Source organism: Micromonospora sp. NBC_00362, from assembly GCF_026342155.1.
In the GTDB taxonomy this organism is placed as follows: domain Bacteria; phylum Actinomycetota; class Actinomycetes; order Mycobacteriales; family Micromonosporaceae; genus Micromonospora; species Micromonospora hortensis.
The window spans coordinates 4,515,488-4,630,830 of sequence record NZ_JAPENH010000001.1 but is presented as its reverse complement, the minus strand read 5'-3'; the positions used below and the strand labels follow the sequence as shown (position 1 = coordinate 4,630,830).

General features: G+C 70.2%; 95 protein-coding genes, 2 tRNA genes and 1 pseudogene (2 of these 98 running past the window's edge). 56 read left to right on the top strand and 42 right to left on the bottom strand.

What is annotated here, in order from left to right; translation table 11 throughout:
- The 3 genes from OG992_RS21270 to OG992_RS21260 all read right to left on the bottom strand — a co-directional run.
- A protein-coding gene (locus tag OG992_RS21270; RefSeq protein WP_091397543.1) for a molybdenum cofactor biosynthesis protein B crosses the window boundary here: on the bottom strand, positions 1-119 show its start. 352 nt of this gene lie to the left of the window's left edge; 119 of the gene's 471 nt are visible here — the first part of the coding sequence; the start codon lies at positions 117-119; the stop codon falls past the left edge of the window.
- Positions 116-607 carry a cyclic pyranopterin monophosphate synthase MoaC gene (gene moaC, locus OG992_RS21265; protein WP_266304120.1) on the bottom strand — a complete coding sequence of 164 codons (492 nt, stop codon included), beginning with the start codon at positions 605-607 and terminating at the stop codon, positions 116-118. Before moaC ends, OG992_RS21270 begins: the two co-directional genes overlap by 4 nt.
- 262 nt (positions 608-869) lie before the next feature.
- A complete protein-coding gene (locus OG992_RS21260) occupies positions 870-3,950 on the bottom strand; it encodes a BTAD domain-containing putative transcriptional regulator (RefSeq protein ID WP_266304119.1) in 3,081 nt (1,026 codons plus the stop codon).
- A gap of 714 nt (positions 3,951-4,664) precedes the next feature.
- Here OG992_RS21260 and OG992_RS21255 point away from each other — a divergent pair.
- From OG992_RS21255 to OG992_RS21235, 5 genes are all read left to right on the top strand, one after another.
- Entirely contained in the window at positions 4,665-7,067 is a 2,403-nt protein-coding gene (locus OG992_RS21255; protein WP_238687606.1) for a bifunctional diguanylate cyclase/phosphodiesterase, read from the top strand.
- Positions 7,068-7,117: 50 nt separating this feature from the next.
- Positions 7,118-8,467, top strand: coding sequence for a glycosyltransferase family 87 protein (locus OG992_RS21250; RefSeq protein WP_266304118.1), 1,350 nt, complete (start codon positions 7,118-7,120; stop codon positions 8,465-8,467).
- A gap of 41 nt (positions 8,468-8,508) precedes the next feature.
- Positions 8,509-9,141: a phosphoribosyltransferase gene (locus tag OG992_RS21245; protein WP_266304117.1), complete on the top strand. Its 633-nt coding sequence runs from the start codon at positions 8,509-8,511 to the stop codon at positions 9,139-9,141.
- A 22-nt stretch (positions 9,142-9,163) separates the two neighbouring features.
- Positions 9,164-9,547 carry a zf-TFIIB domain-containing protein gene (locus OG992_RS21240; RefSeq protein WP_210782052.1) on the top strand — a complete coding sequence of 128 codons (384 nt, stop codon included), beginning with the start codon at positions 9,164-9,166 and terminating at the stop codon, positions 9,545-9,547.
- A 105-nt stretch (positions 9,548-9,652) separates the two neighbouring features.
- A complete protein-coding gene (locus OG992_RS21235; protein ID WP_266304116.1) occupies positions 9,653-10,330 on the top strand; it encodes a maleylpyruvate isomerase N-terminal domain-containing protein in 678 nt (225 codons plus the stop codon).
- Between the two features lie 23 nt (positions 10,331-10,353).
- Here OG992_RS21235 and OG992_RS21230 read toward each other — a convergent pair whose 3' ends face one another.
- Positions 10,354-14,436, bottom strand: a complete 4,083-nt coding sequence (locus tag OG992_RS21230; protein WP_323181957.1) for a replicative DNA helicase — start codon at positions 14,434-14,436, stop codon at positions 10,354-10,356.
- Between the two features lie 413 nt (positions 14,437-14,849).
- Here OG992_RS21230 and OG992_RS21225 point away from each other — a divergent pair, with 413 nt between their 5' ends.
- Positions 14,850-16,403, top strand: a complete 1,554-nt coding sequence (locus OG992_RS21225) for a hypothetical protein (RefSeq protein ID WP_238687611.1) — start codon at positions 14,850-14,852, stop codon at positions 16,401-16,403.
- Between the two features lie 113 nt (positions 16,404-16,516).
- Here OG992_RS21225 and rplI read toward each other — a convergent pair whose 3' ends face one another.
- From rplI to rpsF, 4 genes are all read right to left on the bottom strand, one after another.
- Positions 16,517-16,963, bottom strand: coding sequence for a 50S ribosomal protein L9 (gene rplI / locus OG992_RS21220; RefSeq protein WP_030487689.1), 447 nt, complete (start codon positions 16,961-16,963; stop codon positions 16,517-16,519).
- A 14-nt stretch (positions 16,964-16,977) separates the two neighbouring features.
- Positions 16,978-17,259 carry a 30S ribosomal protein S18 gene (gene rpsR / locus OG992_RS21215; RefSeq protein ID WP_051723758.1) on the bottom strand — a complete coding sequence of 94 codons (282 nt, stop codon included), beginning with the start codon at positions 17,257-17,259 and terminating at the stop codon, positions 16,978-16,980.
- A complete protein-coding gene (locus tag OG992_RS21210) occupies positions 17,259-17,795 on the bottom strand; it encodes a single-stranded DNA-binding protein (protein WP_181518404.1) in 537 nt (178 codons plus the stop codon). The genes rpsR and OG992_RS21210 overlap by 1 nt, the downstream gene beginning before the upstream one ends.
- An 80-nt stretch (positions 17,796-17,875) precedes the next feature.
- The gene (gene rpsF / locus OG992_RS21205; protein ID WP_036391391.1) at positions 17,876-18,166 is read right to left on the bottom strand and encodes a 30S ribosomal protein S6; all 291 of its coding nucleotides are present in this window, start codon (positions 18,164-18,166) and stop codon (positions 17,876-17,878) included.
- A gap of 626 nt (positions 18,167-18,792) precedes the next feature.
- Between rpsF and OG992_RS21200 the strand changes: the two genes are divergently transcribed.
- The gene (locus OG992_RS21200) at positions 18,793-19,584 is read left to right on the top strand and encodes a deoxyribonuclease IV (protein WP_266304114.1); all 792 of its coding nucleotides are present in this window, start codon (positions 18,793-18,795) and stop codon (positions 19,582-19,584) included.
- Entirely contained in the window at positions 19,581-21,695 is a 2,115-nt protein-coding gene (locus OG992_RS21195) for a hypothetical protein (RefSeq protein WP_266304113.1), read from the top strand. Before OG992_RS21200 ends, OG992_RS21195 begins: the two co-directional genes overlap by 4 nt.
- A 119-nt stretch (positions 21,696-21,814) precedes the next feature.
- On the opposite strand, the gene OG992_RS21190 is transcribed toward OG992_RS21195, so the two are convergent.
- Positions 21,815-23,323, bottom strand: coding sequence for a glycosyltransferase family 87 protein (locus OG992_RS21190; protein ID WP_238687614.1), 1,509 nt, complete (start codon positions 23,321-23,323; stop codon positions 21,815-21,817).
- Positions 23,324-23,453: 130 nt separating this feature from the next.
- A complete protein-coding gene (locus tag OG992_RS21185) occupies positions 23,454-25,748 on the bottom strand; it encodes a transglycosylase domain-containing protein (protein ID WP_238687615.1) in 2,295 nt (764 codons plus the stop codon).
- Between the two features lie 4 nt (positions 25,749-25,752).
- Between OG992_RS21185 and OG992_RS21180 the strand changes: the two genes are divergently transcribed.
- Complete coding sequence (locus OG992_RS21180; RefSeq protein WP_238687616.1) at positions 25,753-26,439, top strand: hypothetical protein; 687 nt, start codon at positions 25,753-25,755, stop codon at positions 26,437-26,439.
- A 139-nt stretch (positions 26,440-26,578) separates the two neighbouring features.
- Here the strand turns inward: OG992_RS21180 and OG992_RS21175 are convergent, their stop codons facing one another.
- Entirely contained in the window at positions 26,579-27,028 is a 450-nt protein-coding gene (locus OG992_RS21175; protein ID WP_030487681.1) for a DUF5318 domain-containing protein, read from the bottom strand.
- Positions 27,029-27,203: 175 nt separating this feature from the next.
- Here OG992_RS21175 and OG992_RS21170 point away from each other — a divergent pair, with 175 nt between their 5' ends.
- Both OG992_RS21170 and OG992_RS21165 read left to right on the top strand, forming a co-directional pair.
- Positions 27,204-27,842 (top strand): PadR family transcriptional regulator, encoded by a 639-nt coding sequence (locus OG992_RS21170; protein WP_030331823.1) that lies wholly within the window; start codon positions 27,204-27,206, stop codon positions 27,840-27,842.
- A gap of 23 nt (positions 27,843-27,865) precedes the next feature.
- The gene (locus tag OG992_RS21165) at positions 27,866-28,945 is read left to right on the top strand and encodes an inositol-3-phosphate synthase (RefSeq protein ID WP_238687617.1); all 1,080 of its coding nucleotides are present in this window, start codon (positions 27,866-27,868) and stop codon (positions 28,943-28,945) included.
- Positions 28,946-29,007: 62 nt separating this feature from the next.
- Here the strand turns inward: OG992_RS21165 and OG992_RS21160 are convergent, their stop codons facing one another.
- The 3 genes from OG992_RS21160 to OG992_RS21150 form a co-directional block, all read right to left on the bottom strand.
- Positions 29,008-29,352, bottom strand: a complete 345-nt coding sequence (locus OG992_RS21160; RefSeq protein ID WP_266304112.1) for a hypothetical protein — start codon at positions 29,350-29,352, stop codon at positions 29,008-29,010.
- A gap of 38 nt (positions 29,353-29,390) precedes the next feature.
- Complete coding sequence (locus OG992_RS21155; RefSeq protein ID WP_238687619.1) at positions 29,391-29,597, bottom strand: ribbon-helix-helix protein, CopG family; 207 nt, start codon at positions 29,595-29,597, stop codon at positions 29,391-29,393.
- Between the two features lie 198 nt (positions 29,598-29,795).
- The gene (locus OG992_RS21150) at positions 29,796-30,275 is read right to left on the bottom strand and encodes a methylated-DNA--[protein]-cysteine S-methyltransferase (RefSeq protein ID WP_266304111.1); all 480 of its coding nucleotides are present in this window, start codon (positions 30,273-30,275) and stop codon (positions 29,796-29,798) included.
- Positions 30,276-30,391: 116 nt separating this feature from the next.
- Between OG992_RS21150 and OG992_RS21145 the strand changes: the two genes are divergently transcribed.
- Together OG992_RS21145 and OG992_RS21140 are read left to right on the top strand one after the other, a co-directional pair.
- The gene (locus OG992_RS21145) at positions 30,392-30,931 is read left to right on the top strand and encodes a hypothetical protein (protein ID WP_238687621.1); all 540 of its coding nucleotides are present in this window, start codon (positions 30,392-30,394) and stop codon (positions 30,929-30,931) included.
- A 28-nt stretch (positions 30,932-30,959) separates the two neighbouring features.
- Positions 30,960-32,483, top strand: a complete 1,524-nt coding sequence (locus OG992_RS21140) for a flotillin family protein (RefSeq protein WP_266304110.1) — start codon at positions 30,960-30,962, stop codon at positions 32,481-32,483.
- Positions 32,484-32,611: 128 nt separating this feature from the next.
- Here the strand turns inward: OG992_RS21140 and OG992_RS21135 are convergent, their stop codons facing one another.
- Positions 32,612-34,924, bottom strand: coding sequence for a S8 family serine peptidase (locus OG992_RS21135; RefSeq protein ID WP_266304109.1), 2,313 nt, complete (start codon positions 34,922-34,924; stop codon positions 32,612-32,614).
- Between the two features lie 71 nt (positions 34,925-34,995).
- Positions 34,996-36,456 carry a CCA tRNA nucleotidyltransferase gene (locus OG992_RS21130; RefSeq protein ID WP_266304108.1) on the bottom strand — a complete coding sequence of 487 codons (1,461 nt, stop codon included), beginning with the start codon at positions 36,454-36,456 and terminating at the stop codon, positions 34,996-34,998.
- Positions 36,457-36,582: 126 nt separating this feature from the next.
- On the opposite strand from OG992_RS21130, the gene murJ reads away from it, so the two are divergent.
- The 7 genes from murJ (at position 36,583) to OG992_RS21095 (ending at position 44,973) form a co-directional block, all read left to right on the top strand.
- Positions 36,583-38,322: a murein biosynthesis integral membrane protein MurJ gene (murJ, locus tag OG992_RS21125; protein ID WP_238687625.1), complete on the top strand. Its 1,740-nt coding sequence runs from the start codon at positions 36,583-36,585 to the stop codon at positions 38,320-38,322.
- 446 nt (positions 38,323-38,768) lie between these two features.
- Positions 38,769-40,376: a protein kinase family protein gene (locus OG992_RS21120; RefSeq protein WP_238687626.1), complete on the top strand. Its 1,608-nt coding sequence runs from the start codon at positions 38,769-38,771 to the stop codon at positions 40,374-40,376.
- 43 nt (positions 40,377-40,419) lie between these two features.
- A complete protein-coding gene (gene sigM / locus OG992_RS21115; RefSeq protein WP_238687627.1) occupies positions 40,420-41,130 on the top strand; it encodes an RNA polymerase sigma factor SigM in 711 nt (236 codons plus the stop codon).
- Positions 41,127-42,149 (top strand): hypothetical protein, encoded by a 1,023-nt coding sequence (locus tag OG992_RS21110; protein ID WP_266304107.1) that lies wholly within the window; start codon positions 41,127-41,129, stop codon positions 42,147-42,149. The genes sigM and OG992_RS21110 overlap by 4 nt, the downstream gene beginning before the upstream one ends.
- Positions 42,150-42,332: 183 nt before the next feature.
- Positions 42,333-43,283, top strand: a complete 951-nt coding sequence (trxB, locus tag OG992_RS21105; RefSeq protein ID WP_238687629.1) for a thioredoxin-disulfide reductase — start codon at positions 42,333-42,335, stop codon at positions 43,281-43,283.
- A 31-nt stretch (positions 43,284-43,314) separates the two neighbouring features.
- Positions 43,315-43,638, top strand: coding sequence for a thioredoxin (gene trxA, locus OG992_RS21100; RefSeq protein ID WP_030331849.1), 324 nt, complete (start codon positions 43,315-43,317; stop codon positions 43,636-43,638).
- A 171-nt stretch (positions 43,639-43,809) separates the two neighbouring features.
- Entirely contained in the window at positions 43,810-44,973 is a 1,164-nt protein-coding gene (locus OG992_RS21095; protein ID WP_266304106.1) for an N-acetylmuramoyl-L-alanine amidase, read from the top strand.
- A gap of 14 nt (positions 44,974-44,987) precedes the next feature.
- On the opposite strand, the gene OG992_RS21090 is transcribed toward OG992_RS21095, so the two are convergent.
- Entirely contained in the window at positions 44,988-45,653 is a 666-nt protein-coding gene (locus tag OG992_RS21090; RefSeq protein ID WP_091396576.1) for a GNAT family N-acetyltransferase, read from the bottom strand.
- Positions 45,654-45,946: 293 nt separating this feature from the next.
- Between OG992_RS21090 and OG992_RS21085 the strand changes: the two genes are divergently transcribed.
- Positions 45,947-47,260 carry a PLP-dependent aminotransferase family protein gene (locus OG992_RS21085; protein ID WP_091396573.1) on the top strand — a complete coding sequence of 438 codons (1,314 nt, stop codon included), beginning with the start codon at positions 45,947-45,949 and terminating at the stop codon, positions 47,258-47,260.
- 7 nt (positions 47,261-47,267) lie between these two features.
- Complete coding sequence (locus OG992_RS21080; RefSeq protein WP_238687632.1) at positions 47,268-48,269, top strand: D-alanine--D-alanine ligase; 1,002 nt, start codon at positions 47,268-47,270, stop codon at positions 48,267-48,269.
- Positions 48,270-48,358: 89 nt separating this feature from the next.
- Here OG992_RS21080 and OG992_RS21075 read toward each other — a convergent pair whose 3' ends face one another.
- The 9 genes from OG992_RS21075 to rpmH form a co-directional block, all read right to left on the bottom strand.
- Positions 48,359-49,390 (bottom strand): hypothetical protein, encoded by a 1,032-nt coding sequence (locus OG992_RS21075; protein WP_238687699.1) that lies wholly within the window; start codon positions 49,388-49,390, stop codon positions 48,359-48,361.
- 1,497 nt (positions 49,391-50,887) lie between these two features.
- Positions 50,888-51,904: a ParB/RepB/Spo0J family partition protein gene (locus tag OG992_RS21070; protein ID WP_266304105.1), complete on the bottom strand. Its 1,017-nt coding sequence runs from the start codon at positions 51,902-51,904 to the stop codon at positions 50,888-50,890.
- A gap of 27 nt (positions 51,905-51,931) precedes the next feature.
- Positions 51,932-53,257, bottom strand: a complete 1,326-nt coding sequence (locus OG992_RS21065; protein ID WP_323181903.1) for an AAA family ATPase — start codon at positions 53,255-53,257, stop codon at positions 51,932-51,934.
- A gap of 257 nt (positions 53,258-53,514) precedes the next feature.
- Entirely contained in the window at positions 53,515-54,369 is an 855-nt protein-coding gene (rsmG, locus tag OG992_RS21060; RefSeq protein ID WP_266304104.1) for a 16S rRNA (guanine(527)-N(7))-methyltransferase RsmG, read from the bottom strand.
- Between the two features lie 4 nt (positions 54,370-54,373).
- A complete protein-coding gene (locus OG992_RS21055) occupies positions 54,374-54,991 on the bottom strand; it encodes a R3H domain-containing nucleic acid-binding protein (RefSeq protein WP_091397533.1) in 618 nt (205 codons plus the stop codon).
- 212 nt (positions 54,992-55,203) lie between these two features.
- The gene (gene yidC / locus OG992_RS21050) at positions 55,204-56,193 is read right to left on the bottom strand and encodes a membrane protein insertase YidC (protein WP_266305245.1); all 990 of its coding nucleotides are present in this window, start codon (positions 56,191-56,193) and stop codon (positions 55,204-55,206) included.
- Positions 56,194-56,195: 2 nt separating this feature from the next.
- A complete protein-coding gene (gene yidD, locus OG992_RS21045) occupies positions 56,196-56,492 on the bottom strand; it encodes a membrane protein insertion efficiency factor YidD (RefSeq protein ID WP_091396555.1) in 297 nt (98 codons plus the stop codon).
- Positions 56,489-56,905: a ribonuclease P protein component gene (gene rnpA / locus OG992_RS21040; protein ID WP_238687635.1), complete on the bottom strand. Its 417-nt coding sequence runs from the start codon at positions 56,903-56,905 to the stop codon at positions 56,489-56,491. The genes yidD and rnpA overlap by 4 nt, the downstream gene beginning before the upstream one ends.
- 34 nt (positions 56,906-56,939) lie before the next feature.
- Positions 56,940-57,077 (bottom strand): 50S ribosomal protein L34, encoded by a 138-nt coding sequence (gene rpmH / locus OG992_RS21035; RefSeq protein WP_007453904.1) that lies wholly within the window; start codon positions 57,075-57,077, stop codon positions 56,940-56,942.
- Positions 57,078-57,702: 625 nt separating this feature from the next.
- On the opposite strand from rpmH, the gene dnaA reads away from it, so the two are divergent.
- From dnaA to OG992_RS21010, 5 genes are all read left to right on the top strand, one after another.
- A complete protein-coding gene (gene dnaA / locus OG992_RS21030) occupies positions 57,703-59,532 on the top strand; it encodes a chromosomal replication initiator protein DnaA (protein ID WP_266305244.1) in 1,830 nt (609 codons plus the stop codon).
- A 777-nt stretch (positions 59,533-60,309) separates the two neighbouring features.
- Positions 60,310-61,443 carry a DNA polymerase III subunit beta gene (gene dnaN, locus OG992_RS21025; protein WP_238687636.1) on the top strand — a complete coding sequence of 378 codons (1,134 nt, stop codon included), beginning with the start codon at positions 60,310-60,312 and terminating at the stop codon, positions 61,441-61,443.
- Positions 61,444-61,483: 40 nt separating this feature from the next.
- Complete coding sequence (gnd, locus tag OG992_RS21020; RefSeq protein WP_266304103.1) at positions 61,484-62,356, top strand: phosphogluconate dehydrogenase (NAD(+)-dependent, decarboxylating); 873 nt, start codon at positions 61,484-61,486, stop codon at positions 62,354-62,356.
- Positions 62,357-62,372: 16 nt separating this feature from the next.
- Positions 62,373-63,506, top strand: a complete 1,134-nt coding sequence (gene recF / locus OG992_RS21015) for a DNA replication/repair protein RecF (protein ID WP_266304102.1) — start codon at positions 62,373-62,375, stop codon at positions 63,504-63,506.
- A 55-nt stretch (positions 63,507-63,561) separates the two neighbouring features.
- Positions 63,562-64,101: a DUF721 domain-containing protein gene (locus OG992_RS21010; protein WP_266304101.1), complete on the top strand. Its 540-nt coding sequence runs from the start codon at positions 63,562-63,564 to the stop codon at positions 64,099-64,101.
- Positions 64,102-64,110: 9 nt separating this feature from the next.
- Here OG992_RS21010 and OG992_RS21005 read toward each other — a convergent pair whose 3' ends face one another.
- Positions 64,111-64,338, bottom strand: coding sequence for a hypothetical protein (locus OG992_RS21005; RefSeq protein ID WP_091396532.1), 228 nt, complete (start codon positions 64,336-64,338; stop codon positions 64,111-64,113).
- Positions 64,339-64,463: 125 nt separating this feature from the next.
- Between OG992_RS21005 and OG992_RS21000 the strand changes: the two genes are divergently transcribed.
- A complete protein-coding gene (locus tag OG992_RS21000; protein ID WP_238687639.1) occupies positions 64,464-64,952 on the top strand; it encodes a MarR family winged helix-turn-helix transcriptional regulator in 489 nt (162 codons plus the stop codon).
- On the opposite strand, the gene OG992_RS20995 is transcribed toward OG992_RS21000, so the two are convergent.
- The gene (locus tag OG992_RS20995) at positions 64,937-65,491 is read right to left on the bottom strand and encodes a hypothetical protein (protein WP_210782112.1); all 555 of its coding nucleotides are present in this window, start codon (positions 65,489-65,491) and stop codon (positions 64,937-64,939) included. The two genes, OG992_RS21000 and OG992_RS20995, sit on opposite strands and share 16 nt — an antisense overlap.
- 522 nt (positions 65,492-66,013) lie before the next feature.
- On the opposite strand from OG992_RS20995, the gene gyrB reads away from it, so the two are divergent.
- The 6 genes from gyrB to OG992_RS20965 all read left to right on the top strand — a co-directional run bounded on the left by gyrB (position 66,014) and on the right by OG992_RS20965 (position 72,042).
- Positions 66,014-67,960 carry a DNA topoisomerase (ATP-hydrolyzing) subunit B gene (gyrB, locus tag OG992_RS20990; RefSeq protein WP_266304100.1) on the top strand — a complete coding sequence of 649 codons (1,947 nt, stop codon included), beginning with the start codon at positions 66,014-66,016 and terminating at the stop codon, positions 67,958-67,960.
- Positions 67,961-68,090: 130 nt separating this feature from the next.
- The gene (gene gyrA / locus OG992_RS20985; RefSeq protein WP_238687641.1) at positions 68,091-70,613 is read left to right on the top strand and encodes a DNA gyrase subunit A; all 2,523 of its coding nucleotides are present in this window, start codon (positions 68,091-68,093) and stop codon (positions 70,611-70,613) included.
- A gap of 4 nt (positions 70,614-70,617) precedes the next feature.
- On the top strand, positions 70,618-71,532 hold the full coding sequence (locus OG992_RS20980; RefSeq protein ID WP_266304099.1) for a DUF3566 domain-containing protein: 915 nt from the start codon (positions 70,618-70,620) through the stop codon (positions 71,530-71,532).
- A gap of 150 nt (positions 71,533-71,682) precedes the next feature.
- Positions 71,683-71,756, top strand: a tRNA-Ile gene (locus tag OG992_RS20975).
- 42 nt (positions 71,757-71,798) lie between these two features.
- Positions 71,799-71,927 carry a DLW-39 family protein gene (locus OG992_RS20970; RefSeq protein ID WP_209444550.1) on the top strand — a complete coding sequence of 43 codons (129 nt, stop codon included), beginning with the start codon at positions 71,799-71,801 and terminating at the stop codon, positions 71,925-71,927.
- Positions 71,928-71,969: 42 nt separating this feature from the next.
- A tRNA-Ala gene (locus tag OG992_RS20965) sits at positions 71,970-72,042 on the top strand.
- 1,047 nt (positions 72,043-73,089) lie between these two features.
- Here OG992_RS20965 and OG992_RS20960 read toward each other — a convergent pair.
- Positions 73,090-73,428 (bottom strand): hypothetical protein, encoded by a 339-nt coding sequence (locus tag OG992_RS20960; protein ID WP_266304098.1) that lies wholly within the window; start codon positions 73,426-73,428, stop codon positions 73,090-73,092.
- Between the two features lie 432 nt (positions 73,429-73,860).
- A complete protein-coding gene (locus tag OG992_RS20955) occupies positions 73,861-74,619 on the bottom strand; it encodes a TetR/AcrR family transcriptional regulator C-terminal domain-containing protein (RefSeq protein ID WP_266304097.1) in 759 nt (252 codons plus the stop codon).
- Between the two features lie 111 nt (positions 74,620-74,730).
- Here OG992_RS20955 and OG992_RS20950 point away from each other — a divergent pair, with 111 nt between their 5' ends.
- Positions 74,731-75,930, top strand: coding sequence for a DUF418 domain-containing protein (locus tag OG992_RS20950; RefSeq protein ID WP_266304096.1), 1,200 nt, complete (start codon positions 74,731-74,733; stop codon positions 75,928-75,930).
- A 183-nt stretch (positions 75,931-76,113) separates the two neighbouring features.
- Here OG992_RS20950 and OG992_RS20945 read toward each other — a convergent pair whose 3' ends face one another.
- Positions 76,114-76,632 carry a hypothetical protein gene (locus tag OG992_RS20945; protein ID WP_266304095.1) on the bottom strand — a complete coding sequence of 173 codons (519 nt, stop codon included), beginning with the start codon at positions 76,630-76,632 and terminating at the stop codon, positions 76,114-76,116.
- 149 nt (positions 76,633-76,781) lie between these two features.
- A complete protein-coding gene (locus tag OG992_RS20940; RefSeq protein ID WP_266305243.1) occupies positions 76,782-81,224 on the bottom strand; it encodes a cation-translocating P-type ATPase in 4,443 nt (1,480 codons plus the stop codon).
- Positions 81,225-81,386: 162 nt separating this feature from the next.
- On the opposite strand from OG992_RS20940, the pseudogene OG992_RS20935 reads away from it, so the two are divergent.
- From OG992_RS20935 to OG992_RS20915, 5 genes and pseudogenes are all read left to right on the top strand, one after another.
- Positions 81,387-81,703, top strand: a pseudogene (locus OG992_RS20935) (hypothetical protein).
- A 59-nt stretch (positions 81,704-81,762) separates the two neighbouring features.
- Positions 81,763-83,151, top strand: a complete 1,389-nt coding sequence (locus OG992_RS20930; protein WP_266304094.1) for an MFS transporter — start codon at positions 81,763-81,765, stop codon at positions 83,149-83,151.
- Positions 83,152-83,202: 51 nt separating this feature from the next.
- A complete protein-coding gene (locus tag OG992_RS20925; RefSeq protein WP_238687648.1) occupies positions 83,203-83,856 on the top strand; it encodes a GAP family protein in 654 nt (217 codons plus the stop codon).
- A 262-nt stretch (positions 83,857-84,118) separates the two neighbouring features.
- Positions 84,119-84,313 carry a hypothetical protein gene (locus OG992_RS20920; RefSeq protein ID WP_030331904.1) on the top strand — a complete coding sequence of 65 codons (195 nt, stop codon included), beginning with the start codon at positions 84,119-84,121 and terminating at the stop codon, positions 84,311-84,313.
- A gap of 95 nt (positions 84,314-84,408) precedes the next feature.
- A complete protein-coding gene (locus OG992_RS20915; protein WP_091396461.1) occupies positions 84,409-84,957 on the top strand; it encodes a YbaK/EbsC family protein in 549 nt (182 codons plus the stop codon).
- 74 nt (positions 84,958-85,031) lie between these two features.
- Here the strand turns inward: OG992_RS20915 and OG992_RS20910 are convergent, their stop codons facing one another.
- Genes OG992_RS20910 through OG992_RS20895 form a run of 4 tightly spaced genes read right to left on the bottom strand, consistent with a single transcriptional unit; the run spans position 85,032 to position 88,410 of the window.
- Complete coding sequence (locus OG992_RS20910) at positions 85,032-85,673, bottom strand: DsbA family protein (protein WP_238687649.1); 642 nt, start codon at positions 85,671-85,673, stop codon at positions 85,032-85,034.
- 20 nt (positions 85,674-85,693) lie between these two features.
- Complete coding sequence (locus OG992_RS20905; RefSeq protein WP_238687650.1) at positions 85,694-86,122, bottom strand: SufE family protein; 429 nt, start codon at positions 86,120-86,122, stop codon at positions 85,694-85,696.
- A gap of 35 nt (positions 86,123-86,157) precedes the next feature.
- Positions 86,158-86,583 (bottom strand): CBS domain-containing protein, encoded by a 426-nt coding sequence (locus OG992_RS20900; RefSeq protein ID WP_030487636.1) that lies wholly within the window; start codon positions 86,581-86,583, stop codon positions 86,158-86,160.
- Positions 86,584-86,640: 57 nt separating this feature from the next.
- Entirely contained in the window at positions 86,641-88,410 is a 1,770-nt protein-coding gene (locus tag OG992_RS20895; RefSeq protein WP_238687651.1) for a proline--tRNA ligase, read from the bottom strand.
- 140 nt (positions 88,411-88,550) lie between these two features.
- Here OG992_RS20895 and OG992_RS20890 point away from each other — a divergent pair, with 140 nt between their 5' ends.
- From OG992_RS20890 to OG992_RS20860, 7 genes are all read left to right on the top strand, one after another.
- Positions 88,551-89,081: a SigE family RNA polymerase sigma factor gene (locus OG992_RS20890; RefSeq protein ID WP_112726603.1), complete on the top strand. Its 531-nt coding sequence runs from the start codon at positions 88,551-88,553 to the stop codon at positions 89,079-89,081.
- Positions 89,078-90,283 carry a hypothetical protein gene (locus tag OG992_RS20885; protein WP_266304093.1) on the top strand — a complete coding sequence of 402 codons (1,206 nt, stop codon included), beginning with the start codon at positions 89,078-89,080 and terminating at the stop codon, positions 90,281-90,283. The genes OG992_RS20890 and OG992_RS20885 overlap by 4 nt, the downstream gene beginning before the upstream one ends.
- Before the next feature lie 227 nt (positions 90,284-90,510).
- A complete protein-coding gene (locus tag OG992_RS20880) occupies positions 90,511-91,644 on the top strand; it encodes a hypothetical protein (protein WP_238687652.1) in 1,134 nt (377 codons plus the stop codon).
- Positions 91,645-91,817: 173 nt separating this feature from the next.
- A complete protein-coding gene (locus OG992_RS20875; RefSeq protein WP_238687704.1) occupies positions 91,818-92,585 on the top strand; it encodes an SGNH/GDSL hydrolase family protein in 768 nt (255 codons plus the stop codon).
- A 2-nt stretch (positions 92,586-92,587) separates the two neighbouring features.
- Entirely contained in the window at positions 92,588-93,034 is a 447-nt protein-coding gene (locus OG992_RS20870; protein WP_238687653.1) for a hypothetical protein, read from the top strand.
- A gap of 129 nt (positions 93,035-93,163) precedes the next feature.
- Positions 93,164-94,522, top strand: a complete 1,359-nt coding sequence (locus tag OG992_RS20865) for a hypothetical protein (protein ID WP_238687654.1) — start codon at positions 93,164-93,166, stop codon at positions 94,520-94,522.
- Positions 94,523-94,614: 92 nt separating this feature from the next.
- Entirely contained in the window at positions 94,615-95,517 is a 903-nt protein-coding gene (locus tag OG992_RS20860) for a sulfurtransferase (protein WP_238687655.1), read from the top strand.
- Between the two features lie 104 nt (positions 95,518-95,621).
- On the opposite strand, the gene OG992_RS20855 is transcribed toward OG992_RS20860, so the two are convergent.
- From OG992_RS20855 to OG992_RS20845, 3 genes are all read right to left on the bottom strand, one after another.
- The gene (locus OG992_RS20855) at positions 95,622-96,815 is read right to left on the bottom strand and encodes a hypothetical protein (RefSeq protein WP_238687656.1); all 1,194 of its coding nucleotides are present in this window, start codon (positions 96,813-96,815) and stop codon (positions 95,622-95,624) included.
- Positions 96,812-97,360 (bottom strand): SigE family RNA polymerase sigma factor, encoded by a 549-nt coding sequence (locus OG992_RS20850; RefSeq protein ID WP_238687657.1) that lies wholly within the window; start codon positions 97,358-97,360, stop codon positions 96,812-96,814. Before OG992_RS20850 ends, OG992_RS20855 begins: the two co-directional genes overlap by 4 nt.
- A gap of 70 nt (positions 97,361-97,430) precedes the next feature.
- Entirely contained in the window at positions 97,431-98,012 is a 582-nt protein-coding gene (locus OG992_RS20845) for a TetR family transcriptional regulator (protein WP_266304092.1), read from the bottom strand.
- 63 nt (positions 98,013-98,075) lie between these two features.
- On the opposite strand from OG992_RS20845, the gene OG992_RS20840 reads away from it, so the two are divergent.
- Positions 98,076-99,275 (top strand): FAD-dependent oxidoreductase, encoded by a 1,200-nt coding sequence (locus OG992_RS20840; RefSeq protein WP_266304091.1) that lies wholly within the window; start codon positions 98,076-98,078, stop codon positions 99,273-99,275.
- Here OG992_RS20840 and OG992_RS20835 read toward each other — a convergent pair.
- Positions 99,272-100,495, bottom strand: coding sequence for an MFS transporter (locus OG992_RS20835; RefSeq protein ID WP_266304090.1), 1,224 nt, complete (start codon positions 100,493-100,495; stop codon positions 99,272-99,274). The two genes, OG992_RS20840 and OG992_RS20835, sit on opposite strands and share 4 nt — an antisense overlap.
- A gap of 121 nt (positions 100,496-100,616) precedes the next feature.
- On the opposite strand from OG992_RS20835, the gene OG992_RS20830 reads away from it, so the two are divergent.
- The 5 genes from OG992_RS20830 (at position 100,617) to OG992_RS20810 (ending at position 108,492) form a co-directional block, all read left to right on the top strand.
- Entirely contained in the window at positions 100,617-102,404 is a 1,788-nt protein-coding gene (locus OG992_RS20830; RefSeq protein WP_238687661.1) for an HSP90 family protein, read from the top strand.
- Positions 102,405-102,406: 2 nt separating this feature from the next.
- Positions 102,407-105,286, top strand: coding sequence for a hypothetical protein (locus tag OG992_RS20825; protein WP_266304089.1), 2,880 nt, complete (start codon positions 102,407-102,409; stop codon positions 105,284-105,286).
- 100 nt (positions 105,287-105,386) lie between these two features.
- Positions 105,387-105,986 carry a TetR/AcrR family transcriptional regulator gene (locus OG992_RS20820; RefSeq protein ID WP_238669677.1) on the top strand — a complete coding sequence of 200 codons (600 nt, stop codon included), beginning with the start codon at positions 105,387-105,389 and terminating at the stop codon, positions 105,984-105,986.
- A 71-nt stretch (positions 105,987-106,057) separates the two neighbouring features.
- The gene (locus tag OG992_RS20815) at positions 106,058-107,395 is read left to right on the top strand and encodes an acetyl/propionyl/methylcrotonyl-CoA carboxylase subunit alpha (RefSeq protein ID WP_266304088.1); all 1,338 of its coding nucleotides are present in this window, start codon (positions 106,058-106,060) and stop codon (positions 107,393-107,395) included.
- A 176-nt stretch (positions 107,396-107,571) separates the two neighbouring features.
- Positions 107,572-108,492 carry a hydroxymethylglutaryl-CoA lyase gene (locus tag OG992_RS20810; RefSeq protein ID WP_266304087.1) on the top strand — a complete coding sequence of 307 codons (921 nt, stop codon included), beginning with the start codon at positions 107,572-107,574 and terminating at the stop codon, positions 108,490-108,492.
- A 55-nt stretch (positions 108,493-108,547) separates the two neighbouring features.
- Here the strand turns inward: OG992_RS20810 and OG992_RS20805 are convergent, their stop codons facing one another.
- Complete coding sequence (locus tag OG992_RS20805; protein ID WP_238687664.1) at positions 108,548-109,108, bottom strand: snapalysin family zinc-dependent metalloprotease; 561 nt, start codon at positions 109,106-109,108, stop codon at positions 108,548-108,550.
- Positions 109,109-109,276: 168 nt separating this feature from the next.
- Here OG992_RS20805 and OG992_RS20800 point away from each other — a divergent pair, with 168 nt between their 5' ends.
- The 3 genes from OG992_RS20800 (at position 109,277) to OG992_RS20790 (ending at position 114,824) form a co-directional block, all read left to right on the top strand.
- Positions 109,277-110,809: an acyl-CoA carboxylase subunit beta gene (locus OG992_RS20800; protein ID WP_266304086.1), complete on the top strand. Its 1,533-nt coding sequence runs from the start codon at positions 109,277-109,279 to the stop codon at positions 110,807-110,809.
- Between the two features lie 78 nt (positions 110,810-110,887).
- Entirely contained in the window at positions 110,888-112,036 is a 1,149-nt protein-coding gene (locus tag OG992_RS20795; RefSeq protein ID WP_238687666.1) for an acyl-CoA dehydrogenase family protein, read from the top strand.
- 133 nt (positions 112,037-112,169) lie between these two features.
- On the top strand, positions 112,170-114,824 hold the full coding sequence (locus tag OG992_RS20790; RefSeq protein ID WP_266304085.1) for a helix-turn-helix domain-containing protein: 2,655 nt from the start codon (positions 112,170-112,172) through the stop codon (positions 114,822-114,824).
- Between the two features lie 230 nt (positions 114,825-115,054).
- Here the strand turns inward: OG992_RS20790 and OG992_RS20785 are convergent, their stop codons facing one another.
- Positions 115,055-115,343, bottom strand: the 3' portion of a protein-coding gene (locus OG992_RS20785; RefSeq protein WP_238687668.1) for a MarR family winged helix-turn-helix transcriptional regulator. The gene runs 230 nt beyond the window's last position; the window shows 289 of its 519 coding nt (coding positions 231-519); its start codon lies beyond the right edge, outside the window; its stop codon occupies positions 115,055-115,057.

The following is a 115,343-nucleotide window of genomic DNA, read 5'->3' as shown; positions in this document are numbered from 1 at the left end:
GGGTCGTCGACCTGGCAACCCAGCTCACGCAGGCCGGCGACGAGCAACGGCCCGCTGGTGTCGGCGTAGACACCGGCCGCGGCCCGATTGGACGCGACGATCACCCGAGCCCGGATCACTGCCGGTCCTCCGGCCGAACCCACTCGCCGGTCTTGCCGCCCTCCTTGCGCAGCACCCGGACCGCCTCCACCGAAGCCGCCGGGTCGACCGCCTTGACCATGTCGACCAGGGCGAGACCCGCGACAGCGACCGCCGTCAGCGCCTCCATCTCCACCCCCGTCCGGTCCGCCGTGCGGGCAGTGGCCGTGATCTCCACGGTGTCGGCGGTCAACCGCAGGTCGACCGTGACGCCGTGCAGGGCGATCGGGTGACAGAGCGGGATCAGATCAGGAGTGCGCTTGGCCCCCATGATCCCGGCGAGCCGCCCGACGGCCAACGCGTCACCCTTGGGCAGCCCGTCCCGTTGGAGCAGGTCGATGACCTCGGGCGTGGTCCGCAAACGGCCGGCCGCGACGGCCAACCGACCCGTCACCGCCTTGGCGGAGACGTCGACCATGCGGGCCGCGCCGGCGCGATCGACGTGGCTGAGCTGCGCGGGTTCGGTCACGGTCGTGAGCCTATCGGTGCGGTACGACGGCGGTCGGAAGGAGCGGCGTCACGCTGGCGACCGCACCGGGTGCTGACGGCGCAACGGCCCCGACGCCGCTCCTCCCTCACCAGCCCGCCGCCGAGGTCGCTGGGGGGGACCCGGCAGCGGGGCGTGTCGACGACCCGGTTCTGCCCACTGGCAGAACCTCCCCCGTTCGCCGATACGGCCGGTAAGTTACCGGGCCTGCCGATAAGAAATCGATAAGCGCCGTTCAGGCTGGTCAGCGCCCTGCGACCACTGTCGCGCCGGTCAACTCGGCGAGGCGACGTTCGGCCTCGAAGCGCTCCGGCACGCCCATCCGTCGGAAGATCGCCAACGCCCGCTCCCAGTGCCGTCGGGCCTCCGCCGGGTCGACATGGGTGAAGTGTTCGGCGAGACCAGCCAAGGCACGTCCCTGCTCGTACGGGTGTGAGATCCGAGTGGCCAACCGCAGAGCGACCTGGTGCATCTCGGCCGCCTCGCCGCACCGCCCTTGCGCCAGCAGAGTGCGACCAAGCTCGTTCAGCGCGGCCGCCTCGACGTGTCGTTCCCCCGAGCTGATCGACAACTGCCTGGCCACCTCGTGTTGCTGTTGGGCCTCGACCAGGCGGCCAAGACCGCGATAGGCGATCCCGAGGTCGTTGCGGACCTCAGCCTCGGCAAACCGGTGGCCGGTGCGATCGCGCAAGGCCAACGAGGCCTTGAGGATCCGGATTGCCTGCGGAAAATGGCCCATTCTCACGCGCACCGCCCCAACATGACCGAAGGCGTTGAGCACATGGAAGTCCTCGGACTTCGTCCGGGCCCATGCCAGGTGCCGGCGGTGCAGTCGCAACGCCTCCTCGTAGCGCCCGAGCATCATCAGTGCCGTGCCAAGATTCGGCAGCACGACTGGCACCCCGACATTTCCGTATCCCTTGTAGTCGCGCAGGCTCTCCATACCGACCGTCACCGCCTCGGCAAGGTGCCCGCTCCACGCGTAGACAGCCGCAAGGTTGGCCCGGTACCGCGCGGTGTTCCGGACGTCCCGGGAGTTGCGAGAGAGGTCCACCGCCCGGGTCAGGTGGTCAAGTGCCCACTGGTTGTCACCGGTGCGTACGTAGGCGGAAGCCAGGTAGTTGTTCACCACCGCCATCGCGTCGACATCTCCCGTTGCCTCCGCCGCCGTCAGTGCGTGGCGGAAGGTCAGAATGATGTCCTCGTAGTATCCGCGGATGTAGAAAAATCGCCAGAGGGCGCGGGCCAGTTGCCAGGAGTGCTGGTAGAGCTTCGACTCGAGTGCTGACAACACTATTGCCACCAGTTCCGTGCGCTCCGCCTCCAACCAGTCGGTGCATGGATCACCGATAGCCTCGAACAGCTCAGGACGTCCGGACGAGCGGTGAGTGACCTGGGATCTGATGACGCCGGGCTCCAGCAGATCGGCGACCCTCAGCGCCGCCTCCAGCGTGAAGTCGAACAGCTGAGCCAACCCGAGCTTTCGGTCGCTCGCGGATTCAGTACGCGTGCACAACTCCACGGCGTACTGGCGCATGAGGTCGTGTAGTCGATATCGCGTCGAGTCCAGGTCTTCCACCAGGTTCCGGTCGACGAGGTCGTCGAGCGCCTCGTGAGCTTCCGCCACTGTCAGGCCGGTCAGTGCGGCGACTGCCGCCGGGCTGAAGCGGTTACCGGGATACAGACCCAGGAACCGGAACACACGCTTGGTCGAACCCGGGAGCGGCTCGTAGGAGGCGGCGAAGGCGCCTGTAACGGTGCTCTGTTCTTGACCCAGGTGATGCAGCACCAGAGGATCGTCAGCCATCTGTCCGGCCAGGTCCGCCAACCGCCAGCCGCGCCGATGGGCGAGTCTGGCGCCGACCAGCCGAATTGCCAGGGGGAGATGCCCGCACAGCCGGACCACCTCGGCCGCGGCGTCCGGCTCCGCTTCGACCCGGGCCTTACCGACACTGAATGCGAGGAGGTCGAGACTCTCTTCAGGAGTCATCACCGGCAACGTCTGTGAAGGCGCCACGTCCGGATGAGAGAGCCTCCGCCTTGATGTCACCAGCACGACGGCGGTCGGCTCAGTCGGCAGGAGAGGCAGGATCTGTTCGCTGCTCGCGGCGTTGTCGAGGACGAGCACCGACCTTCGACGGCCCAGTTCCCGTCGCCACAACTCCGCTCTGGCGTCGAACTCGACCGGAACACGGTCGGCCGGCACCTCAAGCTGACGCAGCAGTGTGACCAGGGCGCCCCCTGGCTCGACCTGGTTCTTGTCGCCATGGCCACACAGGTCGATGAACAGGGTGGCGTCCGAATAACGATCGGACAGTCGGCGGGCAAGGTGCACGGCGAGGGTCGTCTTGCCGCTGCCCGCCATGCCGTCGATCATGTGCACTGCCGGAACTCGTTCCTCGACTCGCTGAGTCTCCGCCAGCAGCCGTGACAGGACGTCTTCCCGCCCGACGAAATCCGCGACGGCCCGCGGAAGATGATCCACCGGTTTGACCTGACCCGTTTGTTCAGCTGCCGCCTCTCCCGCCGGGTCGTGCACGAGCGCCACGGAAGATCCTGGTCGGGAGAGCACAGCGGGTACTGGGCTCGAAGTGGCAATCTTGCGGTGCGACTCTTCGATGGTTGCCCCGGGGACCACCCCCAGCTCGGTGATCAGTCGCGTCCGGATCTCGTCGTACGCGATGAGCGCGCCCGCGTGATCGCCGCCCTCGTACAGAGCCCGCATGAGCAGGACATACGTCGGCTCCCGGAGTGGATGACGGGCGATGACTTCCCGCAACAACGGGATCGCCAGATCACCCCGCCCGGATCTCAGCTGTACGTCGGCAAGAAGTTCCACGGCGAGCAGACGCTCTTCCTCGGCGGCGAGCACGCGAGCGCTGAGCACGGGTCCCAGCGGGATGCCGGCGAGCATCGGGCCCTGCCACCGAGCGACGGCTCGGCTCAGCAACTCCCGAGCTTGCTCCAGGTGGCCGACCTCCAAGGCTTCCCGGCCCGCGCTCCGCTCCATCTGAAAGCATGAGACATCGATCAGCTCGGGTGGCACGTCGAGACGAAAGCCCTTCCGCTGCCGCACGACGACCCCTCGACCGGACGGGAAAGCCTCGAAAGTTCGGCGCAGATTGGCGGCATAGCTCAGCACATTCGCTACGGCCGATCGCGGTGGGCGATCGACCCATAACTCATCGATGCAGTCGGCCACGGTAACCAGTCGACCTGGCTGAACTGCGAGCATCGCGAAGATAGCCTGCTGTTTGGGTGTTCCGAGGCGCAACGTACGAGAAAGTAGTTGCACCGAAAGGCCGCCTAGAACCTGAATCTCCACTCGCCCTGCTCCAGCCGTCGCGGGCATTCAGCCGATCACACAACGAAGCCTACGGTTCACCCCCGGCACTCACCGCCCGTGCGGCGATGCGAAGGTCGCGCATCGGCCTGAGAACGTTGCGGGGAGCTGTCCCGACCGCTCTTACGACCTAGTCATACCAATCTGCGCAATACGCCACTACGCCGAGCCAAAATCTGGGAGAGGCCGCAGACCGAGGGCTGCCGAACAGGGGAGTAACACGTTCATAACCCGAGCAGACACGGTCCGCAGTTTCGAGCCGTCTGCGAAACCAACACCGCTGCGACCTGACCGCACTCCGTTTAGCCGTGATGGACAGAACGTAATAAATCCACTCCAGCTTGGCTAATGTTGCGCATACCGACATATAATTCTTCTAAGCTGCCCTTCCATCTCTTAAGCTGCCTTTCGTTAGGAAGACCTCCCCTGGGGGCAGGTCATCGAATGACACGGCAGCCGAGAGGAGCATTGCGATGCGCGGCAGCGAATGGGACTAAAAATTTCGCACGGTACGTGTGCGACTCCCGCACGTTAGGCTACGAACAAGGCGGAGGCAGTCCTTTCGGGGGTGATGTGACCCATCCTCAGCGACGAGAGACTGAGACCGATCAGCGGCTACGGCTGCTCGTCGGTCTCGTCGTCGTTGTAGCGGCTGTCATCACGGCCACCTCACTGCCGGTCGCAGTGCGGTTCGCGATGACCGCCACGCCGAACGATGCCGCGGTCGTCGTCGTGCTCACCGTGACCATCGCCCTGGGAACGCTGGTCAAAGCGAGGGTGCGGATCCGATCCACCACCCACTCGATCAGCTGGACCGAAACGGCGATCATCATCGGTCTCGCCGTCGTTCCGGCCCCGATAGTGGTGCTCTCCACGGCGGTGGGCATCGCGTTCACCTGGCACCGCCAGCCGGCGATCAAGCTCGCCTTCAGCGTGGGAAAGAACGTCATCGTGGCCTGGGGTGCCGGCATCACGCTGGCAATGACGACCTGGACCTGGCCGCCCGAGGGCACCGTGGCCCTGCTCGTGCCGTTGGCGCTGGCTTACCTGGCTGCGGCCCTCCTGGACGACATCCTGGCCATACCGGTCATCGCGCTGGCGTCCAGGACCAAGATCTCAAAGCAGTTCCGAAGTAATCTCGACCTCCGGCTCGCCGGTTTCGCCCTCCGGTTCGTCGTGGCGGCCTGCACGCTGCTGATCCTTGAGGCCAACCTCAAACTCCTGTTGGCCATACCGCCGCTCGTGCTCAGCCTGCACCTGGCCTACTCCACCAGAATCCGTTCCCGCACCGAGCAGCAGGCGTGGCAGCGGCTCGCCCGCACCACCGACGCGCTCAACGTGGTCGACCTGGACAACGTCCTCACCACAGCCGTCACCCAGGCCGCCGAGTTGTTCTCCGCCGACGAGGTCGAGATCGAGCTACGCGACGGCGACCGCACCGTACGCGGCGGCACCGGCGGCATCACCTTCGACGGTCCGACCGGCACGCCCACCGACGTGGACGGCACCATCGTCCCCGCGCCGCTGGAAGGCCACGACCGGACTGTCGATATCGGCATGCTTCGACTGCGCTTCCGCGGCCCGGTCCAGCTCTCCGAGCGGGAGCAGTACACCCTGCGGACCTTCGCCTCCGCGCTGTGCACCGCAGTCCGCAACGCCCAGGCGTACGCCGAACTGGCCCGGGTCGCCGACGAGCACGCGTACGCGGCTTCGCACGACGCGCTGACCGGCCTGGCTAACCGCCGGCACCTCCTCGACGAGGGCACCGAACAGTTGAGCACCCGCCATGCCGACGGGGTGACCGCGCTGGTGCTGATCGACCTCAACCACTTCAAGGAGGTCAACGACACGCTCGGACACGCCGCGGGCGACCAGGTGCTGGTGCAGGTGGCCGACCGGTTACGGGGCGCCGCCCAGCCGAGCGACCTGGTGGCCCGCCTCGGCGGCGACGAGTTCGCCGTACTCATGCGCGGTCTGCCGGCCCCGGCGGTCGCCGCGCACCGCGCCGAGACGCTGCTCGCCGCTCTGCACGAGCCGTTCGAGTTGGATGGCATGCGTATCAGCGTCGAGGCCAGCGGCGGGATCTCCGGCGCCCCGTCCAACGGCGGCATGGCCGAGTTGCTGCGCCGCGCCGACGTGGCCATGTACCAGGCGAAGCGGGCCGGGCAGCGGATCGCCACGTACGCCCCGACCCGCGACACCGCCGACCTCGGTCGCCTCACCCTCGGCGGCGACCTACCGCGCGCGGTCGCCGACCACGAGTTCGTCGTCAACTTCCAACCGATCGTCGACCTGGGCTCTGGTGAGGTGACCAGCGCTGAGGCCCTGGCCCGCTGGCACCACCCCACCCACGGCCTGATCGACCCGCTGCGGTTCCTGGAGGCGGTGGAACGGTCCGGACTGCTACCGGCCTTCGCCGAAGCGATCCTCGACCAGGCGCTGATCGCGGCGGTGAGTTGGCGCGACGCCGGCTTCGACGTACCGGTCGCGGTCAACGTGTCCCCGCGCAGCCTGCTCGACGCGCGGTTCCCGGGCTCGGTGCTGGCCCGCCTCCGCGCCCACGACCTACCACCGGACCGGCTGGTCCTGGAACTGACCGAGACGCTGACCCTCAGCCAACTCGACGTGGTCGACCGGGTGCTCAGCCGACTCCGCGACGAGGGAGTCCGGTTGGCGTTGGACGACTTCGGCACGGGCTACTCGTCCCTCTCGCTGCTCTCCCGAATCCCGGTTCACGAGCTGAAGATCGACCGGAGCTTCGTGACGACGATGGAGAGTTCGGCGGAGGCCGCCGCCGTCATCCGCTCCACCCTCGACCTGGGTCGCAGCCTCGACCTGGACGTGGTGGCCGAGGGGGTGGAGAGTGAGCCGCAGCGGCGTGCCCTCTGGGAGTTGGGCTGCGCCGCCGGCCAGGGGCATCTGTTCGCCCGACCGATGCCGTCCGGCACCCTCCTCGCGGCGATGCAGCGCGGCTCGGGCGGCCGGCCGGGCACCCTCGCCGCGCCGCTGCACGACACCGGGGCGGTGATCCGGTTGAGCCAGAACCGCCGCCAGGGCGGCCGCTCCAGGCCCGACCGCCTGCCACACCTGCCCGCCTGAACAGACATCGCCCCACTGCCCGGCCAGCCCGGTCTGCCAGACTGTCGCGCGTGATCGTCGACGACCCGACCGCCCACCGCAGTCGCTGGCACTGGCGCACGCTCGACGACGCCGCCGGCGGACTCGCCCTCGACCTGGGCCTCTACGCCGTGTCGGCCACCTTCGCCGCGATCACCGCAGTGACGTCGACCCTGCTGCCGCACCGCGCCTGGGGCGCTGTCGCCGCCGTCGGCTATCTGCTCGCGACGCTGACGGTGATCGCCCAACTTCTGCTGCGTCGACGTTCTCCGTCCTCCCCGCTGACCGGTCTGCCAGCCCGCTGGGCGGTCACCGGTTTCGCCTGGGCCACCACCACACTGCTGCCCCTGGCCTGGCAGAGCATCGACCGCGCCGGTGGACGCACCGACCGGGCCCAGGAGGAGGTGCTGGTCGTCGAGCAGGCCGGCAGTCGCCTCCTGGAACACGGGACGCCGTACCTCGGACCCGACGCCATCGCCGCCCTGCCACCTGGCGAGCAACTGATGGGCTACACCCCGTACCAGCCCGGCATGGCGGTTTTCGGCCTACCCAGAGCACTGCTCGACAGTTGGTGGACCGACTCCCGGGTCTGGTTCGCGGTGGGCACCGCGCTGGCCCTCGCTCTGGCCGTGGTCGCCCTGCGCAGAACACCCGCCACCACCGGCCAGGCCACCAGCTCCGCGACCCACCGGCGGGACGCCGCCCTGCTGCGCGGCGTGCAGGCCGCCACCGTACTGCCGATCTGTGCCCTCACCCTCGCCACCGGCGGCGACGACCTACCCGTACTCGCGCTCTGCCTGCTGGCCCTCGCGTTCGCCGCCGCCGACCGACCCGGCCGGGCCGGCCTCGCGGTCGGACTCGCCGGCGCGCTGAAGCTGTTCGCCTGGCCGGTCGCCCTGGTCCTGATCGTCTGGGGCCTGACCCGACGCGCCGGCACCCAAGTCGCCATCGGCGCGATCGGACTGCCCATCGCCGCACTACTACCGGCGCTGCTGGTGGACCGCGATGCCCTCACCGAGAACGTGCTGCGCTTCCCCCTCGGCCACGGGCTGGTCACCAGCCCAGCGCAGTCCCCGTTCCCCGGCTACCTGATCGCCAACGCGCTACCCGCCGGCCGGCTGATCGCCGCCGGGCTGCTGGTCGCCGCCGGAGTGGCCATCGCCGTCCGGCTCGCCCGCCGCCCGCCCCGCACCGCCGTCGCCACCGCGCTCATCTGCGGGTACGGGCTGCTCGCCGCCATCGCCCTGATGCCCTCGACCCGCTTCGGCTACCTGCTGTACCCACTGGCCCTGCTGACCTGGGCTCCCGCCCTGCACCGCGCTGGCGACACACCGACCGCCGCGGTTGCCGATGAGCGGTCCGGTCGGACCACTTCGGCGTAACTTCCGAGCGGAACGGCGCGTCAGGGCGTAGACCTGAAGGCATGACCACGTACCGCGACCGGGCCGACGCCGGCCGGGTCCTCTCCGAACGGCTCACCGCGCTCATCGGCGAACCGGACATCGTCGTCCTGGGCCTCGTCCGTGGTGGCGTGCCGGTCGCCCGCGTCGTCGCCGAACGCCTCGGCGCACCACTGGACGTGCTCGTCGTCCGCAAGCTCGGCATGCCGTGGGCTCGGGAGGTCGCCTTCGGCGCACTCGGGCCCGGCGGTGTCCAGGTGCTCAACGACGCGGTGGCCAGCCGACTCAGCAGCGACGACATCGCTGAGGTCCGCCATCGGGAGCAGGCCGAACTGGAGCGCCGGGAACGGCTCTACCGGGGCGACCGCCCACAGGTGGACCTCACCGGGCGGACGGCCGTGATCGTCGACGACGGCCTCGCCACCGGCGCAACCGCCCGCGTCGCCGTCGAGGTCGTCCGCCAACTCGGGGCACACCGCGTCGTAGTCGCGGTCCCGGTCGGCGCGCAGGAGGCGTACGAACTGCTCGCCGCCGAGGCCGACCAGGTCATCTGCCCGCAACGCCCGGCGGACTTCGGCGCGGTCAGCGTCTACTACGACGATTTCCACGAGGTGTCCGACGAAGAAGTCACCGAGGCGCTCACAGCAACTGCATAGGAACAACGGGTACCGTCGGGCGATGAGTAGCCTCACCTGTCCCAAGTGTCACGGAGAAATGCGCCAGTACGAGCGCAGCGGCGTCGTCATCGACCAGTGCGGGGAGTGCCGAGGCATCTTCCTGGACCGCGGCGAGCTGGAGAAGCTGTTCGAGGCGGAGGCCAACTGGAGCCGCCAACAGGCTGGCGGCGCGCCAGGGCAGCCCGCGCAGCAGCCGGCCGGCTACCCGCCCCCGCCGCCCCCGGCGCACCAGCCCGGTTACGGCGCCGTCCCGCCGCCGCCCCCGCCCGCCCACGGCTACCCGCCGCAGCCGGCGTACGGCCACCAGCAGCAACAGCACCACGGCTACCACGGCCACTACCGGCAGAAGAAGCGCAAGGGCTTCCTCGACGACATGTTCGGCTGAGCCGGAGCCGACGTTCCGCCCGGGTCGATCCACGCGTCGGCCCGGGCACACCACCCGGGCCATTGATCGTTGGCGGGGGCGATCCTTCATGCGAGGCTGATTCGCATGACCGCGATCCGACCGGACGAGGCGCTGGCCCAGGCTTACGACGGGATCACCGCGGTGGTCGGCCGCCTGGACGACGCCGGCCTGCAACGAGCAACCCGCTGCCGTGGCTGGCTCATCGCCGATCTGCTCCTGCACGTGCTCGGCGACGCCCAGCGGGCACTCGTCACCCTGGCCAGCCCCGTCGACGGTCCCGCCGACGTCGACGACGTGAGCTACTGGCGTGACTTTCCCGCCAGCGACGACGAGGCCGCCCGGCACGCCTGGTGGGTCCGCCGATCGGCTGCCGCCTTCGACCGTCCGACCGGGATCGTCCAACTCTGGCGGGACACCGCGCCGGCGGCGGTCCGCGCCGCCACGTCAGCCGACCCCGAGGGGTACGTGACCACCCAGGGACACGTGCTGCGCGTACCGGATTTCCTCGCCACCCTGACCACCGAGGCCGCCGTCCACCACCTGGACCTGACGCTGGAACTGCCCGACGCGCCGCCGCCCGGCCCAGTGGCGGTACGCGTCGCGGTAGCGACCATGGACGGCCTGCTCAGCGACGACACCGTTCGACCCAGCGCATGGGACGACCACGACTTCCTGCTGAAGGCTACCGGGCGCGTACCGCTGACCGACCGGGACCGGCTGGAACTGGGCGAGTCGGCAGGCTGGTTCCCACTGCTCGGCTGACCGACGACGGGTTGCCGCGTCGGTCAGCCGATGGCCATGTCGACGAAGCGGGACAGGTGCAGCTGCGCCGCGACGGTCACGGTGTCGGTGGGTCCATTTCGATGCTTGGCAACAATAAAATCCGCCTCCCCGGCCCGCGGCGACTCCTTGTCGTAGTAGTCGTCGCGGTGCAGAAGGATAACAACATCGGCATCTTGCTCGATCGAGTTGTGGGTAGCGATGCCATTGGCGATGAAGTTGTGCTTCCCGAGCACAGTCGCGTCGAACACTTCTTGTTCACCGAGCGACTCGATGGACACTATCGAGTCCCAGAAGATGTCGTTGGTCGCGTGCAAGTCGAGGTCGGCCGCATTGAGGACGGTGGCGATCGCCGCCAGCCGGGAACGACTGGGCGCGCGCTTCCAGAGGGCGCTGCCACAGAACTGGGTGCCGATGGCAGCCGCGAACTCACGGTGGGTCATCCCTTGCTCGACCAAGATTTCCTTTACCCTGGTCCACACCTCGCGCGGCACGGTGTCAACGTTGGTGTTGCTCTCCGTCGACTCCAGAGCAGCAAGCAGAGCAGCGCAGCCCTCCGAGCGCTGCCCGTAGACGCCAATCTCGCGCAGGAACCTCAACTGGTCGTCCCGACCGGAGATGTCGAGCGTGTACTGAGGGCGATGTCCCACGACTGGTACGGCCCGCAGCCGGGCTGTAATGCCGTACCTGAGGAGCAGTCGAGAGATGTCCTCGAGCATTCGTCGGCTCGTGGACGCGAAATAGACGCGCCCTCCGCGGCCCGTGCCGTTGACGGTCACCGAACCGTCCGTGGCCCAGAGGTGCCGCAAGAAGCTGGTGATCTGTTCCTTGGGCAGGCTGAAGACGGCAGAAGGGAGGAACTTCTCGTGTGACCTCAGACCGAAGAGGCCCAACTCGTCCAACCAAGACGCGATCGGGTTACGCCGACCGCGAGCCAGAGGATAGGGCGCTGGCAGGCGGAGGGTTGTCACCCTCGCAGCCGCATAGTCGTCGCGGACGGCGGAAATCCCGAAGTGCTTCGCTGCTTCGGTCACGGCCTGCAGGTTCAGCTCATCACAACTCGCGTACCGGATGGGTTGGTGCCGCACGAAGGACCCGTCGCCCAACAGGTGCGCCAACATGACCACCTCGGCGTCGACCCACGGGCGGGTGACCATTGGAGGCGGTAGGTGTCGCGGCGTAGCGATGCGGTCTCCGGGCGACAACTCACCGAGTGGCAACCAGCCGGTGAACGCAAGGAAGGGATGATTCCCTGTTGCGTCGATCTGCTTGCCCGACGCGAGGGTCAGCCGGAACACCTCGCGGGTGCCGCTCGGGAAAACGTGAGTCATGGTGCGAGGCGTATAGCGAAGGCTCTCGTCCAACGCCCAGACCGGGATGTCCTTTGCACCGCTGGACAACAGCTCACCGAGCGTGATCTCGGTGTTGTCATCCGCGCGTACCACTCGGGTCTCCGCAGTAAGGCAGCCCGACTCACGAAGATCGGACAGCTGGGGTCGCTTGTCGGTGCGCTGCTCGGGGCCACGGTTCAGCTGACTGACCGCGATCACCGGGCACTCGACCTCCTTGGCCAACAGCTTGAGGCCACGGGACAGGTCGGCGACCTCCTGCTGACGACTCTCGGTGCGCTTCGGCGAGGTCATCAGCTGGAGATAGTCGACCACGATCATCTTGAGATCGTGCCGCTGCTTGAGCCGCCGAGCCTTGGCCCGGATCTCCATCAGGTTCATGCTCGGCGTGTCGTCGACGAAGAGCGGCGCCTCGCTGATCTCACCCATGCACCGGGCCAGCTTGGTCCAGTCGTCGTCGGAGAGCTGACCGCTGCGCAGCACGTGCAGCGGCACCCGCGCCTCGGCGGACAGCAGTCGCATGACGATCTCGACCTTGCTCATTTCCAGCGAGAAGATCGCAGCCGCCTGGTTGGCGCGAATAGCAGCATTTCGGGCAAAGTCCATGCTGGCCGTGCTGTTGTGGGTAGGGATCATCGCCCGGCTGGCCAGGTACAGGTGTTCGTCGTTATCGACTGTCACGCACCGCACCGGAACGCTGGGGACCGGCCGGACGTCGACGATGAACCGCGAGGTCGTTCGAACGTCGGAGGTGGTGCGGCGGCGTTCGGTGTGTGCATCCTGCTTCCGCCTGAGCCGGAAGATGACGTCCGGGGTGGAGAAGTTCAGCGTGTACGCGATCGACGGCTCGGAGGTGCGGCCGCGCACCGGCTTCGCGTTGACCGTGCAGCGGTAGCCGAGGCTGACGACGAGTTCGCGTACGTCATCAGCCAGCCGCTTCGAGGTCGACGTGTACTGCAAGTTGCCGGAGGGGGCGACGGTCCCATCGGTGTCCATCAGCCCAGCGAGCAACGCCCTGCGTTGAGCCTCCGAGGCGCGCAGGTAGACGCCCGGGATGTGCTTGTTTCCCGCTACCCCGACCTGACGCAACAGCCCGAGGAATGAACCGTTCCGGTGACGGCAGTCGGCACACTTCCTCGTCGCCGGATTTTCACGCAATGCCCTGGTGGAAACGCCGCAGTCCCCGCAGACACCGTTTCCCGGAGCAGCGGACGCGGGCGGCAGCAGAATCGTGTAGACCATCGGCCCGCTGGGCCGCACGACGAAGCCGTCCGCCTCGACGTGCGCGACCATCTCCGGATCTGCCGTGGTGAAGCGGCTGGCGTCGCTGTGCCCGTCACCGAGCCATGTTCCCAAGGTGTAGGGCGGGACCAGCAGCTCACGGTCCGGGAGTTGGATGGGAGCGCAGTTGCGTACGGCATGGTTGAGCCGTCGCTGGGCGGTGTCAGTACGCAGCGTGGCCGCGATCTGGGCGGTGGTGACAACGCCGTCGTGGTCGGCCCGGCTGCCGGCATTGACCTCCCGCTCGGCTCGTCGAAGAAGCCTGCCCAGAAGCGGACTGGCCGGATAGCCCGGTGCAGTCCAGTTCTGTGGCTTGCCGTTGCGGACTATGGGACGGCTGATCCGACCAACCGACCCGACCTCGCGGGCGACGGTGTGCAGGACATGCCGGAACTCCGGCCCAACCTGCTCGATCGTGTCGAAGAGCGTGATCGGCTGGTTCCCCAGAGAGCTCAGCCGCTCGTGTGCCGCACGCACGTTGGCCAGCGACGATTCGGGCCAGTGCCGCCTCTGCCGCGCCGGTTCCTGCCGCCGGATCGCCCGCGTGGTCGTCTTCCACAGGTGCTCAGCGTCCGCCACTATGACGGTGCCGTCCGAGAACTCGACCTCGTAGCAGGGACGGTCGTGCATCACGTCGAAGGCGTGTGTGACAGTGGTCGGAGAGCCGTCCGCAGCCAGCAGCTGATCACCCGCCTTGACCTCGCCCATGGTGGTCCAGCCATCCGGGGTCGGCAGTGGGGTGTCGAGCGCGAGCGCCTTGCCCAAACCCGGCCTTCCGGCCACGATGATCAACTGTCCGGCGTGCAGGCCGTTGAGCAGTCGGTCCAGGTCGCTGAAGCCGGTCGGCACGCCGGTCATCATGCCGCCGGTCGCCCCCACCGCCTCGATCTCGTCCAGCGTCGGCTGCAGCATGTCGGCCAGGATCGCGAAGTCCTCGCTGACCCGCCGTTCGGTGACGTCGTACACGGCCTGCTGGGCGAGGTCGACGACGTCGTCCACGTCACGGCTGCCGCCGCTGGCGGTGCCGTAGCCCAGCTGCACGATCTTCGTGCCGGCCTCGACCAGTCGGCGCAGCACCGCCCGCTCGCTGACGATGCGGGCGTAGTACGCGGCGTTGGCGGCGGTGGGCACGCTGGCGATGAGCGTGTGCAGGTACGGCGCGCCACCGATGCGTACCAGATCCCCGGAGTCGGCGAGCGCCGCCGCGACGGTGATCGAGTCGGCCGGCTCACCCCGACCGTAGATGTCGAGGATGACGTCGAAGATGGTGGCGTGCACCGGCCGGTAGAAGTCGTTGGTCTTGAGGATCTCGACGACGTCGGCGATGGCGTCCTTGGAGAGCAGCATGCCGCCGATGACGCACTGCTCGGCCGCGACGTCCTGTGGCGGGGTCTTGTCGAACTGGCCATCCCGCTGTGCGGGTGACTGGCCTCCGCCGGAGCGCGGCTCTGCCCGCATGTCGTCGGTGACCGACACGGGTCCCCCCTCCACTGCGCCGGATCCAACCCCAGCTCTACCGCTGGGGTACGACACTTCCGTCCGACCGGGCCGGTCGATCGGGGGCCATCGCCGGCGGTCGAGGGCCAACCATACGGACCCCGAGGTCAGAGACTCAACAACGCCGGTGGACGAGCCTCGGGACAACCTGTGGATCCCGGTGGACAGCATGTGCGCAGCGTGTGCACAGCCTGTGGATAACCATTGGGGAATTCTCGGCTATAAGCCGTTGACCTGCGAAGACATGCTCCCCAGCCTGTGGAGGAGAATATTTCGGTCGGGCCTGTGACACGATCGTCCCGTACTATCTCCAGCGAACGGCTACACCTGGACAGCGGATTCCGCTTTCGGTTCAGAAGGGTCACACTCCGGCCGTGAATTACCGGGACTGGGGACGCGGCGATGGCAGCCCGCGCGAGCGCCAGCCAACCGCCTCGTGGGGTGAGCGCGCGGCGTCCGTTCCGGTTGATCCGTACGACGAGGACGGGCGCTACCGCACCTCCAGCCGGCGGCGTGCGTTGGACCGCGGCCAGGACGAGCCTGTCGACGCCTACCTGCCCCGGTGGGCGCTGGAGTCAGGGGTCCGGCACGCGGACGGCGGTGGTCGCCACGCGGCACCGGACGACGACGAGGACGAGCCCGAGCGGCCGATCTCCGGGGCAGGCCGACGGTCCGCCGAGTCGTCGAGTGGTCGGCGGCGGGGCAGCGAGCCGCGTCGGCGGGAGCAGGCAGCGATCGGCCCGGCGCCAGACTCGGACCACACCCGGGAGTGGACGCTCGACCGTCCACAGGACCAGGGGTACTCCGGCCGCCGGCGGGCCGACGCCGGGGAGGACGAGCCGGTCTCCGGCGCTGTCTCGGACCGGCGTCCCCGCCGCGCGCCCGTTGGCCGTCCGCAGGTGATCTGGTCGGGCGGGGAGCCGGAGTCCGCCCCGAGCGAGCAGGTGCCGGATCAGGAGCCGAGCCGTCCCAGCCGGCGTAGCCGCCGTGCGGCGGAGGAGTCCTGGTCCCGTCCGGCGGCCGACCCGTGGGCCCGCGGATCGGACCGGGCGGCGGAGCCCGAACCGTCGTACCCGCCTGCGGTGGACCCGTGGGACGCCTCTGGCGTGCACGCGTGGCCGCCGACGGCCGGCGCGGACGGCGGGGACCTGAGCGGGCAGTGGTCGGCGGTGGAGAGCGTCGGTGGCTGGGAACGGTCGGACCGCACTGGCCAGTGGGAGCGGTCCGCGATCGAGGACGACCAGTGGGACCGTACGGTGGCGCCGCGCTCCGATCGTCCGGTGGCGGCCGAGGGGTGGCCGAGCCGGGAAGACGGGTTCTGGTCCGGCACCCGGTTGGCCGATGACGACCCGCGTTGGATGGATCCGACGACGTCGGCACCCCGGTCGCCGGTGGTGGGATACACCGCCCCACGGCCGCGCAGCGCGCCCGCGCCGCGTTCGGGCGCACCGCGTGCGGGTACGCCCCGGCGTCGGGCGGACCGGCCGGCGGTGGGAACGGCGTCGGTACGTCGGCGGGTCGAGTCGGCGGCCACTGGTGCCTGGGCGCGGCGTCTGGAGGACGACCTGCTGGACCCGGATCCGGGTGGGTCCGTCCGGCCTCTGCTGTACACGGCGGCCTGTTACCTGGTGCCGGCGATGCTGATCTTCGTTTGGCTGTTGACGCTGGACAGCCAGGCGCCGGCTGGTTGTGTGACCGACATCAGCGGGGGCGGGTGTGAGTCCGCCCGGTCCCGGGCACTGGAGTCACTACTGGCTGGTTCGCCGCGCTTCGGTTTGGCGCTGGTGAGCAGTCTGGTGGTGGCGGCGCTGCTGCGGCGGGTGGGTACGACGTGGCGCTCGGCCACCATCGCGGTTGCCGCCGCGGTCGTGGGCGGTGGCCTCTCCACTGTGCTGATCAGCGCGGTGACGGGCCAGCCCATCGGGTGACACGGCTGCGAGCCGCCGGACCATCGTGGCCGGGCTGCGCCAGGTCGGACGATGTACGCACGAGGGCCCGCACCGATTGCTCGGTGCGGGCCCTCGTGGTGGTGTTGCGGACGTCAGCCCTGAACGACGTTCAGGTTGAACGACGCGGTCACCTCAGGGTGCAGCTTGATCTTCACCGGGTAGGCGCCGATCGACTTGATGTGACCGGGCACCTCCAGCCGGCGACGATCGAGGACCGGGCCGCTAGCGGCCTTGACGGCGTCGACGATCTCGGCCGGGGTGACCGAGCCGAAGAGCCGTCCGCCGTCGCCGGCGCGGACCTTCAGGTTGACCTTGAGACCCTCGAGCTGAGCCTTGACCTCGTTGGCGTGGTCGAGGTCGCGGATCTCGCGGGCCCCACGGGCCCGCTTGATGACCGTGACCTGCTTTTCCGCGCCCTTGGTCCAGACGATCGCGAAGCCCTGCGGCAGCAGGTAGTTACGGCCGTAGCCGTTCTTGACCTCGACGATGTCGCCCGGGGCACCGAGGCCGGACACTTCCTGAGTCAGGATGATCTTCATATCGGTGCCTCCTCTCAGCGGGTGGTGGCCGTGTATGGCAGGAGCGCCATCTCACGGGCGTTCTTGACCGCACGGGCGATCTGCCGCTGCTGCTGCGAGGTCACGCCGGTCACCCGACGAGCGCGGATCTTGCCGCGATCGGAGATGAACTTGCGCAGCAGCGCGGTGTCCTTGTAATCGATGTAGGCGATCCCGTCCTTGTCGAGCGGGTTCACCTTCTTCTTGGGCTTGCGCAGTGCCGCAGCCTTGGCCGTAGCACGTGCTCCTGGTTTGCGATCGCGAGCGCTAGGCGCCATTAGAACGGTGGCTCCTCGTCAAAATTGGCGCCCGAACCGGCACGCGCGGGAGAAGGAGCAGCCGAAGCCCAGGGGTCGTCGAAGTTGCCTCCGCCGCCGCCCTGGTTGCCACCGCCACCGCCGCCACCGAAGCCGCCGCCGCCACCGCCGGAGCGGGACATCTTCTGCACCTTCGCCGTGGCGTAGCGCAGCGACGGGCCGATCTCGTCGACCTCAAGCTCGATGACAGTGCGCTTCTCACCCTCGCGGGTCTCGTAAGACCGCTGACGCAGCCGGCCCGACACGATCACCCGAGCGCCACGCTGCAGCGACTCGGCGACGTGCTCGGCGGCCTGCCGCCACACGGTGCATGCGAGGAACAGCGGCTCGCCGTCCTTCCATTCGTTCGACGCCTTGTCCATGAAACGGGGCGTCGAAGCGACTCGGAACTTGGCGACCGCAGCCCCGGAGGGGGTGAACCGCAACTCGGGGTCATCGGTCAGATTGCCGATGACCGTGATGGTGGTGTCTCCTGCCATGACCATCTCCTCGCGCACTCAGCGTCTCGTCGTACAGGCTCGCAGAGCCGTACGACAGAGTCGCGGAGGCTGATCCGGACGAACCGGGGTTGGATGCTCTAGCGCATTTCCGGTCGGATGACCTTGGTGCGCAGCACGGACTCGTTGAGCCGGAGCTGACGGTCCAGCTCGGCCACCGCAGCAGGCGTGGCCTGCAGGTCGATGACGGCGTAGATGCCTTCGGCCTTTTTGTTGATCTCGTACGCGAGGCGCCGACGGCCCCACACGTCGGTCTTCTCAACCGAGCCACCCGCGGTCCGAATCACGTTCAGGTACGTGTCGAGCGACGGTGCGACGGTGCGCTCCTCGAGGCTGGAGTCGAGGATGACCATTAGTTCGTAGTGACGCAAGACGTGCTCACCTCCTGTGGGCTAAGCGGCCACGGTCCTTCCGTGGCAGGAGGTCTTGTGTCGTCGTCCGCACGCGCCGAGGGAACCCGGCCGGACGCGGACAACCTGACCAGGATACCCGGTCCCAACGATCATGCCCGGGGTGGTCGGGTCCGGACCCGGACGAGCCGACGGGGGCCCACCGTCCGACCGTCAATTGGCCGGTGGTGGACCCCCGTCTACGAGGCCGCGGGGCGTCCGGTCCGCATTCCTTGGGTGGGACCTGGGGAGGAACGACCACACCGATGAGGTTGGACCGAAGACGCCCCGCGGAGCTTTATCGTGTTGTTATCTGACGATACAACAGCACTCGTACCTTGTCGGGGGGAAAAGCACAATTTTCGGAGATTCGTCGTCGCTCGGTATCCGCTGTGCGATGGGGGTCGCCCCCGCTGCGCCGGGCCGCGCCGCGGGGGTGACCTCGCTGTCGGCCGTCGACCGTCGGTCGCCGTGCGACGCTCGCGCCGCTGGCGACACCGGGAGTGGTCGCCGGTTCAAACCCATCAACGATCGTCGGTCCCTCCGGTGACGCGACACCGCCCCGACCGTCGCTCCGCCGGTCGGGGGCGCGACGTAGGCTCGCTCGCATGCGTATCGGAGCCCACGTCGACTCGACCGACCCGCTGGCGGAGGCGGCCGCCCGGTCCGCCGAGACCGTGCAGTTCTTCCTCGCCGACCCACAGGGTTGGAAGGCGCCCAAGCCTCGCGAAGATGCCGAGCGGCTACGCGCCGCCGAGGTCGACCTCTACGTGCACGCGCCGTACGTCATCAACGTGGCCACGCTCAACAACCGCATCCGGATCCCGAGCCGCAAGCTGCTGCTCGGGCACGCCAACGCGGCCACCGCCATCGGCGCCAAGGGCCTGATCGTCCACGGTGGGCACGTCAACGCCGGCGACGACCTGGCCGTCGGCTTCGACAACTGGCGCAAGACGTTCGCGTACGCGGCGGACTCCGGCGGCTTCGGCGTACCGGTCCTGATCGAGAACACCGCCGGCGGCGACAACTCCTGCGCCCGGCGGCTGGACGCGCTCGCCCGACTCTGGGACGCCATCGGTGAGTACGAGGTCGGCTTCTGCCTGGACACCTGCCACGCGTACGCGGGCGGCGAGGAGCTGCTCGGCCTGGTCGACCGGGTCAAGGCGATCACCGGGCGGATCGACCTGGTGCACGCCAACAACTCCAAGGGCGCGTTCAACTCGGGCCAGGACCGTCACGACAACCTGGACGGCGGGACGATCGACCCGGAGCTTGTGGTGGCGGTGATCCGGGCAGCCGGCGCGCCGGTGGTCGTCGAGACACCGGGCGGTGTGACAGGCCAGGCTGCCGACATCGACTTCCTGCGTGAGCAGCTCGGAGCGAAGAGCCCGGCGGCATGACGAGCGGACAGCCCGGGACCGGCAACGCCCGGCCCACCCCCACCGGCGCGACCGCCGAGAGCCAAGCCGCCACCACAGCCGCGGCCGGCACCCCCACCCAGCAGAACGCCGCGAACAAGCAGGATGCCGCCGAGGGCGCCACCGCGGCCAGCGACAGCACTGCCAAGGGGACCGACGCGGTCAAGGACAGCGACCCGGCCAAGGACAGCGGCGCGATCAAGGCCGACAAACCAGCCAAGGACAGCGAGCCGGCCAAGAACGGCGACCCGGCCAAGGGCGCGAAGGCGGACAAAACCGACGGTACGGATAAGGCCGACAGCGAGGCGAACCCGGTCGGCCCGGAGCGTTGGGAGGCATTCGCCTCCGCCCCTGAGCCGAAGCCCTCCATCTTCAGTCGGGTGGGCCGGGCGGTCGGTCGGTTCCTGATCCACGAATGGACCCTGGCCGCCCTCGGCTCGTTGGCACTGGCCGTGTTGATGACCTGGCCGACGCTGCGCTATCCGCGCTACACCCTTCCTCAGGACTACTGGGACCCGAGCCTGCAAGCCTGGCAGATGGCCTGGTCGGGGCACATCCTGCTGGCCGAGCCGGCACGGCTGTGGCAGTCCAACACGTTCTTCCCCGAGCTGTGGAGCTTCGCGTTCTCCGACACTCTGCTCGGGTACGCCCCGGCCGGAATGCTCGGCAGCGGTCCCGAGGACGCCGTGCTGCGCTACAACATCATGTTCGTGCTGGCGCACGCGCTCGCCACTCTCGGGGCGTACGCGCTGGCCCGACAGCTCGGGGCCGGCCGGATCGGTGCGGCCGTCGCGGGGGTGAGCTACACCTACGCGCCGTGGCTGCTGGCCCAGGCCGGTCACCTGCACGTGCTCTCCAACGGTGGCATTCCGCTGGCGCTGGCGATGTTGGCGCGCGGGCACGGGTGGTCCCTCCGACACGGCTACCGGCCGGAGCGCCGGCATGACGGTTGGGTCTACGCCGGTTGGCTGGTGGCAGCCTGGCAACTCAGCCTCGGCTTCGGTATCGGGCTGCCCTTCGCGTACTTCCTGGCCGGCGCGGTGCTGGTTGCCGCCGTCCTGTTCATCGCGCGGCGGTTGCGCACCGGGCAGGCCGTTCCGTTCGGTCGCCGGTTGTTCGTCGCCGACGTGCTCGGCGGGGTGTTGTTCGCCGGTGTCGGTCTGCTGATGGCGTTCCCGTTCTTCAAGGTGACCGAGCTGCACCCGTACGCCGAGCGCACCGTCGGCGACATCAGCCTCTTCTCGCCACCGGCGTCGGGCTTCGTGACGGCGCCCGGGGAGTCGCGGATCTGGGGTGGGCTGCACGAGGGCGCCCGGGCAGCGCTGCCGTGGCACCCGGAGATGACCCTGCTGCCGGGCTTCGTGCTCTACGCGCTCGCCGCGGGCGGGTTGCTCTTCTCGGTGTGGCGGCTGCGGCACCGGCTGCTGCTGCTCGCCGGGGTGCTGGTGACGATGGCCTTCGCCATGGGCACCCGTTTCTTCGACGGCACCTTCACCTACGTGCCCCTCTTCGAGCATCTGCCGGGTTGGAGCGGGCTGCGTACCCCCGGGCGGTTGATGCTCTGGACCACGTTGTTGCTCGGCCTGCTCGCGGCGGGCGCGGTCACCGCGCTCACCGACCGGGTCCGCGAGTTGACCGCGCAACGGATCCCGTCGTGGCCGGGGCCGTGGCTGCGGATGGCCACCCTGCTGCCGTTGCTGCTGGTCACCGTCGAGGGCCTGAACACCACCCCACACCCGGTGGTGCCGACCCAGCCGGCGGCGATGCGTTCGGCGGAGGGTCCGCTGTTGGTGCTGCCCAGCAATCAGAGCCTGGACCAGCACGTGATGCTCTGGTCGACCAGCGGGTTCCCCGACGTGGTCAACGGCGGTAGCGGCTTCACGCCGCGCCAGCTCGACGACGTCCGTCGGGTGAGCCAGTCGTTCCCGGACCAGACGAGCGTCGACTACCTGCGCACGCTCGGCGTTCGCACAGTGGTGTTGCTGCGCGGTCAGGTGGCCGGCACACCATGGGAGATCAACATCGACGCGCCCGTCGAGTCGCTCGGCATCAGCCGGCAGGAGGTCGGCGACGCCGTCGTCTATCGCCTGTGAAGCTTTAGGGCGGGTTTTCGGGGGAGCCCACCCGGCTCCGGGCGGTCAGGCTTGATCCCTGCGCCGGGCGGGGCTCCCCCGAAAACCCTGACGTGGTGCCGGCCGCGGTGGCCTTAGGGTCAGGTCGTGGGCACCGGTACCGGTGCTTGTTCGCTGGTCGTCGTGGTGCGGCGCCAGCGGTCTATCCAGGGGGCGTCCGGAGCGCCGTCGAGAACGCCACCGTCCGGGTCGTCCGGGTAGGTGGCCCGCACCGCGTCCTGCTCGGGGTGCAGGATCTCCTTGACGACGAAGACGCAGAGCACCACCACGGTGGCCAGTCGCAGCGTCGAGGCCAGCACGAACACCCCTTCCGGGAAGACCGGACGGCTGGTTGCCGCGCCGAGCAGTTCCCCGTAGAAGGCGACGAAGTAGCAGACCTCGGCGATCTGCCAGGCCAGGAACGCGCCCCACTTCGGTCGGGCCAGCACCACCAGCGGGAGCAGCCAGAGCACGAACTGCTGCGACCAGACCTTGCTGAAGATGAGGAACGCGGCGACCACCAGGAAGGCGAGCTGACCCAGCCGCGGTCGGCGCGGCGCCCGCAGCGCCAGCACCGCGACACCGAGGCAGGCAAGCCCGAACAGCGCGTACGAGATGGTGTTGAGGGTGGGGATGTTGGCGTTGAGCCACTCGAACGGGCCGAGCTTGGCGGGGTCGTTGCCGACTTTGCCGTCCAGGTAGCGACCGATGTACCAGAGCGTGCCCCAGTCGATCGGTCGGGTGGTGTTCAGCTCGAAGAACCGGTCCCAGTTCTCCGGGTACGCCCTTGCGGCCGGCAGGTTCACCAGCACCACGGCCGCGATCGCCGTCCCGATGGCAATGAGCGCGGCACGTATCCGGTCGGCTCGCAGCGCGAGGATGAGGATCGGCCCGAGCAGGAACAACGGCCAGAGCTTCGCCGCGCCGGCGAGCCCGAGCAGCACGCCGGCCGCCGCCGGTCGTTTTCGGGCCCAGGCCAGGAGGCCGAAGGCGGCCAGCCCGATGGCGAGCAGGTCCCAGTTGACTGTGGCGGTGAGCACCAACGCCGGGGCGAGTGCGAACAGCGCCGCGTCCCAGGGTCGTCGGCGGCGCAACGCCAGGATCACCCCCACCGTGGCCACCGCGAGCGCACCCAGCACCAGCGCGTTGAGGTTGTAGAACCACTGGACCTGGTTGATGCTCGGGTCGCCCTCACCGATGGCGTGCACCGGCAGGCCCAGCGCGCCCATGAAATAGCCGGTCAGCACCGGGTACTCGACCGGGTGGTCGCGGTAGGGCACCTTGCCCTCATTGAGCCCTTCGGCGTAGTAGAGGGCAAGGACGTCGGTGTAGCAGAACCGGGTGTACTGGACGTTGTTCTGCCAAGCGCCGTTCTGGCAGGGCGATTTCTGCACCCAGTGCAGCGCGAGTGTGAGGCACACCAGCGCCAGCACGATCCGCACGGGGGTCCAGAAGCGACGCTCCCCACCGGCCGGCCGGTCCAGCGCTGTCGCGTGGTCGCCGAGCGGTCCGCCGATGACGCTGGAGACGCCGCGGACGAACCCGTCGGAGCGGGACGGGTGATCGGTGGTTCCGGCGTCGTCGATGCCGGGCGTCGACTGGGTGCTCATGAAGAGGCATCCTGCCGTACGACAGGGGTGCCCGTCCCGGCGCGGCGCGGAGTTCGGGGTACGAAAACGCCGCCGCCGGCCCGGGACAGGTCGTCCGGCCGGCGGCGGTGTCGTCGTGTGCTGGTGCGGGTCAGTCTCGGTTGGGTGGCAGCCCGGGTAACAGGCCTCCGCCGCCACCACCGGTTCCGCCGCCGCCGGGATTGCCTCCTGGATTGCCGCCGGGGTTACCGCCGGGGTTGCCCCCAGGGTTACCGCCAGGGTTGTTGCCCCCAGGGTTGCAGAAGATGTCGATCAGCGGGTTACAGGGGGTGCCCTGGCCGGGCTGACCCCCCGGGTTGGGTGGCGGCGGCGGGGGCGGCGGGGCTTCACCGTTTCCGGAATCCGGATCGCCGACGTTCTGGGCCGGCGGGAAGTCGACCTTGGGCTTGCCCTTCAGCGCCTCGTCCATGAACCGCTCCCAGATGTCGCCTGGGAGGTTTCCACCACTGACCTTCCGCTTGTCCTTGAGGATGAGCGGCTTCCGGTCTCGCACGTTGCCCACCCACACTGCGGTGGCCAACTGCGGCGTGTAACCGACCATCCAGGCGTCGCCGTTGTCCCTGCTGTCGCCCTTGAGCTCCCAGGTACCGGTCTTGGAGGCCGCCTTGCGACCGTCGTCGAGCCGGTGGTTGACGGCGGCCGGGTAGTCCTTCAGCACGGACGTCACGTCGTCCACGACGCCCTTGTCGATTCGCCGCTTCGAGTCGAGCTTCTCGCTGTAGATCTTGTCCCACTTACCGGTGTTCGGGTTCTGCTTCTCCACCGAGTAGAGGAAGTGGGCCTTGTTGTAGACGCCCCCGTTGGCGAAGGTGGCGACGCCGTTGGCGTGGTCCAGCACGGTGATCGGGTACTGGCCGTAACCGACGACGTTGAAGAACGGCTCCGGCGTGATGTCCTTCGGGTCGGTCTTGGTCAGGTCGTAGGCCTTGGCCGGGTTGGTGTCCGTGCGCCACATGGTGGTGACGCCGGCCTGCTTGGCCATGTCGACGACCTTGTCCGCGCCGATCTCCTCGGTGACGTAGTAGAACGGCACGTTCAGGGACTTGAGGGTGGACACCTTGAGGGTGCAGGAGTTACCGCAGTCGGGGTTGTCGTCGCCCGCGTTGCTGACCTTGAACTCGGTGCCTTCCGGCTTGAAGGCCCTGCCCTTCCACCGGGACTCGAGCGCCTTCTTCTCCTTGAGCGCCGCCGCCAGGGTGTAGATCTTGAAGCTTGAACCTGGCGAGTGACCGCCGCTGATCGTGCCACTGGAGTCGGTGTTCTTGCCGGCGTAGTCGGTGCCGGTGCCGTTGTCACCGCCGTAGTACGCGACGACCCGACCGTTTGTGGGGTCGATCGCCACCACCGCGGCCATGAGGTTGGACGGCTGATCAGCCAACTCGGAGCCCTTGGACTTGCGCTGGGCCGTCTCGACCGCCGCCGCCTGCATCTTGGTGTCCACAGTGGTGCGGATCCGATAACCGCCGGCCATCAGCGCCTGGGAACACAGCGGCTTGGTATCTGTCACCTCCGTGTCCTTCTCGACGCAGATGCCCCTGTCCCGCATCTCCTGCCGGACGTAGTTGATGACATTGCCGTACGGGGTGTCGACGCCGAAGTCGACGCCGATGCCGCCCTTCTTCGGGGCCTTGATGGCCTTTATCGGGTACTCAGCAGGACGCGGTTCCTTGCCGGGCACACCGAGCCAGCCCTCCTTGACCATGCCCTCGATCACGTAGGTCCAGCGATCCTGGGCCGCTGTCGGATTGATCGCCGGGTCGTACCCCTGGTGGGTGGAGCTGGGTTCTGGCTGCTTGATCAGAGCCGCGAGGACGGCACCCTCGGCCGGATTGAGCTTGCCCACCGACTTGCCGAAGTAGGTCTGCGCCGCAGCCTCGATGCCGTAGGCGCCCCGGCCGAAGTAGATCACGTTGAGGTAGTGCTGCATGATCTGCGGCTTCGTGTACTCGTCGTTGAGCTTGGAGGCGAAGATCGCCTCCTTCACCTTCCGGGCGTACGTGTCGTCCTTCAGGTTGTCGTAGGCGTTACGCGCGTACTGCTGGGTGATGGTCGAGGCGCCCTGCTTGTCGCCGCCGGAGAGGTTGTTCCAGCCGGCGCGGGCAATGCCCTTGTAGTCCACACCGGAGTGGCGGTAGAAGTTCCGGTCCTCGGCTGCGGCAACCGCGTTCTGCACGTACTCCGGAATCTGGTCGATGGTGACCAGGGTTCGGTTCTGATCGCCCACCTTGGCGATGATCGTCTTGTTGTCGAAGGCGTACAGGGTGGTCGCCTGCGGCGGGGTGATCTCGTCCGGGAGCACGACGCTCGTCGAGTAGTAGGTGAACCCGACCACGCCGATTCCGGCGAGCATGATGAAGACGGCGAACCCGGCGATCAGCAGGTTCATTCGCTTGCGCTTCTTCGCCCGCGCCGCGCCCGAGTCACCCGGACCACGGCCGCCCCGACCGGGACCACCCGGACCACCGGGTCCCCCAGGGCCGCCCGGTCCACCGGAGACCGGTGAGACGCTCGCTCGGGCGACCGCCGCACGACCACCGACCGACGCGGAGCCGACGCTGGCCCGGCCTGCTGAGGCGCTGCCGACCGAGGCCGCACCGACGGCGGCGGCACCGACCGAGGCCCGACCTGCTGGCGCACCCGGCGCGGGAGAGACGGGCACGGAGGCCCGACCGGCGCCAGCACGGCCAGCGGCCACACCCGGTGCCGGCGACACCGGCACCGAGGCCCGACCGGCCCTGCCGTTGGCTGCCGAACCCACCGAGGCGGACCCGGCCGCCGCGCTGCCACGCGGCGGCACCGAGGCCGAACCGCCGACCGTGGCGCGACCGCCGGTCGCCCGGGGCGTCACCGAGGCACGGCCCGGGGTTGCCGCGCCGCCCTCCGAGGCTGACCAGCCGCTCCCGCCGGAGTCACCGCCGGGCCGGCGGTACGCGTCGTCCGCGCCCGGTCCGGGGTCACCGTCCGGACCCGAGTACTGGGCCCGCCCGCGCGCAGAACTGGGATCACCGTACGAGTTCATTCCTCACACCCTGCCGGTCGCGGTGGGGCGCGACTGCGCCGCCACCGGGTTGCCGTGAGTTGCTTCACCCCGGCTGCCGGCACGGGGGCGCCGGGCGAGCGGGGTCATTGTCGTATCAATCGGGCCAATCGGGCCAACAAGCGGTTGACCGTCCCGGGTTTCGTCTACGGCCCCGGGGCCGGTCCAACCAGCTGAGATCACCGTTGCGCCTCTCGCCTCCGCCGACCGGCGCCTTCGGCGCCCGCCGCGTCCTGCTCGCTCGTGCCGTCGCTGTCGCCGGTGAGACCGTCCCGGCCGAGCAGGTACTGCTCGACGAGATGGTTCCAGTCACAACCGAGGCACACCTCCACCACGAAGACCTGAAACTCACGCAGCGTCATCGCCAGCACTGGCAACTCGGTCAGTGTCCGAGCCTGGCCAGCGGACTGCTTGAGTTCGTCACCGTAAATGTAGTGGACCAGGGTCAGGTTTTCGCTGCGGCAGATCGGGCAGCGCCGGTCCGTCGGCTCTCCGTGGAACCGAGCGGCGTTCTTCAGGTACGGCGACGCGTCGCAGACGTCGTATGTGCCGACCCGGCCGGCCAGGAGCTCACGCAGCACTGCTCGCTTCTGAAGCGAGTAGTCGACGACCTGGCGCTGCGTACGCATGCGGAGAAGGGTACGCGGTCCGACCGGAGCAGGCGACCACGCTCACAATCCGTGACGACAGCATCTCGGTGCGGGGGTTTGCCCTGGCCCACGCGAACCGCTAACGTGCGATGTATCGGTCCGATACATCGCGGCGGTTACCGCTCCACGCCGGAGGGTAAAGAGAGGGTGGCCAGTGCTCGAGTTCGCCATCCTCGGCCTCCTGCAGGAGTCTCCGATGCACGGCTATGAGCTGCGCAAGGAGCTGACCGCCAAACTCGGCGCGATCCGGGCGGCGATCAGCTACGGCTCGCTCTATCCCACGCTACGCAGGCTGCAGGCGGCGGGATGGATCACCGAAGCTGCTGAGACACCCGCCACTGCCGAGGAGGTTCCCGCGCTGACCAGCCGACGAGGTCGGGTGGTCTACAAAATCACCGCGGAAGGCAAGGAACGCTTCGCCCAGTTGATCGCACAAGCCGGACCCGAGACGTACGACGACACGGGCTTCGGGGTGCACTTCGCGTTCTTCGCCCGAACCGACCAGGCGACCCGACTGCGCATTCTGGAGGGTCGCCGCCGCAAGATCGAGGAGCGTCGCGAAGGGCTTCGCGACGTGCTGGGCCGGGCGGCCGAGCGCCTCGACGCTTACACGCTGGAACTGCAGCGCCACGGCCTTGATGCCTGTGAGCGCGAGGTCCGCTGGCTGGAGGAGCTCATCGCCAACGAGCGCTCCGGCCGAGCCCCGACGGTCCCGAACATCGGGACAGCCGGCGGCCGACGAGAAGACAACAGCCCGCCTCCGCCTGGAGAGACCAGGAATGAGCGGCCGTGACAGAAAAGAAGGAGGCAGACGCTATGGGCTCCGTCCGCGTCGCCATCGTCGGTGTGGGTAACTGCGCCTCGTCCCTGGTTCAGGGCGTCGAGTACTACCGGAACGCCAACCCGAACGACCGCGTCCCGGGTCTCATGCACGTCGCCTTCGGCGACTACCACGTCAACGCCGTGGAGTTCGTCGCGGCATTCGACGTGGACGCCAAGAAGGTGGGCATGGACCTCGCGGAGGCGATCGTCGCCAGCGAGAACAACACCATCAAGCTCTGCGACGTGCCGCCGACCGGCGTCAGCGTGCAGCGCGGTCCGACCTTCGACGGTCTGGGCCAGTACTACCGCGAGATCGTCGAGGAGTCCGACGCCACGCCGGTCGACGTGACGCAGGCGCTGCGCGACGCGCGGGTCGACGTCGTCGTCTGCTACCTCCCGGTCGGCTCCGAGCAGGCCGCCAAGTTCTACGCCCAGGCCGCGATCGACGCCGGCTGCGCGTTCGTCAACGCCCTGCCGGTCTTCATCGCCTCCGACCCCGAGTGGGCCAAGAAGTTCGAGGACGCGGGCCTGCCGATCGTCGGTGACGACATCAAGAGCCAGGTCGGCGCCACCATCGTGCACCGCGCCCTCGCGAAGCTCTTCGAGGACCGCGGCGTCGAGCTGCTGCGCACGTACCAGCTCAACTTCGGCGGCAACATGGACTTCATGAACATGCTGGAGCGCAAGCGGCTGGTCTCGAAGAAGATCTCGAAGACCCAGTCGGTCACCTCGCAGATCCCGCACGAGATGAGCAAGAGCGACGTGCACATCGGCCCGTCGGACCACGTGCCGTGGCTGGACGACCGCAAGTGGGCGTACATCCGCCTGGAGGGCCGCTCGTTCGGTGACACCCCCCTCAACGCCGAGCTCAAGCTCGAGGTGTGGGACTCGCCGAACTCGGCCGGCGTCATCATCGACGCGGTCCGGGCCGCGAAGATCGCCCTGGACCGGAAGATCGGCGGCCCGATCCTGTCGGCCTCGTCGTACTTCATGAAGTCCCCGCCGGTGCAGTACGCCGACCACGACGCCCACCAGGCCGTCGAGGAGTTCATCGCCGGTGAGGTCACGCGCTGACGCGCTGAATCATCACGCACGTGGAAGGGCCGGGTCCGTGCGGACCCGGCCCTTCGCCGCGTTCAGCTCGACATCTCCAGGTACGGCGACAGCCGCAGCGCCAGCTCGTCAATCGAGTCGACCTCGCCACTGACCAGCGCGTCGGTCACTGCCATCCGCTCCTTCGCGGGCATGTTGAGGATCAGCCCAGCCTGTTCGAAACGGACGTCCGCAGCCCTCCAGGCGAGCCCGGCGTTCCACAAGTCAAGCGGACGCCAGAGCATGATCCCGTGGAGCAACGCGGCAGCCTGATCCAGGGTTGTCGGATAGACGGGACCATTGAGTAGATGGGCGTGTGGCCGGGCGGCAGCCGCGGAAAGGATGCCACCGTCGCGCACGACCGTGTGTGGGCCGGTGCTTTGTGCCATCAGGAGCAGTAGATCCTCCGCGTCCGGCCAGCGGCGCCTCACCGGTCGCCGAGCATTTCGTAGAACTCCGCGTTGCGCTCCTCCACCCGCTTGACCGCCCCACGGGTCCACTCGTCGCGCTCGCGGCGGTCCAGATATGCCTGGATCGCCACCTCGACGGTCTTGTGCATGGACCGCTGCTCGGCCTCGGCAAGCTCCTTGAGGCGCTGTTCGACTTCAGGCTTGAGCGTCAGGGTAAAGGCCATACCACTTTTGTATAGCTCCTCCGGTGGCACGTCAACCACGCTTGGCACTGCCTCTACCTCCTCATTCGTTGATCTCGGTTGCCGCTGGCAAGCCGCGCACCGATCAACGGCAGAGCGTGAAAGTCAGACGCGGAGGACGGGGTATCGAAATGTGCAACAGCCATCACATGTCCATCCGCCGCGAAGCATCCGACGGGGTCAGGACCAGGCGTGTCGCAGGGCGACCCCGGCCTCCAACTCCAGCAGCTTGACCTTGCGGGGCAGGCCCCCACCGAAGCCGACCAGCTTGCCGCCCGCGCCGACGATCCGGTGACACGGCACGATCACCGGCACCGGGTTGCGGTTGCAGGCCACTCCCACCGCCCGCGCAGCTCCGGCATCGCCGACCAGGCGCGCCACCTCGCCGTACGTCAGCGTCTCCCCGTACGGGATCCGCGTCATCTCCCGCCACACAGCGCGCTCGAAGTCGGAGCCGCGCGGCACCGAAACCGGGACGGTGAACGCGGTCAGCTCGCCGGCGAAGTACGCCCGCAGCTCGTCGACGGCCTGCCGGGACAGCGCGTCGCCGGGCTCGTTGGTGGCACCCTCGAGCCGGCCGAAATGGGCACCGCGGACGCTCGTGCCGTCGGTGGCGACGGAGAACTCACCGATCGGTGAGTCGAGCACGGCCCAGCGCATCCACCTATTCTCCCCCACGCGGACTCTCTCGCCGGCCCGGCCACCAGCCTCGGACCGAGCGTCACTCCCGACCCGCATCGGTAGATCATCTTCACGCCCTGCCAGGGCGTTCGGCGTTGCGCGGCGTCGATACCGTCAAGGTCGTGGCAACGGGAACGCTCATCTTTCTGATCATCGGCGGGGCGGGCATCGGTGTGCTCGCGCTCGCCCTGCTCGGCACCGAGCTGTTCCAGTTCGGGCACGCCGACGTGGACGGGCCGATCTCGATCGAGACGGTCGCCGGCTTCGCCGGGGCGTTCGGGTTCGGCGCGGCCATCGTCAACGAACTGCTCGGTGCTCGTACACCCGGCATGGTCGTCGGGGCGGTGGCCGGCGGCGTGCTCGCAGCCGTGCCCACCGGCTGGTTGGCGTCCCGGCTGGGTCGGGCGGCGCGGAACATGCGCACCGACCCCACCCCCACCCGCGACGACCTGGTCGGCGCGCTCGGCCTGGTCGTCACCCCGGTGCCGGCCAATGGGTACGGCGAGGTCCGCATTCGCCTCGCCGGCCAACCGGTCAAGCTCAGCGCCCGCGCGGACCAGCCGATCCCGCTCGGCGCCCAGGTCTTCGTCGTGCAGGCGCTCAGCGACACCAGCGTGCACGTAGAGACCTACTGATCTCCCCCTCATAGACGGGACTCCTCATATGGCCCTACTCATCGCCATCGGTGGCGCGGTCCTCCTCGCGCTCATCCTGGTGTTCTTCGTGCTCTCCCGGATCAAAGTGGCCGGCCCGAACGAGGCGTTCATCGTCACCGGTCGCAAGGGCCGCACCACCCAGACCGCCGACGGTGGGCGGTCCACCGACAACTCCGGGCAGAAGGTCGTGCTGGGCGCCTCGGTCTTCGTGCTGCCGGTGGTGCAGAAGCTGCAGTCGCTCGACCTGTCCAGCCGGCGGATCGACGTCGGCATCCGGGGCGCTGTCAGCAAGCAGGGCATCCGCGCCGACCTGCACGGTGTGGCGATCGTCAAGGTCGGCGGCACCGAGGACGCGATCCGGGCCGCCGCACAACGGTTCCTGCACCAGCAGGACGAGATCGACAACTTCACCAGGGAGGTGCTGGCCGGCGCGCTGCGCTCGATCGTCGGCCGGCTCACCGTCGAGGAGGTCATCCGGGACCGGGCGGCGTTCGCCAGCGCGGTCGCCGAGGAGGCCGAACACTCGATGACCAACCAGGGTCTGGTGTTGGACACCTTCCAGCTCCAGGACATCCTCGCCGAAGGCTCCTACCTTCAGGACCTGGGCCGACCCGAGGCCGCCCGGGTGCTCAAGGACGCGGCGATCGCCGAGGCCCGGGCCCGGCAGCAGGCCGAGCAGGAGCGGCTGCTCGCCGAGGAGGCCATCGCCGAGGCCAACCGCAACCTGGCCCTCAAGCAGGCCGGCATCCAGGCCGAGATCGACGCGGCGAAAGCGAAGTCCGCGGCGGCCGGACCGCTCGCCCAGGCCGAGCGGGACCAGGCGATCCTCTCCGAACAGCAGAAGGTGGCCGAGCGCAACGCCGAACTCAAGCAGCGCCAGCTCGACACCGAGGTTCGCAAGCCGGCCGACGCGGCCCGGTACAAGGTGGAGCAGGAGGCCGAGGCGTCCCGAGCAGCGGCGGTGCTGCACGCCGACGCGCAGCGTCAGTCCGTCATCGCCGCCGCGCAGGCCTCCGCCGAGCAGGCCCGCCTCACCGGTGAGGGTGAGCGGGCCCGACGGGCCGCGCTCGCCGAGGCCAACGCCATCGAGGGTGCCAAGGAGGGTGAGGCCGAGCAGCGGCGACGCTCCGCCATCGCCGAGGCCGTGGAGCGGGAAGGCCAGGCCGAGGCCGCGGCCATCCTCGCCAAGGGTGAGGCCGAGGCCGACGCGATGGCGCGCAAGGCCGAGGCGTTCGCCGCGTACGGAGAGGCGGCCGTGCTGGACCTGCTGGTCAAGGTGCTGCCGCAGGTCGTCGAGGCGGCCAGCGCGCCGATCGGAGCGATCGACAAGATGACGGTCATCTCCACCGACGGCGCGTCGTCGCTCACGAAGTCGGTGGCCGGCAACGTGGCCCAGGGCCTACAGCTCGGCAGCGATCTCACCGGGATCGACCTGCCCGGCCTGCTGGCACGGCTGGGTGCCGGACGGACCGACGCCACCGCTCCGGCCACCGGGGTCGACACGGTGGACGGCAGCACCGTCTCGCGCTGAGCCCGAGGGACCGGCCGAGCGTCAGGGCTCTGGTCGGCACCGGATGACCCACGAACGACCGGCGCCCGCCGGCACCGCCTCCCGAGGGAGGGGTGCCGGCGGGCGCCGGTGGTAATTCCGTGGCTGGTTCAGGCGAGGTTCATGGAGAAGCGCTCGCCCGCCGAGAGGCCGAGGTCCGGAGCCGAGTAGTTGGGGTCCTTGTTCGGGATCAGCTGGCTGGTGCCGGCGCTGCCGGCACTGACCGCCTGCTCGTCGACGTACGCGAAGATCCAGCCCGACCCGTCAGTGGTCCCGACACCCCGGTGCCAGAAGTTGAAGACCTCCCAGTCATCGATTGCGGGGGCCGAAGCAAGGATCGGCTTCGATCCGGCACCGGTCGCCGAGACCCACTTGCCGTTGGCCAACGAACGCAGGCCGAAGTAGCCGTAGTAGTCCAGATCGAACAGCTCGAACTTCTCCCAGGTACTCACCGACGCGACCAACGGGATCAACGGCTTGCTCCCGGCACCGTCGGCGGAGACGTACTTGCCGCTGACGGCCGATTTGAAGCTGACGATCAGGTTCGTTTCGAGGTCGAACTTCTCCCAGGTGCTGGCGTTCACCGCGCTGGCAACCAGCGGGCCACCGTTGTTGGGCGCACTGACGTACTTGTTGTTGACGGTGGCCTTCAGGCTCACCGTGCCGTCGATCTGGTGAACCAGCTGGAACCTCTCCCAGGTGCTCACCGACGTGGCTGTGGCGATCAGCGGCTTGCTGCCGGCACCGGTGGCACTGACGTACTTGCCGTTGACGTTCGCCCGCAGTGCGACCAAGCCGTTGCCGGCGTCGACGATGTCGAGCTTCTCCCAGCCGCCCAGCACTGGGCCGACGGCGGCCAGAGGCTTGCTGCCCGCGCCGTCAGCGGAGACGAAATAGCCGTTGGAACGTGCCAGCAGGCCGTGCGAGGTGCGCGCCGGAGAGAGGGCCGACGCGACGTTGAGCAGACGGTCCACCCCGCCCTGCGGGTTCAGCACCGCGCCAGCGAGCCCTCGGGTCACGATCGTGTTGCGCACCTGCGACGGGGACCACGTCGGGTTCGACTGAAGCAGCAGCGCAGCGGCTCCGGCCACGTGCGGCGCCGCCATCGAGGTCCCGCTGGAGGCCACCGACCCGTCGGTGGTCCCGTTTGCCGCCGAGACGATGTCCACGCCCGGAGCCCAGACGTCGACACACGGACCGTAGTTCGAATCGAATTCCTCGGTCACGGCCCGACGGTCGAACCTGTCGGTGGCTCCGACGGTGATCGCCGCCGACACCCTGGCCGGGCTGTACGCGCAGGCATCGTCTGCATCGTTGCCGGCGGCCACCGCGTAGGTGAGACCGGTGGCGATGGAGTTGCTGACCGCGTTGGGGATCGCCGGGTAGTCCGGGTTATACGGCGCGCCGAGGCTCATGTTGACCACGGCAGGCTTCTGCGCATTGGCGGTCACCCAGTCGATCCCGGCCAGGACCTGCTCGGTGGTGCCACCACCACTGCAGTCGAGGACCCGGACGGCGACCAGGTTGACGTTCTTGGCCACGCCGTATTTGGTGCCGCCGACGGTGCCCGCCACGTGCGTGCCGTGACCGTCGCAGTCCTGTGCCACATTGTCCTGGTCGACCGCGTCGTAGCCGTACGAGGCACGGCCACCGAAGTCGCTGTGACTGATGTCGATGCCGCTGTCCATGATGTACGCGTTCACCCCGGCACCGGTGTTGGGGTAGGTGTAGCTGCCACTCAGCTTGGGCGAAACCTGATCGATCCGGTCCAGGCCCCAGGAGGGGGGCGCGCTCTGCGTCCCGCTCCCTTGGAAGCGGACCACCGGCTCCACGGATGCGACATCCGGGTCGGCGGCCAGCCGGCCGGCCTGCTTCGCGGTCATCGCGGCGGAGTAGCCGTTGACGGCGTTGCTGTACAGCCGACGGACGCTGCCGCCGTTCTTCGTGGCCAGGGCCGAAGCCGCTGCCTTGATTTTGGCCGGGGTGGTCTTCTTGTTCTTGAAGACCACGATGTAGCGATCCGGTACGACCTCGACGGGCTTGGCTTTGGACAACCGGCTGTCCGGCTTGGGGGCGGTCAACTTGCTCGCGGGCTTCGGCGCCAGCGGAGCGGACGGTTCGGCCATGGCGGCCCCACCGGTCGCGGCGCTGACGATGATGGTTGCGGAGGCGAGAACAAGGCTCGCCACCGCCGAGCGGCGTAGCACGCCACGGCGTTTCACTAGATGATCTCCCCGTTTGGTCGTCGCCCGTCCAATCCGGAGGGCCGGACGGGCGGTGGGGTCGGCGGCGGTGTCGATGGACCGGTAGCCGACGGACGCCCAGCAATCATGGACGACGATGAAAGCGCTACACCTCAGCCATTCGGTCGATCCGCTCGCGTTTCGTCGTCGACCGGACAGCTGTGCATCGCCGTCAGCCACGTCCTGCGAGTGACGGCTCCCGCCACCCCACGACGGATCGCGCTACACGACAAGCATCGAGGTCGAGCGCGTCAGTTGGGGATGCCCTCGGCGCGGGCCCAGCGCAGCAGCTCCGCCTCGGCGGCGTCGCGGTCCAGCGGGCCGTGCTCGAGGCGTTGCTCCTTGAGGTGCTTCCAGGCCCGCCCGACCACCGGCCCCGGCGGTACGCCGAGCAGCTCCATGATCGCGTTGCCGTCCAGGTCGGGTCGAACCCGCGCCAGGTCTTCCTCGGCCTCGATCCGGGCGATCCGATCCTCCAGCGCGTCGTAGTCGGCCGCGAGTTGGGCGGCCTTGCGCCGGTTGCGGGTCGTGCAGTCGGAGCGGGTCAGCTTGTGCAGGCGGGGCAGCAGGTCACCGGCGTCGGCGACGTAGCGGCGCACCGCCGAGTCGGTCCACTCGCCCCGCCCGTACCCGTAGAAGCGCAGGTGCAGCGCGACCAGCGCGGTCACCTGCGCGGTGACGTCCTTCGGGTAGCGCATCGCCTTCATCCGGGCCTTGGTCAGCCGGGCGCCGACCACCTCGTGGTGGTGGAAGCTGACCCGGCCGTCGGACCCGACCGCCTTCGTCGCCGGCTTGCCCACGTCGTGCAGGAGGGCGGCCATCCGCAGGATGAAGTCGCAGCCCCCCTCCTCGTAGGAGACCGCGTTCTCGACGACCGTCAACGTGTGCTCGTAGACGTCCTTGTGCTGGGCGTGCTCGTCGATCTCCAGCTTCAGCCCGGTCAGCTCCGGCAGGAACCGCTCGGCCAGCCCGGTGTCGACCAGCAGCCGCAGCCCGGTGATCGGGTCCGCGCCGCAGAGCAACTTGGTGAACTCGTCGCGGATCCGCTCGGCGGTGATCCGGTCCAGGTCGGCGGCCATCTCGGTCATCGCCAGGTGCACGTCGGGGTGCACGGCGAAGCGGAGCTGCGCGGCGAACCGGGCGGCCCGCAGCATCCGCAGCGGGTCGTCGCCGAACGACTCACCAGGCGTGCTCGGGGTACGGATCACCTTGGCCGAGAGATCGTCCAGCCCACCGTGCGGGTCGGTGAACCGGTGGGCCGGCAGGCTGACCGCCATCGCGTTGATCGTGAAGTCGCGCCGCTTCAGGTCCTCGTCGAGGCTGGTGCCGTACACCACCACCGGGTTGCGGCTGACCTGGTCGTACGATTCAGCACGGAACGTCGTGATCTCCAGTCGGAGGCCGTCGCGCTGAGCGCCGATGGTGCCGAACTCCCGACCGGTCTCCCAGATCGACTCGGCCCAGCCCTTGATGATCCGCAGGGTCTCGTCGGGGTGCGCGTCGGTGCAGAAGTCGAGGTCATCCCCGAGTCGACCGAGCAGGGCATCCCGCACCGAACCGCCCACCAGGTGCAACTCGTGACCGGCGCGGACGAAGCGGCGGCCCAACTCGTCGGCGACCGGGGACACCCGGAGCAGTTCGGCGACGGCGTTGCGCTGCGCGGCGGTGAGTTCGCGGCGGTCGGCGGCGTGAGGAGCGGAGGCTTCGGACATGGGATCACCAGCTTATCGGGCAGGGGTGTGATCCGATCCGCCGGGCGCGGGTAACGGGTGGGGGTTGACTATGGTCTGTGGCGTGCGGGTCGGTGTCCGGCTCGACGTACCCCTGGGAGGCTGGAGATGAGCGGCGGGCTCTACCGCAGCGCCAACGCCACGCCGGACGGTAACGTGCCGCCGGCTGACGGGGCGATCTTCATCTCCGCGGAGCCGCTGAACCAGCCTGCGGTGGAGGCGACGGCACCCCCGCCCGAGGTCGTCGGCGAGACCAGCGCGGCCGCCAACAGCGCGGTCATGGCCGTCGGCAGTCTGGTGAGCCGGGGCACCGGCTTCATCCGGAACCTGATGATCGGCGCCGCCCTCGGCAACCTGATCGGCAACGCCTACACGACAGCCATCTTCCTCCCCAACCAGGTGTACGAGTTCCTGCTCGGCGGGGTGCTCACCAGCGTGCTGATCCCGGTGCTGGTCCGTCGGCGCAAGAGCGACCCGGACCGGGGTGAGGCGTACGCCCAGCGGTTGCTCAGCCTCGCGGTGCTGGCGTTGGCGGTGGCGGCCCTGATCGCGGTGGCGTCGGCGTCCTGGCTGACTGCCATCTACGCCAGCGGCAAGGACGAGGCCTACACCACACTGATCACACGCCTGTCGTGGCTGATCCTGCCGATGCTGTTCTTCACCGGTGTCAGCGCGTTGATCGCAGCGGTGCTGAACACCAGGGGCCACTTCGCCGCGCCGATGTGGGCTCCCATCCTCAACAACCTGGTGGTCATCGGCGTCTTCGGTCTCTACATCCTGGTCTACGGGGCGAAGGGACTACAGCCGTCGGAGATGGACGCCGGCCGGATCCTGCTGGTCGGTGGTGGCACCCTGCTCGGCGTGGCGGTGCAGACCGCCGGGCTGTTGCCGGCGCTGCGCAAGGTCGGCTTCCGCTGGAAGTGGCGGTTCGACTTCCGCGAGCTGGGGCTGCGCGAGCTGGCCCAGCTCGGGGCCTGGATGTTCTGCTACGTGGCGGTCAACCAGCTCGGCCTCTTCGTGGTGGTCAATCTCCTCACCCGGGCCGCGGGCACGGACCAGGCCGGCATCCTGATCTACAACAACGTCTTCCTGCTGCTGATGATGGCCCACGGCATCATCGCCGTCTCGATCATCACCGCGCTGATGCCCCGGATGGCAGCCGCCGCAGCCGACGGGCGGTTCCACGACGTCACCGCAGACCTCTCCCGAGGTGTCCGGATGGTGTCGGCGGTGCTCGCGCCGATCGCGGTCTGCTACGCGGTGCTGTCCACCCCGATCTCGGTGGTCGTCTTCCGGTACGGCGCGTTCAGCGCCGAGAACGCGTCAGCCACGTCCACCGTGCTGCTGTTTGCCGCGATCGCCCTGGTGCCGTTCGCGATCAGCCAGCTCTTCACCTTTGCCTTCTACGCCCTCCCGGACACCCGTACGCCCGCCCTGATCAACATTCCGGTGGTGGCGCTGCGGGTCGGCGTGCAGATCGTGCTGTTCGCCGCGTTCGCGGCGCACTTCGCGGCGGCCGGAATGATGATCGGCAACGCGGTCTCCTACGTGGCGGCGGCTGTCGCGTCCGCCTGGTTGCTCCGGCCTCGGGTCGGCCGGATCGGCCTGGGCGCCATCATGCGTACCCTCGGCCGGGTCGTGGTCGCCGCACTCGGAGCGGCGCTGGTCGGATGGTTGGTGATCACCCTGCTGCCCGGCGGCGACGTGCCGAGCTGGTTCGAGGCGGCGACCCAGCTCGTGATCGGCGGCGTGGTGATCGGCGCTACCTATCTGGGCCTCGCCATGCTGCTGAAGATCGGCGAGATCACCGAGGTGGTCGGGATGGTTCGGCGACGTCTCGGTCGCTGAACGTCCGCATTCGATTACAACAAGTTGGCACTCATACCGAATGTGACTACGGATCACCAGGCTGGGGATGCGCCTGTGGATAACTCCGCGATTCGCCGGTCAACCGCCGCTTCGGCCTGTGGATAACCAACCGTACGGCTGAGGGTGGCGACCCGATCGGTGGGAACGTACGAGGCAGCGCGAGCGCCACGCCAGCCCAGCCCCGGCGTCGGTCACTTGCGGTGAAGCCGTAGATTAGCTAGTACATGTGCCAGCAACGTGGCTGACAACGGTCGTAACCGGACGAGCTCTTCGACTGCCGGAAACCCCGCCAGGTACGGCGGGAAGATGACATGTCGGAGTGACGGGCAACCCGGGTAAGGTCGCTCTCGACGGGTACGGCAGGGGCCGACGCTGGGCGTCGACACCGGTCGGCCGGTTCCTTCAACGGCAGAGCGGGAAGCCACATGCCCAGCAGTTCGGGTTCATCGATCGACACGATCACCGAGGGAGGACGGGTGACCCAGGTCGGCGAGGGTCAGGAGGCGGACGAAAGCGCTCCTCCGGTCATGACCTTCGGTGCTCCCACGGCCGGTGAAGTCCTCGCCGAGCGGTACGAACTGGTTGAGCACATCAACAACGACAGTGCGGGTCGGCTGGTCTGGCGCGGGGTCGATGTCATCCTGCGCCGTCCCGTTGCCGTGGTGCTGCGTTACCCGGGTGGCGACTCCGCCACCGAGATGCTTCAGGCCGCCGTCGCGGCCAGCCGGGTCATCCACCCCAACCTGGTCGGCGTCTACGACGCGATCGACGAGGCCGACCGGGCGTACGTGGTGCGCGAGTGGGTTGACGGGCAGTCCCTGCGCGACCTGGCGACCGACGGCCCCCTGGACCCGGCTCGGGCCACAGCGATCGGCAACGCCGTCGCGAGCGCGCTCGCCGCGGTGCACGCCACCGGCATGGTGCACGGCAACGTCCACCCCGGCACCGTCATGATCAGTGATGAGGGCCGGGTGGTCCTGGCCGACGCCCGCACCGACGGCGCCGACAGCCAGGAGAACGACATCCGGGCGGTCGGCGGTGTCCTCTACTTTGCGCTGACCGGCTCCTGGCCGCACGCCGAGGCACCACTGCACGGCGCCACCGCCGGCCACGGCCGCGCCGCCATCCCGGACGCTGTTCGGGACGCCGGGGGTGCCATCGCGGCACCGCGCCAGGTCCGGGCGGGCGTTCCGGCGTACCTGGACGACCTGACCATGGACCTGCTCGACGCCGAGATCGCGCCGCCGTCCTCCGACGTGCTCGCCGCGGAATTGGCGCGACTGGACGTGCCGGCCGAGGACGAGCACTACCTCGACAACAGCGGGCCGCTGCGGTTCGCCGCCGAAACCGGGGAAGAGCCGTCACCGCTGGCCGCAGCCGGGGGCCGCAAGGTCGCCGTCGGGATCGCTGGTCTGCTGGCCGTCGCCCTGGTCGGTCTCCTGATCGGGATCATCGCCTTGGGCGGCGACGACAAGGACCCGCAGTCCAATCCGGTCGCCGCGCCGACCTCCAGTGCCCCGGCCGGCGACGCCACCCCGGCCGCCGCGACGGCCCGCAAGCTGACGGTGAAGAACGTCCGGATCATCGACCCGGACAGCAAGGACCGCAGCGAGATCGACGGCGCCGACAAGGTCATCGACGGCGACGAGGACAAGGGCTGGGAGACCGAGACCTACCGGGACCGGCCCAACTTCGGCAACCTGAAGAAGGGCATGGGCGTCTGGATCGACCTCGGCCAGCCGCACACCGTCAAGTCGGTGCAGGCAGTGCTGTCGGCCACCAACGCGTCCGCCCAGCTGCTCGCCGGCACTACCAACCCGCCGTCCAGCTCCAACGGTGACAAGCAGTTGGTCGCGAGCTACAAGACCGCCATCGGCCAGCCGTTCGAGGACCACGACGGCACCACCATGACGTTCAACGGCTTCGACGCCGACCAGAAATACCAGTACCTGCTGTTCTGGATCACCGAGTTGGCTCCGGCCGAGGGTGGGTTCAAGCTGGGGGTGCAGGAGATTACGGTCCAGGGGTCGTGAGCCGGGCACCACGATCCGGGCATCGCACGCACTGGACGCGGTGATGGACGAGCGCGCCGCCGCAAGAGACCTGGAGCTGCTGCGCGCGCACGTCGCCGGAGATCGGGACGCCTTCACCGAACTGTTCCACCGGCACCGGGACCGGCTGTGGGCGGTGGCCCTGCGGACGCTCGGCGACCGCGAGGAGGCAGCCGACGCACTCCAGGACGCCCTGCTGTCGGCGCATCGGGCTGCGGCCCGCTTCCGCGGCGACTCCGCCGTCACCACCTGGCTGCACCGGATCGTGGTCAACGCCTGCCTGGACCGGATCCGACGCCGGCAGGCGCACCCCACCGTGCCGCTGCCGGACGGCAACCGGGCCGACGACGGCACCGGTGGGCTCGAGCCGGCGGCACCGGCAACGGACCACGACACGGTGCTGGTGGTCCGCGAGGCGCTCGCCGCGCTGCCCCTTGAGCAACGCGCGGCGCTGGTGCTGGTCGACGTACAGGGCTATCCGGTCGCCGAGGTCGCCCGCATCCTCGGTGTCGCCGAGGGCACTGTGAAGAGCCGGTGCGCTCGGGGCCGGGCGCGGCTGGCCGTGCTGCTCGGGCATCTCCGCCCGGCCACCGTCGCGACGCCTTCGGCCCGACCGGACCCCACCGCCCCGATCACGGGCGTGCCCGGCGTCACGCCGGGGAACCCCGGCCCGGTGGAGGGCGTCGGATCGGGGTCAGGTCGATACCGGCGGGACGCCAACCAGGAGGACACGTGACGACCGAGGGGTTCCGGGAGGTCGACATCGACCTCCTCGCTGACTACCTCGGCGGGGCGTTGGAGGGCACCCCGCAGCAGGACGAGGTCGCTCGACTGGTCTCCGCGGACCCGTCCTGGGCCGAGGCGTACGCGCTGCTGGCCCCCGCCGTGACCGAGGTCCGTACGGACCTGACCCGCTGGGCCGAGCCGTCCCCGGAGATGCCGTCGGCGATCACCGACCGCCTCCTGGCCGCGTTGGCCAGCGCGGGGCCGACGACCGACACCTCGACCGAGGAGACACCCGCCGGCGCGCTCAGCGTCGATCGGGACGGCGACGCGGCGACGCCGTTTGTCGTACCGGCGCAGGGCGGGGCCGGTCGCCGGCCTCCCGTCCCCACGCCCGGCGGGTCGGGGCGCGGGGCGTCCACCGGCCCGGGCCGCCGGCAGCGCGGCTGGGCCCGCCGTGGCGCACCCGTGGCCGCCGCCGCGATCGCCGTCATCGCCGTCGCGCTGGGCCTCAACCAGCTTTCGATGCGGGCGTCGGACGACTCGGGTGGCACCAACGCCATGAACCAGCCGGCCAGCGCGCCGGAGGGCGTCGCGGGGGCCGGGACGGCCCGCACCACCGGGCCGGCACTGCGCAGTGGTACGAACTACAGCCCGCAGACCCTCGGCAACGCCTACGGCACGGACGCGCCAAGCACATCGGCTGCCACCCGGGCGACCGACAACACTCCGGGTGAGCAGCCGGAGGTGCATGCCGAGGACGAGCGCCGTCCCTCTCCCGACGGTTCGGACCAGCTCGCCCGGCTGACCGACGAGGCCGCGCTGACCAGCTGTCTGGCCAGCGTCGCGACGGAGCACGGATCGACCCCACTGGTGGTCGAGGTGATCGACTACGCCCGGTTCCAGGGCGATCAGGCGTTGGTCATCCACTTCACCGACGCGAGCGGCGCCCGGTGGGCCTGGGTGAGTGGCCCGGAGTGCGGGGTGCCCGGGTCCGGCTCGGACAGCCGGTATTCGGCGCGGGTAGGGTGAATCCACGGTCAATGGCACGATGCCCCTCCACGTGACCTGACCCACCGGATGCCCGGCTAGGGAATCCCCGGTTCGTACGATGACGTTCTGGAAGTCAGCTGCCGGCTCCACCCAGGCGTCGGCGACTCGGATCGGCATCGGTGCTCACGCCGACGCCGAACACACACAACTCGGGAGACGGCAGTGGACGAGGTCCGCAACCTGATCATCATCGGCTCCGGGCCGGCCGGCTACACAGCGGCGGTCTACGCCGCACGTGCCAACCTGAAGCCGCTGATCATTGAGGGCGTGCAGTCCGGTGGCGCGCTGATGACCACGACCGAGGTGGAAAACTTCCCCGGCTTCGCGGACGGCATCCTCGGCCCCGAGCTGATGGACAACATGCGCAAGCAGGCCGAGCGGTTCGGCGCCGAATTCCTCACCGACGACGTGACCCGGGTGGAGTTGGTGGACACCGGCGACGCCGGCTCCAACGCGGTGAGCACCGTCTGGGTCGGCGAGACCGCCTACCGGGCCCGATCGATCATTCTCTCCACCGGTTCGGCCTGGCGTCCGCTGGGCGTGCCCGGCGAGCAGGAGTTCCTCGGCCACGGCGTCTCCTCCTGCGCCACCTGCGACGGCTTCTTCTTCCGCAATCAGCACATCGTGGTCGTCGGCGGCGGCGACTCGGCGATGGAGGAGGCCAGCTTCCTCACCCGCTTCGCCGAATCGGTCACCATCATCCACCGCCGCGACTCGTTCCGGGCCAGCAAGATCATGGCTGAGCGGGCGTTGAGCAACGAGAAGATCAAGGTCGAGTGGAACAGCGCCGTCGAGGAGATCCTGGGCGACGACGGCAAGGTCACCGGCGTACGGGTCCGCAACGTGCACACCGGTGACACCAAGGTGATGGACGTGACCGGCGTCTTCGTCGCCATCGGTCACGACCCCCGCAGCGAGCTCTTCCGTGGTCAGGTCGAGATGGACGACGAGGGCTACGTCAAGGTCCAGGCTCCCAGCACCCGCACCAACATCCCCGGCGTCTTCGCCGCCGGTGACCTGGTCGACCACACCTACCGTCAGGCGATCACCGCGGCCGGCACCGGTTGTGCCGCAGCGCTCGACGCCGAGCGGTTCATCGCGACGCTCAGCTGAAACAAGGAACACATCCCGGAGGAGGGGCATAGTGGGAACAACCAAGGCCGTCACCGACAAGAGCTTCGTCGCTGACGTGCTGCAGGCCGACAAGCCGGTGCTGGTGGACTTCTGGGCGGAGTGGTGCGGGCCGTGCCGCAAGGTGTCGCCGCTGCTGGAGGAGATCGCCCGGGAGATGGGTGACCAGGTCACCATCGTCAAGCTCAACATCGACGAGAACCCGGAGACCGCTCGGGCCTACCGGGTGATGTCGGTGCCGACGCTCACCGTCTTCAAGAACGGCCAGCCGGTGCAGTCGATCGCCGGTGCCAAGCCGAAGGGCGAGCTGGTCCGGCTCATCGAATCGGCCCTCTGACCAGCAGAAACATCAACCGAACCCCGCACCCGTTCGCCGGGCGCGGGGTTCGGTGTCTTCCCGGCCGTACCGCCGACGGATTTCTCGGCCCCAGCCACCTCGCCGCCCCGGAACGCATAACCTCAAGCCTGGGCCGCCCGGCCAGCCAGCGTCGTGCAGAGGGGGTCGTGCGTGCGTCCGATCCGACCCGGTGACCGGGGACCCGCGGTCACGGAGATCCGTACCATCCTGACCGGCCTCGAACTGCTCGCCGCCGCCGGCCCGCAAACCGACGAGTTCGACCTCGACACCGAGCGGGCGGTCCGCGCGTTCCAGCAGTCGCGCGGGCTCAGTGTGGACGGCCGGGTCGGCGCGGAAACCTGGCGCGCCCTGGATGCCGCCCGTTGGCGGCTCGGCGCCCGCACCCTCTACCACGCGGTCCCCGAGCCGCTCACCGGCGAGGATGTCCGGTCGCTACAGGAGCGGCTGCTGGAGATGGGGTACGACGTGGGCCGCGCGGACGCGATCTACGGTGTCCGGACGTCGCGGGCGGTGGCCCAGTTCCAGCGTGAGGTAGGGCTCACCCCGGACGGATCCTGCGGCCCACACACCATGAACGCGCTCCGCCGCATCGGCCGCAAGGTGGTCGGTGGCCGCCCGCAGTGGCTCCGCGAATCCGACGCGATCCGGCAGTCCGGGCCGGCGTTGGTCGGCAAGACGGTCGTCATCGACCCGGGGCACGGCGGCACCGACCCCGGGATGGTGGTGCCCGACGGCTCGCTGCGCTGGACCGAGGCGGACCTGGTGCACGACCTGGCCAGCCGACTGGAGGGGCGACTCGCCGCCTCCGGAGTGCGGGTGCAGCTCACCCGGGGCCCGTCGCCCGACAGTTGCCTGCCGGACACCGACCGGGCCCTGCTCGCCAACTCGCTCGGCGCCGACGTGTTCATCTCGCTGCACCTGGACGGCCACGCCAACCCGGATGCGGAGGGCGTCGCGACCTACCACTACGGCACCGACAACGGGGTGACCTCGGCGACCGGTGAACGCCTGGCCGGGCTGGTACAGCGGGAGATCGTCGCTCGCACCGGGCTGCGGGACTGCCGTACCCACGCCAAGACGTGGGAGTTGCTGCGACTGACGCGGATGCCCGCCGTCCGGGTCGAGGTCGGCTACCTCACCTCGCCGACGGACCGCGCCCACCTTGTCGACCCCCGGTTCCGGGACCGGGTGGTGGAGGCGATCGTGGCCGCGGTGCAGCGGATGTACTACCCGATCGAGCGAGACGTCCCGACCGGATCGCTCGACGTCAGCGAACTGCGTGCCGTGGTGGCCGCCGGCACCGTGGTGGACTGATCCGCCGCCGGGCGTCAGCCGTTTGTGGAGCGGGTGGCCGGGGCCGGACGGACCGGCCGGAGCAGGGTCTCCGGGCTCATCGACCCGAGCAGTTTCTCCAGTGCGTACTCGACGTCAGACTTCCAGCTCAGCGCCGTACGCAGCTCGAGACGCAGCCGAGGGAAGCGCGGATGCGGACGTACGGTCTTGAAGCCCACGGAGAGGAAGAAGTCGACCGGGGCCACGCAACCGCCGGCCGGGTCATCCGCGTCGCCGAACTTGGCGTCGCCGAATGCCTCGATCGCCTTGATCCCACGCTTGGTCAGATCCCGGGCGACACCCTGCACAAGCATCCGGCCCAACCCGCCGCCGGAGAACGCGGCGACCACGTTGGCCGTCATCAACAGTGCCGCGTCCGCGGAGACCGGTGAGGTAGGGAACGCCATCGAACGGGGCACGTAGGCGGGCGGGGCGTACATCACGAAGCCGGCCGGCATGCCGTCGACGTACGCGAGCTTGCCGCAGGAGCCCCACTCCAGCAGTGTCTGGGAGACCCAGGCCTCCTTCTCCAGGCCCGGATCGCCAGCGGCGCAGGCCCGGTCCGCGGAGACCGGATCGAGCTCCCAGTAGACGCACTGCCGGCACGGGCGCGGGAGGTCTTCCAACGTGTCGAGGGTCAGGCTGACCAGACGTCGCGACATATGGCGCATCCCCACAATAGGCTCGGTGGTGAGACCGGCATGGAACGACAGCGCCGCCTTCCTGCCCCCGACGAGCGATCGTACGCCGCCGATCGGCGATACGGGAGGGGACGCGCGAATGCCCACCGCAACGGGGGCGCCGAGGACGGTCCGCCATGTGGTCGATCTGCTGCGGCACCGCGGCGGCACGACTCTTGCGGACTAGGATCGACAATCGGTGTGCCCGCCGCCATGGTCAGCGGTGTGCGGGGTACCCGGGGCGGAGCCACTCGAGCAGCGATCGAGGTGAGGTCATGACCGGCACGACACTCGACGACTACACCGACCGGTACGCCCGGCGGGTACGCGGGATGACCGCCTCCGAGATCCGAGCATTGTTCGCGGTGGCTAGTCGTCCGGAGGTCGTCTCGCTCGCCGGTGGCGCACCGTACATCGCCGCCCTTCCGCTGGACGCGGTCGGCGAGATGCTCGGCCGGCTCGGCTCCGAGCACGGCGTGACCACCCTTCAGTACGGCATTGGTCAGGGCACCCTCGAGCTGCGCGAGCGGATCTGCGAGGTGATGTCGCTCTCCGGGATCGACGCCGCTTGCGGTGCCTCCCCGGAGGACGTCGTGGTCACCGTGGGCGGGCAGCAGGCACTGGACCTGGTGGCCCGGCTCTTCCTCGACCCCGGTGACGTGGTGCTCGCCGAGGGGCCGACGTACGTCGGTGCGCTCGGCGTGTTTCAGGCCGCCCAGGCGCAGGTCGTCCACGTACCGATGGATGCGGACGGGCTGATCCCGGAGGCGCTGGAGACGGCCATCGCCGACCTGGCCCGCGCGGGCCAGCGGGTCAAGTTCCTCTACACGATCCCCACCTACCAGAACCCGACCGGCGTGACGCTCAGCGAGGAGCGCCGGGAACGGGTGCTCGACATCTGCGAGCGTGCCGGCCTGCTCGTCGTCGAGGACGACCCGTACGGTCAACTGGGGTTCGAGGGTGAGGCCCCGGCCCCCCTGCGGGCCCGCCGCCGCGACGGCGTCTTCTACCTCAGCACCTTCTCCAAGACCTTCGCCCCCGGCCTGCGGGTCGGCTGGATCCTGGCGCCGCACGCGGTCCGCGACAAACTGGTCATCGCCAGCGAGGCGCAGATCCTCTGCCCCAGCGGTTTCGCCCAGGCCGCGGTGGCCACCTACCTGAGCACGATGCCCTGGCGGCAGCAGCTCAAGGTCTACCGCGAGGTCTACCGGGAACGCCGCGACGCCCTGCTCGACGCGATGGCCGACCTGATGCCCGAGGGCACCAGCTGGACGACCCCGGCCGGCGGTCTCTTCGTGTGGGCCAGCCTGCCCGACGGGCTCGACTCGAAGGCCATGATGCCGCGAGCGGTCGCCGCCCGCGTCGCCTACGTTCCCGGCACCGGCTTCTACGCCGACGGCACCGGCACCGACGCCATGCGACTCAACTTCAGTTTCCCGCCGCCGGAGCGGATCCGCGAGGGCGTCCGCCGGCTCGCCGGGGTGATGGAGCAGGAGATCGCGATGCGCCGGGTCTTCGGTGCCGTGGGTGGCGCCGCCGGCCGACGCGGCCGGGCCGGCTCCGACGTGCCCGGGCCCGACTTGGCATGATGCCGGCATGGCTACGACCGCCGAGCGCCTCCTCGTGACCGATTCCGCCATCTCGGCCGACCTGCGCGTCGTGGTGCTCGCGGGTGGGCTCTCCTACGAACGGGACGTGTCGCTGCGCTCCGGTCGTCGGGTGCTCGACGCGCTGCGCGCCGTCGGGGTGGAGGCCGAGTTGCGGGACGCGGACGTGGCGCTTCTGCCGTCGCTCGCGGCCGACCCGCCGGACGCGGTGGTGATCGCACTGCACGGCGCGACCGGCGAGGACGGCTCACTGCGCGGGGTGCTGGATCTGTGTGACGTCCCGTACGTCGGCTGCGACGCTCGGGCCTCCCGGGTCGCCTGGGACAAGCCCTCGGCCAAGGCGGTGCTCCGCGAGGCCGGCATCCCCACCCCCGACTGGGTCGCGCTCCCGCACGATCGTTTCTCCGAACTCGGCGCGGTCGCCGTCCTGGACCGGATCGTCGACCGTCTGGGCGTACCCCTGATGGTGAAGCCGGCGCAGGGCGGGTCCGGGCTGGGCGGGGCGGTGGTCCGGGACGCCTCCGCGCTGCCCGCCGCGATGGTCGGCTGCTTCGCGTACTACTCCACGGCGCTCGTGGAGCGGTACGTGCCGGGGATGGATGTGGCGGTCTCCGTCGTCGACCTCGGTGACGGCCCGCAGGCGCTGCCGCCGGTGGAGATCGTGCCGCGCAACGGCGTGTACGACTACGCCGCCCGCTACACCGCAGGGCGCACCACCTGGCACGCCCCCGCCCGGCTGGACCCGGAGGTGGCTGCCACTGTCGCTGACGTGGCCCTCGCCGCGCACACCGCGCTCGGTCTACGGGATCTCTCCCGCGTCGACGTGATCGTGGACGCGGCCGGCCAGCCGCACGTGCTGGAGGTCAACGTCTCGCCGGGCATGACGGAGACGTCGCTGCTACCGCTCGCCGTGCAGGCCGCCGGGCTGGACTTCGGCCGACTCCTCGGCACCCTGGTCGCCCGAGCAGCCGCCCGCCTCACCAAGCACTGACCTACCCGCCAACCCGCTCGCCGAGCGAACCATCCGTCGGACGACCGTGAGGTTGGCCTGTCGGGGTCAACCGCACGGTCGATTCCAGTTCAGTGGGTCGCGCGTACATCGGGTGTGCCGCTGCCGTTGGTGCGCGCGGCAGCGCCCGGAGTGCCGGTGCCCCTCTCGGAGGCGGTCTTGCTGACGGCCTCTCCGGATGCGCCCCCGGTGGCCGGGGCGGACTCGGCCGGGTCGGCGAAACCAACTTCGTCGGCGCTTCCGCTCGCCGGGCCGACGTGGGGCCCGCCGGTGGGCGTCTCCGCCGAGCCGACGACGTGCGGCCCGCCGGTGGGTTTTTCCGCTTGGCGGGTGTGGAGTCCATCGGTGGCCGTCGTGGCGGCGCCGCCCGATGCCGCGCTGCCGGATGCCGTGTCGGTGGAGTCCCGGGTGCCGGAGGCCGGGATGCCGGGCAGATTGGTGGCGGATGCCCTCCGAGAGGGCTCAGCCGCCGGACCGCTACCCGTGACCGACCGGGTGGGTTCAGCCGCGTGGTCGGTAACGGTGGCCGTCGTCGAGCCGGCGCCGGCGTCCGGGTCGACGACCGGGTCGGCCCGGGGTCCGCTGTCGGCGTCGGTCGGATCAGGGGTGGAGTCGAGAGCTGGCTCCGGGATCTCCTCCGCCGCCTCGATGACCGAGACCGCCTCCGTCCCGGCTGCTGCCGCCGAGGCGGCCTCCGCTGCGGCAGCGGCATCCGCGGCAGCGGACTGAGCCAGCAGACTGGACGGCGCCTGCCACTGGATGCGGGGCGGCTCGGCGAGCGGGCGGCCGCCGAACTCGGCGAGCCAGGCCGCGACGAGCGCAAGATTTTCCCGCCACTGCGCCTCGGAGATCGGCGGCAGGATCGAGTCCCACAGGGACAGGAACGTGCCCCGCAGTTGAAGCCGGCCGTACGGACGGGCGAGGAACCACATGTGCAGATGAGCCGAGCCGTCGCCCCAGCGATTGACGTGCACCCGTGCCACGCCGTCGAGCGACCGGATGGCCCGCTCCAGACGTACGGTCATTACCCCCAGCTCGGCGGCCAGGAGGTTCGGCAGGTCGCCGAGGTCGAGGTGGGTGCGCGATTCCAGGATGAGCACCATGGGCAGGCCGGTGGGCCGGTCCATGGCGCGGACCCGCCACCGCTCGCCCACCCAGATGTAGGCGTCGTCGGGTGCGTTGCAGGCGGTGCATTCCCGGAGACCCTCGCCCTTCCGGGGCGGCTCGACCGGGACCGGATCATCGAGTTGCTTCACGTGGAGGTCACCCTCGAAGGGAAATGACGGCCACTGGGTGAAGTCCGGGACTGAGGGAGGGTTGTCGTGCACGACGCTGACCCTAACCGAGTCTGGCACCGCTGTCCCTACCTGTTCGAGCGGTCGCGGGCCACCGGATCGGTGCCCATCGTCGACCGGGTGCGCGTGGTCGCGCGGGTACCGAGAGGCGATATCCACAGGCTGCCGAGATCCTGAACACAGGCCGTCATCCACAGGCTCACACCCGCTCCCACGCGCTGTTTCACGTGAAACGGGGGGTGCCTGTGGACAACCGGTGTGGATAACTTTTCGGCCAGTCGGTCGTTGTCCGCGAACCGCCAGATCGGCGAAGTCGGTGGCCACCGGAGAAGGAATCGGTCCGGTGTGCGCTGATCCGCTTCGCGTGCCACCGCCAGCGCGGTATCCAGCCACCGACGACCACCCGCTGGCTCATTTGGCACACGTCGACGGCGACGACATGGCTCGTTTGCGGGCCCCCACCCATACAGACCTCGGCCCGTGCACCCCTGCGGTCCGGACGCCCGATCGCTCCGGATGGGCCGGGGACGGGAGACCGAATCGCGGCACCGACGTTGAGCGCCTGGGGCAAGGAGTCGACTCCGCTTGGCCAACCACTCCGACATCCAGGGTTTCGATCGGTGCCAGCGAGCCACCAACTCGGTTTCACGTGAAACCGCGCGCCGGGTGGGCAGGCGATCCGGCGGTCCGGGGTCGGGCTCCCGCTGGACTACCGCTCGTACATCCAGTTCTGCGGCCCGGCGGCCCGACGGCCCGACGGCCCGACGGCCCGACGGCCCGGCGGCCCGACGGCCCGACGGCCCGGCGGCCCGACGGCCCGGCGGCCCGGCGGGCCGGTGGCCCCACGCCTTCGGTGGAACTCCGGTGATCCCTCCGGTGGTCAGGTCGGTCTGGCGGTCCGGCGATCGGCGGTCCCGCCAAGGTCTGCGAGGCTTCTCCCGGAGACTGACAGCGACCGAGAGCCCTGGGGCCACCTGCGGACAACCATGGAGACGTCGTTTGGCACCACTCAGCGGCTCGCTGGCGCTTTGGCCGGCGCTGAGGGTGGTTGTGGTCGAGTGGACCATTCCGGGGCCTCCTGCGACGCGTGTAGAGGATCTCCTCAACGCCAGTACTCGACTTTGCCGCCGCCAGCCACCCGCCACCGCGCCTGCCCCACCGTTGCGTCCGCTCCGCCCGGTCCATGGATCATCCCGACCTCGGCATCAGGTCCGTCCTGTGTTTCACGTGAAACGGCGACGACCCTGGGATGCAGAACGGCCGCGCCCCCGGTGGGGTAGCGCGGCCGTAGGCGAACGGGCGGGATCAGTCCTCCCCGCCCTCCTCCTGTTGCACTCCGATGATCCCGACGATCCGCTCAAGGTCGTCCACCGTCGCGAACTCGATGGTGATCTTGCCCTTGCTCCGGCCGATGTCCACCTTCACGCGGGTGTCGAACCGGTCGGACAGCCGGTCGGCGAGATCGGTCAGGGCCGGCGCGTGTGCCTTGGGTCGCCGCTTCGCGGCCTGACCCTTCGCCGGGCCGTCGTTGAGTGCCAAGGCGACGATCTCCTCGGTCGCCCGAACCGACAGTCCCTCGGCCACGATCCGCAGGGCCAGCTGTTCCTGCGCCTCCGCCTCGTCGAGGCTCAGGAGGGCGCGGGCGTGCCCCGCCGACAGGATGCCGGCGGCAACCCGGCGCTGCACCTGTGCGGGCAGGTTCAGCAGTCGGATCGTGTTGGAGATCTGCGGGCGGCTCCGGCCGATCCTGCGGGCCAACTCCTCGTGGGTTGCCCCGAACTCCTCCAGCAGCTGCTGGTAGGCGGCAGCCTCTTCCAGCGGGTTCAGGTTCGCCCGGTGGATGTTCTCGAGTAGGGCGTCGCGGAGCATCGCATCGTCGCGGGTGTCCCGGACGATCGCCGGAATGCTCTCCCGCCCCACCGCCTGGGCGGCCCGCCAGCGCCGCTCGCCCATCACCAGTTCGTACTTCTCGTCGTCGAGCTGCCGCACGACGATGGGCTGGAGGAAGCCGACCTCCTGGATCGAGGTCTTCAGCTCCTCAAGCGCCTCCTCATCGAAGACCTGGCGGGGCTGCTTCGGGTTGGGCATGATCGCGTCGACCGGGATCTCGGCGAATCGAGCACCGGGCACCGGGCTCAGCACGGGCTCCGGCTCGTGGGCAGGCGCTCCGGCCGGCACCGTGTCGACGGCGACGGTGCCCGCGTCGTCCAGGTGCTCGTTCTCCGGTTCGGCCGTCGCGGTGCCAGCGGCAGCCGGCGCCGGCCCGGTCGGGATCAGCGCCCCCAGGCCCCTACCCAGACCGCCCCGAGGACGGTTCTTCATGCCACGCCTCCCAGCAACTCGTCCGCACTACGCATTCCGGCCCACCGGCTCCTTGACGCCCCGCTCGGCGATCTCCTGGGCGGCCTCGAAGTAACTCGTGGCACCCCGCGAACCGGGATCGTAGGTCATCACCGACTGGCCGTAGCTCGGCGCCTCGGAGACCCGGACGTTGCGGGGGATGACCGCCTGGAGAACCTTGTCGCCGAAGTGGTTCCGGACGTCCTGCTCGACGGCGTCGGCCAACCGGGTGCGACGGTCGTACATGGTCAGCAGGATGGTGGAGACGTCGAGCTTCGGGTTGAGGTGCTGGCGTACCAGGTTGATGTTGTTGATCAGCTGGTTGAGCCCTTCCAGCGCGTAGTACTCGCACTGGATCGGGATCAGCACCTCCTGCGCGGCAACCAGAGCGTTGACCGTGAGCAGGCCGAGCGAGGGCGGGCAGTCGATGAAGACGTAGTCGAACTCGCCCGGGTAGGCGGCGATCGCCCGGTCGAGGCGCGACTCCCGGGCCACCACCGACACCAGCTCGATCTCCGCACCGGCCAGGTCGATGGTCGCGGGTACGCACCAGAGGTTGGGGATGCCCTCGACCGCCTGTGCCACCTCGGCCAGCGGCACGCTGTTGATCAGGCAGTCGTACACGTCGGGGATTCCGGTGTGGTGTGGGACGTTGAGCCCGGTCGACGCGTTGCCCTGCGGGTCGAGGTCGACCACGAGCACCCGGTTGCCGTGCAGGGCGAGCGCCACAGCAAGGTTGACGGTGGTGGTGGTCTTACCCACGCCACCCTTCTGGTTGGCGACGCACATGACCCGGGTCCGGTCCGGCCGAGGCATGGTCACCTCGCCACTGGGATTCAGGATCTGCACGGCGCGCATCGCCTCCATAGCCAACGGTGGGTCATCCTCTTCGCGCGTCGGGGTTTCACGTGAAACGTACGTGGGATCGGTCGCCACGGCGGCCAACGACTCGGTCGAAGCGACCGGAGCGTCGGCGACCACCGGCGCGGCGTCCCGAACGGCCGCCGCAGTGGGTTGGTGCGGGACTGCTGGCTCGAAGCGAACCGCCGCCGCGGTGTTGCGGCGACCCGAGGTCGACCGCACCTCGGCGGCGTTGAGCGGTCGACTCGACGCCTCCGGCGTCCGACGACCACTCGCCGGTTCTGAAACGGCCGAGCCCTCCGGCTGCCCGGCACCCGACGACGGGTCGAGCGGTGCCGGTGGGTCACTGTCGGTAGGTCGGGTCGATGGCCCGGTCGCGCCGGGCGACCAGCTCGGGTAGTCGGTTTCACGTGAAACGGGATCGCTGGTCGACCCGGTCACGCGTGGATCGTCGTACCTGCCGTCGTCATGCACCTGTCATCCCTGCCCGCTTCGGATGGTCGGTCCGCGCCCCGGTCAACTTGGCCGCATCCACGCCCCGCAACCCGGAGCGTACGGCCCGCGGGAGCGGTCGGAGACCCGCGACGTCCGTCACCCGCTCCACACTATCGACGCGCGGTCAGCCTACGGCGGACGGGCGCGGCCGGTCCACGTCGGGTTCTCATCCCCTCGTCCATCCGTACCGGTACAACGAGGCAACCCACCGGCCGGAAGCCCGATGGCGCGAAGTCTCAACCTCGGCGGGAGCGTCCACCCCGGGCGCGCTTCTTGGCCGACGGCCGGGCCGGGCCGACCATCCGCTCGCGCACGATCTCCACGACAGTGGTGGGCGGATCGATCACCCCGACCCCGCAGAGCTGCACGGCCGGCTCCCCACCGCCGAGTCGCGCCACCACCTCGGCGTGCTCCTCGATCTCGGCGGCGGCGGACGAGCCCTTGAGCGCCAGCAACCGACCACCGCGAACCGCCAGTGGCAGGCTCCAGCCCGCAAGCCGATCCAGGGGTGCGACCGCGCGCGCGGTCACCACGTCTCCGCTGATCGGCTCCCGGCCGCTCGACCCGCTGGCCGCCTCGTCGGCCCGGCCGCGGAACACCCGTACCGACTTGGCCAGGCCGAGTCGCTCGACGACCTCGATCAGGAACGACGTCCGCCGGGCCAGCGGCTCGATCAGGGTGACAGTGAGGTCGGGGCGGGCGATGGCCAGGACGAGACCCGGCAGACCGGCACCAGAGCCGACGTCGAGCACCGTCGCGCCGGACGGGATCCGCTCCGCGACCGCAGCGCAGTTGAGCAGGTGCCGATCCCAGATGCGGGGTGCCTCCCGGGGACCGATCAGGCCGCGGACCACCCCGTCGGTGGCCAGCAGTTCGGCGTACGCGGCGGCCAGGTCGAGACGGTCACCGAAGAGGGTCAGCGCGGCCGGAGCCAGCTCGGGCGGCAACGCCGCGTCGGCCGGTGACGGGGCGGTGTCCGGCCCGGCCGATTCGGCGTCGCCGTCGACGGTGGCGGGGCGGACAGCGGACGGCCCGGGCGGCGTGCCGCCCGGGCCGGACACGGCGTCGGCCGTGATGTCGTCGTGGGTCACCCGGTCAGTCCGCCGGCCGTACGACGATGCGCCGGTTCGGCTCCACACCCTCGGACTCGCTCGCCACGCCGGACATGGCGTTGACGACGTCGTGCACGCACTTGCGCTCGAACGCGGACATCGCCTCCAGGCGGACCGGCTCGCCGTACTCCTTGACCTTCTCGACGGCGTTCTTGGCGACCGCGGCGAGTTCCTTACGGCGGTTCGCCCGGTAGCCACCGACGTCGAGCAGCAGACGGCTCGGCGTACCGGTCTGCCGGAAGACGGCAAGGCGGGTCAGTTCCTGGAGCGCCTCCAGGGTGGCCCCGCGCTGACCGACGAGGTTCTGCAGCCGCTCGCCGACCACCTCGACCATCGGACGGCCGGCAGCGACCAGCTCGTCGATGTCGCCGTCGTAGTCGAGGATGTCGAGCAGTCCCTCGACGTAGTCGGCGGCGATCTCGCTCTGCCGGAACAGGTCGCCCTCGCCCACAGCCTTCTTCACCCGGGTGCCAGCGGCGGTGTCGGTGTCGTCGTCCGCCTCGGTGTCATCGGCTTCGGTATCGTCGCCGTCCACCGCGAGCGTGGCGGTCTCCTCCTCGTCCAGGGACTGCTCGGCGCGGGGGATGCTGGTCTCGGTCACGGTCTCATCTCCGTACTCGCTCGGCCGGACCGTCGGGTCCGACTGGTTTCCCGGGGCCGGCTGGAGGTCGCCGGTGCCCACAGGCACGTCTGTACGGGCAGTGTCGCCCGTGGCCGCGCGGTGCGCGGTCGGTTCCGCCCGGCGCCGGCCGTACGGCGGCTGCGCGGTGCGGAGCGGACCGCCGCCGGATCACCGGCGGCGGCCCTCCCAGGTCAGCCCTGCCGCTTGGCGGGGCGGCTCTTCTTCGGGTTGTTCGCCGGCTTGGCGCCCGGCTTCGGCCCGGCAACCTTGGGCGCGGTCGCCTTGACCGGCGCGGGCGGGGCGGCCTTGCTGCGACCGAACAGACCACCGGACTTGGCGGGCTGCACCGGGTTGCGACTGGCGGCGGGCGCGACGGCCTTCTTGGCGGTCACCGGCGGCGGGAACTTCCGCAGCACCCACTGCTGCTGGCCGAGGGTGAAGAGGTTGTTGGTGACCCAGTAGATGATGACGCCGATCGGGAAGATCGCGCCGGAGATCAGCAGCGACGCGGGGATGCCGTAGAGCATCAGTCGCTGGATCATCCGCTGCTGCGGGTCCTCGGCCCAGCCGGTCTTGAGGATCATCTGACGGCTGGTCAGGTAGGTGGTGGCGATCATGACCAGGACCAGGACACCAGCAATGATCTTCACGGTGGTGCCGTTGGCGCCGAGGCTGGCCAGCTCGTCGGCAGTGGAGCCGAACTTACCGGCGATCGGGGCGGTGAAGAGCTTCGCCTGCGAGGCGCTCTCGAACTGGTCGGCGGTCCAGCCGTACAGGGTCTTGGCATTCTTGTCCGGGTCGAGCCGGCGCAACACGTGGAAGAGGCCCAGGAAGACCGGGATCTGAAGGAACATCGGAAGGCAACCCATAAGCGGGTTGGCCTTCTCCTTCTTGTACAGCTCCATCATTTCTTTCTGGAGCGTCTCCCGGTCACCCTTGTGCTTCTCCTGAAGCTCCTTGACCTTGGGCTGGAGCGCCTGCATCGCCCGCTGCGACTTGATCTGCTTGACGAAGACCGGGAACAGGATCACCCGGACGGTGACCACCAGGAAGATGATGGACAGGATCCAGGCGAAGTTGGTGCCGATCACCGCACCGACGGGCACCCCGATGGCGTCCCAGGCAGAGTGCCAGGTCAGCAGGATCCACGAAATCGCGTAGTAGATCCAGTCGAGACTCAGACTCAATTCGGGGCTCCAGTCACATCAGCACGACGGCGGCCGCCCGGCTCCGGCACCGGGTCATATCCACCAGGGTGAAAGGGGTGGCAGCGCAACAACCGCCGGGCCGCCAGCACGGCTCCCCGGAGCGCGCCATGCCGAACGACCGCCTCCTGGGCGTACGCACTGCACGACGGGTAGAACCGACAGCGAGCCGGCAGTGCCGGACTTATCCACCGACGGTACGCGATGATGGGCGCGATCAGCACCTTGGCACCTGTTGTCGACGGCCGGGGGCTGCTCTGCTCGGTGCCGCTCATCGGGACCGCCGTTCGCGCGGCGACCGGGCGACCGCGATGGCGGCGTCCAGGTCGGCGGCGAGCCGAGGGTACGACGCCTGCGCCGCGGCGGGGAGCGCCCGGACGACCAGGGTGCTGCCGGCGGGCAGGTCGGTCAGCCGTTCCCGGACCAGCGCCCGCAGTCGGCGCCGGACCCGGTTACGGATCACCGCGTTGCCGACAGCCTTGGACACGACGAAGCCGGCACGGGACGGCACGGACGACTGCTCCGCACTGTTGTCCCGTACCGGCTCCGGCAAGGTCGGTGTGCTGGGGTCGACGGTCACCGGCACGGTCAGGTGGACCACGACGGCGCCACGTCCGGCGCGTCGGCCACCGCGAACCGCTGCGGCGAAGTCAGTGCTGCGCCGCAGTCGCTGTGCGGCGGCCAGCACGACTGCCCACGTCCCCTGGACCGGCCCGGTCGGCTCAGGCCGACAGGGTGGTGCGACCCTTGGCGCGACGGCTCGACAGGATGGCACGGCCGGCACGGGTGCGCATGCGCAGCCGGAAGCCGTGGGTCTTCGCGCGCCGGCGGTTGTTCGGCTGGTAGGTGCGCTTGCTCACGTCAGGCTCTCCGTTTTCGTACGCGCCCCGCGCGACGGGATCGCCGGGGTCGTGTGGTGGTCCAGGCCACCTCGACGGTGGCCCACGATCGGTGCTGCCCGGCGGAGCGGGACCTCGGCGATGCGGGGATGCGACCGCGGACAGCAAGCACCCATCACCCTAGCAGAGGGCGAGAAAGCAGCCGTTCCAGCCTACGCAGGGGGGCAATGACCGTCAAACACCCCGAGCAGGGGAGAACGGGACGCGCCCGAGGCCGAAGGGCGGTTTTCACTGATGCCGACAAGGGCGCTGCCGCGTCGCCGGTTGATGGCGCAGGGACAACGCTGTTACCGTGCCCGATTGCGGTGAGCGTCGGAAGCTCCGGTCGTCGCGCAGGCAAGACCGGACATGGCAGTGAATCGTTCGGCACGGTGAACCCGCTTCAGCGCCCGATCAGGCAGGGGCAGGTCCCACCCGCGACCGGCGGCGGCCACAATCGGTCGGTACACAGGCTGTGGATAACTTGTGGATGACCACCGGTCGACCGTCCGGGTGGGTGTTGTTCCACCCGCGAACGCGGCGGGCCCGGGACGGCCGGCTGGCAGACAGCGGCGGCCGGGAGCAGAAGCGAGGGGGTGGCACGACGGTGGCCGGTACGACCGACCTTGCCGCAGTGTGGTTAGCGGCGACCGACGAGCTCGCCGACGAGATCATCTCCGCCCAGCAGCGTGCCTATCTCCGACTGACCCGGCTGCGAGCGATCGTCGAGGACACCGCACTGCTCTCCGTTCCGGACGCGTTCACACGCGACGTGATCGAGTCACGGCTGCGCCCGGCGATCACCGAGGCGCTCACCCGCCGGCTGGGCCGACCGATCCAGGTCGCGGTCACCGTTCGGGTGGCCGAGGACGCCACCGGCCGCCCGGCCGGCACCGTCTATCGCAGCGCCCCGGAGACCGGGCAACTCGACATCGACGGTCCCGGCATCGCACCGTTCCACGACGACCAGGGCGCTCGGCCGTCGGCCGACGCGATGATCCCTGAGCAGTCGGCCGCGCCGCGTACCCCCGATCCGGGTCCGCCGCCCGCGCCGGCGGGTCCGCCGCCCGCGCCGCCCGTGGAGGGGCATCGCGCGGGGTTGATTCCCGCCAGCAGGGACGGGCAGGAGGCGTTGTTCAGCGCTGCCTTCGCGGAGCCCCTGCGGCCCTCCCGGCCGGGCCCGGACCGGCGCGGCTACGACGAGCAGGCCGCCCGCCTGGATCAGTCCGGCCCCGACACCCGGCCGTACGAGCCCCGCTACCGGGACGACTCGGCATCACCGCGCGACCAGCACGTGATCCGCTCGCTGCCCCGGGACAGCGGAACGGACAGCGGTCCGGGTCGCAGCGCCGTGGACCATCGGACCGGTGGCCGCGACGACCGTCGGTTGCCAGGTGCCGACACCGGCGGCAACCGGCTCAACCCGAAGTACATGTTTGAGACGTTCGTCATCGGCTCGTCCAACCGCTTCGCCCACGCGGCGAGCGTGGCGGTGGCGGAGTCGCCGGCCAAGGCGTACAACCCGCTGTTCATCTACGGGCACTCCGGGTTGGGCAAGACGCACCTGTTGCACGCCATCGGGCACTACGCCACGACGCTCGGCAACGCCCGCTCGGTCCGGTACGTGTCCACCGAGGAATTCACGAACGACTTCATCAACTCGCTCCGGGACGACAAGACCAGCGCGTTCCAGCGGCGCTACCGCGACGTCGACATCCTGTTGATCGACGACATCCAGTTCCTGGAGAACCGCGAGCGCACCCAGGAGGAGTTCTTCCACACCTTCAACACGCTGCACAACGCCAACAAGCAGATCGTGATCACCTCTGACCGGTCGCCGCGCCAGCTCGCGACCCTCGAGGACCGGATGCGAACCCGGTTCGAGTGGGGGCTGCTGGCCGACATCCAGCCGCCGGATCTGGAGACCCGGATCGCGATCCTGCAGAAGAAGGCGGCGCAGGAGCGGATGTACGCCCCGCCGGACGTGTTGGAGTTCATCGCCTCCCGGGTGTCGAACTCGATCCGGGAGTTGGAGGGCGCGCTGATCCGGGTGACAGCGTTCGCCAGCCTGACCCGGTCGACCGTCGAGCTGTCGCTGGCCGAGGAGGTGCTTCGGGACTTCATGCCCGACGGCGCCGGTCCGGAGATTAACGCTGACCAGATCATGGCCTCGACCGCTGACTACTTCGGTGTGAGCCTGGAGGACCTGCGTGGTCAGTCCAGGTCCCGCGTACTGGTAAACGCCCGCCAGGTGGCCATGTACCTGTGTCGGGAGTTGACCGAGCTGTCGCTGCCCCGGATCGGGCAGGCGTTCGGCGGTCGGGACCACACCACAGTGATGCACGCCGACCGCAAGATTCGTCAGCAGATGGCGGAGCGCCGCTCGCTGTACAACCAGATCGCCGAGCTGACCAACCGCATCAAACAGAACAGCTGAGGCGTACGACCGCCCTCGCGGCGGCGCACAGCCGCAGGACACGCCCGACCGGGTCTCCGGTCGGGCGTTCTTTTTGGGTCGGTCCGCTGGACTCTCGACATGGTGTAGACCACAGCATTGAGGCCGTGACCGCCTCGATCCCCACTCGTTGTCCACAGCTCGTTGTCCACCGTCGGTGGATAACTACGGTCCGTCCTCCGCCAGTTACCCACAGGCTGTGGAGAAACCCTGTGTACGAGGCTGTGGACGCCTGGGGACGACGGTCAGGTTATCCACCGATCATCATCAACCTGTGTACGAGCTGTTGAAGGTTCTGGGGATGACGGCAATGGTGATCTTCCCCGCGATCCACAGGCTTGGGGAGAAAGTCGGTGGATTACCGGTGGACAACCGGTGGACAACGGTGGACAACCGGCCGTCGTCGGCGGGCTGTGGACACGCGAGCGGGTTGTACCCCCGGTTCTCCACAGCTAAATCACCGGTGGATAACCTGTCTGACCTGCGCAGACCTCGGTTTTCCACAGTTTGCACAGGTGCGATGAAGACGATGAGTTATCTCTTCTAAGAGAACAAAAACCAATCATCACCGTTGGGCTTTCTGTGGATCGGGCCGAACGCTGTCGGATCAGCCGGTCAGCATCGACACGATCCATGGGGTCGGGCGCACAGCCGATGTCCCCGCGCCCTAAGGTGCGATGGGTACCCGCACGGTCGGGCGGGACGGTAGGCAGCGGTCGGCATGAGAGAGTTGTCGCTGACGTCGACGCGGAGGCATTGATGAAGTTCCGAGTGGAGCGCGACGCGCTCGCCGAGGCTGTGGCGTGGACCGCGAAGAGCCTGCCCAACCGGCCATCCGTACCGGTGCTCGCCGGGGTGATGCTCCGCGTCACCGACGGCAACCTGCGGGTCTCCGGGTTCGACTACGAGGTCTCCAGCCAGGTGACAGTCGAGGTGCAGGGCGACGCCGACGGCGCCGCGCTCGTCTCCGGCCGTCTGCTCGCCGAGATCACCAAGGCGCTGCCGGCCAAGCCTGTCGACATCGCCGCGGTCGGCGCGCACCTCGAGCTGGTCTGCGGCAGCGCCCGGTTCACCCTGCCCACCATGCCGGTGGAGGACTACCCCGCGCTGCCCGAGATGCCGCAGAGCGCCGGCACCGTCGACGCCGCGGCGTTCGCCACCGCTGTGGCCCAGGTGGCCATCGCCGCCGGTCGCGACGAGACGTTGCCGATGATGACCGGTGTCCGCGTCGAGCTGTCGGGCGACACCCTGTCGATGCTCGCCACCGACCGTTACCGGTTGGCGCTGCGCGAGATCCAGTGGCGGCCGGACGACCCCGAGGTGAGCATCAACGCCCTGGTGCCCGCCCGCACCCTGAACGACACCGCCAAGGCCCTCGGCCCGCTGGGCGGCGAGGTCACCCTCGCCCTCGCCCAGGGCGCTGCGGGCGAGGGCATGGTCGGCCTCGCCGGCGGCACCCGACGTACCACCAGCCGGCTGCTCGACGGCGCCAACTACCCGCCGGTGCGGTCGCTCTTCCCGGCCACGCACAACGCCGCGGCCCGGGTGCCGGTCAGCACGCTGATCGAGGTGGTCAAGCGGGTCGCGCTGGTCGCCGAACGGACCACCCCGGTGCTGCTCAGCTTCAGCGCCGACGGTCTCGTGGTCGAGGCCGGCGGTTCCGAGGAGGCACGGGCCAGCGAGGCGATGGAGGCCACCTTCACCGGTGAAGCACTGACCATCGGCTTCAACCCGCAGTACCTCATCGACGGTCTGGCAAACCTGGGCGCTCAGACGGCCGTGCTCTCGTTCGTCGACGCCTTCAAGCCCGCGGTGATCTCTCCCGCTGGTGAGGATGGCGAGGTCATTCCGGGGTACCGGTACCTCATCATGCCGATCCGCGTCTCGCGCTGATCGCGCCCAGCAACACCCAGATCCACGGAGGTAGAAACACATGCAGCTCGGCCTGGTAGGACTCGGCCGTATGGGCGGCAACATGCGGGAGCGGTTGCGTTCGGCCGGGCACGAGGTGGTCGGCTTAGACCACAACGCGCAGATCAGCGACGTCACGACCATCGCGGGCCTGGCAGAGAAGCTTGAGTCGCCGCGCGCGGTCTGGGTCATGGTGCCCGCCGGTGTCACCGACGCCACGATCGACGAGCTCGCCGAGGTGCTCGGCGAGGGCGACATCATCATCGACGGCGGCAACTCGCGTTTCAGCGACGACGCGCCCCGCGCGGAGCGACTCAACCAGCGGGGCATCGGCTACATGGACGTCGGGGTCTCCGGCGGCGTTTGGGGCCGGCAGAACGGCTACGGGCTGATGGTCGGCGGCGCCCAGGAGCACGTGGACCGCCTGATGCCGATCTTCAACGCGCTCAAGCCGGAGGGTGAGTTCGGCTTCGTGCACGCCGGCCCCGTCGGTGCAGGGCACTACTCGAAGATGGTGCACAACGGCATCGAGTACGGCCTGATGCACGCCTACGCCGAGGGCTACGAGCTGATGGCAGCCTCGGAGCTGGTGACCAACGTGCCGGGCGTCATCAAGTCCTGGCGGGAGGGCACCGTCGTCCGTTCCTGGCTGCTCGACCTGCTGGACCGGGCGCTCGACGAGGACCCGGAGCTGGCCGATCTGAGCGGCTACACGGAGGACACCGGCGAGGGACGGTGGACCGTCGACGAGGCGGTCCGGCTGGCGGTGCCGCTGAACGTCATCACCGCTTCGTTGTTCGCCCGGTTCGCCTCGCGGCAGGACGACTCGCCCGCCATGAAGGCCGTCTCCGCGCTGCGTCAGCAGTTCGGTGGCCACGCCGTCCACAAGCGCTGAGCGGTATCCACAACCTGTGTACGTTCACCGGCTGGAACTTGTTGACTTCCGCTCGTACGAGCGGGTCGCCGTCGACCTCCAGCCGGGAGCGAACGTCCTGATCGGTGCCAACGGCGTCGGCAAGACAAACCTCGTCGAGGCGCTGGGCTACGTGGCGACCCTGGACTCGCACCGGGTCGCCACCGACGCGCCTCTGGTCCGGATGGGCGCCACGTCCGCTGTCATCCGCTGCGCGGTGGTGCACAACGGCCGCGAACTCCTTGTCGAGCTGGAGATCGTGCCCGGCAAGGCCAACCGGGCCCGACTGGGCCGCTCACCGGCACGGCGGGCCCGAGACGTGCTCGGGGCGCTCCGGCTGGTGCTCTTCGCCCCGGAAGATCTTGAGCTGGTCCGGGGCGATCCGGCCGAGCGCCGCCGCTACCTGGACGACCTGCTGGTCAACCGGCAGCCCCGGTTCGCGGGCGTGCGGGCCGACTACGAGCGGGTCGTCAAACAGCGCAACGCCCTGCTGCGCACCGCGTACCTGGCCCGCAAGACCGGTGGCTCCAGGGGTGGCGACCTCGGCACCCTCGCGGTGTGGGACACCCACCTGGCCCAGCACGGTGCGGAGCTGCTCGCCGGCCGTCTGGAGCTGGTGGCCGCGCTCACCCCGCACGTTGCCAAGGCGTACGACGCGGTGGCCGCCGGTCGGGGTGCGGCGGGCATCACCTACCGGCCCTCGATCGAGCTGGCCGAGCCGACCACCGATCGGGCCGCGCTGGCCGAGGCGCTGACGGCGGCCCTGGCCGCGTCCCGCTCCGCCGAGATCGAGCGGGGCACCACACTGGTCGGCCCACACCGCGACGAGTTGGCGCTGAGCCTTGGTCCACTGCCCGCCAAGGGGTACGCCAGCCACGGCGAGTCGTGGTCGTTCGCCCTCGCGTTGCGGCTGGCCGGGTACGACCTGTTGCGCGCCGACGGCATCGAGCCGGTGCTGGTGCTCGACGACGTCTTCGCGGAGTTGGACACCGGCCGCCGGGATCGGTTGGCGGAGTTGGTCGGCGGGGCGAGTCAGCTGCTGGTCACCTGCGCGGTGGACGACGACGTGCCGGCCGCCCTGCGCGGCACCCGCTACCAGGTCGGCGAAGGGACGGTACGCCGTGTCGGATAAGCCAGGCACCGATCGGCCAGCGGCGGGCGATGCCCCGGCTGCGCGTACTCCTAAGTTGGAGTCGGCGGGCGGTGAGCCGGCGGCGGCCGCCAGCGGGCCGGAGCTGGCCCGGGCGGTGCTCGACGCCGCGCTGTCCCGACGGCAGGCGGCGGCCCGCGCCCGGCGTGCTCCCGGCAGCGGCGACGCTGCCGGCGGCTCGGGGCGGCGGTTGCGCGGTTACTCCGGCCCCGGCCCCGATCCGCGCGATCCGCAGCCGCTCAGCGCCGTGCTGAACCGGCTGGTGAAGGCGCGCGGCTGGCAGCAGCCAGCGGCCGAGGCCACCGTGTTCGGCGCCTGGGAGCGGGTCGTCGGCGCGGAGGTCGCGCAGAACAGCCGCCCGGTGAAGTTGGAGAACGGCGAGCTGACGGTGGAGGCGCGCTCGACCGCCTGGGCCACCCAGTTGCGACTGCTCGCGGGCTCGCTGCTCAAGCAGATCGCCAGCGAGGTCGGGCACAACGTGGTCCGCAAGTTGCACATCCACGGCCCGGCCGCGCCCTCCTGGGGGAAGGGCCCGCGCCGGGTGCGCGGCCGGGGTCCGCGCGACACGTACGGCTGAGCCGGCCGTTCAGCCGCGCCGGTCGGCCTCGCGGGCTGCCCGCTTGCGTTCCCGCTGTTCCCTGGTGAAGCGCTTGCGCTCGGCCAGGTCACGTTTCCACGCCTCGCGGGCCTCGGCCGAGCCGCCCTGCACCGCGCCCTGCACGCCCTCGGCTGGGCCGGCGAGGTGCCGGAAGGCCCAGCGCATCAGTCGGCCGCCCTCGCCCGGGGCCCTGGTGATCGCGCCGTCCTCGCTCATCTGCCGCCCTCTTCCCCGCGTCGCCTCGCCGGTTCTCGCCCGTCGCCCGAGCAGACCTTTGGGGCACCAATGGTTGGTGTACCAATGATCGGTACGATAGTCACCGTGCGGAGAGAGGGCAACCGATGAGCGAACGACCGGACGGCGTCGACCCGCTGGCCCTGGAACAGCAGGTCTGCTTCGCCCTCTCGGTCGCCGCGCGCAGCGTGGTGGCCGTCTACCGGCCACTGCTGGAGCCGATGGGGCTCACCCACCCGCAGTACCTGGTGATGTTGGCGCTCTGGCAGCACGCGCCGTTGTCCGGTCGCGATCTCAGTCGCCTGCTCCAGCTCGACCCGGGCACGCTGTCACCCCTGCTCAAGCGGCTGGAGGCGGCCGGCTACCTGCGCCGGGAACGCGATCCGAGCGACGAGCGCAGCCTCGCCGTCACCCTCACCGCCAGCGGTGCCGCGCTGCGGAGTCAGGCCGAGCTGATCCCGGCCGCGATCGTGCAGCGACTCGGGCTGCCCGTCGAGGACCTGCAACACCTGCACGCGGTGCTCACGCAGCTGATCTCGGCCGCCAACCGACCGGCCCCCTCGGAGACTGACGCCGCGCCTCAGGCGTCGGCGTAGACGGCGAACCCGCGCTCGGCGCAGCGCCTGTAGAACGCGGCCAGCACGCCCAGCTCGGCGCAGGTGAAGTTCCACTGCGGCGGGTCACCGCGCTCGTCGCGCAGCGCGTCGAGCCGGCTCTCCAGCCAGCGCAGTTGCTGCTCGGCCAACCGACCGTCGCCGAGCAGGGAGCGCAGCACGATGCTCACCGACTCGAAGGTGACCGCCTCGCCGGTCGCGCGGTGCGCGGCCACGAACCGTTCGATGCCGCTCGCGATCCAGGAGCAGCCGTCCGGGTCGATCACCGGATCCTCGTCCTCGGCTGCGGCGTCTGTGGCGTACAACACACCTTCGAGGCCGAGAAGCAGATCCACCAGCTCGGTGTACGCGGTCGCCCGGATGGTGCCGGTCTTCGCGATCAACTCGGCCAGCGCCGCGGTCGGCGCGGAGATGCGCGGCAGGTCGACGATCTCGCCGAAGTCGACGAACTCGGCCGGCGCGACCGGATCGTAGAAGCGGCCGGTCCGCGGCCAGTGCACCGCGACGTTGTCCAGCCCCATCTGTCACCTCTTAAAAGAGCACGTGTCGGGTCGATCGGGTCGATCGTCCCGGTTCCAACCGGTAAAGATCAAGGCTGGTTCCGGGGCGCCGCAAACGTACGGCACTGACGCTTCGGCCGCGACCCCCGACCCGCCCGACAGCGGGTCAACCCGTTCCGGGGCGGCGCGTGCGATGAGGGCCTGGCGTGTGGGGGGAGTCGTGGGCGGCGTGGTTCTGCCGGCTATGGACTTCTCAGCCGCCTCGCTGAGGGTGCCGAGTGGTGGTTCTGTCCCCCACGCACAGTAGGATTGACAGCGAGACGAAGACCCGGTGCGGGAGTGGGACGGGGCCGGTGGCCCCAGATTCATTCTCCACGTCGGGTCGAGCCGATCGCGATCCGCGGGCAACCGCGGCGACCGGCGCGTTCGACCCGCTGTCCGGAGTTCTCCGGTGCCGGTCCGCGCGCCGACGTCGCGTCCTGTCCGCCGAACCCGCGCCCGACGCGCCCTACCGGCGCGGCTGACGCGAGAAAGTGGCCGAGGGTGGCAGCGCAGGACAAGCAGGAGTACGGCGCAGAGTCGATCACCGTTCTCGAGGGGCTGGAGGCGGTTCGCAAGCGGCCCGGTATGTACATCGGGTCCACCGGCGAGCGCGGTCTGCACCACCTCGTCTGGGAGGTCGTCGACAACGCGGTCGACGAGGCGCTGGCCGGATACTGCGACACCATCGACGTGGTGCTGCTCGCCGACGGCGGCGTCCGGGTCACCGACAACGGCCGTGGTTTCCCCGTCGACCTCCACCCGAAGCTCAAGAAGCCCGGTGTCGAGGTCGCGTTGACCATCCTGCACGCGGGTGGCAAGTTCGACGGCAAGGCGTACGCGGTCTCCGGCGGTCTGCACGGCGTCGGTGTCTCAGTGGTGAACGCGCTCTCCACCAAGATGTTCGTCGAGATCCACAAGTCCGGCAACGTGTGGCGGCAGCACTACACCAACTCCAAGCCGAGCCCGCTGGAGAAGGGCGAGACCACCGACCGCACCGGCTCGGCGGTCTCCTTCTGGCCCGACCCCGACGTCTTCGAGACCGTCGACTTCGACTTCCAGACCATCTACCGGCGCCTGCAGGAGATGGCCTTCCTCAACCGCGCCCTGCGCATCCACCTGCTCGACGAGCGGGTGGCCGAGGAGGAGGACGGCCGGCAGCGCGAGGTCACCTTCTACTACGAGGGCGGCATCGCGGACTTCGTCCGGCACCTCAACGCCTCGAAGAGCCCGATCCACAAGACGGTGGTCGAGTTCGAGGCCGAAGAGGAGGGCATGTCCCTCGAGATCGCCATGCAGTGGAACGAGTCGTACGGCGAGTCGGTCTACACCTTCGCCAACACGATCAACACCCACGAGGGCGGCACCCACGAGGAGGGCTTCCGGTCCGCGCTGACCAGCGTTGTGAACCGGTACGGCACCGACAAGAAGCTCCTCAAGGGCGACGAGAAGCTCTCCGGCGAGGACATCCGCGAAGGGCTCGCGGCGATCATCTCGGTCAAGCTGGCCAATCCGCAGTTCGAGGGCCAGACCAAGACCAAGCTGGGCAACACCCCGGTGAAGAGCTTCGTGCAGCGGGTCTGCAACGACCGGCTTGTCGACTGGTTCGACCGCAACCCGGCCGAGGCCAAGATGATCATCACGAAGGCGTCCCAGGCGGCCCGCGCCCGGATTGCCGCGCAGCAGGCGCGCAAGCTGGCCCGGCGCAAGTCGCTGCTGGAGTCTGGCTCGATGCCGGGCAAGCTGGCCGACTGCCAGTCGACCGACCCCCGCGAGTCCGAGGTGTTCATCGTCGAGGGTGACTCGGCCGGCGGCTCGGCCAAGCAGGGTCGCGACCCGCGGACCCAGGCGATCCTGCCGATCCGCGGCAAGATCCTCAACGTGGAGAAGGCCCGGATCGACCGGGTGCTGAAGAACAACGAGGTCCAGGCGCTGATCACCGCGCTGGGCACCGGCATCCACGACGACTTCGACATGGAGAAGCTGCGGTACCACAAGGTGGTGCTGATGGCCGACGCGGACGTCGACGGCCAGCACATCCAGACGCTGCTGCTCACCCTGCTGTTCCGCTTCATGCGTCCGCTTGTCGAGATGGGCAACGTCTACCTGGCCGCCCCGCCGCTCTACAAGATCAAGTGGAACAAGAAGGGCGACGACGCCCAGTACGCGTACTCCGACCGCGAGCGGGACGGTCTGATCGCGCTGCGGCAGCAGAAGAAGCCGAACGCCAAGCCGGACGACATTCAGCGCTTCAAGGGCCTCGGCGAGATGAACTATCCCGAGCTGTGGGAAACCACAATGAACCCGGCGACGCGTACCCTGCGTCAGGTCACTCTCGACGACGCGGCGACCGCCGACGAGTTGTTCAGTGTGCTGATGGGTGAGGACGTCGAGGCGCGCCGGTCGTTCATTCAGCGCAACGCCAAGGACGTGCGGTTCCTGGACATCTGACGGACTGCTGCGGATCGGCCGGGCGGTGCCCGGCCGATCCGGCGGTCCACAGAGTTATCCACAGCTTGGCCGGTATCCACAGCCGTTATCCACAGCACGAAAACGACTCTGAGTCTGATAAGGGTATACAGTGACCGATTCTCCCGAGTCCACACCGAACGAGCCCGAGGTTCCCGCCGAGGCCATCGCCGCGGTGGTCGCGCACGACCGGATCGAACCGGTCGGGCTCGAGGTGGAGATGCAGCGCTCCTACCTCGACTACGCGATGAGTGTCATCGTCGGTCGCGCGCTGCCGGACGTCCGGGACGGCCTCAAGCCGGTCCACCGCAAGATCCTCTACGCGATGTTCGACTCCGGCTACCGTCCGGACCGCGGCTACGTGAAGTGCTCCCGCGTCGTCGGTGACGTGATGGGTCAGTTCCACCCGCACGGCGACTCGGCGATCTACGACGCGCTGGTCCGGATGGCGCAGTCCTGGTCGCTGCGCTACCCGCTGGTCGACGGCAACGGCAACTTCGGCTCGCCGGGTAACGACCCGGCCGCCGCCATGCGATACACCGAGTGCAAGCTCGACCCCCTCGCCATGGAGATGCTGCGGGACATCGACGAGGACACCGTCGACCTGCAGGACAACTACGACGGCCGGGCCAAGGAGCCCACCATCCTGCCGTCGCGGATCCCCAACCTCCTGGTGAACGGCTCCGAGGGCATCGCGGTCGGCATGGCCACCAAGATTCCGCCGCACAACCTGCGGGAGATCGGCGCGGCGGTGCAGTGGTGCCTGGAGCACCCGGAGGAGGACGAGGAAACCACCCTCGAAGCCCTGCTCGGCATCGTCAAGGGCCCTGACTTCCCGACCCACGGCCTGATCGTCGGCACCACAGCGATCCAGGACGCGTACCGCACCGGTCGCGGCTCGATCCGGATGCGCGCCGTGGTGGAGGTCGAGGAGGACAAGCGGGGCCGCCCCTGCCTGGTCGTCAGCGAGCTGCCCTACCAGGTCAACCCGGACAACCTCGCCGAGCGGATCGCCGAGCTGATCAAGGAGGGCAAGCTCGCCGGGATCGCCGACATCCGCGACGAGTCCTCCGGTCGTACCGGCATGCGGATCGTCCTGGTGCTCAAGCGCGACGCGGTCGCGAAGGTCGTGCTGAACAACCTCTACAAGCACACCCAGCTCCAGGAGACCTTCGGCGCTAACATGCTGGCCCTGGTCGACGGGGTGCCGCGCACGCTCAACCTGGCCCAGTTCCTGCGCTACTACGTCGAGCACCAGATCGACGTGATCCGCCGGCGGACCGCGTACCGGCTGCGCAAGGCCGAGGAGCGGGCACACATCCTGCGCGGCCTGGGCAAGGCGCTGGACGCGCTGGACGAGGTGATCGCCCTGATCCGGCGCTCTCCGACGGTGGACGACGCCCGGCAGGGCCTGATCCGGCTGCTGGAGATCGACGAGATCCAGGCGACCGCGATCCTGGACATGCAGCTGCGCCGGCTCGCCGCCCTGGAGCGGCAGCGGATCATCGACGACCTGGCGAAGCTCGAGATCGAGATCGCCGACCTCAAGGACATCCTCGCCAAGCCCGAGCGGCAGCGGAAGATCGTCTCGGAGGAGCTGGGCGAGATCGTCACCAAGTGGGGCGACGACCGGCGGACGCAGATCATCCCGTTCGACGGCGAGGTCTCGATGGAGGACCTCATCGCCCGCGAGGACGTGGTCGTCACGATCACCCGCACCGGGTACGCCAAGCGGACCAAGGTCGATCTGTACCGCTCCCAGCGGCGCGGCGGTAAGGGCGTCAGCGGCGCCACGCTGCGGCAGGACGACATCGTCAGCCACTTCTTCGTCTGCTCAACCCACGACTGGATCTTGTTCTTGACGAACAAGGGCCGCGTCTACCGGGCCAAGGCGTACGAGTTGCCGGAGGCCAGTAGGGTAGCCAAGGGCCAACACGTGGCCAATCTGCTCGCCTTCCTACCCGACGAGCAGATCGCGCAGATCATTGAGATCCCGAACTACCAGGTAGCCCCCTATCTGGTACTGGCCACGAAGAACGGCCTGGTGAAGAAGACGCGGCTCGAGGAGTTCGACTCCAACCGTTCCGGCGGCATCATCGCGATCAACCTGCGCGATGAGGACGAGCTGGTCGGTGCTGCGCTGGTTGCGCCGGAGAACGACCTGCTGCTGGTCTCGAAGAAGGCGCAGGCGATCCGGTTCAACGCCTCGGACGAGGCGTTGCGGCCGATGGGCCGGGCCACGTCGGGCGTGATCGGCATGCGCTTCACGGACGACGACGTCCTGCTCGCCATGGAAGTCGTGCGGGATGGTTTGGACGTTCTGGTGGCCACGAACGGGGGATACGCGAAGCGAACCCCGATCGAGGAATACCCGGTGCAGGGCCGGGGAGGTAAGGGCGTGTTGACTGCAAAGATCACCGAACGGCGCGGTGGTCTGGTTGGCGCGGTGGTGATCGATCCGGACGACGAGCTGTTCGCGATCACCAGCAACGGTGGTGTCATTCGGACTCCGGTGAAGCCTGTACGGCGTACGCGTGACCGGAACACAATGGGGGTCAAGCTGATGGACCTCCCGGACGGCGTGACTATCGTGGCGATTGCTCGCAATGCCGACGAGCCTGACGAACAGGACTAGTTGAATGACGGAGACACAGGCGAAGTCGGGGAACTCGGGGACCTCGGCCAAACCGGTCGACGAGGAGGCCGCCAAGGGCGGCACACCAGCGACCGGCCGCGCGGCCGTGGGCCGGGCGACGGTCCCCGCCGACGCGCCTGCCCCGAAGTTCACCAGGGCTCCAGGTATGACACCCCCGCCGGAGCAGCCGGGCGAAGATGGCGAGTCCAGCGACAAGACCGAGACGCCCAGCGCCGAGGCGCCGACGTCGGCCGCCGCCAGTCCTCCTGGTCCGGCGGCGGCACCCTCGGCACGTCCGGCGACCACCCAGCCAATCGGTCTCCGGCCCGGTCAGGCGGCGTCAACCGGGTCCACCGGCACCCAGCCGCGGATCACACCCGGGATGACCCAGCCGCAGCCGGACGCGACGCGTACGGCCGCCGCTGCCGGCCGCCCGGCCAGCGGTGGTGGCCTGCCACCGGGAATCGGCAACGCGTCCGCCGTCGGCGCAGCCCGCGTCGGTGACGCGGTGCGTGCCGCGCGTACGTCGGTCAGCTCGGCCGCCTCCCGCGGACCGCGTCGGGCCCGGCTGAACCTCAAGCGGATCGACCCCTGGTCCGTGATGAAGTTCGCATTCGCGGTGTCGGTGGTGCTCTTCATCGTCGTGGTGGTCGCCACCTCGGTGCTCTACCTGGCGCTGGACGCGATGGGTGTGTTCCAGAGCGTCAACGACAGCCTGAGTGATCTGGTCAACGCCGGCGGTGGGCAGAGCACCAGCGGCTTCCAGATCACCGCCAAGGGCGTGATCCTCAGCTCGGCGCTGATCGGCCTGGTCAACGTGGTGCTGTTCACCGCGCTGGCCACCCTTGGCGCGTTCGTCTACAACGTTTGCGCCGACCTGGTCGGCGGGATCGAGCTGACCCTCGCCGAGCGGGACTGAGTGACCGGGACGCCGGGGCACCGCGGAAAGCGGTCGCTCCGGCGTCCCGTACTCGGGTAGGTTTTGCAGGCGGCGACGGGCCTGGCTCGCAAGCTGGACCCCGATTTGGGGCCGGCGGAGCGGATGGGTTAATCTTGCTCGTCGCAACGCGGGGCTATAGCTCAGTCGGTTAGAGCGCAGAGCTGATAACTCTGAGGTCGATGGTTCGATTCCATCTAGCCCCACCGCATGTCGTCCGACGGTAGTCGAGCGCGAGGGGTCGCCCCATGTTCAAGAAGCTGCTGATTCTGGCTGGCGTCGTCGGTGTGGCCGCCGTCGTGTTCAACAAGATCAAGGCGTCGAACGACGAGCGTGCCCTGTGGCACGAGGCGACCACCGCGCCCGACCTGCGCTGACGCTCGGCCCGGCGACGCGCGATCGTCGCCGAGGCCACCCGCGGGGCCCTAGCTCAACTGGCAGAGCACTGCCTTTGCAAGGCAGGGGTTAGGGGTTCGAGTCCCCTGGGCTCCACGAGCACTTTCCTCGGTTGATCTCGGTCCGAGTACAGCCATCCGTACAGCCAAGCCGGTCACGCCGTCCCCTCCTGGCCGAGAATCCGGTCAATGGCCGAGGCAGCCTGACGAGCCCGCGCCGGCAGAACGTGGCCGTAGGTGTCGGCCGTCATCCGGATCAGTACTTTCCCCGATAGTCCACAGTTGGAGTACTAGGAACTCGGCGTGTCAGAGCCGTCGCATGGGACACCGATACCCAGCTGCACTTGTGCCGTCTGCCCCCGCGACCGAATTGTCAGCGGTAGGCAGGTTGCCCGCGCAACCCACGTGCCGCCGACAAAGGCCAGCCACTGAGGTTGGTCATCGACAGGTGTGCAGGCACGCACATGGGCGCTCACGGCTGGCACCACTGAAGAGCCCCATCCGAGACGTGCCCTGTCCTCCCAGCCAGGTGCCACCCGAAGATCAACCACTGCGCCGCCGCGTACGACCAATCCCCATTTGGCGAACAGCCGGGCTGCCGGATCCGCTTCCCCCGATTCCTCTGCTTGAAGCACCGTCCGGTCAGGTACCGCGACATCCTCTCCCACGAGCCGATAATCTGTCGGCGGTTCCTGTAGCGGAAAGCCCGATACAGTGCATGACTCCTGCCTAGCGCTCCCGTCGGTTGACGGGGACGCGCTGGGGTCAGCCCTCAGAGATGCAGTTGGTGCCGGTGATCGGGCCTCACCCTGGCTGGACCCTTTTGAGGACGTACAGGCAGCCGGCGTCACCATCAGGCAGATGCTGAGCGGCCACCACACCATGCGGCTAGTCCTTCGCATGCGCGTTACCCCCTGAACGGCGAGGCTACGACGGTAAGGGCGCGATCCGTGAAGCGTCACCGTACCGGCAGGCGGGATTCATTCGATGCGGCGTGCCATCAACGTGCCAATAGCCGGTACCCCCGCCGGTCACCAGGGGGCACGAACGGTCAAGCACATCGCGCATTGATCTGGCCCACCAGGTCCTTGTCGGCCATGATCTTCGTCCTTCCTAACTGGCGGTGCGGTGAGGGTGGCCGTTACTAGAGAGTGTGCAGGTCATCAATGGCCAGCTTGATCGCGTCGGCCTCTTCCCAGACCTTCACCTGCAAGGTCATGTCGCTCCGCCCTTCCTCCTGAGACCACAGGTCGACATCGACCTTCCAAACGCCGTGGTCAGCAAGGAAGTAGGCGTCGACGTGGTGCCACGCCTCAGGCGGCATTGGGATGAACGTCGCGGGGTGCTCGCGGGCCCACAGGCCCAGGTCTTGGCCCGACCGCGAGTAGTCCCGCGCCAGGCCGGCGAAATCGCCGGCGGCAATCCGTTCGACCACCTGCTCGATGACCGGCCTGAACCGGGCTGGAAGATCCGCAGCAGTCACCGGTCGAGTATGAGAAGCGGGGACGACGGCTGTACAGCCAACCGTACAGCCAAGCCGGCCGACCGAAGGGAGCGAGAAGCGGCGGTAGCCGACAGGCCGAGCAGGTCAGCAGCAGCAGTCGACGCCCGCCGACATGCCGCATGATCTTTGCAAGGCAACAGGCGCACTGCTCTGCCAGTCCAGATGAGCCCGTACCACATGCCGGCCTGTCGCTACGTCGACGCTCTGGACGGCTCCACGCTTCAGGCGTGCCACGACCTGCCCATCAATCTCAATCTTCATACGGCGCACAAGGCCACTAGCGTCCAGGGCGCGACTGACGGTGATCCTCGGCATGAGAGTTCCGTCCCTTCCCTGCGGCGCTGTGATACATCGAAGTACCTCAGCGCCGTGCACGCCAAACCAAAGGCAGGTAAGTACAGCCATCCGTACTCAGGGGTCGGAGCGCGCGACGCGGACGGCGACGCCGTCGAGGATCAACTCCAGCCCGAGTGAGAAGTCCGCGTCGGCAATCGCCTCGTCGGGAGTGTCGGACGGCGGCGCCTCGAACAGTGTCGAGGCGAACAGCCGGGCTGTCTCGGGGAAGCGGTCGGGGTTGACGAGTCGCGCCAGCGCCCGGCCGTAGTCGCGTTCGGCGTCGGCCTGGCCCTGGCCTTCAGCCCTGCCGTCGGCGAGTTCGCTGTGTTGCCGCACCGACTGAACCACGTAGCCGCTGATCAGTGACATCGCGCCGATCTTGTGCGCCCAGTCGAGGAGGGTGTCGGACATAATCGCCAGCGCGGCCTCCATCCAGGCGATCTGGTGCGGCCCGGAGGGCGGTCCGGCCACGGGCACGCGCGTCAACCACGGCCGACGCTGAAGCACCGCGCGGTGCGCGAAGGCCCAACGGCGCAGCCCTCCCCGCCACTCGGGGGCGTCGATGTTCGGCGGTGGGCCCAAGGCGGCGTCGGCCATGAGGGTGAGCAGTTCGTCCTTGGAGCCGACGTGCCGGTAGAGCGACATGCTCGTGAAGCCGAGGCTCGTGGCGACCTTGGGAAGCGTCACGCCGTCGAGCCCGTCCCGGTCGGCGATCTTCACCGCAGCGGCGACGACCACGTTGACGTCGAGGGACGGGGGCCGTCCGAGGCGCGACGACTCCGACATCCCCCACAGCCGGCGCAGTGGCGCCGGAACGAAATCGTCGCTGGTCATGGGCTCCCACGTTCGCCCCGGAAGGTTACGTCCACATCATGACAGACAGCATTAGTGTACGACTGATACTTTCTCCCTCAAACTATAGTTGAGTTACGGGGAGGGACGTCCATGAGCATTGACACCGCACCGCGGACTTCGAGAGGGCCGGTGCTGCGCGCCGAGCGTGCCCTCGCGCCGGACCTGGCCCGGGGAGCGATGCTGCTGATCATCGCGCTGGCCAACGTCGCCGGAGTCGTCTTCGCCGGGGAGCCCGGCCTCGACGCCACGCCGGAAGGCGTTGACCGCGGCCTCAACTTTCTGCTCTTCGAACTCGTCCATGCGCGCGGCTATCCGGTCTTCGCCGTGATGTTCGGCTACGGGCTGGTCCAGCTCGCCCGCCGCCAGGACACCTCCGGAGCCACCCCGAGGCAGGTCCGCTCCGTGCTGTTGCGCCGCAACTTCTGGCTCGTCGTGTTCGGCTTCGTGCACGCCGCGTTGCTGTACTACGGGGACTTCCTCGGCGCGTACGGGATCGTCGGGATCCTGATGACAGTGTTGCTGCTGCGCCGCAGCGACAGGTTCCACCGCATAGCGCTGGTGCTCTGGGCGCTGTCGGCGGTCGAGGTGCTGGCCATCGGCGCCATGGTGGTGAGCGGCATCCTCGGAGGGTCGGGTGGGTCGGCGCCGCTGCCGTCGGGCCACGTCGACTCCCTCGCCGCGCCCGGTTATGTCGCGGCCATGCTGGAACGCCTCGGCGAGTGGCCGGCACACACGCTGACCGTCCTGCCCTTCATCATGATCGCCTGGCTGGGCATGTGGGCAGCCAGGCGCCGGATCCTCGAAGAGCCGGCTCGGCACCGGGCCCTGCTCACCTGGACCGCAGTCATCGGTCTCGGCGTCGCCGTCGCCGGAGGCCTACCGGCAGCCCTGGTCGGTGCCGGATGGCTGCACGTCGACGAATCAGCCGCCAGCCTGATGATGCTGCTGCACGGAGCGAGCGGCATGTTCGCCGGACCGGGTTACGTGGCCGTCTTCGGCCTGATAGCCCTGCGGGTCAGCCGATCCGGCACCGTCGTCGGCGCTCTCGCCGCCCTCGGTCAGCGGTCCCTGTCGGGATACCTGTTCCAGTCGGTGGCCTGGCTCGTTCTCCTTGCGCCCTTCACGCTCGCCCTCGGCGACCGGTTCGGCAGCCCCACGGTGACCGGTCTGCTCATCGCGGTGGCCGTCTGGCTGGCCACCGTCCTGATCGCCCGCCAGCTCGACAAGCGCAAGCAGCCCGGACCCGCCGAGATCGTCCTGCGCCGCCTGACCTACGGGCCCCGGGCGTGATCGCTGCCGCCTGAAAGCGCCTCGGTGCCGGTGGGTCGTAGACCCACCGGCACCGAGGAATCGGCTATTCACCCGGCACCGCGCTCGCCATGATTCAGCGGTGGACCAACAGCCGGAACCCTTCATCCTGCACCTGTACTGCCGTGTCGACGTGCTGGTCACCGCTCCGGCTGCCATGACCGGTCACGCGGTCGCCGATCTGCGATCCGCCGGAATCGACTGGTCCACCGAGGAGCACGACCTCGACACGGCCGCTGAGGAACTGCGGTTGAGCCGCCGGAAGCGGGGACCGGCCCAAAGCCAGAAGAGCGACGCCGCCAGTCCAATGGCGCCCATGGCGACGATCACGCCTCGGGGCATCTCGGTGTTGACTGGCTTCGGCATGCATCTGGCCGGGGTGTAGTCGATGGTCAGTTGCTGGTGCAGCGGCGGAAGCTGCCGGTCGGGGAACGAGTGCGCGTAGATACCGCAGGTGGTCGGTCCGTCGGCGGTGACGACACGTACCTGCACGTAGGCGCCCTGGGCGCCGTGGGCCGGTTCCACCGCGACCACCGTCGCTGGCATCAGTACGCCGGCCGGTGGGGGCGGCTGGCGGTCATCGGTGATGCCTATCAGTATCAGCAAGCTGCACGGCAGCAGCAGCGACAGCGGAAGGGATGGCCAGACCTTTGGACGAGTCCCGTTGGCCAAGAACGACGGCATGGCGTCAGGTTAGCCATCGAAATCAATGAGGTTGTCCTGGGCGGTGATGGCGCTGCCCGGTCGGGGCGATCCCGTTGCGGTCAGCGTGATGACTCAGGGGCATCATGATGACTCAGGGACATCACGCACTTTGCTGCGAACGCCGCCAGTCAACCTTCGGAGCCGCCGGCGGCCTTGGGGTGGGCCTCCGGGAGACGTTCCACAAGCTTGGTGAGCGCGCCGTTGGCGAAGGTCGCGCCGAGCGCCGACCCGGCCCCGATGGTCCAGCCCACCGGCCCGAGCGGGGTGCAGCCGAAGAACTGGCTCACGCCCGGCGTCTGCACCACCACGACGAGCACGCCCAGTGACGCCGCAGTGGAGGCCAGCACGGCCGGGCTGGTGCCGCCCGCCAGGATGGTCTGTCCGAGTTGGGTGCCGACCAGGGAGACCAGGGCGACGGTGCCGGCCCGCTGACGGCGTCCGGTGTAGCGGGCCAACGTCCAGCCCGCGGTAGCGCCCAGCGTGGTGGCTGCCGCCCGCAGCCCGATCTCCCTGGTGAGGCTCTCGCCGAGCGCCGTGTCCGGGCCCTCCCGGAGCAGCGCGTCGGTGCGGTCCGACGCGGGTGGCCGGACCGCGATGGCGAGCGCCGGCGCCAGGTCGGTGAGTAGGTTGACCAGTAGGAGTTGTCGTCCGGTGAGCGCGGATCGGCCGGTCGCCGCAGCAGTCAGCACACTGAACGCGATCTCGCCGAGGTTGCCTCCGACCAGGATGCTGAGCGCGTGCCGCACCGACGACCACATCGCCCGCCCTTCGATCAGGGTGGCGATGATGGTTTCCAGCCGGTCGTCGGTGACCACCAGGTCGGCTGCCGCGCGGGCGGCCGGGGTGCCCCGTTGACCGAGGGCGATGCCGACGTCGGCCAGCCGGATCGCCGGGGCGTCGTTGGCGCCGTCGCCGGTCATCGCCACGGTCCGCCCGCACTTCTGCAACGCCTGGATGATCCGCACCTTGTGCGCAGGGGTGCAGCGGGCCACCACGTCGGTGTTGGCCAACCGCTCGGCGAGCGCGTCGTCGTCCAGCTTGTCGAGTTCGGCGGCGGTGACCACCCGCTGTTCGTCGTGTTCACTGATGGTGGCGGCGATCGCCTCCGCGGTGGCCGGGTGATCCCCAGTGATCATGATGGTGTGCACGCCGGCCTGCCGGATCCGGCGTACCGCCGGGGCCGCGCTCTCCCGGACACCGTCAGCGAGGGCCAGGAAACCCACGAAGGTCAGCCCTCGAACGTCGGAGTCCGTCACCTTCGGGTCGTTCACCGGGCACTCCGCGACTGCCAGGATCCGGTTTCCCGCACCGGCCCGGTCGGCGAGCATCCGCTCCAGCTCCGCGCGACCGGCGTCGTCCAGCGGCTCCTGACGACCGTCCAAGCGCCGGGACGAACAGCGCGGCAGCACCGTCTCCGGAGCACCCTTGACGCTCAACAACAGGTGACCGTCGGTCTGTCCGATGCTGGCGTGGTAGCCGCGGGACGGCTCGAACGGCAGGCCCCCGGCGGCCCGCCACCCGGCGGCACCGGTCTGCTCCACCACCCCGGCCTCGCCGGCGCCCCGCCGGACCGCCCGGTCGGTCTGCAACGCCAACTCCTCCGGATTCTTCGCGGCGGGGGTGGCCCGCAGCGCCGCGGCCAGCGTCATCCGGAGCCGGTCGTCCAACCGGTCCAGCGGGGCGTACCGGTCGCCGACGCTGTCGCCGACCCCGGCCAGCAGCAGCTTGCCCTCGGTGAGGGTGCCGGTCTTGTCGAAGCAGAGCACGTCCACCCGGCCCAGCGCCTCGATGGTGCGCGGGTTGCGGACCAACGCGCCGTGCTCGGCCAGCCGCCGGGCCGCAGCCAGCTGCGCCGCGCTGACCAGGAACGGCAGCCCCTCCGGCACGGACGCCACGGCGAGGTTCGCGGCGGTCGCCGCCGTTTCGGCAAGGGGTACGCCTCGAAGCAGGCCCGCGCCGGCCACCGCCACAGCGGAACCGGCCGCCAACGGGATGGCGGCGCTGGTCAACGCGCCGAGCCGAGCCTCCACTCCACTGGCCGGCGGGTCCTGCTTGACCAGCGCGAGACTGCGGCCGGATTCGGTGTCCGACCCGGTCGCCACCACCACGGCAGTGCCGTGCCCGGCGGCGACTGTGGTGCCCTCGTAGAGCATCGAGTGTCGGTCGGCGATGGCGGCGGCTACCACCGGTCGGTTGGACTTGGCGACCGGCAGCGACTCGCCGGTCAGCGACGACTCGTCAGCCTCCAGACCCACCGACTCGAGCACCCGGCAGTCGGCGGGCACCGAGTCACCCGGTTCGAGGGTGATGACGTCTCCGAGGACCAGGTCCTCGGCGGCGAGAACCTGCTCGGCACCGTCCCGGCGGACCCGGGCGGTCACCGCCGAGCGCGACAGCAGCTCCGCCAGCGACCTTTCCGTGTTGCGTTCGTGCACCGCCCCGATCAGGGCGGACCCACCGACCACGCTGCCCACCAGCGCGGCGTCGACAAGTGAGCCGAACGACGCGGAGAGCACCGCCCCGGCCACCAGCACCGGGGTGAGCGGGTTGGACAACTCGTCCACGAAGGCACGCAGCAGCCCTCCGCTCCCCGGCCCGGCATTGCCGTTTCCGCCGGCGCCGTGGTGTCGGCGTTGCGCTTCGGCGCTGCCCAGGCCGTCCGGGGTGGAGCGCAGGTGGTCGAGCACGGTGCCGACCGGCATCAGGTGCCAGGCCGTTGCCACGGGCGCCGGGGTGTCCGACTGGTCGTGCAACCGGCGGGCCTGCCAGACCCCGTTGGCGAAGGCCAGCCCGGCCGCGCCGTTGACCGCGACGAGCGCCCGGTGCGGCAGCTGGGCCGGTGGAGCGGTGAACGCGCCCAACGCCCCGAGACCGGTGCCGGCCATGGCCAACCGGATGTTCTGTTGAGCCGTACGCCGGGCCACCCCGGTCGCCTCGATCACCAGCGCCACCACCCGCAGGTCGGCACCGACCAGCAGGTGCGCGCCCCAGGGCGGCAGCTCCTCCGGAGCGGCGAACCCGAGACCGCAGTCGGACGCGCCGAGTGCCTTCCGGTCCGCGGAGACCAACATCACCACTGCGCCGTCGCGCTGCAACGCGCGTACCGACTCGGCCAACTGGTCGCCGCCGGGGAGCATCGCGTCGGCGAAGCCGTACCGCTGCTCGTCGCCGCCGGCGACGACCAGCCGCAGGCCGGCATGTCGGGCGGCGGCGGGCAGGCCGTCGACGCCCGGCGCGGGTTCCGGCTCGACCCGCAAAAGGGCGGCGAGCCGGTCGCCGTGGGCGAGGCCGAGGAGTTGGCCGCCAGCGGACCGCAACCGGGCCGCGTCCGGGATGTCCGAGTCGTTCGCGGGCATCTTCTCCAGCGGCCCGAGCCGCCAGCCGTCCGCCGTCCGGGAAGCGGACGGCTCGTCGGGGTCGAACAACGCGAACGCCCGCTCGGCCACCTGGTCGACGTCCGCGTCGGCCGCCGGCGCCAGATCGGCCAGTACGCCCCGGTCCGAGCCGAGCACAGCGGCGTCGAGCACGAGCGTGTCGATCCGGTCCAGTTCGCGCAGCACACTCCGGTCCATCGCGATCACACCGCGCCGCGCCAGCATCCGGCCGAGCTGAGCCGCGTACCCCTCGCGGCCGCTGCCTGGCGCCTTCGGCAGCGCGGACAGGCCCAGCGCGGTGGCCCGCTTCGGGCCGGCGAACGGCACCGCCGCCGCACCGGCGGCCGCGCCGGCGGCGAGCATGCGGTTGATGTACCGCTCGACCGGGCCGTCCGGCTTCGGCCGCGGACGTTCGATCACCGGCCAGCGGGCGGTGGCCCGTTCGGCGTCGCCGGTCAGCCGTGGCTCGGCCTTCTCCCAGGCGGAGAGTTGGGCCCGATCCTCACCCCACTGCACGACCCGTTGGGCGCCGTCCAGGACGATGCCCGTCCAGCGGCCGGTCAAGCCCTGCACCACCGCCTCGGCCAGCGGAAAGAGGATGTCGGCGCGCGGGTCGGAGCGCAGCCGTCTACCGATGAACTCGTGCAGCTTCGGCTGAAGATCCACTGCGGAGAGCAGGCCCGCCACCTCACCGGGCAGCGGCGCGAACGGCAGGATCCGGGTGGCCGCCGAGATGGTCAGGCCCAACGCGTCCGAGGCGAGCGCGCCGAGGGTGCGTGGCGTGCGCGGCCCCTCCTCCGGTGGGTGCGGCGGTGGGATCTCCGGGTCGGGTTCGTGGTCGCAGGTCCGCTCGACGCGATCGATGGTGGCGATCAGGTCGCGCAACGTCGGCTCGGGGGATTGGACGGCGACCACCACCCGGCCGGAGGGTGCGTTGACCCGGGCCCAGGCCACCCCGGGCATCTGCTCCAGTGCGCCCTCCACCTGACGGGCCAGCCGGTTGCCACCGTCCTGGCAGACACCGTGCACCTCGATGTGGTGCCGGCCCGGTCGGGACCAGACCCGACGCCGCGTCAGCCCGGCCGACCGGGCCAGCCGGACCGCGGCCGAGCTGACCGACCGGGACGCCTCGCCGACCAGGTGCGGCACGCCGAAGGACGGCAGGATGCGGCCGGCAGCGCGACCCGCCGCCGTCATCGAGGCGTACGGCTGGACGGGCGCCGGCCCGGCTCCCTGTTGCCGCTCGTCCTGACCTTGGCCATGTCGTCCTCCCACCGCACTCACGTCCGGAGGCCTGGCTTCCCGACCTGCCATCCGTTATGCCCCCTGAGTGGCGGAATTTTCCGCAGTCGCTGGCGCATGGACGGGGTGGGCCGTGGAACCCGACGACCATCACCGGACATGGGGAGGCCGGCATGAGCACGCTGACGCGACATCTCAACGGTTCACGGGAGAACGTCACGATGTACAACCGGCGGGTGCAACTGCCGATGCTGGGTGAGGTGGCGGTGCCACCACCGGACAAGGTCGCCTACTACGCCGGGCTCGGGGTGCTCGCCGCGCTACAGGTCATCGAGTGGCCGATCGCTGTGGTGATCACCGCCGGTCACCTGCTGGCAGACCAGCATTTTTCCGGCCTGGTGCGCGGTGTCGGGGAGGCGCTGCAGGACGCCTGACGAGAGCCAGGTCACCGGACGGTTGACATGAATCAAGGTTGAGGTCGCATGCTCGGTCGATGCCGAGCACAGCCGTCACCGCCACACCCGCCGCACCGGGCCTCTTCGCACCGCGGCTGCGCGCGATGACGGTGGGCAGTGTCGCGCTGATCTCACTCCTCGCGTTCGAGGCGTTGGCGGTCGGTACGGCGATGCCGACCGTCGCGCGCAGCCTGGACGGGCTGGCGCTCTACGGGATCGCGTTCGGTGGCCCGTTCGCCACCGGTGTGCTGGCCATGGTGGTCTCCGGCATCTGGTGCGACGCGCGGGGTCCCAAGGGGCCGATGTGGCACGGCGTCGCCTGGTTCGTGGTCGGGTTGCTGATCGCCGGGACCGCCCCCGTGATGAGCGCGCTGGTCGTCGGGCGGGTCGTGCAGGGTTTCGGCTCCGGGCTGCTCTCGGTGGCGCTCTACGTGATCGTGGGGCAGGCGTACCCGCAGGAGCTGCACCGGCGGATCTTCGCTGCGTTCGCGGCGGCGTGGGTCGTACCGTCGCTTGTCGGGCCGGCTGTCGCCGGCCTGATCGTGCAGTACCTGGGCTGGCGGTGGGTCTTCCTGGCGGTGCCGGCCGTGGCCGTGCCGGCGGTGCTGCTGATCCATCCCGGCCTGCGGTCGCTGGGTCGAAGTGCGACGACGCGCCCGCCGACGGGTGCGGCCGCGCGGATCGGTTGGGCGTGCGGGGCCGCGGTGAGTGCCGCACTGCTGCACATCGGGGGACAGCAGCGCGGTGTCACCGCTCTGGTGCTTGTCGCGCTCGCCGTCGTCGGCCTGCTGGTCTGCGCCCCGCGCCTTCTGCCGGCCGGGTTCCTCCGGGCCGCGCGCGGGTTGCCCACAGTGGTGGGGCTGCGCGGGCTGGCGTCGGCGGCCTTCGTCGGCGCCGAGGTGGTCATCCCGCTGATGCTCTCCCGGGAACGGGGCCTCTCCCCGACGGCGGCCGGGCTGGTCCTCACTGTCGGCGCGCTGGCGTGGTCGGCGGGCTCCTGGTTGCAGGGCCGGATCCCGGTTCCAGCGTCGCGGGCCAGTCTGCCGCGTGCCGGGTTGACCTGCATCACGGTCGGCACCGCCACTGTCGCGCTGGCCGTCCGGCCCGAGCTGCCGGTGGCCGTCGCCGTGCTCGGTTGGGCGATCGCCGGTCTGGGCATGGGGCTGCTCTATCCGTCGTTGTCGGTGCTCACCCTGGAGTTGTCCGCACCAGGTGAGCAGGGCCGCAACAGCTCGTCACTGCAGCTGAGCGACTCTCTCTTCGCGGCGACCGTGCTCGCGTTGACCGGGGCCGTGTTGGCGGCGGGAAGTGCGCCGGGCCCGGCCAGCTACACGACGACGCTCGTGGTGACCGCTGGGCTGGCGCTGCTCGGGGCGCTGTTGGCCGGCCGGGTCGTGGTGGGCGGGAGTGCGCGACAGGCCGGGTGATCCGGGGATTCGGCCGCGTCCCGCCCGCTCGTGCCGGAAGGATGGCGGGCGATGAACCTCCTGACCATTCTGCCGCTCGCCGTGGTCATGGTCGCCGGGACGCAGTTGGTGGTGGCCGTTTTCCTGGCCTCGTCGGACCGGCCCCGGGCGGCGTCGCTGGGCTTCCTCGCCGGCGCGGGGCTGGTGGTCGCCGCCGGGGTGACGGTGGCCTGGTTGTTCACCCGCCTGGTGGGCGGAGTGGCCGCCGACGCCAGCGCCGTCGCCGGGAAGGTCGATCGAGGTCCCGTCATCGACCTGGTGGTGCTGGCCCTGCTGGTGTGCCTGGCCGTGCTGATCTGGGTCCGCCGGGACCGCTCCGGACCGCCGCGCTGGCTGGGCAGCATCGAGCACGCCGGTACGGCGCGGGCGCTGCGACTGGGTGCGCTGCTCTTCGTGGCGACGCCCACCGACGACCTGACCATGGCCACCGTCGGGGCGAGTGTGGCCCGTCACGATCTGCCGTGGTGGCACCTGGTGCCGTTCGTGCTGCTCACAGTGCTTCTGCTCGCGCTGCCTCTGCTGGCGTTGCTGCTGCTGGGGAGCAGGGCCTCGCGGGTACTGACCCGGATGCGGGAATGGGCCGAGGGGCATGCCTGGATCGTCAACGAGATCGTGATCGCGTTCTTCGCGCTGCTCACCGTGTTGGACCTGATCCGATCGGGGTGAGTGGCGTCGGCCGTCACGGGTTGCGGCGCCGTCTCGTCGACACCAGGTACGGATCGGATCGGTTGGCAGGGGGGACGAGATGAGGGTTCTGGTCACCGGGGCGTCCGGCAGTCTGGGCCGTGCGGTGCTGGGCCGGTTGCGCGACGACGAGATCAGCGTCCGGGCCGCCCGCCGCCAGCCGCCGACCACCTGGCCGACACGTACGGGGGAACCGGCCGGAAATGAGAGCAACAACGGTTCACGTTCGTCTTACCGTGACGTCATGTTCGCTGTCGTCACCACTGTGATCCTCTACGTCTTCGGCTTCGTCTTCCTCTACGGCGTGATCCGGCTGGGTGTCCGGCACGCGTTCGAGGATCTGGAGCTGCAACGGGCCAAGGCCCAGCGCGAGGAGGAGTTGGCGGCTGCCCGCGACCGCTCCTTCATGCGCGACAACGCGTTCCTCGCGGGCAGTTGAGCGCCGGATCGATCCGGCCCGGTCCGGTGGCGTCGCCGGGAGGCCGGGGAGCCGCTGGGCGGTTCAGCGTCGCGGATGCGAGGATCGCACCCGTGATGGGAACGCTGAAGACCGAACCGGCCCGCGCCCGCCTGGATCTGCTCGCCCCGCCGGTAGCGGAGGCCATCGCGCAGTGGCCGGCCGACGCGCCGGTGGACGTCAACGACGTGCTGGTCGCGCCGATCGACGCGGACCTCGCCGACACCGCGGCGTTCTGCGCGGCGTACGAGGTGGGGTTGGACGTGTCGGCCAACTGTGTCGTGGTGGCGGGCAAGCGTGAGGGTGTGGTCCGCTACGCGGCCTGCATCATCCTGGCCACCACCCGGGCCGACGTGAACGGGGTGGCCCGCCGGGCGTTGGACGTCCGCAAGGCGAGCTTCGCCCCGATGGACGACGCTGTCGAGTTGACCGGCATGGAGTACGGCGGCATCACCCCGATCGGGCTGCCGGCGCAGTGGCCGATCCTGGTGGACGCGCGGGTCATCGCCACACCGCACGTGATCGTCGGGTCCGGCGTACGGCACAGCAAGATAGCGCTGCCGGGGCCGGCATTGGGTGCGCTACCGGGAGCCCAGGTGGTGGAAGGGCTGGCCAGGCCGGTCTGACCAGGCATCGGCATCAATGTTGTTGCACGTGAAACATCGTGATCATCGATGCCGGACGCCCGGCCGTTGGTAACTCAGTGTGAGTGGGTGGCCGACTCGCGCTGCTCGACCTCGGCGAGCGCGGCAAGCAACGTCTGCACCTCCTGCGCGCCGGAAACCGCGTACTTCCCGGCCAGCACGAAGGTCGGCACGCTGGTGATGCCCAGATCCCGGGCGGCGGCCAGGTCGGCGGCGACGTCGGAGACGCGCTCGTCGGAGTCGAGGAACCGGCGCGCGTCGGCCGCGTCGAGACCGATCTCACCGGCCAGGGTGGCCAGCGCCTCCCGCGAGCCGACGTCGACCCCGTTGTTGAAGTGCGCCTGGTAGAGCGCCTCCACCATCTCCGCCGCCCTGCCCTGGTCGGTCGCCCAGGAGACCAGCCGGTGCGCGTCGAAGGTGTTGGCGATCACCGCGCGGTCGTAGTCGAGCCGCAGCCCGTCGGCCGCCGCCACCTGGGTCACGTGGTCGACCATCTGCCGGGCGCGCTCCGGACCACCGAACTTTCCGGCGAGCGCCTGCACCAGGGGCAAGGGCTGCGTCACCGGCGACGGGTCGAGCTGGAACGGTCGGTAGCGGACCGTCACCTCGCCCTCGTAGCTGGCCAGGGCCTCATCCAGGCGGCGCTTGCCGATGTAGCACCACGGGCAGATGACGTCCGCGTAGATCTCGATCTCCATGATCGGTGGCAACCTCGCGGTCAGCCGAGTTGTTCCCGGATCTGCCGCTTGAGACGGCCCAGGATCGCCGTGCCGCCACGGATCCGCAGCGGGCTGATCGCCTGCGCCAGCCCCATCCGCTGATACAGGTCGTCCGGCACGGCCAGCACCTGCTCGGCGCTCGCCCCCGCCAACCCCTCGGCGAGGATCCCGGCGAACGCTCGGGTGGTGGGCGCCTCCGGCGGGCAGTCGAAGAGCGTCTCCACTGTGCGTTCCGGGGTCACCCGGGCGCGCAGGAAGAACGCCGTCTGACACTCGGGCACCTGTTCCATGCCCTCGCGCTCCGCGGTGCCCTCCGGCAGCGCCGGGAGCACGTCCGAGTACTCCAGGAGCAGCTCCAGAACCAGGTCGCGCGGCGCGGCGGCGAACTCGTCGACGATCTCGGCCAGTCGGGCCGGCATGTCAGCCATGCGTCGAGGCTACCGCCGTCCTGCCGGGGCCCCGGTCACACGGTGGGTGACTGCTCGCTGATCTCGCTGAGCGCGCTGGTGGGGTCGAGCTGCATGGCCAGGTCGCCGAGCGAGACGATCCCCACCAGCTTGCGGTCACTGTCACAGACCAGCACCCGCCGGATGCCCCGATCCCGCATGAGCGCCGCCGCCTCACCCGCAGTGCAGTGCTGCTCGATCATGACGACCTCGCGGGTGACGATCGAGCCGATGGTGGTGGCCGCGGGGGAGCTGTTCTCCGCCACGGCCCGCACCACGATGTCCCGGTCGGTGAGCATGCCGGCGAGGCTGGCGCCGTCGGTGACCACCACATCACCGATGTCGGCCTCCTTCATCACCCTGGCCGCCTCGTCCAGGGTGGTCTCGGCCGGCAGGTACACGACCTGCTTGGTCATCACGTCACTGACCCGGTAACCGGTCATGAGAGCCTCCGAAGACGTTTCCACCCGATCCGACAGCACTACCCCGTGACGCGGCAGCTACACCAGGCTCGCACGAACCTGGCGTACCTCGTGGACGAGTCGATCCACCAGACCGTCCAGCGGCAGCTCGGTGTGCCCGTCGCCGGCCCGCTCGCGCAGCTCGACGTACCCCTCGGCGAGCCGGCGGCCGACCACGACGGCCCGGGGGATGCCGATCAGCTCGGCGTCGGTGAACTTGACCCCGGCCGAGACGTGCGTGCGGTCGTCGACAAGCACCCGCAGGCCGGCGGCGGCGAGACGCCCGCCGAGCTCCAGCGCCGCGTCGAGCTGCGGGCCCTTGCCCGCAACCACCAGGTGTACGTCACACGGCGCGACCGCCGCCGGCCAGACCAGTCCCCGGTCGTCGTGGTGCTGCTCGGCCACGGCCGCCACCGCCCGGGAAACCCCGATGCCGTAGCAGCCCATCGTCGGCCGGACCGGCTTGCCGGCCGGCCCGAGCACGTCGACAGCGAAGGCGTCGGTGAAGCGGCGGCCGAGCTGGAAGATGTGCCCGATCTCGATGCCCCGCCGAATGGTCAGCTCGCCCGCCTCGCACTCCGGGCAGGGGTCGCCGGCGCGGACGTCGGCCGCCTCGATGGTGCCGTCGGGTGTGAAGTCCCGTCCGCACACCACGTCGGTCGCGTGTCGGCCCGACTCGTTCGCTCCGGTCAGCCAGGCAGACCCGGTCACCACCCGAGGGTCGACCAGATAGCGGATGCCCAGTTTGTCGAGCAGTTGCGGGCCGATGTAGCCGCGAACCAGCTCCGGATGCTCGGCCCACTCGTCGAAGACGGTCACCTGTGCCGGGTGCAGCGCGGCACCGACCCGCTTCAGGTCGACCTCCCGGTCACCGGGCAGCCCGACGACCAGCAGTTCGGCCCGGTCGGCACCCGGCTGACGAACTGACAACACGACGTTCTTCAGGGTGTCGGCGGCGGTCCAGCCGGCCCGACCGCCCAATTGGCGCGCGTTCGCCAACTCCACCAGGCTGGCGATCGTCGGAGTCTCCGGAGTGTCGTGCACCTCGACGGCCGGCTGCGCGCTCGGGTCACCGGCGCTCGGCACCCGGGTGGCCACCGCCTCGGTGTTCGCCGCGAAATCGCAGGAGGTGCAGCCCACGAAGGTGTCCTCGCCGACCGGCGTCGCCGCCAGGAACTCCTCCGACGCGGAGCCGCCCATCGCGCCGGACATCGCCTGCACCACCGTGTAGTCCAGCCCCAACCGGTCGAAGATCCGCCGGTACGCGGCGCGATGCCGCCCGTACGCCTCCCGCAGCCCCGCCTCGTCCAGGTCGAAGGAGTACGCGTCCTTCATCAGGAACTCCCGGCCGCGCAGCAACCCGGCCCGAGGCCGCGCCTCGTCGCGGAACTTCGTCTGCACCTGGAACAGCGTCACCGGGAAGTCCCGGTACGAGGTGAACAGGTCCTTGACCAGCAGCGCCGCCATCTCCTCGTGGGTGGGCGCCAACAGGTGCTCGGCACCGCGCCGGTCGGCGAGGGTGAAGATGTCGTCGCCGTACTCCGTCCACCGGCCACTCGTGCGGTACGGCTCGGCGGGCAGCAGCGCCGGAAAGTGCACCTCCTGGTCGCCGATCGCCACCAGTTCGGCGCGTACGACCTCGGTGATCCGATCAAGCACCAGCTTGCCCAGCGGCAGCCAGGTGTAGCCGCCCGGTGCGGCACGACGGATGTAGCCGGCGCGCAGCAGCAGCCGATGGCTCGGCACCTCCGCGTCGGCCGGATCCTCGCGCAGAGTCCGCAGCAACAGGGTCGACATGCGTAGCAGCATCCGCGCAGCCTACGGCCGGTGCGACAGGATGAGCGATCCATTTCGATCCGAGCGGACCCGATGCCGGCAACCATCGGCGCCGTTGCTGGCGTCTGCAAGGACACCAAGTCCTCGTACCCCGACCTGAAGGATTGGCCCGTGTGGACCCTCTGCTGAGTGAGTTCGACTCGTTCGTCCGTACCCGCACGCCAGCGTTGCTGCGCTCGGCCTACCTGCTCACCGGCGACCAGCACCTGGCCGAGGACCTCGTCCAGTCGGCCCTGGCCCGGACCCACCGCTCCTGGAACAGCCTGCACCACAGCGGCAACGCCGAGGCGTACACCCGCAAGACCATGTACCACCTACAGGTGTCCTGGTGGCGTCGGCGCCGGGTACCCGAGTCGATGCCGGGCGACCTGCCCGAGCCACGCGGAGGCGACTCGGCCCCGGACCACGCCCACCAGACCAGTCTGCGGCTCACCCTGCGGGCGGCACTGGCGAAGCTCTCCCCGAAGCAACGTGCCGTGCTGGTGCTGCGGTTCTTCGAGGACCGCACCGAGGCGGAGGCGGCGGACCTGCTCGGCGTCACGATCGGCACCGTGAAGAGCCAGACGGCCAAGTCACTGGCCAGGCTGCGCACCGTCGCACCCGAACTCGCCGAGCTGTACGTCCTGGAAGGGAGTACCCGATGAACGACCAGCGCCTCCGGCTCGATTTGACCGCCCTGGCCGACGAGGTCACCTCGGTCGACCTGCGGGACCGGACCCTGCGTACGTCCCGCCGGCTCGGCATCCAACGGGCGGTGGCCACGTCGGCAGCCGCGCTGGTGCTGATCGCCGCGGCGGCCGGTACCGCCTTCGCCATCCGACCGGACCAGTCCCCGACCCCGCTGCCCGCCGACACCCCGTCGGTCACCGCGACTCCGACGCCGTCGGCGTCCCCCACCCCGACGCCCTCCACCAGCGCCGGCGACACCCCCGGCGCCCCACCCAGCGGCGGAACGGGCACGAACACCCCGTCCGTGCAGTTCGGCAAGCTCTTCTACGGCCCCGCCAGGAACCCCGTCGGCGAGAACGGGAATCTGCGGTCATGGCGTCCGGGTGAGAGCCCGGTGCGACTCATGGAGCTGCCGCACACAGCAGCGATCCTCAACGTGAACGTGTCGCCGGATGGCCGCCGGGTGGCCTGGTCGGGCGAGGATGCCGAGGACAGCGGCGACCTCTACATCGCCAACGTCGACGGGTCGAACAAACAGAAGATGCGCTCGGAGGTCGACCCGTACTGCGTCACTCCGGCCTGGTCCCCAGACGGGCGGCAGTTGCTGTTCCGCGTGGATTTGCCAGGCGGTGGCCATGGCCGGTTCGGGTTATTGGATACGCGCTCCGAGAAGAGGACGGTGCGCTGGTGGCGCACCGAACCTTCGGCCTGCCATGCCGTCTGGTCGGCGGACGGTAAGACCATCGCCATGACCACCGATGTCGGGGTCACGGTCGATGCCGGGGTCGTGCTCTACGGCACGGACGGCACGAAGAAGCGAGCCATCCCCGGCTTCTCCCTCGACGGTTGGCACAGCAACGACATCGCTAGTCTCTCCCCGGACGGTTCCCGGATCGCCCTGCTGCGAATGAAACTCGGTGAGGACGACGGCAACCTCGCGCGTGATCTGCGGGCCAATGTGGTGTTGGACACCCGTACGGGCAAGCAGGTCTCGTTGCCGTTGGGTGGGCGCACCTTGGAACAGGTCTACTTCCAGTCGGACGGCTCGATGGTCGTGCGGGTCAAGGCCGGCAGCGGGTACGCGCTGCTGCTGGTGGACGAGGACGGCAGGAAGATCTCCGAGACCGCTGAGCCGGCGAGTCTGAAGAACGAGCAGATCCTGGCCGTCGTCGACTGACCGATCGGCGCGAGACGGGCGGGTCACCCTCGGGTGGCTCGCCCTTTCCGCGTCTGCGCACCGCCGGCCAGGCGGTGTTGATCACGGTCGGTGAACTGCGGAAAAGGTTGCCGGTGCGAGCGGATCCGACTGTCAGGTAGTAGCGCGCCGCGGCGGCAACTCGGCAGGGCCAGGGGCTCGTCTTGGGTGGTGCCAGGCACTGTGAGCCTCCACAAAGGATGGAAACGATGAACCTCGGCCCGTTCACCCACACCACCCGTCCCGCCTCGGCCCGTCGTTCCGGTGCGCTCGCCGGTACCGCTGCCCTGCTGCTTCTGGCGTTCGGTGTGGCTGCCTGCGGCACCGCCGACCCGAAGGCCGCGCCCGCTCCGGCCGAATCGGCCACCGCCACCGCCGCCGCTCCCTCGGCCGGCGACACCTCGGCCGCCGGCACCGGCGGCTCCGTGCCGGATGCGGCCCCGGCTGTCGCGCCGGCCCGCCCGGCGGTCGGCTCGACGCAGTGGCCGCAGCTCACCTGGTACACCGCCGAGGAGCACGGCCAGAAGCAGAACGACCCGGCCCGGATCTGGCGGCGTACCCCTGCTGGGACGTGGCAGGTGGAGCGTTCGGGCCGTCCCCAGAACGGCAAAGCCCTCAACGGCCCGCTCGCCGTCTCGCCGGACGGCCGACGGGCGGCCTGGGTGGAAGGGTCCGCCCGCCGGCTGGTGATCAGCGCGTTCGACGGCACGAAGCGGCACGTCATCCCGACCCAGGGCCAGCAGACCTGCGCGCCGAGCTGGCTCGACTCCGGGCGGGTGCTGTACGGCCTGGGGCGGGAGAAGGAGCTGACGCTCATCGCGGTCAACGCCGACGGGACTGGGCAGAAGGTGCTCGCCACCCACTACCCGAAGTGCCCGACGGTGTCCGGCGGATGGATCGCCCAGGTCGGCGCGCAGACCGTGGCGATCGGGGACGAGCGAGGCGTCCGACATGCGATCAGCCCGCGCCTCCCCGCCGGCCTCGTCATTGGTGGGGTGGCGGCGGTCTCCGGCAACGGCCGGACGCTGGTGATCAGCGCCCACACGACCAGCCCCGGGGGATGTGGGTGCAGCGAGCGGTTCCGCAACTACCGGCTCGACGCGGTCAGCGGGGCCGTCACCGAGCTGGCGCCGTTGGACCCGGCGTGGAAGCAGGCGACCGGGCATGGCGAAGCCGTCGACGGGGTCGTCCTGGCCGACGGCGGCCTGGTGGTGCAGATCAACGCGGCGACGCCGGCCGACGGCGCGCCGGCGTACCGGTTGGTCCGGTACGCCGCCAGTGGCCGGGTGCTGGCCACCGCGTCGGTGCCTGCCGGCCAGCCGTGGGGTGGTCTGCTGGGCTGAGCTCCCGGTGCCGCGTCACCGGGTACGAGGGACCGGCCACTCACGGGGGTGGCCGGTTCCGCCCGTCGTCTGTGCAATGACCTCCGACACGTAGTGGATTCGGGGCGGTGCCGGGCGTTCCTGCGGTGACAGACTGGTCGCCGCAGGCAACGAGTGGCGTGAGGGAGGCGCGGGTGCGCTGGCGCAGTTTTGTCGCGGTCGGGGACAGCTTCACCGAGGGTATGGACGACGCGTACCCGGACGGGACCTTCCGGGGCTGGGCGGACCTGGTGGCGACCCGGCTCGCCGCCGACGCGGGGCCCGACTTCCGGTACGCGAACCTGGCCATCCGGGGCCGGCTCTTTCCCAGCGTGGTCGCCGAGCAGGTGCCCTCCGCCGTCGCGATGAAGCCCGACCTGATCAGCTTCGCGGCCGGTGGCAACGATGTGCTGCGGCGCACCTTCGACCCGGACACGCTTGTCGCGCGCTTCGACGAGGTGGTCCGGCAACTGCGCTCGGGTGGCGCGGACGTGCTCCTCTTCCGGTTCGCGGACGTGATGGCCCGACTCCCCGGCCAACGCCTCGTCGCCCCCCGGGTGCAGCTGCTCAACCAGGCGGTCGGTGAGACCGCCGAGCGGCACGGCGCCATCATGGTCGACCTGTACGCCGACGACACGTTCCTCAACCCCATGCTCTGGAGCACCGACCGGCTGCACCTCTCCCCGGCCGGGCATCGCCGGGTCGCCGGGCAGGTGTTGAACGCCCTCGGGGTTGGTTGCGACGAGGAGTGGCTGATGGTCCCGCCACACCCGTCGCCGTCGCCGTGGCTGGCCGCCCGCGCTTCCGACCTGCGGTGGGCCGGTCAGTACCTCGCCCCCTGGGTGAAGCGGCGGTTGACCGGTCGGTCGTCCGGCGACACTGTGACGGCGAAGCGCCCGCAACTCGGCCCGCTCGTCGACTGAGCATGATCACCCTGCACACGGCGGCCCTGCTGCGCCGCGACCGGGACGGCGAGTCGTTGCCCGACCACGCCGTGCTGGTCAGTGGCGACCGGATCGAGGCCGTCGGCCCGCTGGCCGAGCTGAGTTCGGCGTACGCCAACGCCCGAGTTCGCCGCTGGCCCGGCACGCTGGGGCCGGGTCTGCTGCACGTCGGCCCGCTTCCGCCCGCGCCGACCCCGCGTGAGCGGGTGCACGCGCTGCTGCGTACCGGGGTGACGGCGGTGCTGGCGGAACACCTTGCCGACCCCGCCCTGCGGGCCGCAGCCGAGCGCGGTGACCTGCTGGTGCTGGCCACCGCCGTGGCGCCGACGCTGCGGTCGGCCGGGCGGGCCGACCTCGCGGTGCACGGCGTCGACGGGGCCTGTCTGGTGACAGTCGTCGCTGGTCGGATCGCCCACCGTCGCGCCTGAACAGGTCGGAAGATCTCCACTGTGGAGTCGATCGATCGAATCGGGGTAGCCCGATGTCCGTCGTCCTCGATAGCATCCGCTGCCCCCGCTGATCGGAAGGCGGGGACATCGGGGAAAGGTGGATGAGGGATGACCCTCATACCTGGCACGACGACATCCGCAGGACCGGTCCGGGCACTGCTGGCCATGGGGCTTTCCGTTGCGGTCGCCGCCGGGGCGCTCACGCTCACGGCCACACCGGCCGCAGCGAACGAGGCGCTGAACCAGCCGCCGGGTGTGCCGACCGAGCTGCACACCTCCGGCGAGCCGTGCACGACGGCCGAGCCGTACCAGTTGTGGCAGAACGACGACCTGGCGCTCTCCGCCGTCCTGCACGACCCGGACGTCGACGAGAACGGTGGCACCGACCGGTTGACCGCGACCTTCGCGCTCTGGCCGGTTGAAGAGCCGACGGCTCGGATCGAGCGATTCGGGTACAACGGTCGGGAAGGCGATCGGGAGAGCGGCCTCTTCGAACGGGAAACGCTCACCCACGACCGGTTGTACGCGTGGCAGGTCCGGGCGGCGGACAGCCAGGCGACCGGCGAGTGGAGTGGCCTCTGCTATCTCCGGACCGACTTCCAGGGCCCGGAGGTCGCGCCGGTCGTCACCTCCACCGACTTCCCGGTCGAGGGCTGGCACCCGGCGCTGTCGGGTCAGTTCACCTTCGACGCGGCGGCGACACCGGACGCGGTCGGCTTCCGGTATGAGCTGCTCGGCGGCGACGGCGTCCACGCGGTGCCGGCGGACCAGCCCGGCGGCTCGGCCACTGTCACGCTCCGCCCGGATGCGGGGCCCAACACTCTCGTGGTGTGGAGCCTGGACGCGGCAGGGAACAGGTCACCGGAGGCGCGGTACGAATTCCGGGCCAGCGACGTCGCGCCGATCGTCACCGGCAGACTCACCGAGATCGGCGTGCCGACCACGTTCACCGTGCAGCCGCAGATGGCGGGTGTGATCCGCTACCGGTTCCACCTGGACGGCGACCCCGAGCAGACGGTGGAGGCGGCGGCCGACGGCACTGCCACGCTGACCGTCACCGCGACCCGGGGCGGCAACCGGACGCTCTCCGTGACCAGCGTGACCGCCGATGGCGTGACCGCCACCACGGCGAGCACCTTCGCGCTGTCCACCGCCCCGAAGATAACCGCGACTGTCTATCGGCAGGGCGGCACCAGTGGCGGGCCGGGTGTGCCCGGTGTCTTCACCTTCACCCCGCGCCAGCCTGACGTGGTCAGCTACCGCTACAGCTTCAACACGGTGACCAGCACCGTGGCCGCGGCGGCCGACGGCACCGCGTCGGTGACCTGGACGCCGACCAAGGCCGGGCTGACCATGCTCACCGTCTGGAGCATCGACCGGAACGGCACCCAGTCGGGTTCGACGTCCTTCATCTTCTTCGTCGGCAATCTGCCGCCGAGCAACCCGGCGCAGGCCGGCGACCAGTAACCCGCCGATCGGCCGGCCCACCATCCCGTGCGGGTGGTGGGCCGGTCCTGTTACAGCGGTCGCGGCGGGCGATCCGGCGTACCTTGGGGATCATGTCTGTGCCGAACGATCCCGATCCCCGCCTCCAGTCGTACGCGGACCCCCAGCGGCTGGTCACCACCGAGTGGCTGGCCGAGCATCTGGGCGATGAAGGCCTCGTCGTCGTCGAGTCCGACGAGGATGTGCTGCTCTACGAATCCGGTCACATTCCCGGTGCGGTCAAGGTCGACTGGCACCTGGATCTGAACGATCAGGTGACCCGGGACTACCTGGACGCCAAGAGCTTCGCCGAGATGTGTGCCGCGAAGGGCATCGGCCGGGGCGACACTGTCGTCTTCTACGGCGACAACTTCAACTGGTGGGCCGCGTACGCCCTCTGGGTCTTCACGCTCTTCGGTCACGCCGACGTGCGACTGCTCGACGGCGGCCGGCAGAAGTGGATCGCCGAGGGACGCGAGGTGACCCGCGACAAGCCGGCTCGCCCGCGCGCCGACTATCCGGTGCCGCTGCGCGACGACGCGCCGCTGCGGGCCTTCCGTGAGCAGGTCATGGCGCACGTCGCCTCCGGGCGGCCACTTGTCGACGTCCGGTCGCCGGGTGAGTACACCGGCGAGATGCTGCACATGCCGGACTACCCGCAGGAGGGCGCGCTGCGCGGTGGACACATCCCGGGCGCGCTCAGCAAGCCGTGGAAGTCCGCCGCCAACGAGGACGGCACGTTCAAGTCCGCCGACGAGCTGAAGGCCATCTACGCCGACCAGCTCGGGCTGAGCCCGGACGACGACGTGATCGCGTACTGCCGGATCGGCGAGCGGTCCAGCCACACCTGGTTCGTGCTGCGGCACCTGTTGGGCTACCCGCAGGTGCGCAACTACGACGGCTCGTGGACCGAGTGGGGCAACCTGGTCCGGGCGCCAGTCGTCAAGGGCGACCAGCCCGGCGGCCTGACCGTCTGACCAGATCGTCGTGTGATCGACTCGGGTTCCCTGACGTCGGGCTGTCCCACTCGCCGGGACACCGCGACATCTATGAGCCCGAGTCGATTACGTCGAGACCCGTGTCAGCTGGCGAGTGCGAACACGCCGCGCAGGTCGCGGACGATGCCGGTGATCTCGCCGGTCTCCGGGTGCCAGCGCGCCAGGGCGGCCGGTTCCAGTCGGAGTAGCACCGCGCCCTTGTTGTCCCAGCCCAGCACGTCGCAGCAGCCCTTGCCGCGCTCCCGGCCCAGGTCGAGCAGGTGGAGCACGGCGCCGGTCCGCGCGTCCAGCACTGCCGTCCCCTCTGCGCCGTCGATCTCGCTGTTGGTGATCCAGGCCGCCCGCGCCAGCCGCTCGCCGTGCAGCCAGCCCCGGCCGTAGAACTCGTTGACCTGGTAGGGCGAGGGCAGCCCCGAGGTGTCGACCGGTTGTTCGGAGCGGAGTTCGCCCTCCCGGGCGGTCCGGCTGCGCAGCTTCAGGCTGGCCCCCTCGCCGTACATGTCGATCAACGGGGCCTCGCGCCCGGCGGCCGGGTCGGGCGCGATCAACTCCCAGGTCGACACGTCGATAGTGCTGGCCGCCCCGGTGACCCGGTCCACCGCGTACGTCCGGTCGTCGCCTCCGACCAGCACCCGGTCGTGCGCCCACACCACCAGCTCCAGGTAGCCGTCGAGGGGTATCCGGCGGACGGCCGCCGTGGTGAGATCGATCATGATCAGCTCTTTGGTCTGCGCGAACGCCGCCGACCGGCCGTCCGGCGACAGCACCCCCGGCTTCAGCGCGGGCGCCTCGTTGCCGCCCGCGTCCCGAGTCGGTGCCAGCGTCACCACGTCGAGGCTGCGCACCACGCCGTCGTTGCCGAGCACCCGGACCGGGCCGTCGGCGCGATACTCCTCGTCGACGGGCTGGAACATTGCCAGTGCCTGCTGGACCGGTCGCTCGGAGAGCGGCACTGTCGCCGGGTCGCCGAGCTTGGCCAACGGATCGGGCGGGTAGGTCAGCTCGGCGGGCGGTTTCTGCACCGGACCCGCGTGGGAGGGGTCGACGGTCGGGGTGACCGTCGGGCCGACCGGAGGGGCTGGCGTCCGGTCGGCGGGCGGTCGCAACGCCGCCACCGTGCCGCCACCGACCAGCACCACGGCCAGGGCGACCACTGCGACGGCCCGCCGGGTACGCCGGGTACGCCGAGCCCGTTCCCATCCGGCGGCGGCCGGCTGGCTGGGGAGCACGTCCTCGACGCTGACGGTCAGCAGTCGACGCAATTCCTGCTCGTTCACGGGTTCACCTCCAGGCCGCTGGCCAGATCGGCCGAGCCTCGGCTCGATCGGGCATCGCGGGCGAGTTCCGGGGCCACCTCGCGGAGTCGGCGCAGCGCCGCATGGCACTGGCTCTTCACGGTGCCGACCGTCACCCCGAGCGCCTGGGCGGTGGCGACCTCGGTCAGGTCCTCGTAGTAGCGCAACACCAGCACGGCCCGCTGCCGCGGTGGCAGCAGGCCCAGCGCGTCGTGCATGGTCAGCCGTAACGCGCCGTCACGGTCGTGGGCCACCTGGTCCGGCGGTGCGGCGCTGAGCCATTCCCGCCGTCGGCGACGCCACCACGACACCGAGTCGCGGTAGAGGATGGCGCGCACGTACGCGGAGGGGTCGCCGTCGCGGACGGAGGACCAGCGCAGCGCCAGCTTGAGCAGCGCGTCCTGGAGGAGGTCTTCGGCCTGATGCCGGTTGCCGCAGATCAGGTAGGCCGCGCGGAGCAGCCGGTGCTGGTGGTTCTCCACGAAGGCGAGGTAGCCGTCGCGTCCGTCGTCCCTCGTCGGCGCCATCCGCCCTCCTCCCGGCCGTCGCGCTGTAGGCGTCACCTGGCAGACGCACGGGAGGCGGCAAAAGGTTGGGTCAGCTCGGTGGCGTTCCGGTCAGATAGCGCTGGAGCGTCGGCGCGATCCAGGCGACCAGCTCGTCCGGCGTGGTGTCCACCATGGGCGGCAGGCGGACGATGTATCGGGTGAAGGCGAGGCCGAGGATCTGACTGGCCACCAGGCCGGCCCGTCGGGCGGTCAGCGTCGGGTCGCTGCCGAACGTGGCCACTGCGGCGGTGAGCTGGTCGGCGAAGATGCCGCGCATGCGTTCGGCCGCGCCGGGGTTGGTGCTGGCGGCCCGCAGCAGCGCCACCAGGGTCTCGTCGCCCTCCCAGCGGGCGAGGAAGTGCCGGACCAGCACCTCACCGAGGCGGGCGGGCGGCACCGAGGTCAGGTCGGGCAGGCGGAGGTCGAACTCGGCCGCCGCCGCGAAGAGCCCCTCCTTGCTGCCGTAGTAGCGCATCACCATCGACGGGTCGATCTGGGCGTCGGCGGCGATGGCCCGGATCGTGGCGCGCTCGTAGCCGTCCGCCGCGAACCGTTCCCGGGCCGCTCGCAGGATCGCCGCCCGGGTGGCGTCGGAGCGGCGGGGCTGGGTCGACTGCGCGGACGGGGTCATGCCAACGACCGTAGGCCAACAGGTGTTGACACGCAATCAGGACGGCCCTAGCGTTGCCAACACATGTTTGCCAACAGGTGTTGGCAGCGGTACCTGGAGGTGGCCATGCTGCCCACGAGCACCGACGTCCTGGTGGTGGGCGCCGGCCCCACCGGTCTCGCCACCGCCCTGACGCTGGCCCGGCGCGGGGTCGAGGTGACAGTGCTGGACCGGACGGCCGCGCCGCCGACGACCTCCCGCGCCGCCGTCGTGCACGCGTACACCCTGGAGGTGCTGGACCAGATCGACGCCGCGGCGCCGCTGATCGCCCAGGCGGTGCGGACGCCGCGTTTCACAGTGCGCGACCGGGACCGGGTGCTGCTGTCGGTGCCGTTCCACGAGTTGCCGTCCCGCTTCCCCTACGCGCTGCTGGTCTCGCAGGCGGTCACCGAGACCGTGCTCACCGAGAAGTTGGCGGGACTCGGTGTCCAGGTACGACGGCCGTGCCAGCTCACCGGGCTCAGCCGCGCCGGTCACGGCATGCTCGCGCAGGTCGACGACGAGACACTGCGGGCCCGGTTCGTGGTCGGTGCGGACGGCCTGCACAGCACGGTCCGGCAATTGGCCGGCATCGGCTTCACCGGCGACAGCGACGAGGAGTCCTTCGTGCTCGCCGACGTGCGGGTGCGCAGCGTGCTGCCCCGCGACGAGGCGGCGCTCTTCCTCGCCCGCCCCGGACCGCTGGTCTGGGCGCCACTGCCCGGTGGGGTGGTCCGGTTGGTTGCCGCCGTGGCGAGCGCCCCGGCCGAACCGGACGCGGCCTACCTCCAGGCGCTGCTCGACGAGCGCGGCCCGGCGCGACGACCCGACCGGGTGACCGAGGTGCTCTGGGGCTCCCGGTTCCGGGTGCACCACCGGATCGCCGACACCTTCCGAGCCGGGCCGGTGCTGCTGGCCGGCGACGCCGGACACGTGCACAGCCCGGCCGGCGGGCAGGGCATGAACCTCGGCATCTGCGACGCGGTAGCGCTCGGCACCGCAGTGGCGGACGTGCTCGACGGCGGCCCGGAGACGCTGCTCGACGACTACACCGCCAGGCAGCGGCCGATGGCCGAGGACGTGCTGAGCTTCGCCGCCGGGCTGACCAGGATGGCCGGTGTCTCCCCGGCTCGTCGGCCCGCCCGCGACGTGCTGCTCCGGCTGCTCGGTGCCGTTCCACCGGCCCGCCGACGCATCGCGCTGCGCCTGTCCGGGCTGTCGCACCGGGAGCGGACGCCGGGCTAGCCCGCGCGGCTCAACACGGCGGGCGCGGCCGGGCGCAGTGTCCGCCACGCGGCGACGGTGACCAGCGCGAAGGTCGCCGCCGCCGCGCCCGCCACCGGCGCCGTGCCGTACGCCGCGGCGGCCAACCCGGCGAGCGCCGCCCCGAGCGGCGCGGTGAGCAGACCAACCATCCGCTGGGCCGCACCGACCCGGCCCAGCAACCCGCTCGGCACCTGCCGCTGCCCGTACGACGCCCACAGGCTGTTCCACACCACGGTGCCGGCGGCGAAGACGGCCAGCGCGATCCCGCCCGACACCGGATGCCGAGCCAGCGCGAAGCCGGTCAGCGCCACTGTCTCCACGGCCAGCACCGCACGCAGCGCCGGCACCGTGCCGAGCCGGGCGGCGAGCCGCCCCGCCCCGAGCGCCCCCGCCACGCCCCCGACGATGGCGGCGGCGGCGAACAGCCCGTACCCGGCCGGCGGCACCCGGAGCACGTCCAGCGCGTAGAGCACCAGCACCGCCATGATTCCGCTGATCGCCAGGTTGCTCGCGGCGGTGAGCAGCGTGACCCGCCACAGGGTCCGGTGCGCCAGCAGCCAACGCAGCCCCTCGACGATCTCGCTCCACACCGAGCCGCGCCGTCGCGCCGTCGCTGTGGTGATGGCGGGACGCGGACTGAGGGCCAGCACGAGCACTGCGGCCGCCGCGAAGGTCACGGCGTCGAGGGCGAACGGGACGGCCGGGGCGACGGCGAACAGGACACCGGCGGCGGGCGCCCCGAGGAAGCCACCGGCCACCGCCGACCCCGCCTGGAGCCGGCCGTTCGCCCGGGGCAGCGCGTCCGCCGGCACCAACGCGGGGAGCAGCGCGAACGACGCGGAGTCGAAGAGAGTGCCCAACGTGGCGAGCAGGAACGCCGCCACCAGCAGCACCAGCACACTGACCCGGTTGAGCGCGACCACCACCGCCAGCGCCGCCACCACTGCCGCGCGTACCCCGTCGACCAGCGCCATCGTCCGACGGCGGTCCCAGCGGTCCGCGTACACGCCGCCGAGCAGACCGAAGAGCAGCGGCGGCAACTGCCCGGCCACCGTGACCGCCGCGATGATCCGCGGATCGCGGGTCACTGTCGCGGCCAGCAGAGCCAGTGCCGGGGTACGCAGCGCGTCCCCGAACCGGGACGAGACGGCCGCGGACCACAGGAGCCGGAAATCCCGGCCCAGAGCGGAGGAAGTCATGCCGGCGACCGTGCCGGTTCGACCGGGTCGAGGGTCAAGCCGCCGGGGCGAAAGGGGACCGCGCCTGTCGGTGATCATCGGTACGGTGAGCGCCGGCATCGGGACCGGGGAGACAACAGACGTGGATCACACTTTCCAGGTCGACCTACGTGGCGTGGTTGACCTGCTCAGTCATCACCTCTACGGCAGCCCGCGGGTCTACGTCCGCGAGCTGCTCCAGAACGCGGTGGACGCGATCACCGCCCGACGCAGGACCGAGCCGGACGCGCCGGCGCTGGTACGCATCGAACCCCCGGACAGCACCGGCGACGGCACACTACGGGTCCACGACACCGGCATCGGCCTGACCGAGGCGCAGGTGCACGAGCTGCTTGCCACCATCGGCCGCAGCTCGAAGCGCGACGAGCTTGGTTTCTCCCGGCACGAGTTCCTCGGTCAGTTCGGCATCGGTCTGCTCTCCTGCTTCCTGGTGGCCGACGAGATCCAGGTGCTCACCCGGCACGGCGACAACCCCACGGTTCACTGGACCGGGTACGCCGACGGCCGCTACGCGGTGACGGTGGCCCCGCCGGAGGCCGCCCGAGCCGAGCCGGGCACCACAGTCACGCTGGTGCCCCGCCGGGACGCCGACCAGTGGTTCACCACCGCGACAGTCACCGACCTGGCCCGCCTCTTCGGCGCGCTGCTGCCGGTCACCGTCCGCGTCGGCGACGTCGTCACCACCACCGGGGAGCCGCCCTGGCCGACCACGCCGGGTGCGCCACTGGACCGCGCGGCGCTGATCCGGTACGCCCGGGAGACGCTCGGCGTGGACCCGTTCGACGTCCTGCCACTGGCCGTGCCGGAGGCCGGGCTGACCGGTGTCGCCGTCATCCTGCCGACGCCGGTGAACCCGGCGGCCCGGGCCGGGCACCGCGTCTACCTCAAGCGGATGCTGCTCACCGAGAACGCCGACGGGCTGCTGCCGGAGTGGGCGTTCTTCGCGCACTGTGTGGTGGACGCGACCGAGCTGCGCCCGACCGCCAGCCGGGAGGCCCTCTACGAGGACACCCTGCTGACGGCGACCCGGGAGGCGCTCGGCGACCAGGTGCGCGGCTGGCTGGTCCGGTTGGCACGGCACGACCCGCACCGGCTGGCCGAGTTCCTCCAGGTGCACCACCTCGGCGTGAAGGCCCTGGCGCTGCACGACGACGAGATGCTCCGGCTGGTCGACCAGTGGTGGCCGATGGACACCAACGTCGGCACGCTCACCCTCGCCGAGTTCCGCGAACGCCACGGCGTGGTCCGCTACGCGGCCAGCCTCGACGAGTTCCGCCAGCTCGCCGCGGTGGCCGCCGCGCAGGACCTGGCGGTGGTCAACGCCGGCTACACGTACGACACCGAACTGATCGAGCGGCTGCCGGTGGTGGACCGCTCGGTGCTCATCGAGCGGCTGGAGCCGAGCGACCTCACCACCCGGTTCGACGCGCTCGACCCGCAGGTGGAGTTGGCGCTGCGGCCGTTCCTCGCGGCGGCGCAGCGGGCCGTCGAGCGGTCCGGCTGCGAGGTGGTCATCCGGGCGTACGACCCGGTCTCGCTGCCCGCGCTCTACCTGGTCAGCCGGTCGGCGGCGTTCAACGACCAGCTCGCCGCCAGCCGGGACCGGGCCGACGAGCTGTGGGGTGGAGTGCTCGACGCGCTCGCCGCCACCGCCCCGCCGGACCGCCCGCAGTTGGTGCTCAACCACCGCAACCCGCTGGTCCGACGGGTGACCATGCTGAGCGACCCGGAGCTGGTCGGTCTGGCCATCGAGGCGCTGTACGGGCAGGCGCTGCTGCTCGGCCACCATCCGATCCGCGCCGCCGACGCGGCGTTGCTGAACGATTCCTTCCTCGGCCTGCTCGGCCGGGCTGTCCCGGGACGGGAGTGAGCATGAGCGACGAGGATCTCTGGCGGGTGCTGCGCGGCATCTCCGACATGCCGTACGGAGCGGGGCAGATCGCCGCCCTGGAGCAGTTGCTGCGCCGGGTGGACGCCGCCGACGACCGGCACCTTGCATTCGTCACCCGGATGCAGGCCACCACCAGCTACATCTACGGCGGTGAGCCGGCCAAGTCCTTCGTGACCTTCTCCTGGTGCCTGTCCGAATTCGACAGTGACCCGCAGCCGTACCACCAGCGTCACCTGCACAATCTGCTCTGGCACTTCAAGTACATGATCAACGGGCTGCTGAACTTCCCGGAGGTGCCGCTCGACCGCACGTACGCCGTGCTGGACGACATGGAACGCCGCTACCGGGCCGGCGGGCACAGCCTGCAGGCAGTGCACAAGCACCGGTTCCGGGTCGCCGACCACGTGGGCGACGTCGAGGCCGCCGCGCACTGGTACCGGCTCTGGCAGACCACGCCGCGCGACGGCCTGTCCGACTGCGCCGGTTGTGACCCCACCAGCCAGGTGGGCCACCTCGCCGACACCGGGCGGGACGCGGAGGCGGTGGAGCTGGCCGAGCCGGTGCTCGCCGGCCGGCTCAACTGCAACGAGCAGCCGCAGTCGATCCTCACCGCGCTGCTCCTGCCGTACCTGCGGACCGGGCGGGCCGAGGAGGCGCGGGACGCGCACCGAGAGGCGTACCGCCGGCTGCGCGGCAACCTCGCCAACCTGTGGGACGTCGCGGACCACATCGAGTTCTGCACGATGACCGGCAACGAGGCGCGGGCGATCGAGCTGGTCGAGCGGCACCTGGACTGGCTGGACCGGCCGCCGTCGCCGGCCGCCGCCATGCACTTCGCGGCGGCGGCCACCGCGGCGCTGCGTCAGGCCGGCCCGTCGACCGTGTACCGCCGGGCCGCCGACGGCCGGCCGGCCGCCGAGGTGTCGGCGGCGTCGTTGGCGGACGAGCTGGCCGGGACCGCGACCGGTCTGGCCGCCCGCTTCGACGCTCGTAACGGCACGAGCCACCAGTCGCAGTGGGTCGCTCGTCGGCTGGCCGTGCAGGCGAGCGGGGAGCATGTGCCGCTGTCCGCGAGCGTCCGCCGCCGCCCGACCCGGCCGACCCGTCCGGTCGGGGATCAGCCCAGCGCACCAGCGTCGTCCACCGAGCGCGCCGAGCGAGTGCGAAGCGCGAAGGGTGAACGACCCGCCCTGACAGTGCCCGCCGACGCCGGCCCGGACGATCTGCTGGACCTCGCGGAGCAGAGCTGGGGCCGGCACGACCGGGCCACCTTCCGGACGGCACTTGTCGCGTTCGACGACCGGTTCGGCTCCGCCGAGCTGCCCGCCCGCACGTCCGCGCACCGGCTGGCGCTGCGGGCGTCGGAGCGTGGCGACGACGACATCGAGGGTGCGATCACGCTGAATCGGGCGGCGTTGGAGCTGTACCGGAAGGCGGACGAGGAGGTGGCCGCCCAGACGGTTGCCGGTCGGCTCGGCGTGCTGTTGACCCGGTCCGACGAGGACACCGAGGAGGGCCTGCTGCTGGTCCGGGAGGCGGCCGAGGTCCTGGACCGGCTCGGCGACGCCCAGCAGCGGGCGGCCGGACACGACCGGGTGGCGTTGGCGCTGCTGCACCGCGAGCGTTGGGCGGAAGCGCTCGCCGCGCTCGAACGGGTACCGGCCGACGCGGGCGGCGATCGGTACCTGGCGGCCCGGATCGCACTGCACCGTGGGCACCTGCTGGAGCAGGTGGACCGCGTCGACGAGGCCCGCGCCGCAGTCGAAGAGGCGCGCCGGATCGGCCGGGAGTTGGGCGTCGGCGAGGTGGTCACGGGTGCGTGCCTGGCGTACGCGCGGCTGGTCGACGATCCGGCGGACGCCGTCGCCGCCTGCGACGAGGCGTTGGAGGCGGCCACGGCGGACGCGGAGCTACCGGTCCGGGTCACCCGCGCCCGGGCGTTGCTGGCGGCCGGCCGGGCCCCGGACGCGGTGGACGACTTCGTCGAGGCGGTGACGCTGTGCGTGGAACGGGGCGCCGAGGGGGACGCGTTCCTGCGGTGGGAGCTGGCGAACGCGTACCGGATGGTGGGCCGGCTCGCCGAGGCCGCCGAGGTCGCCGAGGAGGCCGTGCTCGGTCTGGATCGGCTGGGCGCCCAGGCCGAGGCCGATCGCTGCCGGCACCTGCTGGCCGGCGTCTACGCCGGCCTTGGTGAGATCGACCCGGCGTTGGCCCTGTTGGAGCAGTTGGCCAGCAATCTGGACGGACCGGACAACCTTCCGCACCGGGCGCAGGTGCTGGAGGAGGCCGGCGGGATCCTCTACGACGCCGACCGGGACGCTGCGGCGGGCGAGCGGTTCGCCGCAGCGGCCGAGGCGTACCGGCTCGGTGACCTGCCGCTGGACGAGCTGCGCGCTCGTCGGCGGGAGACGTACGCCTGGTTCTGGGCCGACGACCGGGACGCGGCGTTGCGCGCCGTCGAGGTGGTGGACGGGTTGGCGGCGAAGCTGGCCGGGCAGGCCGAACCGCCGGTGCTGTACGAGCTGGCGATGGCGGCCGAGGCCGGAGCGCGGGTGCTCACCGGGCAGGACCGACTGGACGAGGCCCTGGCCCGGCTCACCGGGGTGCCGGACCGGTTGCGCTCGATCGAGGCGTTCGGCGAGGCCGCCCAGGTGGAAACCCTGATCGGTGAGCTGTTGCTGCGCCTGGACCGGCCGGCCGAGGCGGAGCCGCTGCTGCGCCGCGTGCTCGGTGGGTCACCGGCCGCCTCGCGGCAGGTCCGCCAGGCGGCCTGGCTGCTGGCTCGGGCGCTGGATCTGCTCGATCGACCCGCGGAAGCGGCAGCGCTGCGCGCGGAGCACGACCTGAACGAGGACGACTGATCTCGCCGGCCGCCCCTGGCCAGGTCAGGGGCGGCCCGGCCCGGGGCGGACGGAACTGACCGGCAACCATCGCGGGCTCCTCGCGGTCTAGGCTTGCCCGGTGACGGTGGAGCAGCAGGCACGGGGCGCGGCGGGTGCGGGCCGGCGCAGGTCCCGCAAGGACGAGATCCTGGAGATCGCGGTAGGTCTGTTCGCGGCGCGTGGCTATCACGGCGTGTCGATGGACGATATCGGCGCGGCCGCCGGGGTCACCGGTCCGGCGCTCTACCACCACTTCGCCGGCAAGGAAGCCATGCTGGCCGCCGCGCTGATTCCGGTCAGTGAGGGGTTGCTGGCCGGTGGGCGGGAACGTGCCGTCGGGCGCTCGGACGACCCGCGCGGCGTGCTGGAGTCGCTGATCGACTTCCACGTCGAGTTCGCGCTGGCCAATCCGGCGGTGATCGCGTTGCACCTGCACGAGCTGGACCGCCTGCCCGAGGAGCCACGGCGCCGGATTCGTCGCCTGCAACGGCTCTACGTCGAGGAGTGGGTGACAGTGCTCACCGCGCTGCACCCGGGGATGCCCGACGGTGAGGCGCGGGTTCTCGCGCACGCCGCGTTCGGCCTGATGAACTCGACGCCGTTCCTCGGTGGTGAGGTGGACCGGCGGCGCCGCGCCGAGCTGCTGCGCGGCGCGACCCTGGCCGCGCTGCTCGCCTGAGCCGACTCGTCAGAACCGTACCGGTCATGATTCCCTGACATCGTCCCACTATCCGGACGCCGGGAGGAAACATGATCGAGTCACTGCTGGTCGCCAATCGGGGCGAGATCGCCCGCCGGATCATCCGGACCGCCAAGCGGCTCGGCATCCGCGTGATCGCTGTGCACTCGGAGGCCGACGCCGACCTGCCGTTCGTCGCGGAGGCGGACGAGGCGGTCCTCATCGGCCCACCGAACCCGGCGCTGAGCTACCGCAACACCGAGGCGATCCTCGCCGCCGCGAAGTCGACGGGCGCGCAGGCCATCCACCCCGGGTACGGCTTCCTGTCGGAGAACGCCGAGTTCGCCCGTACCGTCGAGGCGAGCGGCCTGATCTGGGTCGGACCCGACGCGGACGCGATCACCGCGATGGGCGACAAGATCAACGCCCGGAACCTGATGGCGGCGGCCGGTGTTCCGGTCGCGCCCGGCACCACCGATCCGGCCGCCGACCTGGAAGCCGCGGTGACGGCCGCGGCCGAGATCGGCTACCCGGTGATGGTCAAGGCCGCTGCCGGCGGTGGCGGCATGGGCATGGGCGTGGCCGCCGACGAGGCCACGCTGCGCACCGAGTACGACAAGGTGCGCGCGTTCGCCGAGCGGATGTTCGGCGACGGCTCGGTGTTGATCGAGCGGTACTTTCCCCGGGTACGGCACGTCGAGGTGCAGATCCTCGGCCTGGCCGACGGCCGGGTGGTGGCGCTCGGCGAGCGGGAGTGCTCGGTGCAGCGGCGCAACCAGAAGCTGGTCGAGGAGTCCCCGTCGCCGGCTGTCTCGCCGGAGCTGCGATCCCGGCTCCTGGCGGCTGCGGTGCGGGCCGGCGAGGCGGTCGGCTACCGCAACGCTGGCACCGTGGAGTGCCTGCTCGACCCAGCCACCGGCGAGTTCTTCTTCCTGGAGATGAACACGCGGTTGCAGGTGGAGCACCCGGTGACCGAGTACGTCTACGGCATCGACCTGGTCGAGGAGCAGTTGCGGGTGGCCTCCGGGTTGGCGCCGACGTTCGACCCGGCCGCGTTGACCCCGAGTGGGCACGCCATCGAGATGCGGATCAACGCGGAGGACCCGAAGCGTTTCCTGCCCGGCCCGGGTGTGATCAGGACGTGGGTGGAGCCGACGGGCGAGGGTGTCCGGGTGGACTCGGGCTACACCGAGGGCAACACTGTCACCCCGTTCTACGACAGCCTGCTGGCCAAGCTGATCGTCAGTGGCGCGACCCGCGACGAGGCGCTCGACCGCGCCACGGCAGCCGTCGCGGCGTTCCAGATCGAGGGCCCGAAGAACAACGTCCCCTTCTTCGCCGAGCTGCTCACCAACGACGAGTTCCTCTCCGGCGCCTACGACACCAGCATCGTCTCCCGCATGCGCTGACCCCACCCTGACCGCCCCGCTGACCGCCCCAGTGACCGCCCCCTGACCGCCCCGGTGATCAAGAGGTTTGCGTCAGGATTCGCGCCGCAGATGACGCGAACCTCTTGATCAACAGCGGGGTGGCATGCTGGGAGGACCCCCTAAGCACTGCTTTCGTCACAGTGAGGTGACCCCTTATGGCGGACCTGCCAGATTCCGTCTCGATCCGCGAGGTTGGGCCGCGGGACGGGTTGCAGAACGAGGACCCGATCCCGACCGACGCCAAGGTGCGGCTGCTCGACGCCCTCTCCGGCACCGGCGTACGCCGCATCGAGGCGGTGTCGTTCGTGCACCCCAAGGCGATTCCGCAGATGGCCGACGCCGACGAGGTGTGGCAGCGGGCGGTGAAGGCCGACGGGGTGCGGTACTCCGCGCTGGTGCCGAACACCCGGGGCGCCCAGCGGGCCCTCGCCGCCGGATTCACCGAGATCGAGGTGGTGGTCTCGGCCAGCGACACCCACAACCGGCGCAACGTCAACCGGTCCACTGACGAATCGCTGGACGAGATCGCCGAGCTGATCGACCTGCTGCACGGGGCGTCGGCGCGGGTCGAGGTGATCGTGGCGACCAGCTTCGGCTGCCCGTACGAGGGGGACATCGACCCGCAGCGGGTGGCCGGGATCGTGGACCGGGTCGTCCGCGACGGCGCGGACCGGGTCGCGTTCGGCGACACCACCGGCATGGGTACCCCGCGTCGGGTTCGCGAGCTGCTGACAGCGGTACGCGACAGCAACGCGCACGTGCCGGTCCTGCTGCACTTCCACAACACCCGGGGTACGGCGCTGGCCAACCTGCTGACCGCGCTGGAGCTGGGGGTGACCGAGTTCGACGCCAGCGTCGGTGGGCTCGGTGGCTGCCCGTACGCACCGGGTGCGAGCGGCAACCTGGCCACCGAGGAGGCCGTGCACATGCTGCACGACATGGGCATCGACACCGGCATCGACCTGCCTGCGCTCATCGAGGCTGCGGAGCTGGCCGAGGAGTTGCTCGGCAAGAAGCTGCCGTCCGGTGTGCTGCGGGCCGGTCCGCGTACCCGGCTGACGCCGCTGCCGAGCTGAGGACGCGAGGGAAGGGGCCGGCGCACGCACCGGCCCCTTCCACGTGCCAGGTCGATCAGCTCACCGAGGTGAGCGTGCTCGGCCAACTGTCGCGGAAGATGTCCGCGCTGCGGTCGGTGGCGCTGAACGTGCCGGCGAAGAGGTTGCTCACCCGGCTCGCCTCGGCGGAGCTGGGGTAGGCGTTGGTGCAGCTGGTGCCGGCGCTGCCGCCGGACATCAGCAGCGCGCAGTTTCCGTTGTAGTTGTCCGGCAGGCCGAGGATGTGCCCGATCTCGTGGGTCATGATCCGCAGCACGCTGTACTGGGCGGCCTGCTGGGTGTCGATGTAGACCCGGCCGTTGCCGAGGCTGGTCCGCTGGGCGTACGAGCCGCCGCCGGTGATCCGGTAGATGCGCAGGTTGGAGCCGCAGTTGGCGGAGAGCGTCAGGTTGACTGTGGCGTTGTTCCAGATCGAGGCGGCCTGGTTGGCGACGCTGGCGTAGCTTCCCGCCTGGCTGGTGTTGTAGCAGATGGTCATGGCGGCGGACGCGGGCGAGGGGTTGGCGACCGTGATGCCGAGGGTGGCGAGCGTCGTCGTGAGCAACGCGACGGCGAGCCGATTGAGTCGTGAGGTCATCGCTGACTCCGATCTGGGAGGAGGGGTGCCAGGAGCCTAGCGATATGTATTCACGTTTTTCAATGTCTTGCTCTCAGCTTCGCTGTCTGGTTCGCTCGTAGGTCGCCGACAACCTCGCCGATGCGCTAGCCTAACGATCGTTCAGGTCAGTATGGCGGAGGAGTCGGCGTGACGCTCGACGGTGAGGCACTGGAGCAGCTGCGCAAGCGGGCCCGGTCCGGCGGCGCGGACAAGTACCACGCGGCCAACGCGGCCAAGGGCAAACTCTTCGCCCGTGAACGGGTCGCGCTCCTGGTCGACGAGGGCTCGTTCGTCGAGGACGGCCTCTACGCCAACACGATGGCCGAAGGGCTGCCCGCCGACGGCGTGGTGACCGGCACCGCCACCATCGACGGCCGACAGGTCTGCCTGATGGCCAACGACTCCACGGTCAAGGCCGGCAGCTGGGGCGCCCGCACCGTCGAGAAGATCATCAGGATCATCGAGCGGGCGTACGGCGCCGGCGTGCCGATGGTCTACCTGGTCGACTCGGCCGGCGCCCGGATCACCGACCAGGTCGATCTCTTCCCCGGCCGGCGTGGCGCCGGCAAGATCTTCTGGAACCAGGTCCGCGCCTCGGGCTCGATCCCGCAGGTCTGCGCGCTGTTCGGCCCGAGCGCAGCCGGTGGTGCGTACATCCCGGCGTTCTGCGACGTGGTGGCGCTGGTCGACGGCAATGCCAGCATGTACCTCGGCTCCGACCGGATGGTCGAGATGGTCACTGGCGAGAAGACCACGCTGGAGGCGATGGGCGGGGCGAAGGTGCACACCGCCGAATCCGGCGTCGGGCACTTCCTCTGCAAGACCGAGGCCGACGCGCTCGACGTCGTGAAGACCTACCTGTCGTACCTGCCGGCGAACTGGACGCAGGCGCCACCGACCGCACCGGCGGTCGCCGCGCCCGCGAAGGCCGATCTGGCGGCCTTGGTGCCGGCCAGTGAGCGGCAGGCGTTCGACATGCGGCGGTACGTCAAGGGTCTGCTCGACGAGGGTTCCTTCTTCGAGATCCAGGCGCTCTGGGCCAAGGAGCTGACCATCGGCTTCGGCCGCCTCGACGGTCAGGTCGTCGGTGTCATCGGCAACAACTCGATGTTCAAGGGCGGCGTGCTCTTCGTCGACTCGGCCGACAAGGCCACCCGGTTCGTGCAGCTCTGCGACGCGTTCAACGTGCCGCTGCTGTTCCTCAGCGACGTGCCCGGCTTCATGGTCGGCAGCGCCGTGGAGAAGCAGGGCATCATCCGGCACGGCGCCAAGATGATCACTGCGATCTCCGAGGCGACAGTTCCGAAGATCTGCGTGGTGGTCCGCAAGGCGTACGGCGCCGGTCTCTACGCGATGGCCGGCCCCGGGTTCGAGCCGGACGCCACTATCGCACTGCCGACCGCGAAGATCGCCGTGATGGGGGCCGAGGCCGCCGTGAACGCTGTCTACGCCAACAAGATCGCCGCCATTGCGGACGAGGACGAGCGGGCGGCCTTCGTCGCCGCCAAGCGGGCCGAGTACGAGCAGGACATCGACGTCGTCCGGCTGGCCAGCGAGTTGGTGGTGGACGCCATCGTCGAGCCGCACGACCTGCGCACCGAGCTGGTCCGTCGATTCGCGGCGGCCCGCACCAAGGATCGGCACTTCTCCCGCCGTCGGCACGGCGTCACCCCGGTCTGATCACCGACTCGGGCCCGCACAGCGACCCGCCCCCGGCGTCACGAGCGCCGAGGCGGACCGTCCTTACAGGAGGATGAGATGGACTTCCGGCTCACCGACGACCAAGAGGCGCTGCGCGAGAGCGTTCGGGAATTCGCCCGCGAGGTGGTCGCCCCGGTCATCGCCGAGCACTACGAGCAGCACACCTTCCCGTACGAGGTGATCCGGCAGATGGGCAAGATGGGCCTGTTCGGTCTGCCCTTCGCCGAGGAGCACGGCGGCATGGGCGGTGACTACTTCGCGCTCTGCCTCGCCCTGGAGGAGTTGGCCCGGGTCGACTCCAGCGTGGCCATCACGTTGGAAGCGGCGGTCTCGTTGGGCGCGATGCCGATCTACCGCTTCGGCACCGAGGAGCAGAAGGCGACCTGGCTGCCCCGGCTGCTCAGCGGCGAGGCGCTGGCCGGCTTCGGTCTCACCGAGCCGGGCACCGGCTCGGACGCCGCCGGCACGCAGACCAGGGCGGTGCTGGACGGCGACGAGTGGGTGATCAACGGGTCGAAGGCGTTCATCACCAACTCGGGGACCGACATCACGGCCATGGTCACTGTCACGGCGGTGACCGGCACGAACCCGGACGGCTCCAAGGAGTTGTCGACGATCATCGTGCCGACCGGCACGCCCGGGTTCACCGTCGCGCCCGGCTACTCCAAGGTGGGCTGGACCGCCTCGGACACCCACGAGCTGACCTTCGACGACTGCCGGGTGCCGGCCGCCAACCTGCTCGGGGCCAGGGGTCGCGGTTTCGCGCAGTTCCTGCGGATCCTCGACGAGGGCCGGATCGCCATCGCCGCGCTCGCCGTCGGCCTCGCGCAGGGCTGTGTCGACGAGTCGATCAAGTACGCGAAGGAGCGGCACGCCTTCGGTCAGCCGATCGCTGCCAACCAGGCCATCCAGTTCAAGATCGCCGACATGGAGCTGAAGGCGCACACCGCTCGCCTGGCGTACTACGACGCCGCCGCGCGGATGCTGGCCGGCGAGCCGTTCAAGCGGCAGGCCGCCATCGCCAAACTGCACGCCAGCACGATCGCTGTGGACAACGCCCGGGAGGCCACCCAGATCCACGGCGGGTACGGCTTCATGAACGAGTACCCGGTGGCCCGGTTCTGGCGGGACTCCAAGATCCTGGAGATCGGCGAGGGCACGAGTGAGGTGCAACGCATGATCATCGCTCGGGACCTGGGCCTCTGAGTGGCCCAGCCGAACTGATCGGCCGGTCGTCCCGGACGGACTGTCCGTACGGCTGTCGGGTTTCGGCGAGCGGGCGTCAGTAGCCCGACGTTCGACTGCCGACGGTCGGAGTCCATCCGTACTCTTCGTGCCCATGACTCCGGATCATGACTGGTCGCGGAGCCCGGTCGGACGTACCACTCTGCCGGAGCTGCTCCGCGGGCATCGACGCGCCGCCGGCCTGACCCAGGCCGAGCTGGCGTCCCGGGCCGGGGTGGGTGTGCGTACGGTGCGTGACCTGGAGCGTGGCCGGTCGATCCGTCCACAACGCACCACTGTCGAGCTGCTCGCCGGGGCGCTGGCGCTGACCGGCACCAGTCGGGCGGCGTTCCTGACCGCGGCCCGCGGCGCCGGTGCCGAACCGGCCTCGCCGGACGCCGCCTCGACGACGTTCGCGCTCGGCGGCAGCGCCACGTCGGCGGCCGCACCCGCCGACCCGTCGGTCGCGCTCCCGCCGCCGGTCGCGTTGATCGGCCGGGAGCGCGACCTCACCGAGTTGGCCGGAATGCTGACCGTGGAGCGAGGGCCCCGGTTGGTGAGCCTCGTCGGGTTGGCCGGCGTCGGCAAGACCGCCCTGGCGACGTCGGTGGCGCACCTGGTGGCCGCCGCCCACCCGGCCGGTGTTGCCGGGGTCCTGGTGGGCGAGGGCGCGGACGGTCCGGACGTGCTCGCCGCCTCGATGTCCGTGCTCGGCGTGGCGCGCCTGCCCGAACTCGTGGCGCTGCTCGCCGGGCGGCCGACGCTGCTGGTAATGGACGCGGTGGAGCGCGCCCCGGGCCCGGTGGCCGCGACAGTGCACCGGTTGCTCGGCGCACTGCCCTCGCTGCGGGTGCTGGTCACCGGGCGACACCCGGTCGGGTTGCCCGGCGAGCGGGTCTGGCCGGTCGCGCCGCTCGACGTGCCACCACCGGAGGCCGAGCACTCCGGACTCGGATCGTGGCCGGCGGTCGCGTTGTTCACCGCCCGCCTCGCCCAGGTCCGCCGCGAGCCACCCACCTCCGCTGAGCTGCCCGCGCTCGCCGCATTGGTGCGCCGGTTGGGCGGGCTGCCGTTGGCCATCGAGCTGATGGCGGCCCGGGGCCGTCTCCTCGACCTCACCGAACTGCTCGAACGGTACGGCGACCGGGTGCTCGACCTGGCCACTCCGGCCGACGCGTCCGCCCACCCGGCCTGGGACGCACCGGAGGCTCCCGGCAGTCGGACGAGCGGACCCGACACCCGTGCTGCGGTCTCGGTCGCCGTCACCCTGCGGGACGCGGTGGCGTTCAGCTACCGCCTGTTGGCGGCGGACGAGCAGGCCGCCCTGCGGCAGTTGGCCGTCTTCGGTAACCGGTGGTCGGTCGAGTTGGCCGAGGAGATGCTCGCCGACGAGGCCGATCGGGACGGCACCGTGGCGATCGATCCGGTTCCCCTGTTGGACCGCTTCGTCGAGTTGGGGCTGCTGAGCGTACGCGGAACCGGATCGTTCCGGTTCCGGCTGCTCGACGCGGTCCGCGACTACGCCGTCGAGCAGGCGGTCGGTGCGGGTGAGCTGACCTGTATCCGGCGTCGACACGCCGAGGTCATCGCGCGCCTGGTGGCCCGTACCGCCAGCGACCTGATCGGCCCACGGTTACCCGACGCGGTGCACCGGCTGGACGAGATGAGCAGCGACATCAGCTCGTCGCTGGCCCACGCGACTACCGACGACCCGTTGACCGCGCTGCGGCTGGCGGCCTGCCTGACCCGCTGGTGGCGTTTCCGCGGACGCGACGTCGTCGGGCGGCAGTGGTTGCGGCGGCTGCTGGCGGACCCGCGAACCGCCGACGCCGACCCTCTTCTGCGTGGCTGGGCCGCCCTCGGGGTCGCCCGGCTGGCGGCGGAGCACGGCGCGGGTGCCGAGGAGTTGTCGACGGCCCGTGCGGCGTTGGACACCTTTCAACAGGCCGGCGACGTCACCGGGGAGTTGGAGGCGCGAAACGTGCTCGGCACCCTGCTGATCTCCGTGGGGTGGCAGGACGAGGCTCGCGAGCAGGCCGAGGCGCTACTGCGGTTGGCCGCCCGCAACGGGCGGACCCGGGACCTGGCGGTGGCCCAGAACAGCCTCGCCTGGCACGAGATCCGCGCGGGCGATCTGGCTGCGGCTCGCCGCCGGCTCGCCGCCGTGGACCGACTCGCCGCCGAGAGTGGGGAGCAGCGACTGCGGGTGTTGGGCTGGGCCAACCGAGCCGAGGTCGCCCGACTGGAAGGCTGGTACGCGGACGCCATCGATCGTGGTCGGCGGGCGATCGCCGCCCTGTCCGAGCTGGGTGATCCCGGGCGTCGCCGTCGGGTTCTCGGGACCGTCGGGCTGGCGCTCGCCCAGGACGGGCGGGCCGCGGAGGCGACCGAGGTGCTGACCGAGTTGCGGGCCGGGGGCGTGGAGGCCGACCCGGCGCGACCGGCCGTGCCGCGACCGCGCGGGGACGACGCGGCGCTGGCCCGGGGTGGGTCGGAGGTCGGGCTCTGTGCGCTGATCGAGGGGAACCTGGCGCTGCACCGGGGAGACCGGGAGTTGGCTGCCGAGTGGTTCGCGGCCGCCGCCGACCATGCGGGGCAGGAACGCCGCGATGCGGTGGAAGCGCTGGTTGGGCTGGCTGCGAGCACTGCGGACCCGGCGGTGCTCGATCGACTGGACCGGGTCTGTGTGGAGAGCGGTATCCGGCTGTTGCCGCAGGAGTCGGGCCTGCTCTACGCGCTGCTCGCCGGCCGAGGTGGACCGGCTCAGTAGCCTGCGCCTTCCCACGAGCGGGATCGCGACGGGAGAGTGGCGCGGGCGAAGAGCCCCCTTTGGTGCTACCCCTCGCTGATCGCCCGCGCCGTCACCCCCCGGTGATCCCCGGTGCGGAAAGCCTGCCACCGATGCGGTGGCAGAAAGTCGGCTTGGACCGAATCATCCAGCTTGGCTGGGTCATTTCTGCCGGTCTTTCTGCCGCTGCCGCCGCCCGACGGCGGTGCTGATCAGTGCCGTCGGGTGGCGTTGCCGGTGGCGGCGACCTGCTCCGGGCTGACGTCGTCACTGCCGGCGGTGGCGCACGGATGCGCGGCGTCGCGGACCCGCCGTAACCCGTCGAGGAGGGCCGCCAGCGCCTCGGGGTCGAGCTGCCCGGTGAACCACTGCTCGATCATCTGCAGATGCCCGGGCAGCGTCTCGTTCAGGCGTTGTATCCCGGCGGCGGTGACCACCGCGTACGAGCTGCGTCGGTCGTTCGGGCAGGCCCGGCGGGTGAGCAACCCGTCGCGCTCCATC

Coding starts and splice junctions, on each gene's coding strand:
- OG992_RS21255 (WP_238687606.1), top strand. CDS start 4,665: ATGACCGCCACGCCGAACGATGCCGCGGTCGTCGTCGTGCTCACCGTG.
- OG992_RS21245 (WP_266304117.1), top strand. CDS start 8,509: ATGACCACGTACCGCGACCGGGCCGACGCCGGCCGGGTCCTCTCCGAA.
- OG992_RS21240 (WP_210782052.1), top strand. CDS start 9,164: ATGAGTAGCCTCACCTGTCCCAAGTGTCACGGAGAAATGCGCCAGTAC.
- OG992_RS21235 (WP_266304116.1), top strand. CDS start 9,653: ATGACCGCGATCCGACCGGACGAGGCGCTGGCCCAGGCTTACGACGGG.
- OG992_RS21230 (WP_323181957.1), bottom strand. CDS start 14,436: ATGCGGGCAGAGCCGCGCTCCGGCGGAGGCCAGTCACCCGCACAGCGG.
- rplI (WP_030487689.1), bottom strand. CDS start 16,963: ATGAAGATCATCCTGACTCAGGAAGTGTCCGGCCTCGGTGCCCCGGGC.
- rpsR (WP_051723758.1), bottom strand. CDS start 17,259: ATGGCGCCTAGCGCTCGCGATCGCAAACCAGGAGCACGTGCTACGGCC.
- OG992_RS21200 (WP_266304114.1), top strand. CDS start 18,793: ATGCGTATCGGAGCCCACGTCGACTCGACCGACCCGCTGGCGGAGGCG.
- OG992_RS21195 (WP_266304113.1), top strand. CDS start 19,581: ATGACGAGCGGACAGCCCGGGACCGGCAACGCCCGGCCCACCCCCACC.
- OG992_RS21190 (WP_238687614.1), bottom strand. CDS start 23,323: ATGAGCACCCAGTCGACGCCCGGCATCGACGACGCCGGAACCACCGAT.
- OG992_RS21185 (WP_238687615.1), bottom strand. CDS start 25,748: ATGAACCTGCTGATCGCCGGGTTCGCCGTCTTCATCATGCTCGCCGGA.
- OG992_RS21175 (WP_030487681.1), bottom strand. CDS start 27,028: ATGCGTACGCAGCGCCAGGTCGTCGACTACTCGCTTCAGAAGCGAGCA.
- OG992_RS21165 (WP_238687617.1), top strand. CDS start 27,866: ATGGGCTCCGTCCGCGTCGCCATCGTCGGTGTGGGTAACTGCGCCTCG.
- OG992_RS21160 (WP_266304112.1), bottom strand. CDS start 29,352: ATGGCACAAAGCACCGGCCCACACACGGTCGTGCGCGACGGTGGCATC.
- OG992_RS21155 (WP_238687619.1), bottom strand. CDS start 29,597: ATGGCCTTTACCCTGACGCTCAAGCCTGAAGTCGAACAGCGCCTCAAG.
- OG992_RS21150 (WP_266304111.1), bottom strand. CDS start 30,275: ATGCGCTGGGCCGTGCTCGACTCACCGATCGGTGAGTTCTCCGTCGCC.
- OG992_RS21140 (WP_266304110.1), top strand. CDS start 30,960: ATGGCCCTACTCATCGCCATCGGTGGCGCGGTCCTCCTCGCGCTCATC.
- OG992_RS21130 (WP_266304108.1), bottom strand. CDS start 36,456: ATGTCCGAAGCCTCCGCTCCTCACGCCGCCGACCGCCGCGAACTCACC.
- murJ (WP_238687625.1), top strand. CDS start 36,583: ATGAGCGGCGGGCTCTACCGCAGCGCCAACGCCACGCCGGACGGTAAC.
- OG992_RS21120 (WP_238687626.1), top strand. CDS start 38,769: ATGCCCAGCAGTTCGGGTTCATCGATCGACACGATCACCGAGGGAGGA.
- sigM (WP_238687627.1), top strand. CDS start 40,420: ATGGACGAGCGCGCCGCCGCAAGAGACCTGGAGCTGCTGCGCGCGCAC.
- OG992_RS21090 (WP_091396576.1), bottom strand. CDS start 45,653: ATGTCGCGACGTCTGGTCAGCCTGACCCTCGACACGTTGGAAGACCTC.
- OG992_RS21085 (WP_091396573.1), top strand. CDS start 45,947: ATGACCGGCACGACACTCGACGACTACACCGACCGGTACGCCCGGCGG.
- OG992_RS21080 (WP_238687632.1), top strand. CDS start 47,268: ATGGCTACGACCGCCGAGCGCCTCCTCGTGACCGATTCCGCCATCTCG.
- OG992_RS21075 (WP_238687699.1), bottom strand. CDS start 49,390: ATGGTGCTCATCCTGGAATCGCGCACCCACCTCGACCTCGGCGACCTG.
- OG992_RS21070 (WP_266304105.1), bottom strand. CDS start 51,904: ATGAAGAACCGTCCTCGGGGCGGTCTGGGTAGGGGCCTGGGGGCGCTG.
- yidD (WP_091396555.1), bottom strand. CDS start 56,492: ATGAGCGGCACCGAGCAGAGCAGCCCCCGGCCGTCGACAACAGGTGCC.
- dnaN (WP_238687636.1), top strand. CDS start 60,310: ATGAAGTTCCGAGTGGAGCGCGACGCGCTCGCCGAGGCTGTGGCGTGG.
- gnd (WP_266304103.1), top strand. CDS start 61,484: ATGCAGCTCGGCCTGGTAGGACTCGGCCGTATGGGCGGCAACATGCGG.
- OG992_RS21005 (WP_091396532.1), bottom strand. CDS start 64,338: ATGAGCGAGGACGGCGCGATCACCAGGGCCCCGGGCGAGGGCGGCCGA.
- OG992_RS21000 (WP_238687639.1), top strand. CDS start 64,464: ATGAGCGAACGACCGGACGGCGTCGACCCGCTGGCCCTGGAACAGCAG.
- OG992_RS20995 (WP_210782112.1), bottom strand. CDS start 65,491: ATGGGGCTGGACAACGTCGCGGTGCACTGGCCGCGGACCGGCCGCTTC.
- OG992_RS20980 (WP_266304099.1), top strand. CDS start 70,618: ATGACGGAGACACAGGCGAAGTCGGGGAACTCGGGGACCTCGGCCAAA.
- OG992_RS20970 (WP_209444550.1), top strand. CDS start 71,799: ATGTTCAAGAAGCTGCTGATTCTGGCTGGCGTCGTCGGTGTGGCCGCC.
- OG992_RS20955 (WP_266304097.1), bottom strand. CDS start 74,619: ATGACCAGCGACGATTTCGTTCCGGCGCCACTGCGCCGGCTGTGGGGG.
- OG992_RS20950 (WP_266304096.1), top strand. CDS start 74,731: ATGAGCATTGACACCGCACCGCGGACTTCGAGAGGGCCGGTGCTGCGC.
- OG992_RS20945 (WP_266304095.1), bottom strand. CDS start 76,632: ATGCCGTCGTTCTTGGCCAACGGGACTCGTCCAAAGGTCTGGCCATCC.
- OG992_RS20940 (WP_266305243.1), bottom strand. CDS start 81,224: ATGACGGCGGCGGGTCGCGCTGCCGGCCGCATCCTGCCGTCCTTCGGC.
- OG992_RS20930 (WP_266304094.1), top strand. CDS start 81,763: ATGCCGAGCACAGCCGTCACCGCCACACCCGCCGCACCGGGCCTCTTC.
- OG992_RS20925 (WP_238687648.1), top strand. CDS start 83,203: ATGAACCTCCTGACCATTCTGCCGCTCGCCGTGGTCATGGTCGCCGGG.
- OG992_RS20920 (WP_030331904.1), top strand. CDS start 84,119: ATGTTCGCTGTCGTCACCACTGTGATCCTCTACGTCTTCGGCTTCGTC.
- OG992_RS20915 (WP_091396461.1), top strand. CDS start 84,409: ATGGGAACGCTGAAGACCGAACCGGCCCGCGCCCGCCTGGATCTGCTC.
- OG992_RS20910 (WP_238687649.1), bottom strand. CDS start 85,673: ATGGAGATCGAGATCTACGCGGACGTCATCTGCCCGTGGTGCTACATC.
- OG992_RS20905 (WP_238687650.1), bottom strand. CDS start 86,122: ATGGCTGACATGCCGGCCCGACTGGCCGAGATCGTCGACGAGTTCGCC.
- OG992_RS20900 (WP_030487636.1), bottom strand. CDS start 86,583: ATGACCGGTTACCGGGTCAGTGACGTGATGACCAAGCAGGTCGTGTAC.
- OG992_RS20895 (WP_238687651.1), bottom strand. CDS start 88,410: ATGCTGCTACGCATGTCGACCCTGTTGCTGCGGACTCTGCGCGAGGAT.
- OG992_RS20885 (WP_266304093.1), top strand. CDS start 89,078: ATGAACGACCAGCGCCTCCGGCTCGATTTGACCGCCCTGGCCGACGAG.
- OG992_RS20880 (WP_238687652.1), top strand. CDS start 90,511: ATGAACCTCGGCCCGTTCACCCACACCACCCGTCCCGCCTCGGCCCGT.
- OG992_RS20870 (WP_238687653.1), top strand. CDS start 92,588: ATGATCACCCTGCACACGGCGGCCCTGCTGCGCCGCGACCGGGACGGC.
- OG992_RS20865 (WP_238687654.1), top strand. CDS start 93,164: ATGACCCTCATACCTGGCACGACGACATCCGCAGGACCGGTCCGGGCA.
- OG992_RS20860 (WP_238687655.1), top strand. CDS start 94,615: ATGTCTGTGCCGAACGATCCCGATCCCCGCCTCCAGTCGTACGCGGAC.
- OG992_RS20850 (WP_238687657.1), bottom strand. CDS start 97,360: ATGGCGCCGACGAGGGACGACGGACGCGACGGCTACCTCGCCTTCGTG.
- OG992_RS20845 (WP_266304092.1), bottom strand. CDS start 98,012: ATGACCCCGTCCGCGCAGTCGACCCAGCCCCGCCGCTCCGACGCCACC.
- OG992_RS20840 (WP_266304091.1), top strand. CDS start 98,076: ATGTTTGCCAACAGGTGTTGGCAGCGGTACCTGGAGGTGGCCATGCTG.
- OG992_RS20835 (WP_266304090.1), bottom strand. CDS start 100,495: ATGACTTCCTCCGCTCTGGGCCGGGATTTCCGGCTCCTGTGGTCCGCG.
- OG992_RS20825 (WP_266304089.1), top strand. CDS start 102,407: ATGAGCGACGAGGATCTCTGGCGGGTGCTGCGCGGCATCTCCGACATG.
- OG992_RS20815 (WP_266304088.1), top strand. CDS start 106,058: ATGATCGAGTCACTGCTGGTCGCCAATCGGGGCGAGATCGCCCGCCGG.
- OG992_RS20810 (WP_266304087.1), top strand. CDS start 107,572: ATGGCGGACCTGCCAGATTCCGTCTCGATCCGCGAGGTTGGGCCGCGG.
- OG992_RS20805 (WP_238687664.1), bottom strand. CDS start 109,108: ATGACCTCACGACTCAATCGGCTCGCCGTCGCGTTGCTCACGACGACG.
- OG992_RS20795 (WP_238687666.1), top strand. CDS start 110,888: ATGGACTTCCGGCTCACCGACGACCAAGAGGCGCTGCGCGAGAGCGTT.
- OG992_RS20790 (WP_266304085.1), top strand. CDS start 112,170: ATGACTCCGGATCATGACTGGTCGCGGAGCCCGGTCGGACGTACCACT.